The organism is Methylorubrum zatmanii (assembly GCF_014845115.1).
Classification (GTDB): Bacteria; Pseudomonadota; Alphaproteobacteria; order Rhizobiales; family Beijerinckiaceae; genus Methylobacterium; species Methylobacterium zatmanii.
Genome location: NZ_NKUI01000002.1, coordinates 1 through 84,669 on the forward strand (window position 1 = coordinate 1; position 84,669 = coordinate 84,669).

At 69.0% G+C, this 84,669-nt stretch carries 71 protein-coding genes and 1 pseudogene; 29 read left to right on the forward strand and 43 right to left on the reverse strand.

From position 1 onward, the window contains the following. Window positions 1-2 precede the first annotated feature (2 nt). Entirely contained in the window at window positions 3-680 is a 678-nt protein-coding gene (locus MZTS_RS00075; RefSeq protein WP_192280283.1) for a TPM domain-containing protein, read from the reverse strand. 30 nt (window positions 681-710) lie between these two features. Beyond that, entirely contained in the window at window positions 711-1,346 is a 636-nt protein-coding gene (locus MZTS_RS00080) for a LemA family protein (RefSeq protein ID WP_192280133.1), read from the reverse strand. Window positions 1,347-1,669: 323 nt separating this feature from the next. Between MZTS_RS00080 and MZTS_RS00085 the strand changes: the two genes are divergently transcribed. Together MZTS_RS00085 and MZTS_RS00090 are read left to right on the forward strand one after the other, a co-directional pair. Continuing rightward, on the forward strand, window positions 1,670-2,005 hold the full coding sequence (locus MZTS_RS00085) for an Rdx family protein (RefSeq protein ID WP_192280136.1): 336 nt from the start codon (window positions 1,670-1,672) through the stop codon (window positions 2,003-2,005). Between the two features lie 121 nt (window positions 2,006-2,126). Next, complete coding sequence (locus MZTS_RS00090) at window positions 2,127-4,268, forward strand: sensor histidine kinase (RefSeq protein ID WP_192280139.1); 2,142 nt, start codon at window positions 2,127-2,129, stop codon at window positions 4,266-4,268. A 117-nt stretch (window positions 4,269-4,385) separates the two neighbouring features. Here the strand turns inward: MZTS_RS00090 and MZTS_RS00095 are convergent, their stop codons facing one another. From MZTS_RS00095 to MZTS_RS00110, 4 genes are all read right to left on the reverse strand, one after another. Beyond that, on the reverse strand, window positions 4,386-5,222 hold the full coding sequence (locus MZTS_RS00095) for an aldo/keto reductase (protein WP_192280142.1): 837 nt from the start codon (window positions 5,220-5,222) through the stop codon (window positions 4,386-4,388). A 112-nt stretch (window positions 5,223-5,334) separates the two neighbouring features. After that, window positions 5,335-6,117: a Crp/Fnr family transcriptional regulator gene (locus tag MZTS_RS00100; protein ID WP_192280145.1), complete on the reverse strand. Its 783-nt coding sequence runs from the start codon at window positions 6,115-6,117 to the stop codon at window positions 5,335-5,337. 107 nt (window positions 6,118-6,224) lie between these two features. Next, complete coding sequence (gene glgA, locus MZTS_RS00105; protein ID WP_192280286.1) at window positions 6,225-7,757, reverse strand: glycogen synthase GlgA; 1,533 nt, start codon at window positions 7,755-7,757, stop codon at window positions 6,225-6,227. Window positions 7,758-7,945: 188 nt separating this feature from the next. Beyond that, the gene (locus MZTS_RS00110; RefSeq protein ID WP_192280148.1) at window positions 7,946-9,562 is read right to left on the reverse strand and encodes an alpha-amylase family glycosyl hydrolase; all 1,617 of its coding nucleotides are present in this window, start codon (window positions 9,560-9,562) and stop codon (window positions 7,946-7,948) included. 331 nt (window positions 9,563-9,893) lie between these two features. Between MZTS_RS00110 and MZTS_RS00115 the strand changes: the two genes are divergently transcribed. Next, a complete protein-coding gene (locus MZTS_RS00115) occupies window positions 9,894-12,428 on the forward strand; it encodes a glycogen/starch/alpha-glucan family phosphorylase (protein WP_192280151.1) in 2,535 nt (844 codons plus the stop codon). Between the two features lie 288 nt (window positions 12,429-12,716). Here the strand turns inward: MZTS_RS00115 and MZTS_RS00120 are convergent, their stop codons facing one another. The 14 genes from MZTS_RS00120 to MZTS_RS00185 all read right to left on the reverse strand — a co-directional run bounded on the left by MZTS_RS00120 (window position 12,717) and on the right by MZTS_RS00185 (window position 28,054). Continuing rightward, entirely contained in the window at window positions 12,717-13,658 is a 942-nt protein-coding gene (locus MZTS_RS00120; protein WP_192280154.1) for a ferredoxin reductase domain-containing protein, read from the reverse strand. 112 nt (window positions 13,659-13,770) lie between these two features. Further along, a complete protein-coding gene (locus tag MZTS_RS00125; RefSeq protein WP_009866319.1) occupies window positions 13,771-14,124 on the reverse strand; it encodes a hypothetical protein in 354 nt (117 codons plus the stop codon). Window positions 14,125-14,244: 120 nt separating this feature from the next. Next, window positions 14,245-17,151, reverse strand: a complete 2,907-nt coding sequence (locus MZTS_RS00130) for an EAL domain-containing protein (RefSeq protein ID WP_378742275.1) — start codon at window positions 17,149-17,151, stop codon at window positions 14,245-14,247. Window positions 17,152-17,354: 203 nt separating this feature from the next. Next, a complete protein-coding gene (locus MZTS_RS00135; protein WP_192280159.1) occupies window positions 17,355-18,926 on the reverse strand; it encodes a SpoVR family protein in 1,572 nt (523 codons plus the stop codon). Between the two features lie 55 nt (window positions 18,927-18,981). Then, window positions 18,982-20,280 (reverse strand): YeaH/YhbH family protein, encoded by a 1,299-nt coding sequence (locus MZTS_RS00140; RefSeq protein ID WP_192280161.1) that lies wholly within the window; start codon window positions 20,278-20,280, stop codon window positions 18,982-18,984. Window positions 20,281-20,364: 84 nt separating this feature from the next. Then, window positions 20,365-22,317: a PrkA family serine protein kinase gene (locus MZTS_RS00145; RefSeq protein ID WP_192280163.1), complete on the reverse strand. Its 1,953-nt coding sequence runs from the start codon at window positions 22,315-22,317 to the stop codon at window positions 20,365-20,367. Between the two features lie 251 nt (window positions 22,318-22,568). After that, window positions 22,569-23,027, reverse strand: a complete 459-nt coding sequence (locus MZTS_RS00150; protein ID WP_009863793.1) for a hypothetical protein — start codon at window positions 23,025-23,027, stop codon at window positions 22,569-22,571. 166 nt (window positions 23,028-23,193) lie between these two features. After that, entirely contained in the window at window positions 23,194-23,613 is a 420-nt protein-coding gene (locus MZTS_RS00155; protein ID WP_192280165.1) for a hypothetical protein, read from the reverse strand. Window positions 23,614-23,743: 130 nt separating this feature from the next. Further along, the gene (locus MZTS_RS00160; protein WP_192280167.1) at window positions 23,744-24,235 is read right to left on the reverse strand and encodes a MerR family transcriptional regulator; all 492 of its coding nucleotides are present in this window, start codon (window positions 24,233-24,235) and stop codon (window positions 23,744-23,746) included. Between the two features lie 62 nt (window positions 24,236-24,297). Further along, window positions 24,298-24,624, reverse strand: a complete 327-nt coding sequence (locus MZTS_RS00165) for an integration host factor subunit alpha (protein ID WP_192280169.1) — start codon at window positions 24,622-24,624, stop codon at window positions 24,298-24,300. A 123-nt stretch (window positions 24,625-24,747) separates the two neighbouring features. Next, a complete protein-coding gene (locus MZTS_RS00170; RefSeq protein WP_192280171.1) occupies window positions 24,748-25,728 on the reverse strand; it encodes a beta-ketoacyl-ACP synthase III in 981 nt (326 codons plus the stop codon). 50 nt (window positions 25,729-25,778) lie between these two features. Continuing rightward, complete coding sequence (gene plsX, locus MZTS_RS00175; protein ID WP_192280174.1) at window positions 25,779-26,813, reverse strand: phosphate acyltransferase PlsX; 1,035 nt, start codon at window positions 26,811-26,813, stop codon at window positions 25,779-25,781. Between the two features lie 159 nt (window positions 26,814-26,972). Beyond that, window positions 26,973-27,491, reverse strand: a complete 519-nt coding sequence (locus MZTS_RS00180; protein WP_192280177.1) for a YceD family protein — start codon at window positions 27,489-27,491, stop codon at window positions 26,973-26,975. Next, a complete protein-coding gene (locus MZTS_RS00185; protein WP_192280289.1) occupies window positions 27,488-28,054 on the reverse strand; it encodes a ubiquinol-cytochrome C chaperone family protein in 567 nt (188 codons plus the stop codon). Before MZTS_RS00185 ends, MZTS_RS00180 begins: the two co-directional genes overlap by 4 nt. Before the next feature lie 157 nt (window positions 28,055-28,211). On the opposite strand from MZTS_RS00185, the gene MZTS_RS00190 reads away from it, so the two are divergent. Next, window positions 28,212-28,709 (forward strand): outer membrane protein assembly factor BamE, encoded by a 498-nt coding sequence (locus MZTS_RS00190; protein ID WP_009864563.1) that lies wholly within the window; start codon window positions 28,212-28,214, stop codon window positions 28,707-28,709. Here MZTS_RS00190 and MZTS_RS00195 read toward each other — a convergent pair. From MZTS_RS00195 to MZTS_RS00210, 4 genes are all read right to left on the reverse strand, one after another. Next, a complete protein-coding gene (locus tag MZTS_RS00195) occupies window positions 28,646-29,368 on the reverse strand; it encodes an HAD hydrolase-like protein (protein ID WP_192280181.1) in 723 nt (240 codons plus the stop codon). The two genes, MZTS_RS00190 and MZTS_RS00195, sit on opposite strands and share 64 nt — an antisense overlap. A gap of 89 nt (window positions 29,369-29,457) precedes the next feature. Further along, window positions 29,458-30,543: an alkene reductase gene (locus MZTS_RS00200; protein WP_192280183.1), complete on the reverse strand. Its 1,086-nt coding sequence runs from the start codon at window positions 30,541-30,543 to the stop codon at window positions 29,458-29,460. A 166-nt stretch (window positions 30,544-30,709) separates the two neighbouring features. After that, window positions 30,710-31,261, reverse strand: coding sequence for a GNAT family N-acetyltransferase (locus MZTS_RS00205; protein ID WP_009865944.1), 552 nt, complete (start codon window positions 31,259-31,261; stop codon window positions 30,710-30,712). Continuing rightward, the gene (locus MZTS_RS00210; protein WP_192280186.1) at window positions 31,234-32,883 is read right to left on the reverse strand and encodes a glucan biosynthesis protein G; all 1,650 of its coding nucleotides are present in this window, start codon (window positions 32,881-32,883) and stop codon (window positions 31,234-31,236) included. Before MZTS_RS00210 ends, MZTS_RS00205 begins: the two co-directional genes overlap by 28 nt. Window positions 32,884-33,541: 658 nt before the next feature. Here MZTS_RS00210 and MZTS_RS00215 point away from each other — a divergent pair. Then, window positions 33,542-34,708: a type III PLP-dependent enzyme gene (locus MZTS_RS00215; RefSeq protein WP_192280190.1), complete on the forward strand. Its 1,167-nt coding sequence runs from the start codon at window positions 33,542-33,544 to the stop codon at window positions 34,706-34,708. Between the two features lie 196 nt (window positions 34,709-34,904). Further along, window positions 34,905-35,456 carry a GNAT family N-acetyltransferase gene (locus tag MZTS_RS00220; protein ID WP_009866975.1) on the forward strand — a complete coding sequence of 184 codons (552 nt, stop codon included), beginning with the start codon at window positions 34,905-34,907 and terminating at the stop codon, window positions 35,454-35,456. Between the two features lie 135 nt (window positions 35,457-35,591). Here MZTS_RS00220 and MZTS_RS00225 read toward each other — a convergent pair whose 3' ends face one another. Then, on the reverse strand, window positions 35,592-35,792 hold the full coding sequence (locus tag MZTS_RS00225) for a hypothetical protein (protein WP_009866976.1): 201 nt from the start codon (window positions 35,790-35,792) through the stop codon (window positions 35,592-35,594). Between the two features lie 275 nt (window positions 35,793-36,067). Here MZTS_RS00225 and MZTS_RS00230 point away from each other — a divergent pair, with 275 nt between their 5' ends. The 6 genes and pseudogenes from MZTS_RS00230 (at window position 36,068) to MZTS_RS00255 (ending at window position 42,073) form a co-directional block, all read left to right on the forward strand. Next, on the forward strand, window positions 36,068-37,516 hold the full coding sequence (locus MZTS_RS00230; protein ID WP_192280193.1) for a homospermidine synthase: 1,449 nt from the start codon (window positions 36,068-36,070) through the stop codon (window positions 37,514-37,516). A 105-nt stretch (window positions 37,517-37,621) separates the two neighbouring features. Then, window positions 37,622-38,151 (forward strand): annotated as a pseudogene (locus MZTS_RS00235) (Uma2 family endonuclease). 72 nt (window positions 38,152-38,223) lie between these two features. Then, window positions 38,224-38,787: a Uma2 family endonuclease gene (locus tag MZTS_RS00240; protein WP_009866605.1), complete on the forward strand. Its 564-nt coding sequence runs from the start codon at window positions 38,224-38,226 to the stop codon at window positions 38,785-38,787. Window positions 38,788-38,812: 25 nt separating this feature from the next. Beyond that, window positions 38,813-39,154, forward strand: a complete 342-nt coding sequence (locus tag MZTS_RS00245; protein ID WP_009866606.1) for a hypothetical protein — start codon at window positions 38,813-38,815, stop codon at window positions 39,152-39,154. A 5-nt stretch (window positions 39,155-39,159) separates the two neighbouring features. Next, entirely contained in the window at window positions 39,160-40,011 is an 852-nt protein-coding gene (locus MZTS_RS00250) for a DUF1206 domain-containing protein (RefSeq protein WP_192280196.1), read from the forward strand. Between the two features lie 100 nt (window positions 40,012-40,111). Beyond that, complete coding sequence (locus MZTS_RS00255; protein ID WP_192280198.1) at window positions 40,112-42,073, forward strand: SDR family NAD(P)-dependent oxidoreductase; 1,962 nt, start codon at window positions 40,112-40,114, stop codon at window positions 42,071-42,073. 71 nt (window positions 42,074-42,144) lie between these two features. Here MZTS_RS00255 and MZTS_RS00260 read toward each other — a convergent pair whose 3' ends face one another. The 5 genes from MZTS_RS00260 to purM all read right to left on the reverse strand — a co-directional run bounded on the left by MZTS_RS00260 (window position 42,145) and on the right by purM (window position 46,696). Next, the gene (locus MZTS_RS00260; protein ID WP_192280201.1) at window positions 42,145-42,702 is read right to left on the reverse strand and encodes a hypothetical protein; all 558 of its coding nucleotides are present in this window, start codon (window positions 42,700-42,702) and stop codon (window positions 42,145-42,147) included. 131 nt (window positions 42,703-42,833) lie between these two features. Beyond that, window positions 42,834-43,760: an NAD-dependent epimerase/dehydratase family protein gene (locus tag MZTS_RS00265; protein WP_009863743.1), complete on the reverse strand. Its 927-nt coding sequence runs from the start codon at window positions 43,758-43,760 to the stop codon at window positions 42,834-42,836. Beyond that, window positions 43,761-44,768 carry an MraY family glycosyltransferase gene (locus MZTS_RS00270; RefSeq protein WP_192280204.1) on the reverse strand — a complete coding sequence of 336 codons (1,008 nt, stop codon included), beginning with the start codon at window positions 44,766-44,768 and terminating at the stop codon, window positions 43,761-43,763. A gap of 204 nt (window positions 44,769-44,972) precedes the next feature. Further along, window positions 44,973-45,632: a phosphoribosylglycinamide formyltransferase gene (gene purN, locus MZTS_RS00275; protein WP_192280207.1), complete on the reverse strand. Its 660-nt coding sequence runs from the start codon at window positions 45,630-45,632 to the stop codon at window positions 44,973-44,975. Then, window positions 45,629-46,696, reverse strand: coding sequence for a phosphoribosylformylglycinamidine cyclo-ligase (purM, locus tag MZTS_RS00280; protein ID WP_192280210.1), 1,068 nt, complete (start codon window positions 46,694-46,696; stop codon window positions 45,629-45,631). Before purM ends, purN begins: the two co-directional genes overlap by 4 nt. Window positions 46,697-46,900: 204 nt before the next feature. Between purM and MZTS_RS00285 the strand changes: the two genes are divergently transcribed. The 4 genes from MZTS_RS00285 to ppx all read left to right on the forward strand — a co-directional run bounded on the left by MZTS_RS00285 (window position 46,901) and on the right by ppx (window position 53,104). After that, the gene (locus MZTS_RS00285) at window positions 46,901-47,995 is read left to right on the forward strand and encodes an AI-2E family transporter (RefSeq protein WP_192280290.1); all 1,095 of its coding nucleotides are present in this window, start codon (window positions 46,901-46,903) and stop codon (window positions 47,993-47,995) included. Window positions 47,996-48,124: 129 nt separating this feature from the next. Further along, window positions 48,125-48,853 (forward strand): P-loop NTPase family protein, encoded by a 729-nt coding sequence (locus MZTS_RS00290; RefSeq protein WP_192280213.1) that lies wholly within the window; start codon window positions 48,125-48,127, stop codon window positions 48,851-48,853. Window positions 48,854-48,998: 145 nt separating this feature from the next. Continuing rightward, entirely contained in the window at window positions 48,999-51,365 is a 2,367-nt protein-coding gene (locus tag MZTS_RS00295) for an RNA degradosome polyphosphate kinase (protein ID WP_192280216.1), read from the forward strand. A gap of 242 nt (window positions 51,366-51,607) precedes the next feature. Continuing rightward, window positions 51,608-53,104 (forward strand): exopolyphosphatase, encoded by a 1,497-nt coding sequence (gene ppx / locus MZTS_RS00300; protein WP_192280219.1) that lies wholly within the window; start codon window positions 51,608-51,610, stop codon window positions 53,102-53,104. A 52-nt stretch (window positions 53,105-53,156) separates the two neighbouring features. On the opposite strand, the gene MZTS_RS00305 is transcribed toward ppx, so the two are convergent. Together MZTS_RS00305 and MZTS_RS00310 are read right to left on the reverse strand one after the other, a co-directional pair. Then, entirely contained in the window at window positions 53,157-53,456 is a 300-nt protein-coding gene (locus MZTS_RS00305; RefSeq protein WP_192280222.1) for a hypothetical protein, read from the reverse strand. Between the two features lie 370 nt (window positions 53,457-53,826). Next, window positions 53,827-55,029, reverse strand: coding sequence for a pyridoxal phosphate-dependent aminotransferase (locus MZTS_RS00310; protein ID WP_009865073.1), 1,203 nt, complete (start codon window positions 55,027-55,029; stop codon window positions 53,827-53,829). 450 nt (window positions 55,030-55,479) lie between these two features. Between MZTS_RS00310 and MZTS_RS00315 the strand changes: the two genes are divergently transcribed. The 6 genes from MZTS_RS00315 to MZTS_RS00340 all read left to right on the forward strand — a co-directional run bounded on the left by MZTS_RS00315 (window position 55,480) and on the right by MZTS_RS00340 (window position 63,646). Continuing rightward, a complete protein-coding gene (locus tag MZTS_RS00315; protein ID WP_192280225.1) occupies window positions 55,480-57,462 on the forward strand; it encodes an acyl CoA:acetate/3-ketoacid CoA transferase in 1,983 nt (660 codons plus the stop codon). Window positions 57,463-57,955: 493 nt separating this feature from the next. Further along, window positions 57,956-59,632, forward strand: a complete 1,677-nt coding sequence (locus MZTS_RS00320) for a methyl-accepting chemotaxis protein (protein ID WP_192280227.1) — start codon at window positions 57,956-57,958, stop codon at window positions 59,630-59,632. 273 nt (window positions 59,633-59,905) lie between these two features. Continuing rightward, window positions 59,906-60,970, forward strand: coding sequence for a 30S ribosomal protein S2 (locus tag MZTS_RS00325; RefSeq protein ID WP_192280230.1), 1,065 nt, complete (start codon window positions 59,906-59,908; stop codon window positions 60,968-60,970). A 132-nt stretch (window positions 60,971-61,102) separates the two neighbouring features. Next, window positions 61,103-62,023: a translation elongation factor Ts gene (gene tsf, locus MZTS_RS00330; RefSeq protein ID WP_192280233.1), complete on the forward strand. Its 921-nt coding sequence runs from the start codon at window positions 61,103-61,105 to the stop codon at window positions 62,021-62,023. A gap of 190 nt (window positions 62,024-62,213) precedes the next feature. Further along, the gene (gene pyrH, locus MZTS_RS00335) at window positions 62,214-62,936 is read left to right on the forward strand and encodes a UMP kinase (RefSeq protein WP_192280235.1); all 723 of its coding nucleotides are present in this window, start codon (window positions 62,214-62,216) and stop codon (window positions 62,934-62,936) included. Between the two features lie 71 nt (window positions 62,937-63,007). Beyond that, window positions 63,008-63,646, forward strand: a complete 639-nt coding sequence (locus MZTS_RS00340) for an alpha/beta fold hydrolase (RefSeq protein ID WP_192280238.1) — start codon at window positions 63,008-63,010, stop codon at window positions 63,644-63,646. 65 nt (window positions 63,647-63,711) lie between these two features. On the opposite strand, the gene ppa is transcribed toward MZTS_RS00340, so the two are convergent. Both ppa and MZTS_RS00350 read right to left on the reverse strand, forming a co-directional pair. Next, complete coding sequence (ppa, locus tag MZTS_RS00345) at window positions 63,712-64,248, reverse strand: inorganic diphosphatase (protein ID WP_192280241.1); 537 nt, start codon at window positions 64,246-64,248, stop codon at window positions 63,712-63,714. Between the two features lie 182 nt (window positions 64,249-64,430). Beyond that, the gene (locus MZTS_RS00350) at window positions 64,431-64,937 is read right to left on the reverse strand and encodes a GNAT family N-acetyltransferase (RefSeq protein ID WP_192280245.1); all 507 of its coding nucleotides are present in this window, start codon (window positions 64,935-64,937) and stop codon (window positions 64,431-64,433) included. Window positions 64,938-65,075: 138 nt separating this feature from the next. On the opposite strand from MZTS_RS00350, the gene MZTS_RS00355 reads away from it, so the two are divergent. Continuing rightward, entirely contained in the window at window positions 65,076-65,801 is a 726-nt protein-coding gene (locus MZTS_RS00355) for a fused DSP-PTPase phosphatase/NAD kinase-like protein (RefSeq protein ID WP_192280248.1), read from the forward strand. A gap of 42 nt (window positions 65,802-65,843) precedes the next feature. Continuing rightward, window positions 65,844-66,800 (forward strand): WcbI family polysaccharide biosynthesis putative acetyltransferase, encoded by a 957-nt coding sequence (locus MZTS_RS00360; protein WP_246481921.1) that lies wholly within the window; start codon window positions 65,844-65,846, stop codon window positions 66,798-66,800. A 67-nt stretch (window positions 66,801-66,867) separates the two neighbouring features. Here MZTS_RS00360 and lpxD read toward each other — a convergent pair whose 3' ends face one another. From lpxD to MZTS_RS00405, 9 genes are all read right to left on the reverse strand, one after another. Next, complete coding sequence (lpxD, locus tag MZTS_RS00365; RefSeq protein ID WP_192280253.1) at window positions 66,868-67,932, reverse strand: UDP-3-O-(3-hydroxymyristoyl)glucosamine N-acyltransferase; 1,065 nt, start codon at window positions 67,930-67,932, stop codon at window positions 66,868-66,870. Window positions 67,933-68,117: 185 nt separating this feature from the next. Beyond that, window positions 68,118-70,670 carry an outer membrane protein assembly factor BamA gene (gene bamA / locus MZTS_RS00370; RefSeq protein ID WP_192280256.1) on the reverse strand — a complete coding sequence of 851 codons (2,553 nt, stop codon included), beginning with the start codon at window positions 70,668-70,670 and terminating at the stop codon, window positions 68,118-68,120. 347 nt (window positions 70,671-71,017) lie between these two features. Beyond that, window positions 71,018-72,178, reverse strand: a complete 1,161-nt coding sequence (gene rseP, locus MZTS_RS00375) for an RIP metalloprotease RseP (protein WP_192280259.1) — start codon at window positions 72,176-72,178, stop codon at window positions 71,018-71,020. A gap of 208 nt (window positions 72,179-72,386) precedes the next feature. Beyond that, window positions 72,387-73,565 (reverse strand): 1-deoxy-D-xylulose-5-phosphate reductoisomerase, encoded by a 1,179-nt coding sequence (dxr, locus tag MZTS_RS00380; protein ID WP_009865519.1) that lies wholly within the window; start codon window positions 73,563-73,565, stop codon window positions 72,387-72,389. A 15-nt stretch (window positions 73,566-73,580) separates the two neighbouring features. Beyond that, window positions 73,581-74,441 (reverse strand): phosphatidate cytidylyltransferase, encoded by an 861-nt coding sequence (locus MZTS_RS00385; RefSeq protein WP_192280292.1) that lies wholly within the window; start codon window positions 74,439-74,441, stop codon window positions 73,581-73,583. Then, on the reverse strand, window positions 74,441-75,220 hold the full coding sequence (locus MZTS_RS00390; RefSeq protein WP_192280262.1) for an isoprenyl transferase: 780 nt from the start codon (window positions 75,218-75,220) through the stop codon (window positions 74,441-74,443). Before MZTS_RS00390 ends, MZTS_RS00385 begins: the two co-directional genes overlap by 1 nt. Before the next feature lie 147 nt (window positions 75,221-75,367). Beyond that, complete coding sequence (gene frr, locus MZTS_RS00395; RefSeq protein ID WP_009865489.1) at window positions 75,368-75,931, reverse strand: ribosome recycling factor; 564 nt, start codon at window positions 75,929-75,931, stop codon at window positions 75,368-75,370. Between the two features lie 299 nt (window positions 75,932-76,230). Beyond that, window positions 76,231-76,512, reverse strand: coding sequence for a hypothetical protein (locus MZTS_RS00400; RefSeq protein WP_192280264.1), 282 nt, complete (start codon window positions 76,510-76,512; stop codon window positions 76,231-76,233). Window positions 76,513-76,567: 55 nt separating this feature from the next. After that, window positions 76,568-77,848 carry an FAD-dependent monooxygenase gene (locus tag MZTS_RS00405; RefSeq protein WP_192280266.1) on the reverse strand — a complete coding sequence of 427 codons (1,281 nt, stop codon included), beginning with the start codon at window positions 77,846-77,848 and terminating at the stop codon, window positions 76,568-76,570. Window positions 77,849-78,057: 209 nt separating this feature from the next. Here MZTS_RS00405 and tesB point away from each other — a divergent pair, with 209 nt between their 5' ends. The 5 genes from tesB to MZTS_RS00430 form a co-directional block, all read left to right on the forward strand. Next, a complete protein-coding gene (tesB, locus tag MZTS_RS00410) occupies window positions 78,058-78,921 on the forward strand; it encodes an acyl-CoA thioesterase II (protein WP_192280268.1) in 864 nt (287 codons plus the stop codon). Window positions 78,922-79,207: 286 nt separating this feature from the next. Further along, the gene (locus tag MZTS_RS00415; RefSeq protein ID WP_192280270.1) at window positions 79,208-79,546 is read left to right on the forward strand and encodes a P-II family nitrogen regulator; all 339 of its coding nucleotides are present in this window, start codon (window positions 79,208-79,210) and stop codon (window positions 79,544-79,546) included. 132 nt (window positions 79,547-79,678) lie between these two features. Continuing rightward, the gene (locus tag MZTS_RS00420; RefSeq protein ID WP_192280271.1) at window positions 79,679-81,181 is read left to right on the forward strand and encodes an ammonium transporter; all 1,503 of its coding nucleotides are present in this window, start codon (window positions 79,679-79,681) and stop codon (window positions 81,179-81,181) included. A 348-nt stretch (window positions 81,182-81,529) separates the two neighbouring features. After that, complete coding sequence (locus tag MZTS_RS00425) at window positions 81,530-82,780, forward strand: outer membrane beta-barrel protein (RefSeq protein WP_009865061.1); 1,251 nt, start codon at window positions 81,530-81,532, stop codon at window positions 82,778-82,780. Window positions 82,781-82,973: 193 nt separating this feature from the next. Next, a partial coding sequence (locus tag MZTS_RS00430) for a DNA translocase FtsK (RefSeq protein WP_192280280.1) occupies window positions 82,974-84,669 on the forward strand: 1,696 nt, incomplete at its 3' end.

Sequence of the window (84,669 nt, forward strand, 5' to 3'; positions counted from 1 at the left end):
CATCATCGTCCTGACGCGGATGAGCGGCCGCGTCGTCCCCCGCCACCGCCGCTCATCCGCGTCAGGACGATGATGAGCACGACGATGACGACGAGCCAGAAGATGACGGTCGCCGGATCGACCGTGTCCTCGCGCACCGGCGCGCGGCGCTGCCACTCGTCGGCATCGCTAGCGAGGATGGGCAGGATCGCGTCGACGCCCGCCTCCACCCCGCCGGAAAAGTCGCCCTGACGGAAACGCGGCGTGATCGCGGTGGTGACGATGGTCTTGGACAGGGCGTCGGTCAGAGCGCCTTCGAGGCCGTAGCCGACCTCGATGCGGACCTTGCGCTCCTTGGGCGCAACCAGCAGCAGGACGCCGTTATTGGTCTTCTTCTGGCCGATGCCCCAGTTCCGGGCGAGACGGTTGGCGTAATCCTCCACCGTGAGGTCATGAAGGCTCGGCACGGTGGCGACCACGAGCTGGTCCCCGGTCTTCTCCTCGTGCGCCTTGATCTTGCCGTCGATCCGCGCCCGCGCCTCCGGTGAGAGCAGGCCGGCCGCATCCACGACCCGCCCCGTGAGCTTCGGGAAGTCGGGTTCCGCAGCGCGGGCGAGTCCGGTCAGGGCCGCGAGGATCAGCAGCGCGGCCGTGAGTGGCCCAAGGGCGCGGAGGAAACGGTTCTTCTGAAGAGGCGCGATCACCGGGGCGGTGCTTCGGCTCGGGTCACCCTAAAACTTCACGTTCGGTGCGCGCTCGGAGCCTGCCGTCGCGGTGAAGGTCTCCATCGGCTTGGCCTCCGGGTAGAACCAACCGGCGATCCAGCGGCCGGGGATGGTGCGGATCTCGGTGTTATAGGCCTGAACCGCCTGGATGTAGTCGCGCCGCGCCACGGCGATGCGGTTCTCGGTGCCTTCCAGCTGCGATTGCAGCGCCAGGAAGTTCTGGTTGGACTTCAGGTCCGGATAGGCCTCGACGGAGGCGAGCAGCCGCCCGAGCGCCCCCGAGAGCTGGTTCTGGGCCTCTTGGAACTGCTTGAATTTCTCGGGATCGTTCACCGTTCCGGCATCGACCTGGATGCTGGTGGCCTTGGCCCGGGCCTCCGTCACCCGGGTCAGGGTGTCCTGCTCCTGCTTGGCATAGCCCTTCACGGTCTCGACGAGGTTGGGGATCAGGTCCGCGCGGCGCTGATACTGGTTCTGCACTTCGCTCCAGGCGGATTTGGCCTGCTCCTCCAGGCTCGGCACCCGGTTGAGCGCTCCGCAACCCGAGAGGCAGGTCGCCAGCCATAGGGCGGCCAGGGCCGAGACGAGCCGCCCGAGCACTGAGGTCCGGGCCGGCACCGCGGGGCTGAAGGAGAGGGACATGGGGCGCGATCTCCGAGGCGAGCTTGGCGGTGGAGGATTTGTCGCAGGAGATAGGGAGCCTGCCCACGGGTGGGAAGGGCGGCTCCGACAAACTGTCTGACCGGAGTGCGTCGGCCCGAGCGTAGCGGGGCCCGGACTGAAGCAAGCGTCGTGTCCCCTCAGATAACGGTGCAGCAATTCCTTCGCGGCACCAAGTCAGCCATGGCTATTCCTGCTGGTGCATTGAATTTATCGAGGTGCGGCTCGAAAAGGTTGTCGAAGACCTTGCCCGGAGGCATTGCCTGCATCGTTGGTTGTCGGTAGCGCAGGCGGAGAGACACAGCATGTCCACCCTGAACGACATCTCCCCGGAAGACCCTGCCTGCTCCACGGCACGACCCCGCATCGCGATCACCTACTGCACGCAATGCCAGTGGCTGCTGCGGTCAGCCTGGATGGCGCAGGAGCTGCTGTCCACCTTCCGCGAGGATCTGGGCGAAGTCGCCCTGCGACCCGGCAGCGGCGGTGTGTTCGAGATCGCGTTCGAGGGCGAGACGATCTGGGAGCGCGTGCGGGATGGCGGCTTTCCCGATGTGAAGACGCTGAAGCAGCGCGTCCGCGACCGGCTCGATCCGGGGCGGGATCTCGGGCATGTCGACCGGGCGGCGCGCGAACCATGAGCCGCCTCACGGGCCCGTGGCGCCGTCATGGCTGGCACCGATGCATCGGCTGGGGCATGATGGCACCGGGCCACGCCCCGATCCTCCAGTGCACGAGCCGCGGGACGCCTTGATCCGACGCATGCTCTCCCGCCTCGGCCAGCGTGGCTTCTCCACGCAATTCTACCTCATCATGCTCGTGATCGCGCTGATCGGGCCCGGCCTGATCTTCACCGCGATCCTGCTGACCCGCTATGCCGCGACCGAACGCGCCCGCTTCGAGCAGGATGCGCGGGAGAACGTGCGCGGCATCGCCCTGTCGATCGACCGCGACACCGCCGGGCTCGTCTCGGTGCTGCAGACGCTGGCGACCTCGCCACGGCTCAAGGACGGCGAATTCGCCAATTTCGAGAATCAGGCGCGTCTGGTGCGCGAGGCTGTCGGCCTCGACCTCGTGCTGCGCCGTCTCGACGGGCAGGAAATCGTCAACACCGCCCTGAAGCCGGGCGCTCCCCTGCCGGTGAGTGCCCTGCCGATCGACCGCGAGCTCGTATCCGGTGGCCAGCGGTCCATGGTCACCGGCTACCTCGCGGGCGCGACGCCGGATCAGGCGCATTACGCCGTGGCGGTACCGGTGCGGATCGACGACGGGGTGACCTACATCCTCAGCTTTTCGGTGCCCCTGAGTCGCATCGCGGGCATCCTCGCCCGCGAACACGTCAAGGGCTGGGTCTCCGGCGTGTCCGACCGGGACGGCGTGGTGCTCGCGCGCATGCCCGATCTGGCGGCGGTGGTCGGCCAGCCCCGCCTCGCGACCCTGCGCCAGAAGGCGACCGGAACCCCCGGCGTCTGGGAAGGCCGCGACCGCGACTTCAAGCCCGTCACCCTGGTCGAGGCGCGCTCGCGGCTCAATGGCTGGACCGCAGCGGCGAGCATCCCGCGCGAGCTGGTCGAGGCGCGGCTCCGGCGCTGGATCTGGGCCTTCGGCGGCTTCGGGCTGCTCGTGCTCGCGACCTCCTCTGTGCTCGCCGTGCATCTGTGGTCGCGGGTCTCGAAACCCTTGCGCCAGCTCGCGGCCTCGGGGCCGGCCTTGGCGCGGGGGCAGGCGATTCCGCGGGTCGCCTCGCCGATCCATGAGATCCGCCGCCTCGCCGACGTACTGTCCGAGGCCTCCCTCCGGCTGCGGACCCGCAGCGGCGAGCGCGACCGAGCGCTCGCCGAGACGCAGCGTGGCCTTGCCGCCCTGCGCGAGAGCGAGGCGCGCTTCCGCCACATGGCGGACTCGGCGCCGGCCCTGATCTGGATGACCGACGAGACCGCGCAGGTGGTCTTCGCCAACATGCATTTCGACCATCTGTTCGGGCGCCCCGCTGCGGAGATGGCCGGCGGCGGCTGGGAATCCATCGTGCATCCGCCCGACCTGCCGGCCTTCCAGGAGGTGTTTCAGGAGGCGTTCCGGAGCCGGCGCCCGTTCCGCGCGGAGATGCGGGTGGTCGACCGCAACGGGGAGATCCGCTGGCTGCGCTGCGAGGGGGTGCCGCGGCTCGACGACCACGCCACCTTTCTCGGCTTCACCGGCTGCAGCGTCGACGTGACCGATGCCAAGCGCGCCGAGGAGCATCTCCATCTCCTCATCAACGAGTTGAACCACCGGGTGAAGAACACGCTGGCCACGGTTCAGTCGATCGCCATGCAATCCCTGCGCGGGCTCGACGGGGAGGAGGCCCGGATCGCCAAGAGCGCCTTCGAGGCGCGGCTCCTGGCGCTCGCCCGCGCCCACGACGTGCTCACCCGCGAGAGTTGGGAGGGGGCGGAGCTGAAGACGGTGGTGGCGGACGCGATCCGTCCGCTGGAGGCGGGGGAGGGGCAGGAATCGCGCTTCTCGGTCTCGGGCCCACGCCTGCGGCTCGCCCCGCGGCTCGCCCTCTCCATCGCCATGGCGCTGCACGAACTCGGCACCAACGCCGTCAAATACGGCGCGCTCTCGAAGGAGGGCGGTCGGGTCACCATCTCCTGGACCGTGCAGCGCCGGCCGGAGCTGCACCTCTCCCTGCGCTGGAGCGAGAGCGGCGGCCCGCCGGTCACGCCGCCGACCCGCCGCGGCTTCGGCTCGCGCCTGATCGAGCGCAGCCTCGCCCGCGAACTCGCGGGCCAAGTCGAGCTGCTCTACGAGCCGGACGGGGTGGTCTGCACCATCGAGGCCCCGGTGCCGCCGCCGGGCTTGCTGGAGCGCAAGGGCGGCACTCAACTCGCCGCGACGAAGCCGCTGCCGCTGGCGGGCTGAGACGGGATCCGCTTGATCGGAGCGGCTCCGTATCGGCAAGCCCGCGCGGCGTTTGAGCGAAGCCCCGATCCGCCATCCCGGAACCATCAACCGGATGCCGTATGAGACGCCTTCGTCCTACTGGAACGTTTCCGGGTCGGGGCCGATCCGCCCATCGGCCCGGTCGAGATTGGCGATGGCGGCATGATCCTCCGCCGTCAGGCTGAAACCGAACACGTCGATATTCTCGTGGATCCGGGCGGGCGTGGCGGATTTCGGAATCGCGACGAAGCCGTTCTCGATATGCCAGCGCAACACGACCTGGGCCGCCGTGCGCCCGAGACGGTCGGCGATACGGGCGATGGCCGGCGCTCCCAGGGAATGGGATTGGCCCAGCGGGCTCCAGGCCTCGGTGACGATGCCGAGCCGCTCATGGGCGGCTCTCAGGCGCCGCTGCTGGAAATGGGGATGCAGCTCGATCTGATTGAGAGCGGGGGTGACGCCCGTCTCCGCCACCAGCCGGTCGAGTTGTCCTTCGGTGAAGTTCGAGACGCCGATCGAGGCCGCGCGGCCCTCCTCCCGCAGGCGGATCAGCGCGCGCCAGGATTCGAGGTAAAGGTTCCGGTCGGGGCAGGGCCAGTGGATCAGGTAGAGATCGATCGCATCCAGGCCGAGCCGCTTCAGGCTCGCGTCGAAGGCCCGCAGCGTCGCGTCGTAGCCCTGGCTGTCGTTCCAGAGCTTGGTGGTCACAAACACGTCGCTCCGGGGCACCACCGTCTCGCGCAGGCCGCGTCCGACACCGGCCTCATTGTCGTAGGCCGCGGCGGTGTCGATCGAGCGGTAGCCGCTGCCGAGAGCCGTGCCAACGATGGAAGGGGTCTCGCCCTCCGGCAGCCGCCAGACACCGAAGCCGAGCTGAGGGATGGATCGCCCGTCATTGAGGGCAATCTGCGGAACCGGATCGGGGGAGGTCATGGCTACCGAGCGTCATGGGCGGCCCGGGCGAAGGCCGGGGCACGGCCCATAGAATCGGCAGGATCTTGCCTGTCGTACAGGCACCCTGCCGAGGGGCAGTCCTGCATGTCCGTCAGGGCCGGGCGCGGATGGGGGGCGAAGCGGCGTCCTGATCGTCCGGTTCGCGGACGAGGTGCAGATAGCTCGTGTCGAAGTCGCAGAAGTTCCTGAGGCGTCGGACATCCGGCACGTGCAGGCGGCGATCCTTCAACTGGATCAATCCCGCCATGCGCAGGTCGCGCAGCACGCGGCTGACATGGATCGTCGTGATGCCGAGGATGTCGGCCAGCATCGGCTGGGTCAGCGGCAACGGGCAATCCCGTTTGCCCGCCGCCCCGACGAGTTGCTGGCGCAGCAGCAGCTCGCAGAAGAGATGGGCGATCCGCTTGTCGGCGGAGCGTTGGCCCATGCTGGCGAGCCATTCCCGCAGGATGCTCTCATCCACGAGGGTCGCCCACCACAGGGCCCGGGCGAGACGCGAATCCCGGAACACCAGGGCATCGATCCGATCCTGGGCGACATCGGCGACGGTGCAGGCGGTGAGGGCGGCGATGTAATGGTCGGACGGGCCGAGCACGACCGATTGCAGGTCGCAGAAATCACCCGGCAGGAGCAGGCCCAGGATCTGGCGCTGGCCGTCTCCGACGATCTTGTAGCGGAAGGCGAAGCCTTCGATGACGAGGTGGACGCCGGTCGCCCGGTCGCCGGCCCGGACGATGTCCTGCTGCGGCTCCAGCACCCGGTCGGCCCGGAACAGGTCGGCGAGCAGAGCCCGGTCTCCGGCGTCGAGGTCCGCGCCGTAGCGAAGCTTGAGGATCAAGGGATTGGCGCGGTGATGCGCCACGGTCGCGTCCATGGACGCACAACGCGGAAAGGCCGTTTCCGTGCCGGCCTCTCGGCAGAAAAGTCGCTGAAGGCCAACCGCCCGGAAGAAGTGTCTGTTCCCGCCGGGCGATGATCGCGTCAGGCCGCCTTCCAGCGCCGGGCGGTGTGGTTGCCGAAGGCGCGGGCGTAGAGGTTGCAGTAGTTCAGAGCCGCGCCGTCCCAGCCGAAGGAGCGGGACATGGCGGTGCGCCGCATGGTGTTGAGGCGCTTCTTCTGGCCGAAGGTCTCGAAGGCGCGCCGGATCGCGGAGGCGAGGCCGCGGGGCGACGCGTCGCTGAAGGTGAAGCCGGTGATTCCGTCCTCCACCGTGTCGTTGAGGCCGCCGGTGCGGCGCACGATCGGCAGCGAGCCGAAGCGCTGCGCATACATCTGTGCCAGGCCGCAGGGCTCGAAGCGGGAGGGCATGAGCAGGAAGTCGCTGCCGGCGAAGATGCGGCGCGCCTCCGTCTCGCGGAAGCCGACATGGACGCCGACATGGTCGGGATGGCGGCCGGCGAGGTCCCGCAGCGCCTCCTCGAAACGGCCCTCGCCCTGGCCGATCACCACGAGCTGGCCGCCCTCGGCGACGATCGCCTCGGCGGCGCCGATGCTGAGGTCGATCCCCTTCTGGTGGACGAGGCGCGAGACGATGGCGAAGAGCGGGCCGCGGGAGACCGCCATGCCGAACTGCTTGCGCACCTCGTCGGCATTGGCCTTCTTGCCCTTCCAGTCGTCGGGCTCGAAGCGCGTGGCGAGGTGCGGGTCGGTACGCGGATCCCAGCTCTCGTCGATGCCGTTGAGGATGCCGGTGAGCCGTCCCTGCGCGGCACGGGTGCGCAGAAGGCCGTCGAGGCCGCAGCCGCCCTCCGGCGTGGTAATCTCGCGGGCGTAGGTCTCGCTGACCGTGGTGACGTGGGAGGCGTGATAGATCCCGGCCTTCAGGAAGGAGAGCTGGCCGTAGAACTCCACGCCGTCCATCTGGAAGGCGTAGTCCGGCACGCCGATGCGGCCGAGATTGTCCCGGTGGAACAGCCCCTGATAGGCGAGGTTGTGGATGGTCAGCACGCTCGGGCGGCGGATGCCGAGCCAGGACATGTAGGCCGGGGCCAGCGCGGTCTGCCAATCGTTGAGGTGCAGGAGGTCGGCCGACCAGCATGGATCGAGGCCTGCGGCGAGCTCGGCGGCCGCCCGGCTGAGGCGGGCGAAGCGGATGTCGTTGTCGCCGAAATCACCCCGCGCGTCGCCGTAGGGCGTGCCGTCGCGCTCGTAGAGGTCGGGGGCGACCAGCACATAGACGCCGAGCCCGTCCGGTGTGGTGCCGTATCCGAGCTCGCAGGCCGGGACGCCGGCGAAGGCGCCGAGCCGGGACAGGATCGTCAGGTTTTCGAGGCCGGCCAGGACCCGCGCATAGCCGGGGATCAGCACGCGCACGTCGTAATGGCGGCGCAGGGCCCGGGGCAGGGCGCCCGCGACCTCGCCGAGGCCGCCGGTCTTCACGAAATCCGCCATTTCCGGTGTGGCGTAGAGGATGCGGGGGAGAAGCGCGTTGCCGAGCTTCGAATCGGCTTCGGCATAGGACGGAGGCGGCGGCACCTCGGCGACTGCACGCGCACCGAGATCCACGTAAGCCATGTACTCGCCCTCTTCCCGCTCATGCCGCTTCGAAAAAGCGGGAACCGTCGCTGTTGCGGCCAGCATGCCAATGCTCCGGAAGGCAATCCGTTCCGTTGCATCGCACAATTCAGGCCACGTTCAGACGACATTCTTGTCGTCGCGCCAGGCGTTGGCGGTATAGCGTGTATGCGTCTGGAGAATGCGCTCTATCGTAGTGCTGGAGCCAGAATCGTGCCCTCGTCGGGGGCGAGGATGATTTCGCCCTGCACAGGCTCGCCCGAGCGTCCGGGGCGGGTCGACAGCAGGACCGTCCAGGTTTCCTGACCGTCCAACGGCACCCGACAGTCGGTGTTCCCGAAATTGAGCAGGATACGCAGGGTTTCGCCGTCGCTGAACCGTTCATAGGCGAAGACCGCCTCGGCAAGGGAGGGCGGCAGCGGGAGGCCGCGATAGCCGCCAACCGACAGGGCTCGCCAGTCCCGGCGCAGGGACAGCAGGCGACGGTAGAGCGTCAGGATCGAACGCGAATCATCGCGCATCTCATCGACGTTGCGCCGGTCGGCATCCGCGCTCTGCGGCAGCCAGGGCGTGCCGACGGTGAAACCCGCATGCGGGCCGGCATCCCACTGCATCGGCGTACGGGCCGGATCCCGGCCGTGGCCGGGCTCGTTGCGTTCCCACGGATCCTGCGCGCGTTCCGGCGGAACCGGGACGTGGCCGAGGCCGATCTCGTCGCCGTAATACAGGGTCGGTGTGCCCCGCAGCGTCAGCAGCAGCATCGCGGCGACGCGCGCCTGCGCCTCGCCGACGCGGGCGGCGATGCGGGGCTGGTCGTGGTTGCCGAGCACCCAGTTCGGCCAGCCGCCCTCGGGCAGGGCCGCCTCGTATTCCTCGACCAGGGCCGCCACCGCATCGGCGCGCCACGGCGTCTGGATCAGCTGGAAGTTGAAGGGCAGGTCGGCCCCCGTCAGATCGGGGCCGTAATAGGTCACCAGCCGCTCGATCGGCAGATAGATCTCGCCGATCAGGACGCGCTCGCCATAGGCGCGCAGCACCGCGCGCATCCCGGCGATGACGTCGAGCACCTCGGGCCGGTCGCAGGAATAGATCTGCTGGAAGCGGTTGATCCCCGGCTGATGCGGCAGGAAGTCCGGGTTCTCAGGGTTGTCCCGCAGGGCCTCGTCCTTGACGAGGTGCCAGATCACGTCGACGCGAAAGCCGTCCACGCCGCGTTCGAGCCAGAAGCGCAGGGCGTCGTGCATCGCCGCCCGCACCTCCGGATTGCGCCAGTTGAGGTCCGGCTGCTCGGGCAGGAAGGCATGGTAATAATATTGCCCGGTGGCCGGATCCTGCGTCCAGGCGGGGCCGCCGAAATTCGAGAGCCAGTTGTTGGGCGGGCCGCCATCGGGAGCGGGATCGCGCCAGAGGTACCAGTCGCGCTTCGGATTCGCGCGGCTCGCCCGGCTTTCGGCGAACCACGGATGCGCAATCGAGCTGTGGTTCGGTACGAAATCGAGGATCACCCGGAGCTTGCGCCGATGCGCCTCGGCGATCAGCGTGTCAAAATCCTCCAGGGTGCCGAACAGCGGGTCGACGGCGCAGTAATCGGCCACGTCGTAGCCGAAATCGGCCATCGGCGAGCGATAGAAGGGTGAGATCCACACCGCGTCGACCCCGAGCCACGCGAGGTAATCCAGCCGCTCCGTGATTCCCCGAAGATCGCCAACGCCGTCGCCATCCGTGTCCTGGAACGAGCGCGGGTAGACTTGGTAAACTGTTCCGCTCTGCCACCAGAGTGTTTCGGAGCCGCTTGTCCCGGACATCGAACCTCCCGCGCGGTTGCCGCGGCATCCTGCGCGCCGCTGCAGGGGTGGCGTAGGGCCGTTCAGCAAGCCTTCAAGCGGGGCGCCTCAAATACCGACTCCGCTGTCGGCGGATGCGCAAGCCTTGTGTCGATGGGGACACAGGGCTGCAGGCACATGACTTGCGAACCAAACGATTGCGGGCATGTGTCTCGACAAGATCAGCGGGCGGCAACACCATGCCGGTCGCAGAACTACGGATTCCGTTGCGGATCATCGTACCGCCGCAAGAAGCGGTTAGGCACCGTAGTGAACCGACAACGCATCGGCTGCAACGAAGGGGGACCCTCAGGTGCTGAACGCAGCTCTGTCCGTTCTGAGCAGGAACGGGGAAGCGGAGACCACCGCTTCATCGACCAAGACGGCGCGATCCGCCGCCACTTTTGTTAAGCCGCGTCAGCGGCCGGACGGCGATGCGGTCGCGCAGCTGCGCGAGGACATCCGCACCAAGCTCGTCTACGTGCTGGGCAAGACCGCCGCGACCGCCCGCGACCGCGACTGGTTCGCCGCGACCGCTCTGGCCCTGCGCGACCGGATCGTCGATGCCTGCGAGCAGCAGCAGACCGGATCCGTGCCCGACAAGCGGGTCTATTACCTCTCGCTCGAATTCCTGATCGGCCGGCTCTTGTCGGACGCGATGAACAATCTCGGCCTCGTCGAGACCACCAGGGCGGCCCTGCGCGAACTCGGCGTCGATCTGGCCGAGGTCGAGGGGGCCGAGCCCGACGCCGCCCTGGGCAATGGCGGTCTCGGGCGGCTTGCCGCCTGCTTCATGGAGAGCATGGCGAGCCTGTCGATCCCGGCGGTCGGCTACGGCATCCGCTACGACCACGGCATCTTCCGGCAATTCCTGGAAGACGGCTGGCAGCGCGAGGCTCCGGAAACCTGGCTGGCGGAAGGCAATCCCTGGGAGTTTCCGCGGCCCGAAACCACCTACAAGATCGGCTTCGGCGGCCACGTCACCATGACGAGCCAGGGCGACCATCAGATCCGCCGCCACTGGCACCCGGCCGAGACGGTCAATGCGGTCGCCTACGACATCCCGGTCGTCGGCTGGCGGGGGAAGCACGTCAACGTCCTGCGCCTGTGGAAGGCGGAGTCGGATGCGCCGGTCGAACTCGCCCGCTTCAATGCCGGCGACCATGTCGGCGCCGTGGCCGGCCGGGCCCGGGCGGAGGCGATCTCGCGGGTGCTCTACCCGAGCGATTCGTCGGCCGAGGGCCAGGAGCTGCGCCTGCGCCAGGAATTCTTCTTCACCTCCGCCTCGCTCCAGGACCTCGTGCGCCGGCACGTGGCCGAGCGCGGCAGCCTGCGCAGCCTGCCGGACCACGCCGCGATCCAGCTCAACGACACGCATCCCGCCATCGCCGTGCCGGAGCTGATGCGCATCCTGATGGAGGACCACGAATTCTCCTGGGAGGATGCGTGGCAGATCACCTCCAACACCCTGCACTACACCAACCACACCCTGCTGCCCGAGGCGCTGGAAACCTGGCCGGTGGAGCTGATGGAGCGGCTGCTGCCGCGCCACATGCAGATCATCTACCTGATCAACTGGCTGCACCTCGAGGAGCAGAGCAAGAACACGAAGGGCGGGACGTTCGACGTCTCCGCCGTCTCGCTCATCGATGAGGCGCATGGGCGCCGCGTCCGCATGGGACCGCTCGCCTTCCACGGCTCGCGCCGGGTCAACGGCGTCTCGGCGCTCCACAGCGAGCTTCTGAAATCGACCGTGTTCAAGGATCTGCACGCGATCGAGCCCGAGAAGATCGTCAACAAGACCAACGGCATCACCTTCCGCCGCTGGCTCCACAACGCCAACCCCGAACTGACGGCGCTCGCCGTCGAGGTCGCGGGCGAGGGCGTGCTCGACGATCCGGAGGGTCTGCGGAAGCTGGAGCCGTTCGCCGACGATGCGGAGTTCCGCACCCGCTACGCGGCCATGCGCAAGACCCGCAAGAAGCGGCTTGCCCAGGTCATCGCCGAGCGGACCGGCATCGTGGTCGATCCGGCGGCGCTGTTCGACGTGCAGATCAAGCGCATCCACGAGTACAAGCGCCAGCTCCTCAACCTCGTGGAGACGGTGGCGCTCTACCAAGCGATCAAGCAGGCGCCGAACAAGGATTGGACGCCGCGGGTGAAGATCTTCGCCGGCAAGGCGGCGCCGAGCTACGTCCAGGCCAAGCTCATCATCAAGCTCGCGGGCGACATCGCCCGTGTCGTCAACGAGGATCCTGAGATCGGCGGCAAGCTGAAGGTGGTGTTCCTGCCGAACTACTCGGTGAGCCTCGCCGAGGTGATCATCCCGGCCGCCGACCTGTCCGAGCAGATCTCCACCGCCGGCATGGAGGCCTCGGGCACCGGCAACATGAAGCTCGCCCTCAACGGCGCGCTCACCGTCGGCACGCTCGATGGCGCCAACATCGAGATCAAGGACCATGTCGGCGCGGACAACATCTTCATCTTCGGCCTCGACGCCGAGGAGGTGCTGGCCCGCTCCCGCGAGCCGGATTACGCGGGCAAGGCCATCGCCGCCTCACCGCGGCTGGCGGCGGCTCTGGACGCCATCGGCAACGGCACCTTCTCGCCGGAGGAGCCGGGCCGCTTCTCCTCGCTCGTCGACGAGCTGCGCCACGGCGACCGCTACCTGACCACCGTCGATTTCGACGATTACTGGCGGGTCCAGCGCGAGATCGACGCCGCCTGGAAGCGGCCGGCGCAATGGTGGCGCTCGGCGATCCTCAACACCGCCCGGATGGCGTGGTTCTCCTCCGATCGCTCCATGCGCGAATATGCCGAGGAGATCTGGCGGGTCAGGCTGGGCTGAGCGCCGGGCCGGCTGGACACGAAGCAGGGCAGGAAGGGGGCTCCTTCCTGCCCTTTTTCATGCCGATTCGAAGAAAGCCGCCGCGAGAGATCTCGTCCCCGCCCGACGGTTGATGGCTTCGGCCCTCCTCGCGCGATTGCGAGGCTCCTGCCGACGCCATTCAGGGATCGCCACTGGATCGCTTCGCTTTCTTGCGAAGACGGAATGCGGTGAGATCCGGGGCGATCAACCGGAAGCGGTGTCAGGCGGACGGATTGAGCCGCGCGCGATGTGAGGACCGAGGGGGGCTCACGCCCCCGGCGCGAGCGGGATCGGGTAGAAGCGCGCGCCCGCCGCTGCCGCCAGCACCTCCACGGCGCCGAGGGTCGAGGGGCAGCCGGAGGCATGCACCACGTCGGTGGTCCTCAGGCTCGGGATATGCGCGGTGAGCGGGCCGGGGCGCACGTCGGGCCCCCGCTGGCGATGCCGGTCGGCGGCCAGGGTGATGCGGGTGACGCCGGTGGCGCGCAGCCATTCCAGAGCCGGGCGCATGTAGAGGTCGAGGGGATCGCGGGCGCCGACGATGAGGCAGATCTCGCGGGCCGGCTCGATGTAGCGCGCCGCCCGGGCGATGGCCCAGATCCCGGCGAATCCCGTCTCCGCCGCCACCAGCACCAGGCGGCCGCCGCCGGGTCGATAGGTGCCGTTCCCGACGGGACCCTTCACCTTCACGGCCCGGCCGGGCTCGACCGGGCAGCCGAACAGGGCGGTGAGATCCTCGGCGCATTCTCCGCGCAGGTGGAAGACGAGTTCGTTCAATTCCGCCCCGCCCTCGACGCCGAGGGTGGGAGCGAGGGTGACCGGCTGGCCGCCCTCCAGGGTGACGATGACCTGATCGCCCGGCTCGAAGGGGAGCCGGCGCTCCAGGGTGGCGACCATCTGCACGACCCGCGGCGCCAGGGCCGTGATCGCATCGATGCTGCCCGTGCGGCGCGTCACCGTGCGGGCCGCAGCCTTGGCCGGCCGGATCGTTGCCGCAGGATCGGGGGCGGAGAGTGTCACCGCCTCCGCCCGCCGGGCGCGGGCCGGCAGGCGGCGCGAGGCGGGTCCGGCGCCCTGCCCGAGCAGGCCGCCGGGCGGGGCGATCACCCCATCCGCCAGGGCGGTTTCCAGGGAGGTGTCGCCGGGGGAAACCCGCAGGGGCTGGCCGTTCACGACAAGCGAGCAGCGGGCGCTCGAGGGAGCACGCATGGCGGCGACCCACTCCGATCGGATGAGAAGGTTTCGGGACGGGGGAGAGGGTTTGGCTCGGAGGCGGCAGGGGCTCGCCGAGGAGGCCTGTTCGCGTCGAGCGGGGCCGGTCTCAGGGCGAAGCGTGGATCAGGCGTTCGACCAGGATCGCCCAACGCTCGCGCACGGCGCGCGCCTCTTCGCCCAGGGCGGCAGGCTCGGCGAGGCCGAGGCTGGCCCTCAAGGCCTCGCTCTCCCGGCGCTCGGCGGCGAGGGCGGCCTTCATCATCGCCACTTCGAGGCGCAGCCGCGCGAGGTCGGATGCGGCGTTGTCGTCCTCGGGCTCAGGAGCGGAGGCGGGGAGCGGCGCCACGACGGAGCCCGGCTGCGCGGTGCCGGCGAGATGGGCCTGGATCGGCCGTGTCATCAGGCGCCGCATCGCGCTGCCGGTGGGCGCCGGGCTCCTGCGTCTGCTCGCCTCGATCATCGTCCATCCTCGAACCGGCGGGAATGCCGAGCAGGCATTCCGGATACTTGGATGAAGCTTCCCGCAACATGGTTAAGGGACGTTTAAACCCATGTGCGACTCCGGCCGTCCCGGGGCCGATCAGGCCGCTTCCGGAGCGGCACCGACGAGCTGGCGGGCCTGGAGCATGGTCATCGGCTCGCCGAAGGCGGCGCCTTGCGCGTAGTCGCAGCCGAATTCCTGCAGACCCTGCGCGTCCTCCTCCGATTCGGCGCCCTCGGCGATGGTGGCGAGGCCGAGTTCCTGTCCCATCCGCAGCACCGAGCGCAGCATGGTGCTGCGTCCCTGGCCCATCTGGCGCACGAAGGTCTGGTCGATCTTGATCGTGTCGAAGGGGAAGCGCTGAAGGTAGGAAAGCGCCGAATAACCGGTACCGAAATCGTCGAGGATCAGGCCGGCGCCGAGATCGTGGATCCGTGCCAGCATCTGGGCGGCATATTCCGGGTTCTCCATCACCAGCCCCTCGGCCATCTCCAGCTTGAGCGAGCCGGGCAGGACGCCGGTACGGGCGATGACGGTCTTCACATCGTGCAAGAGGTCATGGCGCAGGAGCTGGCGTGAGGAGACGTTGACCGAGGCGAAGATCGGCGGCTCGACATCGAGGGAGCGCTGCCAGGCCGCGAGTTCCAGCGCCGTCCGCTCGATGGCGAAGTTGCCGAGCTGGACGATCACGCCGGTTTCCTCCGCCACCGGCATGAAGGTCGAGGGCGGAATGCGCCCGAGCTTCGGATGGTCCCAGCGCAGCAGCGTCTCGAAGCCCGCCACCGTGCGATCCTCCAGGCGCACGATCGGCTGGAACAGCACCTTGATCTCGTTGCGCTCCAGCGCCTTGCGCAGGTCGGCCTCCAGCATCAGCCGGTCGGAGCGTTCCAGGCGCATGTTGGCGCGGAACACCTCGATGCGGTCACCGCCGCCGCGCTTGGCCTGGATCATCGCCATCTCGGCGTTCTTGAACACCTCGTCCCGCCGCGGCTGCTGACCGGCGCCCTGGCCGCCCGCATTCGCCTCGTGCAGCGCGATGCCGATGGAGACGGTGAGGAACACCTCGCGGTCGGCATAGGTGACCGGGGTGGCGATGGCCCGCCGGATCATCTCGGCGAAGGCGAGGATGCGGTCGGGCTCGCGCTCGGAGAGCAGGATCACCGCGAAGGCGTCGCCCGCAACCCGCGCCAGGGTGTCCTGCGGACGCAGCAGCCGCCCGAGCCGGCGCGAGAGCGTGAGCAGGATGGAATCGCCGGCGGAGAGGCCGATGGCGTCGTTGATGGTCTTGAAGCGGTCGATGTCGAGGGCGATCACCGCCGGCTTGAGGCGCGGATCCTGGCTGGCGAGGGCCAGGGCCGCCTCCAGCCGGTCGTGGAACAGCTCGCGGTTGGGCAGGCCGGTGAGGCTGTCATGGACCGCGTCGTGCAGCAGACGCTCCTCGGCGGTCTTCGCCTCGGTCACGTCGCTGATGGTGCCGACGATGCGGATCACCTCACCGTCGCTGCCGATCACCGGCCGCGCCTTCAGCCGGTACCAGGCATAGGGTCCGTCCGCCGAGCGCAGCCGGAAATCGTGGACGATGCGCCCGCGCCGCTCCTCGATCACGGTATCGAGGGCCGCCGAGTAGCGCTCCACGTCGAAGGGATGGAGCAGGCCGAGCCAGTTGGCCGCCGGGCCTTCGAGGGTGCCGCGCTTGAGCCCGAGCTGCGCCTCGATCTCGGGGCCGGCGAAGACCCGGTCCCCCGGCACGTCCCAGTCGAACACGATGTCGCCCGCCCCCGTCAGCGCCAGTGCCCGGCGCTCGGTGTCGGAGACGAGGCTGTGGCTCAGTCCGCCGCCGGCAAAGGCGTGCTGCATCACCGTGAAGCCGATCAGCATGACGATGAGCACGAGCCCGCCGATCAGGGCCGGCTGCACGAGGTCGGAGCCGATCTGGCCGGTGATGGCGAAGCCCGCCGCCACCACCCAGACCAGCAGCAGCAGCCAAGTCGGCACCAGCAGGATCGCCCGGTCGTAGCTGTTATGGACCGCGAGGTAGAGGATCAGCAGCAGCCCGACCCCGGCCACCGCCGCGATGGAGATGCGCGCCACGCCCGCCGCCACCGGCGGATCGAACACGGCCAAAGCCACGAGACCGGCGAGGAAGGTGAGCCAGAAGAAGGCGACGTGGCTGTAGCGCACGTGCCAGCGCGACAGGTTCAGATAGGCGAACAGGAAGACCAGAAGCGTCGCGCCGAGCACGGCCTCGGCCGAGGCGCGGTAGATCCGCTCGGCCAGTTCGGTGACGGGAAAGACCCGCTGCAGGAAGCCGAAATCGATGCAGGCATAGGCGAGCACCGCCCAGGAGAGCGCGGCCGCCGCCGGGAAGATGATGGCGCCCTTCACCACGAAGATGATGGTGAGGAACAGGGCCAGCAGGCCGGCGATGCCGATGATGATGCCCTTGTAGAGCGTCAGCCCCGAGGTCTTCTTCCGGTAGGCGTCCTGATCCCAGAGATAGACCTGCGGGATGTTGGGGCCTTTGAGCTCGGCGACGTAGGTCACCGTGGTGCCGGGATCGATGGTGATCAGGAACTGGTCGGCGTCGAGGCTCTCGTCGCGCTCGGGCCGGATGCCCTCGCTCGCGGTGATCGCGGCGATGCGCGAGCCGCCGAGATCGGGCCAGATCACGCCGGAGCCGACGAGGCGGAAATGCGGGGCGACCAGGAGCCGGTCGATCTGCTCGTCGGTGTCGTTGGTGAGGGCGAACACCATCCAGTCCGGCCGGGCACCGGCCTCGCGGGCCTTGACCGCGATGCGCCGCACGATGCCGTCCTTGCCCGGAGCGGTGGAGATCTGGATCAGGTCGCCGTCGGAGCGGTAGCGCTCGATCGTCGGCGTGAGATCGATGGCCGGTGCGTCGAGGGTGACGCGCACGGCTTCGACCGCGTGGGCGGGGGCGATGGTCCCGAGGAGAGCGGCCAGGGAGCCAGCCACGGCCGTCAGGATCGCGAGGACCAGAGAAATCGTGCGCAACGGGCGTTTCTTGGCAACCGGCTTGAGCGGTGGGGCGTGCGGCCAAGTCGTATCGGCGGCGCTCCGGCCCGGCAAGGCGAGCCGGCCGGGACATGCGGCGCACCCACCGCTCTTTCGGCACGCCACGGCAAGCGGATCGCGTGGCTTTGCGGCTAAAACAAGTTGGGCCGGCCGGCGCCGGCCCGTGCGGTGCCTTAGAAAAAGATCGGCCGGGCGCTGGCGGAGTGCTCGACCAGCACGGCGCCGGTGGCCGGATCGACCTCCTTGAGGACCGCATCGTAGCCCCAGAGATCGGCGAGGTGCTGGAGCACCCGCCGCGCATCCTCCTTCTGCAGGGTGATGCGGTTGAGCGCCTTGTGGTGGAGGATGAGCCGGCGGTCGCCCTCCAGATCGACATCCACCACCTCGATATCCGGATCGAGCCAGGCCACGTCGTATTGCCGGGCGAAGCTGCGGCGCATCTTGCGATAGCCGCGCTCGTCGTGGATCGCCTCGACCCGCATCTCCGGCTCGTCGGGGTCGTCGACGATGTGGAACAGGCGCATGTCGCGCATGAGCTTCGGGCTCAGGAATTGCGCGATGAAACTCTCGTCGCGGTAGTTTTCCCAGCAATCGCGCAGCACCGCCATGGCATCGCCGGTGCCGGCGATGTCGGGGAACCACTCCCGGTCCTCCTGCGTCGGCTGCTCCACGATGCGGGCGATGTCCTGCATCATGGCAAATCCCAGGGCGTAGGGATTGTGCCCGCCGAAGGAGCGGTCGTCGAAATTCGGCTGGCGGATGACGTTGGTGTGCGAGGTCAGGAATTCGAGATAGGCCGCCTCGCTGAGCTGCCCTTTCTGCGACAGGGCGTTCATGATCCGGTAGTGGCAATAGGTGGCGCAGCCTTCGTTCATCACCTTGGTCTGGCGCTGCGGGTAGAAATACTGCGCCACGAGGCGGACGATCCGCAGGATCTCGCGCTGCCAGGGCCGCAGGCGGGGCGCCACCTTCTCCAGGAAGTAGAGAATATTTTCCTGGGGCAGCTCCAGAAGGGCCCGCCGTCGCTCCAGGGCCGGGTCGCCCTTCTGGCCGCCGGTCTTGGTCGGCAGGGTGCGCCAGAGGTCGTTGTAGATCTGCTCGCCGTGCTCCTCGCGCTCGCGCTCCCGGCGCTGCTCGCTGGCCAGATCCGGCCGCTTCTTGCGGGGATAGCGGTGAACCCCCTGGCTCATCAGGGCATGGGCCGCATCGAGCACGTGCTCGACCGCCTGATGCCCGTAGCGCTCCTCGCAGCGGGCGATGTAGCTCTTGGCGAAGTCGAGATAATCGAGAATCCCCTCCGCATCCGTCCACTGGCGGAACAGATAGTTGTTCTTGAAGAAGTGGTTATGGCCGAAGGCGGCGTGGGCGATCACCAGCGTCTGCATCGTCGCCGTGTTCTCCTCCATGACGTAGGAGATGCACGGATCGGAATTGATGACGATCTCGTAGGCCAGCCCCATCAGGCCGCGGCGATAGCTCGCCTCCTGCTGGGCGAAATGCTTGCCGAAGGACCAGTGCTTGTAGAACAGCGGCATGCCGATCGAGGCATAGGCGTCGAGCATCTGCTCGGCGGTGATGATCTCGATCTGGTTCGGGTACCAGGACAGGCCGAGTTCCGGCCCCGCCACCGCCTCGCAGGCATCGTGGATGCGCCGGATCGTCTCGAAATCCCAGTCGTTGCCGGAGAACAGCAATTCTCCGGGCTTCGGCGCCGTGGATTTCGTGCGGCTCAGGCTCGCGACCATCTCGGCCCTCTCTCGACGCTCGTCTCCGTCCCCGCGAGGGGGCGGGACATTCTCCTCAAACCTCCGCCTTCGCGTCCTTGCGGCCGAACAGCTCGCGGAACACGGGGTAGATGTCGCGGCGGTGGTTGACCTTGCGCATCGCCAGCGGCTCGCCGGCCCTGGCCAGGGCCTCGTAGGTCCGCCACAGGGTGGTGCGGTGCTCGACGAAGCCGGCGCGCGGACCGTTCTCGTCGCCGACCTCGAGATAGGCGAAGTGCTGGCAGGCGGGCAGGATGTGCGCGCGCAGCAGTTCCGTCGAGGTCGGCCCGTCCGAGGAGACGTTGTCGCCGTCCGAGGCCTGGGCCGCGTAGATGTTCCAATCGTCCGGCGAGTAGCGCTCGGTGACGATGCGCTTCATCTCGACCAGCGCCGAGGAGACCAGCGTGCCGCCGGTCTCGCGGGAGCCGAAGAACGTCTCCTCGTCCACCTCCGTCGCCTTGTCGGTGTGGCGGATGAAGACGATCTCGACATGCTTGTAGCGGCGCGTCAGGAAGATGTGCAGCAGGATGTAGAACCTCTTCGCGAGGTCCTTCATGTGCTCGGTCATCGAGCCCGAGACGTCCATCAGGCAGAACATCACCGCCTGGGCGATCGGCTTCGGATACGGCTCGAAGCGGCGGAAGCGCAGGTCGATCGGATCGACATAGGGGATGCGCTTCGAGCGCTCGCGCAACTCCAGCAGCTTGAGCTGAAGGTCGGGCAGGCGCGGATCGTTCGCCGCCTCGGCCTGCGCGATCTCCGCTTCGAGGGCCGCCAGCTCTTCCAGCTTCGGCCGCTTGAGGGCGATGCGGCGGGACATCGAGTTCCGCAGCGTCCGCGACAGCGCGAGATTGGCCGGTGAGCCGGAGACGGTGTAGCCGGCCCGCCGCAGGCCCTCCGTCTCCACCACCGCGAGGCGGCGCTTGGCGAGATCGGGCAGTTCGAGGTCTTCGAGGAAGAGGTCGAGGAATTCTTCGCGGGTCAGGACGAAGTGGAAGGCGTCCTCGCTGTTCTCGCCGCCGTCACCGCCTTCGCCGGATCCGCCGCCGCCCCCGCCGCCCGGCGGCCGCTCGATCCGGTCACCCTCCACGTAGGTCTTGTTGCCCGGCAGGATGTAATCCTGATGGCCCGTGCCCGGCTGGCGGGCGAAGCGCGGCTCGCGCACGCCGTCCCCCGGCACGGAGATGCGTCCGTCCTTGCCGAGGTCCTTGATGTCCTTCTCACGGGCGGATTCCCGAACCGCCCGCTGGGCGACGTCCTTGACCCGGCGCAGGAAGCGCTGGCGGTTCGGGAGGCTCTTCCCACCTGGATTGAGCCGACGGTCGACGATGTGCATCCGGGATCGCTCAGCGCCTAAGACTCACGTCCCTGTTCGAGGGACAAAGGTGCGAAAGTGCGGCGGATGCCTGGGGATCTCCCCTCAACCCGCCTGCTTTACGCGCATGTACCATTCCACCAGCCGCCGGACCTGCCGCTCGGTGTACCCACGGTCGGTCATCCGGTCGACGAACTCGCCGTGCTTCTTCTCGGTCTCGCTGTCCTTCTTGGACCCAAACGAGATCACGGGCAGCAGTTCCTCGACTTGGCTGAACATGCGCCGCTCGATCACCTCGCGCAGCTTCTCGTAGGAGGTCCAGGACGGGTTGCGCCCGCCGTGCTGCGCCCGCGAGCGCAGCGCGAATTTCACCACCTCGTTGCGGAAATCCTTCGGATTGGCGATGCCGGCGGGCTTCTCGATCTTGGTCAGCTCCTGGTTCAGAAGCTCCCGGTTGAGAAGCTGGCCGGTCTCGGCGTCCTTGAAGTCCTGATCCTCGATCCAGGCATCGGCGTAGTCGATGTAGCGATCGAACAGGTTCTGGCCGTAATCGTGGTAGGATTCGAGATAGGCCTTCTGGATCTCGTGGCCGATGAACTCGGCGTAGCGCGGCGCGAGCTCGGTCTTGATGAACTCCATGTACCGCTTCTCGGTTTCCGGCGGCAGCTGCTCGCGCCGGATCGCCTGTTCCAGCACGTACATCAGATGCACCGGATCGGCCGAGACCTCGGTGGTGTCGTGGTTGAAGGTCGCGGCCAGCACCTTGAAGGCGAAGCGGGTCGAGATCCCGTCCATGCCCTCGTCGACGCCGGCGGTGTCCTTGTATTCCTGCATCGAGCGGGCGCGCGGATCGACCTCGCGAAGGCTCTCGCCGTCATAGACCCGCATCTTCGAGAACAGGTTCGAGTTGGCGTGCTCGCGCAAGCGCGAGAGCACCGAGAAGCGGGCCAGCATCTCCAGCGTGCCGGGGGCGCAGGCGGCCTGCGACAGCTCGGAGCCCGAGATCAGCTTCTCGTAGATGCGCTGCTCCTCCGTGACCCGGAGGCAGTAGGGCACCTTGATCACGTAGATCCGGTCGATGAAGGCTTCGTTGTTCTTGTTGGTCTTGAACGACTGCCATTCGGCCTCGTTCGAGTGCGCCAGGATCACCCCGGTGAAGGGGATCGCGCCGATATTCTCGGTGCCGACATAGTTGCCCTCCTGCGTCGCCGTGAGCAGGGGGTGCAGCATCTTGATCGGCGCCTTGAACATCTCGACGAATTCGAGAACGCCCTGGTTCGCCCGGTTGAGGCCGCCGGAATAGGAATAGGCGTCCGGATCGGCCTGGGAGAGGGTTTCGAGCCGGCGGATATCGACCTTGCCGACGAGGGAGGAGATGTCCTGGTTGTTCTCGTCCCCCGGCTCGGTCTTGGCGATGGCGATCTGGCGCAGGCGCGACGGCCGCACCTTGATCACCTTGAAGCGGGAGATGTCGCCGTCGAACTCGTCGAGGCGCTTCAGGGCCCAGGGGCTCATCAGGCCGGTGAGGCGGCGGCGGGGAATGCCGAAGCGCTCCTCGATCTCCCGGCCCATCGTTTCGGGATCGAACAGCCCGAGCGGGCTCTCGAAGACCGGCGAGATCTCGTCGCCCGCCTTCAGCACGTAGATCGGATGAACTTCCATCAGCGCCTTGAGGCGCTCGGCGAGGGACGATTTGCCACCGCCGACCGGGCCGAGGAGGTAGAGGATCTGCTTGCGCTCCTCCAACCCCTGCGCGGCGTGGCGGAAGAACGAGACGATCCGCTCGATCGTCTCCTCCATGCCGTAGAACTCGGCGAAGGCCGGATAGACCCGGATCGTGCGGTTCATGAACACGCGGCCGAGGCGGGAATCCTTGGCGGTATCCACCATCTCCGGCTGGCCGATCGCGTCGAGGATGCGCTCGGCGGCGCTCGCATACATCAGCGGATTGTCGCGGCAGGCTTCGAGGTATTCGGAGAGCGTCATCTCCGTGTCGCGGCGCGCTTCGTAACCGCGAGCGAAGCTCTGGAACAGGTCGTTCGTCGAGTGCAGCGGCATTCGAACACCCCCTTCAGGCTGATGACAGCTTCATCCTGTCTCGGGTTGGATGCAACCGACATTGCGGGTTTTGTCGCACCGCCCACAGCAGGGCGGATCGGCGTGTGAAACGGGTCACACTCCAAGCATCGCCTGGATTTAGGGCGACCTTAACCCACCCCGTGGCAGAGGACCGCTGGCGGTCTCGACGCTGGTTCGGGCGGCTCTGCTCGCTGCAATGCAGCATCGCGAGGCCGCCCTTCGTGGGACGATCAGAGATCGGTCGTGCTCTTCTTCTCGTCCTTCGGCTTGTCGTCCTTGCCGACGGTGATGCGGATATCGCGTTTCTCGACCTCGCCGTCGGAATTCTTGATCTCGACCACGACACCGTCCGGGCCGGTATAGCCGCTATTGGGCTGGTAGAAGATCGCCTGGACCTCGGCATCCTTGTTGGGGCAGCGATATTTGGCCGGGGTCTTGAGCTTTCCGGCCTTGGTGATGAGCGAGCCGGATTTCGGCGGCGTCGTCACCTTGATCTCGGGCATCGGCCCGGTCGAGCAATCCTTCTTCAGGTTCGGCACGATGACGAGGCGGGCCTGTTTGCCGGCGGGCACGGTCTCGCTGCGGGTGACGGTGGTCTGCGCGAGCGCCGGACCGGCGCAGCAGAGCCAGACAGCCGCGAGGGCGGCGGGGGCCGCGATCGGTCTCGAAACGAGGGTCAGCGCATCCATCGGCGTTTCCTTGAGCGTCGTCTCACGCCCCGCAGGCTGAGGGCCGGTCGGTCCGGCCTCGGGGGAGCGTGCAGCCGGGCATGTGGGGTCGGAACGTCTCCGCGTCGAGGATCGATCCCGATTCCGATGCTGCGCCGCCCCGGAACGCGACGGGGTGAGGCGCGGCTCAGTGCTGGAGCGCGGCGGCGACAGCCCCGGTCACGCGGGCGATCTGTGCCGCGTCGAGTTGTCCGGCCAGGGCTTTCGCCAGGGCCTGCTCGACCCGCTCGCGCTCGCCGAGATCGGCGAAGGGCGTTGAGGGGATGTCGGTGTCGGCGAGGTCGCAGGCCCGGCGGATGGTCTCGGCGGCCTTGAGCAGGGTTCCACGATCGCTCGGGCCCATATCCCAGAGGGGGGCCCGGAGGCGGCTGATGACCCGCCGGGCGTCGCGGTAATCCCGATCGATGGTGGTCGAGGCCTCGATCTGGCTGACGAGGAACATCAGCTCGAGCACCTCGTTGGCGGCCTCCGGGCAAACGCGCACGATCCGCATCAGGCGGGCGATGAGCTCCTGGGTTGGAGACATCCTGGGGGGAGGGGAGGCCATGGCGCCTCAACGCGGGGGCGCCGGTAAAGTTCAGGTTGGCCGGCCTATGGCAGGAAGCAAAAATCCGCGAGGCCAGCCAATGCCTTGCGCGCAAGCAAGTTACAGTATCCGCATCTGAGGTCGCCGGCCCTCAGGCCGCGCTTGCCGCCTCGGGATCGGCCGCATCGAGGCCCGCGAGCAGAGCCCGGCAGGCGCGCAGGTCGGCAAGCGCCTCCTCCAGGGCGCGGCGATCCGAGGCCGCCGCCTCAAGGGTGTCGAGATCGCGTTCCGCGCCGGTCGGCGCGCCGGCCTCCTCCTCGCCTCGGCCCACGGCCTGGACGAAGCGGACGCCGTTCTCCTTGAGGATGCGCTGGGCGCCACGAATGGTGTAGCCCTGCCCGTGCAGCAGCCGCCGCACGCCTCTGAGCAGATCGACATCGTCGGGGCGGTAATAGCGCCGGCCGCCGGCCCGCTTCAGCGGCTTGATCTGGCTGAAGCGACTCTCCCAGAAGCGCAGGACGTGCTGCGGCACGCCGAGATCCTCGGAGACCTCGGTGATGGTGCGGAAGGCCCCGGGATGCTTCTCGCCGCGCTCCTCATCGGCAGCCGCTTCGAGGGCGGGGGATTCGAGCGGCAGTCCCATGGCAGCGCCTCAATCCATTGTCCGGCGGACACGCGGCACGCGGCCGAGAAAACCCGCCCGGATCATTCGTCCTCGTCGGTGTCGTGCCCGTTGACATGGCCGCCGTTGATGCGGGCCTTGAGCACGTTTGAGGGTTTGAACACCATCACCTGGCGCGGCTCGATCTCGACCTCGACGCCGGTCTTCGGGTTGCGGCCGATCCGCTTGCCCTTGGAGCGCACGACGAAGGAGCCGAACGAGGACAGCTTCACCGTCTCGCCCGACGACAGGCAGTTGCAGATCTCGGCGAGCACCGTCTCGACCAGGGCCGCCGATTCGGCCCGCGAGAGGCCGACCTGCTGGTAGACGGCCTCGCTCAAATCTGCGCGTGTGACCGTCTTGCCTGCCATGCGCTCCCCCTTGCAGCCGAGTCGGGCCCCGCCGCGTATCTCTATGATCGGACACGCTAATCGGCAGACGGGCGATGGTCAACCGAACCTTGCGGTTGACAGGAAATGGGTGTGTTGCGCGCCTCACCAGCGGATGAGCGCGGCCCCCCAGGTGAAGCCGCCACCGATCGCCTCGATCATCACGAGGTCGCCCTCGCGGATGCGCCCGTCCTTGCGCGCCGCGTCGAGCGCCAGGGGAATCGAGGCGGCCGATGTGTTGCCGTGCCGGTCGACGGTGAGCACCACCTTCTCACGGGCGATGCCGAGCTTGTCGGCCGAGGCCTCGATGATCCGGCGGTTGGCTTGGTGCGGCACGAACCACGACAGGTCGTCCGCTGTCATGCCCGAGGCGCGAAAAGCTTCCTCGATCACATCGGTGACCGAGCCGACCGCGAATCGGAACACCTCCCGGCCCTCCATCCGCAGCTTGCCGGTGGTGCCGGTCGAGCCGGGGCCGCCATCGACGTAGAGTTTGCTGCGGTGGCGCCCGTCCGAGCGCAGGCAGCTCGCGAGCACGCCGCGGTCGTCCTTGGTGCCCGCGCCCTCGCGCGCTTCCAGCACGATGGCGCCCGCGCCGTCGCCGAACAGCACGCAGGTGGTGCGGTCCTCCCAGTCGAGCAGCCGGGAGAAGGTCTCGGCCCCGATGACGAGGGCGCGCTTGGCGCCGCCGGTCGAGAGGAAGCGGTCGGCGGTGGCGACGGCGTAGACGAAGCCGGCGCAGACCGCCTGAAGGTCGAAAGCGAAGCCGCCCTCGATCCCGAGCGCCGCCTGGATCTGGGTGGCGGTGGAGGGGAAGGTGTGGTCCGGTGTCGAGGTCGCGCAGATCACGAGGTCGATGTCGGCGGGCGAGAGCCCCGCATCGTCCAGGGCCGCCAGGGCGGCGCGGGTGCCGAGCACCGAGGTGGTCTCATCCGCCCGCGCGATGTGGCGCTGGCGGATGCCGGTGCGCTGCACGATCCACTCGTCGGAGGTCTCGATTCCCCGCTCGGCCAGCTCGGTATTGGTGACGATAGTGTCCGGCAGGTACGCCCCGCATCCGGCCACGACGGAGCGCCATTGCGCCATCAGATCCGTCCCTTTCTCACTTCGTGTCGCGCCGGTCTCGCGTCCGGCGGTCAGGCCGGCGCGACCGCCGGCGTCTGCTCCAGCATGTCCCGGATCGTGCGCATCAGGTCGTGACGGGCCATGTCGTGGGCAAGATCGACCGCGGCGGCGAATCCTTGTGCGTTCTCCGAGCCGTGGCTCTTGATGACGATGCCTTCCAGCCCGAGGAACACGCCGCCATTGGCGCGGCTCGGGTTCATCTTCTCCCGCAGGGCCGCGAAGGCCTGCCGGGCGAACAGGTAGCCGATCTTCGCCGACAGGGTACGCCCCATCGCGGCCTTGAGATAGGCGCCGATCTGCTTGGCGGTGCCTTCCGCGGTCTTGAGGGCGATGTTGCCGGTGAAGCCCTCGGTCACCACCACGTCGGTGGTGCCGCGGCCGAGATCGGTGCCCTCGACGAAGCCGTGATAGGTGAAATGCGCCGGCTCGCTCTCGCGCAGGAGGCGGGCGGCCTCCTTCACGGCCTCGTTGCCCTTCATCTCCTCGGTGCCGACATTGAGCAGGCCCACCGTCGGCCGGTCGAGGTCGAGCACGATGCGGGCCATGGCCGCGCCCATCACCGCCATCTCGACGAGATGCTCGGCATCGGTGCCGATGGTGGCGCCGACATCGAGCACCACGCTCTCGCCGCGCACCGTCGGCCACAGGCAGGCGATGGCCGGGCGCTCGATCCCGGCCATGGTCTTCAGGCAGATCTTCGACATCGCCATCAGCGCGCCGGTATTGCCGGCGGAGACGGCGGCCTGGGCCTCGCCGTCGCGCACCGCCTGGATCGCCCGCCACATCGAGGACTTGCCCCGGCCCTGGCGCACCGCCTGGCTCGGCTTGTCGTCCATGGCGACGGAGACGGTGGTGTGCCGGATCTCGACCGCATCCTTCAGGCGCGGCTCGGCCTCGACCAGGGGGCGCAGAACCGCCTCGTCGCCGAACATGATGAAGCGGGTTTCGGGGTGCCGTTCACGGGCGATGGCCGCGCCGGGCACGACGGTCGCGGGGCCGTGATCGCCGCCCATGGCGTCGAGCGAGATGCAAACGCGGTTCGACATGATTCCTTCGGGACGCCGCGAGGAGGGCCTGGGGAGAAGCGGGCGGGAGGGGCATCGCCGGCCCCGGACTCGGCGGCGCGCAAAATAGCGGCAGCGCCCGGCCGGGCAAACAAAAACTGAGACTTTCTTTCGCGGCGCGGATTCCGGGCGAAGCGGCGATCAGCCCGGGTCGGATCCGAGCTTGCCGCGCAGGGCGGCGAGATCGGCGAAGGGCAGGGGCTCCTCGCCGACCGTCACCGTCTCGAAGGCGACGCCGGGCTTGCGCGGATAGGGATCGAGCCCCAGCGCCAGGAACTCCGCGGTCAGCACCCCGAAATCGATGCGCCCGTTCACGATCGGGTCGGGCAACTCGACATCCTCGGCCTCGGTGCCTTCCAGGATGTCGGCATTGGTGAACTCGACCTCGACGGGCTCGGAGACCGTCGCCTCGAAGGGCTCCAGCGTCACGGTGCAGACCTGCGTCACCACGGCCTCGACCCGGCCCTCGGCCCGCAGCCGGGTCAGGGACCCGCTCAAGGAGAAGCGGCCGGTGAGGTCGCGGAGGGCGGGGATCTTGAAGTCGCGGGCCAGCGCCTCGCATTCCGCCGGGCTCGCCTCGACGACGATCTCGGCGCGATCCTTCGGCAGGCGCTCGACATTGATGGAGCGGGAGAGCGGACCCTCGGTTCTGGACGTCATCGAATGTCTCCTGCGCCGGCTCGGGCGCCGTCCTCGGCCGGCTCGGGGAAGCGGGGGCCCTGCTCCAGCAGCCCGTCGAGATCCTGGGCCGAGAGGGCGGCGGCGGCCGCTTCGGCATAGGCGGCGAGCGGGCCGGCGGCGTCCGGATCGTCGCAGTCGAGCAGGTTGCGGGCGAGGGCGGCGGTGAGGGCGGCCCGGTCGCCGGCATCGAGCGCCGCGCCGTAGGCGCCGGCCCGGGCATAGAACGAGGCGCCGAGCTTCTTGATCCGCTTCGGCACCCCCATGTCGCCGATGCCGGTCTCGCGCAAAGCGGCGTCGAGCTGCAGGAAGACCGAATCGACCAGATCCTGCGCCACGTCCGCCGCCGGGGCCGGCAGCTGGCCGAGGCGGCGCAACACCAGGATCACGTGCAGGCTCAGGGCCTCGAACCGGCCCTCCACGGTGTCGGGCACCCCGAGGAGGGTGTAGAGGCCGGGCCGGCGCGCGGCCTCGCCGATCCGCCGGTGCAAGGCCTGGATCGTCTGGCGCCGCTGGCCGGCGCGGCGGAACAGCCCCGTGATCATGCGGTCCACCGGATGGGCCGGCTCTGTGGCCGAGCTTGCCTTGTCAAAGCCATAACCCCGCGGTACGGCAACCGTGGACCAGGGTGCAAGTCCGAAGACGCGCGAGGCCAATCGCGCCGCGGATGTCGGCCCGCTTTGCAGGAAATCAGGGGGGCCGATGTCGCGCCGTCTCGTCTCGTCGCTTGCTCGCGTCGCCGTCCTCGGCTCCGTCGCGATCGGCGTCTCAGGCTGCATCGGCGAGGAGATCCGCCACGGCTATCAGATCGATCAGGCGGCTCTGGCCACGGTCAAGCCGGGCATGAGCGCCGAGCAGGTGCTGCAGATCCTCGGCACCCCGTCCACCGTCTCCACGGTCGGCAACAAATCCTGGTACTACATCAGCCAGAACACCCGCCGCACGGTGATGTTCCTCGGCGAGCAGGTCGAGGACCAGAAGGTCACGGCGGTGTATTTCAACCAGGGCATGAGGGTCGAGCGCATCGCCCTGTACGGCCTGCAGGACGGCCGCGTGTTCGACTTCATCGAGCGCAAGACCCCGGCGAGCGGCGCCGACCGCGCCTTCCTCAGCCAGCTCTTCCGCGGCCTCACCCGCTACGAGCCGTTTGGCAGCGGCGCCGGCTCCTCGATCGTCCCCGGCGCCCGCGCGGGGCAGTGAGCGCGGCCCGTCAGGGCCGTTGCGACCTCCTCCACCCCGTCGAACAGAAAGGCCGGCTTCAGGCCGGCCAGGGCCTGCGGGCTGTTATAGCCCCAGGCCACCGCCGCGAAGGCGCATCCGGCCCGGGCCGCGGCCTCGCCGTCACGAATCTCGTCCCCCACCGCGAGCGTCGCGGCCGGCGGCACGCCCGCCTTGCGCGCGACGGATCGCAGGTGGCGCGCCTTGCCGAACAGCGAGGCGCCGCAGGCATAGTGCCGGATCAGGTCCGCCGAGGGCCCGAGCGCCCGCCGGACATTCGCTTCGCTGTTGGAACTGACCACGGCCAGCCCGAGTCCGGCGGCATGGAGCCGGGCGAGCATCTCCGGCACGCCGGGGAACAGGCGCGTCGCGGCGGCGTCGCGGGTCGCCAGCGCCCGCATGTGGCGGGCGATCAGCGGCACCTTCCATCCCGGAATGCCGAGATCCCCCAGGATCGCCCGGGCGCCCAGGCTGCGCAGCCGCTCCGTCTCCCCCGCCTCGACCCTGCGGAAACGGTAGCGCTCGGCCACGGCGTTGAGGTTCGCGCAGAACCAGGGGAAGGTGTCGGCCAGCGTCCCGTCGAAATCGAAGGCCACGAGGCGGTAGGGGGAGGGGCCCGGCGAAGCGGCGACCTTCGGCATCGTGGCGTCTCTCCATGACGAGGGCGGCCCCACCGTCGCGGGGCCGCCCTCGTTCGGCGCGGATGTGAGGGGTGATCCTGCGGGCGGCGTCAGGCCGCCTGCGACAGGGCCGGATAGTCGATGTAGCCTTCGGGGCCCTGGCTGTACCAGGTCTTGATGTCGTCCTTGTTGAACGGCACGCCCTCGGCGATGCGCTCCGGCAGATCCGGGTTGGCGATGTAGGGGCGGCCGAAGGCGATGGCGTCGGCCTCGCCCGAGGCCACGGCGGCCTTCGCGCGTTCCCCGTCATAGTCGCAGTTCAGGATGACGGGGCCGCCGAAGCGCTCCTTGATGACTGGGGCGACCGGGGCCACCGTGGCCTTGCCGAAGGTGCCGTTCGGGCCCGGCTCGCGCAGCTCGATGAAGGCGAGGCCGACCCGCTCCATCATCTCGGCGGCGAGGCCGAAGGTCTCGTGCGGGTTGGAATCGTCCACGCCCTGGATCGGGCCGTTGGGCGAGAAGCGGATCCCGGTGCGCTCGGGGCCGACCACGCCGGCCACCGCCTGCGCCACCTTGGTCACCAGCCGCACCCGGTTCTCGACCGAGCCGCCGTAGCGGTCGCTGCGCTTGTTGCTGCCGTCGCGGATAAATTCGTCGAGCAGGTAGCCGTTGGCCGCATGGATCTGCACGCCGTCGAAGCCCGCCGCGAGGGCGTTGCGCGCGGCCCGCTCGTAATCGGCGATGAGGCGCGGAATCTCGTCCTCCCGCAGGGCGCGGGCCTGGCTGTAGGGCTTCTTGCCCTCGTAGGTATGGGCTTGGTCGGGGGCGGTGGCGACGGAGGGGGCGACCGGCGGCTCGCCGCCGAGGAAATCGGAATGGACGAGGTAGCCCATGTGCCAGAGCTGGGAGACGATGCGCCCGCCCGCGTCGTGGACGGCCTTCACCACCGGCTTCCAGGCCTCGACCTGCTCATCGGACCAGATGCCGGGGGCGTAGGGCCAGCCGAGGCCTTCCTGGCTGATGCCGGTGGCCTCGGAGATGATCAGGCCGGCGCTCGCCCGCTGGGCGTAATACTCGGCCATCATCGGCGTCGGCACGTGGGTTCGGGTCGCGCGGCCACGGGTGAGCGGGGCCATGAGGATACGGTTCGGCAGCGTCAGCGCGCCGAGCGTGATGGGATCGAACAGGGATGGCATTCGGGTCTCTTCATTATGGGGCGGCGCTCTGGAGCGGCCGATCGGAACGGCGTCCCGCGGATGCCCGCCCAACCCCCTCGGTAGGGCTGAACTTGTGCCGCCATGGAGGTTTCGCCAGTGCGCTGGCGCACCTGCGCCGCGGCGCACAACGCTGGCCCTCATCCCCTCACTCGGACGCGTTCAGCGCCTTCTCGTAGCACCACGCCTCCATGCCATCCTCGTAATAGTCCGTTTTAATCCCGTACCGCGCATAGCCGCCCCGCTCGTAGAGCCGGATGCCGCCGCCATTGTCGGCCCGTACCTCCAGGCGGAGCCGCTCGCAGCCATGGGCGCGGGCATCGGCCTCGGCGGCCAGCAGAAGACGGCGGCCGAGGCCGGCGCCGGCGCGGGCCGGCGCGACGGCGAGGGAGGACAGCCGTGCGACGCGGCTGGTGCGCCGCCGCTCGATGGTCGCGGCGCCGACGAGGATCTCGGGCTCGTCCTGCCCGGCCGTCTCCTCCGCCTCGTCCCGCGCGACCGCGACGAGCAGGGTCATGCTGGGGGAGCGGATCGCGTGGCGGATCGCCCGCCGCTCGGCCCGATCCATGGTGAAGGCGGCCTGCTCCAGGGCCACCAGGGCTTCGAGATCCGCCAGCTGCGCCAGTCGGATCTCGACCTGCAATCGGGCGGCGCTGCGCTCGTCGGGAGTGCTCACGCCACACTCCAGGGATAGGACCATGTTTCGGTCAAGGCCTGCTCGCCCTTGCGCAGATAGGCCCGCAACTCGGTCGTGCCCGGCCCGTCGACCCGCACGTCCAGGGCCACCCGGAAGCCGCCGATATGGGGATTGGGCACGATGGATGTGGCCGTGATCCGGCCGATGCTGGCGGTCGCGACGATCTCGGGCGGGGATGAATCCGCGATGAGCGTCTCCAGCGTTCCGCCGCCGAAATCGATCAGGAAGCGCCGGCTGCGCAGGGAGGCCTGATCCGGCGCCCGACGGGCGGCACCGCTCGCGGCGGCCTCGGCGGTGAAGGTGTTCACCACCTGCCCGTTGGGGTGCAGGGCCTCGGCGGCGAGTGCCCGCAGGCGATAGCCAAGCCGGACCGGCTCGCCGGCCGGATAGGGGGCTTTCGGGCGCCAGAAGGCGACGATGTTGTCGGCGGTCTCGTTATCGGTCGGCAGTTCGACCAGGACGACGCGGCCCTCGCCCCAGGCCCCCTCCGGCTCCACGAAATAGCCGGGCCGGCGCTCGTAGCCGGCCTCGAGATCCTGGTAGCTGGCAAAGCTGCGGTCGCGCTGCAACAGGCCGAAGCCTTTCGGATCCCGGTCGAGGAAGGTCGAGATGCGTCGCTCGCGCGGATTGTCGAGGGGCCGCCACAGCCACTCGCCGGAGCCGGTGGCGAGTTGAAGCCCGTCCGAATCGTGCAGTTCCGGGCGGTAATCGTCGCTATGGCCGCGATCGGTCTCGTTGATGAAGAACATCGAGGTCAGCGGCGCGATGCCGACGGCCGACAGGGTCTGGCGGGGATAGAGGGTCGCGCTCACCCGCAGAACGGTCTCGCGCCCCGGCTCCACCACGAAGCGGTAGGCCCCGACCGTGGACGGGCCATCGAGCAGGGCGTGGATCGTCAGCGTCGTCGCCCCCGCGGGCGGCACCTCGATGAAGAAGGCGCGAAACAGGGGGAATTCCTCCTGGGCGCCGTCCGTCCCGATGGCGAGGCCCCGCGCCGAGAGGCCATAGAGCTGGTCCTGGCCGAGGAAGCGGAAATAGCTGGCGCCGACGAAGACGATCAGTTCGTCGAGCCGGTCGGGCCGGTTGAGCGGCGCGTGGATGCGGATTCCCGCAAAGCCGAGATCCGCCGGCAGAGGACCGTCGATCCGGGTCCGCCCGAAATTGAACAGGGCCGGATCGTAGCGGACCGGCGTTGCCACGCCGTCGCGCACGAGGCTGACATCGACGGGGCGGGGATAGAGAAAGCCGCGATGGAAGAGCTGGAGCCGGAACGGTCCGCCGGCTTCCCCGAGGAGCGCGCGGTCGGGCCGGAAGCGGATATCGCGCCACCCGTCGTAATCGAGCTGCGCCAGCGCCGCCGGCAGAGGGGGGAAGGCGCCGTCGAAGGGGCGGCTCACCAGCGCCCGCGCCATCGCCTCGACGGTCTCCGGGCCGAAGGGGCGGGGGCTCGCGCCGTCATCCGCCGCGGCCCCGACGGGCAGGGCGGCGGCGAAGCCGGCGGCGGCGAGCCCTGCCACCACGCCCCGGCGTGAGGGGGCGCCGACCGGCGTCTTCTCTTGAGTCGCCTCTCGCGCCGAACAGGGGCCGGGTTCAGCGGAGAGTGTCCCGACATTGGCGTGGATCATGGTTCCGTCCCCGATGTCCCGGTTCAATGGCCGCTTCGGTCAGGCTTGGGAAGGGTGGAAACGACCGGCGTCGCGGGGGAGTGCGACCTATCCGCAACAATCCCGATCCGCTTCGGATTCGGGTGCAGGGCGCGGCTTTTTCCCTTGTGATCGAGGGCACTCGACCGTATATGGCGCCTGCCCAATTTCGCACGTGCCTGTGGCCGCGTGTCGGTTGGTGGGCATCCGGTCAACTGCCGGACAGCCGCCAGGGGTCTTAAAGGATCGATGGTCGCAAGGGTGGATCCCTACGGCCGGCATCCGGGTGGCAACACCAGACCCCGACAACAACCGACAGCCGGAGGCGAAACCGGCGAACCCCGCTCTCCACGGGGGACGCAGCTTAAAGCAACGACGAACGGGCTTTTTTGGTCTCGTCGGCCCTCCAAAGGCCGACACCGAAGAGGCTTGTTTCTCCTTGCCCGGCGTGCGGTTGGGGATTCCCCATCCAATCCACGGCAGCTTCCGGGTGCTCTGCGCCCGCGCCCGTCACCGCGTCTCCAAAGCGCGTGGACGGTCGCGTCGCACCGCCCCCTGACGCCGACGGCTCGTTCGCGAGTCGTCTCGATTCGATCTCGCGCCCGAAGATGGCGCCTCGAACCTGTGGTGGGGACGACCAATGACCGATCGCATCCGCGATTACCTGCGCGCGCGCCGTGACCTCGGCCGGGACGAAGGTCCGGTGATGGTTCTCGACCTCGATGTCGTGCGCGAGAACTACACCGCCTTTGCCCGCGCGCTCCCGGATACCCGCGTCTTCTACGCCGTGAAGGCCAACCCGGCGGCGGAAGTGCTGCGCCTGCTCGCCGAGATGGGCTCGTGCTTCGATACCGCCTCCGTCGCCGAGATCGAGATGGCGCTTTCGGCCGGCGCCACCGCCGACCGCGTCTCCTTCGGCAACACCATCAAGAAGGAGCGCGACATCGTCCGCGCGCTCAAGCTCGGCATCCGCCTCTTCGCCGTCGATTGCCAGGCCGAGGTCGAGAAGATTTCTCGGGCCAGCGAGGCGGCCGGCATCGAGGCCGGTGACGTGCAGGTCTTCTGCCGCATCCTCTGCGACGGCGCCGGTGCCGATTGGCCGCTGTCGCGCAAGTTCGGTTGCGAGCCGGAGATGGCGGTGAACGTGCTGGAGCACGCCCACCGGCACGGCCTTCACGCCTATGGCGTCTCCTTCCATGTCGGCTCGCAGCAGGCCAACACGGAGGCCTGGGACGGGGCGCTCGCCTCCGCCGCGGCGATCTTCCAGGATTGCGCGCTGCGCGGCATCGGCCTGTCGATGGTCAATCTCGGCGGCGGCTTCCCGACCAAGTACCTCAAGCAGGTGCCGGGCGTGGAAACCTACGGCGACGCGATCTTCCGGGCGCTCACCAAGCATTTCGGCAACCGGATCCCGGAGACCATCATCGAGCCGGGCCGCGGCATGGTCGGCAATGCGGGCATGATCGAGGCCGAGGTCGTCCTGGTCTCCAAGAAGTCGGAGTCCGAGGACGAGGTGCGCTGGGTCTATCTCGACATCGGCAAGTTCGGCGGTCTGGCCGAGACCATGGACGAGTCGATCCGCTACGCGATCCGGACCCCCCGCGACGAGGACCGCACCGCCCCCTGCGTGGTCGCCGGCCCGACCTGCGACTCGGTCGACGTGCTCTACGAGAAGAACCATTACCCGCTGCCGGTCTCCCTCTCGATAGGCGACAAGGTCTGGATCGAGGGCACCGGCGCCTACACCACGACCTACGCGGCGGTCGCCTTCAACGGCTTTCCGCCCCTCGAGCAGATCGTGATCTGAGCGGCGGAAAAGCCTCGGGCGATGTGCGGTGCCGCGCACCGGCGCCGCCCACGCTCAGGCTTCGTTCACGCCTCTTCCTTCAGAAGTGCCGCGCGCCTCACGAGACGCGCCGTTGCTGTGTCCCGGACGGCCTGCCGCTGGCAGGTGCGAGGGCTGTTTTCTCCCACCGATTCGGTGACCTTGGGAGGGTACGGCCATGGTTCAGATCCGCGATGAGATCGCCTCGGATGGCGCGGCCCGCGAGCGCCTGCTCGACACGTGCTTCGGCCCGGGTCGCTTCCTGAAGACCTCGCAGCGCCTGCGCGAGGGTCGCCTTCCCGCCCTCGCCCTGAGCGCGGAGCAGGACGGCACCCTCGTCGGCACCGTGCGCCTGTGGGATGTGGAGACGGCCTGCGGCCGGCCGGCCCTGCTGCTCGGCCCGCTCGCGGTCGATCCGGCGCTCCAGGGGCAGGGCCTCGGCGCGGCGCTGATGCGTGCGGCCATCGCCCGTGCGGCGGAGCTCGGTCACGGCGCGGTGCTGCTGGTGGGGGATGCGCCCTATTATGCCCGCTTCGGCTTCGCGCCGGAGAAGGCCGCCGGCCTCTACATGCCCGGCCCGTTCGAGCGGGAGCGCTTCCTCGGCCTGGAACTCAAGGCCGACGCGCTGGCGGGCGCCGAAGGTGTCCTGCACGCGACCGGGGCGTTCGAAGCGGTTCCGGAGTTCGCGGCCGAAGCCGCTGCCCAGGCCGCACGACGACAGGCCGCCTGAACCGGGACCGGGCTCCCGTCTGGGATTGTTCTCCGCCGAAGCCGGAGCCGGTTCGGCGGAGGGGGGGTGAGCCCGGCCTCGCTCAGTCGTTCCGGTTCGATCGGAACGGCGGCCGGAGGGGCCAGCACGGCCGTTTCAGCGATGATAGGGCCAGGCCGTCGCGGAGAAGGACAACCGGCTCGCGCTCTCGTGGTAGGCGCGGGCCTGACTGGCTGCTGCCCGCAGGGTCCGTCCGCCGCCACGCACCAAGGTGCTGAGAAGCGTAATGATTCCTGGGTCGCGGTCGATGGACTCGACTTCCGGGTGAATGGATGGGGCGGTGAGGACGGTCAGCATGGCTCGATTCCCTTGTGCGTGCTGTCTGCCCTTGGGCGTCACTCCCTTGTTGCGCTGCAATATAGGCCGTTTTGATCCGGTCGCCTCCACGGCGGTTTGATCTCAGCCTTGCACGAAACTCATAGCCCGTCGCCCGACCCTTCACCCTCCTGCAAGATTCCGGTGAAGGGACCGGTTGACCGGAGGACGTCGAACCGTCATCCGCTCGTCATTTCCAAGCATCAAAGCACGCCGCTCTCATCTGGAGAGCAGCCCTGACTAAGGAGTTCCGCGCCATGTCCGACCATTCGAACAAGGATTGGCCTGTCCATGGCCGTATCACCGGCCCGATCGTCATGATCGGTTTCGGTTCGATCGGTCGCGGGACTCTTCCCCTCATCGAGCGGCATTTCGAGTACGACAAGAACCGCTTCACGGTCATCGATCCGGTCGCCACCCATAAGGACCTGGCCGACAAGCACGGCCTGCGTTTCGAGCAGGTGGCGCTGACCAAGGAGAACTACCGCGACGTTCTCACGCCCCTGCTGACCGAGGGCGGCGGCCAGGGCTTCTGCGTGAACCTCTCGGTCGACACCTCCTCGCGCGACATCCTCGAACTCTGCCGCGAACTCGGCGCGCTCTACATCGACACGGTCGCCGAGCCCTGGACCGGCTTCTACTTCGACAAGGAGCTGAGCCAGGCCGACCGCACCAACTATGCGCTGCGCGAGAACATCCTCGCTGCCCGCCGCGCCGCCCCCGGCGGCCCGACCGCCGTCTCGTGCTGCGGCGCCAATCCGGGCATGGTCTCCTGGTTCGTCAAGCAGGCGCTGCTCAACATCGCCAAGGATACCGGCTCGACCACCCCGGAGCCGAAGACCCGCGAGGAATGGGCCGCGCTGATGCGTGAGCTCGGGGTCAAGGGCGTCCACATCGCCGAGCGCGACACCCAGCGCGCCAAGCATCCGAAGCCGATGGGCGTGTTCGTCAACACCTGGTCGGTCGAGGGCTTCGTCTCCGAGGGCAACCAGCCGGCCGAGCTCGGCTGGGGCACGCACGAGACCTGGAAGCCCGAGAATGCCCGCGGCCAGGAGAAGGGCTCGCGCTGCGCGATCTTCCTGCTCCAGCCCGGCGCCGACACCCGCGTCCGCACCTGGGTGCCGACCGCCGGCGCGCAGTTCGGCTTCCTCGTGACCCATAACGAGGCGATCTCGATCTCGGATTACTACACGGTCCGCGAGAACGGCGAGGCGGTCTACCGCCCGACCTGCCACTACGCCTATCACCCGGCCAACGACGCCGTGCTCTCGCTGCACGAGATGTGGGGCAATGCCGGCAAGGTGCAGGAGAAGCAGCACATCCTCGACGAGAACGAGATCGTCGACGGGATCGATGAACTCGGCGTGCTCCTCTACGGCCACAAGAAGAACGCCTACTGGTACGGCTCGCAGCTCTCCATCGAGGAGACCCGCCGCGTCGCCCCCTACCAGAACGCGACGGGCCTGCAGGTGACCTCCGCCGTGCTCGCCGGCATGGTCTGGGCCCTGGAGAACCCGGAGGCCGGCATCGTCGAGGCCGACGAGATTGATTTCCGCCGCTGCCTGGAAGTCCAGACCCCGTATCTCGGCCCGGTCGTGGGCGTCTACACCGACTGGACCCCGCTCACCGACCGTCCGGGCCTGTTCCCGGAGGACATCGACACGAGCGATCCCTGGCAGTTCCGCAACGTGCTCGTGCACGGCTGATGCGATGAGCGGGTCGCCCTGTCCGGGGCGGCCCGTTTTCGTTATGCTGACGGCGTTCGGATCGGAGGCTGATCGAGGGCTGTGCCGGCGCGCCGCGACACCCGCATGCGGGTCGCCGAGTATCGGGATTGGGCCGCCACCCGCCCGGACCATGAGCGCTGGGAATTGATCGACGGCGTGCCGGTGATGATGTCGCCCGCAAAGGGCCGGCATCAGCGCATCGTCACCAATCTCATCAAAAAGCTCGATGACCTCGCCGAGGGCCGGGGTTGCGGCGCCTATCCCGGCCTCGCGATCCTGAGCGAGGCCATGGACGATTACGCGCCCATTCCTGACGTGGTGGTGCAATGCGGTGAACCGCCGGAAGACGGTTATACCAGTGATCCCCTGCTCGTCGTGGAAGTCCTGTCCCCCTCGACCCTGATCTGGACCGTGGGCGCAAGACCGAGTTCTATCAAACGATTCCGTCGCTGGCCGTGCTGCTGCTCGTGCATCAGAACGAATCGCGGGTGGAGGTCTGGCGCCGCGCGCCGGACTGGACGGTTCAGGTCGCCGGCCCGGGCGATGTCATCGACCTGCCCGAACTCGCCGGCGCCCTGTCCCTCTCAGAGATCTACGCGCGGATCGCACTCTGATCTCAACCTCCCGGCCGGCTTGCCTGCCGTGAGGGCAATGCTAGCATCGGGGCTGTTTTCGGAGGCCCCTCGATGGCGCTCGCCCTTCGGCGCGACCCCGGCATGCGGGTGGCGGAGTATCAGGCCTGGGTCGCTGACCGGCCCGATGAGGAACGCTGGGAGCTGATCGACGGCGAGCCGCTCCTGATGGCGCCGCAGAGCGAGCGGCATCAGCTGATCGTGCTGAATTTGACCCGCAGGCTCTCCGATATGGTTCGGGGCCGTGGCTGCCGTGCCATTCCCGGCATCGCCGTGCCGAGCGACACCATGGACACCTTCGCGCCGATCCCGGATGTGGTGGTGCGCTGCGGCCCGCCGCTGAAGGACGGCTATGCCCGCGATCCCATTCTGGTGGCGGAAGTGCTCTCGCCCTCGACCATGAGCCGGGATCGCGGCCTCAAGACCGATTTCTATCTCGGCATCGCCTCGCTCCGCGTCTTCCTGATCGTCTATCAGGACGAGCCGCGCGTCGAGGTCTGGCGGCGCGGTTCCGAGGGCTGGAGCTTCGGCGCCCATACGGTCGGCGACGTGGTCGAGCTGCCTGAACCCGGCGGCCGCTTGGCCGTTGCCGACATCTATGACGATATCGCCTTCTGACGACGAACCCGCGCGGGACCCCGCCTTGCCCCATTTCGAAGACTACTATGCCAACAAGCTGCGCGGCACGCTCGGGGTGACCGACGCCGAATCCGTGCTCGATCTGCGCGGGACCAACCGCCCGACCGCGGAAGCGTCGCTCACCGACATGCTGGAGCGCAGCCGCTTCGCCAAGGGCAAGACCGTGGCGATCCGCCTCGATCCGCCGCCGGAGGGCGGGGGCGAGACCCTGTTCCAGCCGGTCGGGCGCCAATTGCTCGATGCCAAGCGCCGGGGCTGGATCGAGCGGCTGCAGACGCTTCCGGCCCAGGATGGGCTCGGTTTCTACGTCTCTTTGGCCGGCAAGCCTGATCGCGAGCGCGACTGACCGGCATGGCCTGGAGCCGGAACGACAACGCGTTGGAGCATCTCGCCCGCCTCGGTTACGGGGCGCGCGGCTTCGTCTACTGCGTCGTGGGCGCGCTCGCCCTGCTCGCCGCCCTCGGCCAGGGCGGTTCGGCGGGGGACAGCAAGAGCGCCCTGCGCGCGGTGCTCGGCGGCCCGTTCGGGGTCGTGATCGTCGGGCTGATCGCCCTCGGTCTGGCGGGCTTCGCCCTGTGGCGCCTCGTGGAGGGCGTGACCGATGCGGACCGTCGCGGGCGCTCGCCCAAGGCGCTCGCCGTACGGGGCGCCCACCTGATCAGCGCCGTGATCTATGCCGGCCTCAGCCTCACTGCGGCCCGGCTCGCCTTCGGCATCGGCCGCGCCTCCGCCGGTGGCGACGGGGTGCGCGATTGGACCGCGTGGCTGCTCGATCAGCCCCTCGGCCCTTGGCTGGTCGGGATCGTCGGTCTGGGGATCGGCGGCGCCGGTTTCGGCTACGCCGCCAAGGCCTGGAAGGGCCATGTCACGGAGCGCCTGTCCCTTCCGGCGGGCTCCGAGCGCTGGACCTGCCATCTCGGCCGCTTCGGCTACGCAGCGCGGGGGCTGGTGTTCCTGATGATCGGCGGCTTCGTGCTCGCCGCCGCCTGGACCCAAGCCTCCTCGGAGGCGACCGGCCTGTCGGGGGCCTTCGCCGCCCTGCGGGCGCAGCCCTATGGCTGGGTGCTGCTCGCCATCGTCGCCGCCGGCCATTTCGCCTTCGGCGCCTTCGGCCTGATCCAGGCCCGCTACCGCCACATCGATGCCCCGGATCTCGGCGATGCCGATGAAGCCGTCGCGAAGGCGATGCACCCGTCGCGTTGACATCGTTCCGGGCGGCGCCGATACCGCCCCCGCCTGGAGCGTCGGCCTTCCGCCGAAAAGCGGTCTCCCTCGTTCGGCCGATGCTCTGACACAAAGCACCATGCAGAAGCGCACCCTCAAGACGGCGGTGATGGTCGTCCACGATCTCGCCGCCACCGCGGCGGCCGTGGTGCTGACCTTCGTCTTCCGCTTTCAGGACGAGGCCCTGGCCGAGCGTCTGCACGCCCTGCCGCTGCTCCTGCCGCCCTTCCTGGCCTATGCCGGGCTGATCTACGCGTGGTTCCGGCTCTACCGCACCAAGTGGCGCTTCGCCTCTCTGCCGGATCTCGCCGGCATCGTGCGGGCCGCCAGCGTGACGGCGCTGACGCTGCTCGTGCTCGATTACGTGCTGGTCTCCTCGAACCTCTACGGGTTCTACTTCTTCGGCAAGGTCGCCATCGCCCTGTACTGGGTGCTGCAGATTTTCCTGCTCGGCGGGCCGCGCCTCGCCTTCCGCTACCTGAAATATGCCCGCTCCCGGCAGAGCCAGGCCCGCGCCGCCACCACGCCGACCCTGCTGCTCGGCCGCGGCGCCGATATCGAGGTCGTGCTGCGGGCGATCGAAGCCGGCTCGGTCAAGCGGCTGTCGCCCAAGGGCATTCTCTCGCCGCGGGCGGACGAGGCCGGCCAGATGATGCGTGGCGTGCCGGTGCTCGGCGGTTTCCGCGATCTGGAGCGGGTGGTGGCGGATCTGGCCGGGCGCGGCCTGCCTGTGCGCCGGCTGGTGGCGACACCGAGCGCGCTCGCGCCCGAATCCGAGCCCGACGACCTGATCGCCCGCGCCCGCCGCCTCGGCCTGCCGCTCGCCCGGGTCACCAGCCTCGGTGAGGGGATGCGCGACGCGGAGCTGGCGCCGCTGGAGATCGAGGATCTGCTGCTGCGTCCCACCGTCGCCATCGACCGGCCGCGCCTCGAACATTTCCTGGCCGGCGCCCGGGTGGTCGTGACCGGCGGCGGCGGCTCGATCGGCTCCGAGATCTGCGCCCGGGCGATCGCCTTCGGCGCCGCGGCGCTCCTCGTGATCGAGAATTCCGAGCCGGCCCTCCACGCCGTGCTCAACGGACCGGCCCTGCTCCATGCGGAAGCCGAGGTCGCGGGTGCGCTCGCCGACATCCGCGACCGCGAGCGCCTGCACGCGATCATCCGCGACTTCCGCCCGACCTACGTCTTCCATGCCGCCGCGCTGAAGCAGGTGCCCTATCTCGAACGCGACTGGGCCGAGGGCATCAAGACCAACGTGTTCGGCTCGATCAACGTCGCCGAGGCCACGGTGGCGGCGGGGGCCCGGGCCCTGGTGATGATCTCGACCGACAAGGCGATCGAGCCGGTGTCGCAGCTTGGCGTCACCAAGCGTTTCGCGGAGATGGTGGCCCAATCCCTCGATGCGGAGCGGAGCGGGCCGGAGGCGACCCGGCTCATCGCCGTGCGCTTCGGCAACGTGCTGGGCTCGGCCGGCTCGGTGGTGCCGGTGTTCAAGGCGCAGATCGCCCGAGGCGGCCCGGTCACGGTCACCCATGCCGAGATGGTGCGCTACTTCATGACCGTGCGCGAGGCCTCCGACCTCGTGCTCACCGCCGCCTCCCACGCCGATGCCGAGGGCCGGAGCGAGACGGGGGACCAGCGCGCGGCGGTCTACGTGCTCAAGATGGGCCAGCCGGTGCGGATCCACGATCTCGCCGAGCGGATGATCCGGCTCGCGGGCTTCGAGCCGGGCGAGGAGATCGAGATTCAGGTCACCGGCGCGCGGCCGGGCGAGCGGCTCAACGAGATCCTGTTCGCGAAGGAGGAGCCGCGCGTGACGCTGGACGGCATCGACGGGGTGATGGCGGCCAAGCCGGTCTTCGCCGACCGCGCCGTGCTGGACGGCTGGATCGCCCGCCTGCACGCGGCGGTGGCGGCCGGTGACCGCGCGGCGGCGGACGCCGTGTTCGAAGAGGCGATTCCCGGGTTCCGCGAGCGGGCGCGCAGCGTGCCGAAGACCGACCTTTCCACATCGCCAGAGGTGGTCATCCCGGCTGCTTAGTAGACGCTCGTTCGGAAGCCGGACCGAAGGGTTGCCCCGAAAGGTGAACTTCCGGCTTTCGCAACGCTGCTTCAGCCGACCGTTTTGCGCTTCAAGAACCCGATTGCTGAAGACATGACGGCTCCTGTGGTGCCGGCAACCTCGGAAACCGTGTTCAGCGCCGTCGTCCCAAACCCCGCTTCGGGAGGGGTCTGGGCTAATTCTTGTACGACTACTTCGGCTCTGACGCGATGGGCCGCGAGTTGAATCACCCGTCGATCATTTTCCATCAGGGCCGCGATGCCGATATCGGTCATCGCGACGAGAGACGCTCCATCGCAAAAGCGAACCTCGATCAGCGCCTTCTGCTTGGGTCCGCTGTCGAGTGCATCGAGACCAGCCCCAAGTGCCGAGGCGGCCACATTGACGGGCGTCGACAAATCGAGCTGCTGTGCAAGGGCCAAACCTCCACGCAAGCCGCCCAGCATCTGACCGATTGTCGATTGTTTCTCGCCGACGCCGCCGTGCACGACGATCTCCGCGATCGTTTCAGCACCACGATCCGGCATCCCGGGCAGCTTGAAGAGCCCCGTATCATACTCGCCGCTGCCCCGACCGCATTCGCCGGCTACGATCGTCAGGTCCGCCATGTCAGGACTTCTCGTGGTTCGAGCTAGGGTTGTATAATCCTCTTTGCGTTGAAGCCACGAAGCACGGAATGGACGTGGTTTCACAGCAACCGCTTTGGCAGGACGCGTGACAGGTCTGCAACAGGAGGGCTTCAGCCGTTCTCTCCCCGCGCCAGCGCCGCCAGTCCCTCCCGCGTCTCCTGTGCCGGGCGCCAACCCAGGGCCGTCAGCCCCTCGGCGCGGGCGATGAGCGAACCGGCAAGGCGGTCGAAGCTGGCCTCTCGGCCGGTGGCGCGGCAAGCGAGCCCGATCAGCGGGACCGGGCAGGGCAGCAGGCCGGGATTCCGGCCGAGACCGGTGCGCAAGGCAGACATCATCTCGGGCAGGGTCAGCGGGTCGGGATCGGCCACGATCAGCGGCCGCTTCAGGGGGCTTGGCGACTCCAGGACCGTGACCACCGCCTCCGTCAGGCTCTCGAGCGAGACCAGCGAGCGGCGTCCCGTCAGGCTCGCGAGCGGCAGAGGGTAGGGCGAGCGGGCGAGGCGGAGCAGCGCCGCCATGTTGCCCTTCACCCCCGCGCCGTAGACGAGCACCGGGCGGAGCGCCACCCAGTCGAGGCCGATCTCGGCCAGCGCCTGCTCCGCCGCGAGCTTGGAGCGGCCATAGGCGTCGGTCGGGGCCGGCGCGTCCGTCTCCGACAAGGGGGAAGAGGCGCTCGGGCCCGATTGCGCGCGGATCGAGGACAGGAAGACGAAGCGTCCCACCTTCGCCCGCTGCGCCGCCTCGGCGAGATGCCGGGTGGCCTCGGTGTTGGAGCTGCGGAAATCGTCCTCCGGCGCGCCGGACATGGCGTGGGCGAGGCCGGCGGAATGGACCACGGCATCGGCCCCGGTCAGAGCCGCCGCCATGTTCATCGGCCGGGCGAGGTCGCCCACCACCGCGCCGCTGGCCCCTTCCGGCACCTCCACCGGCCGGCGCAGCAGCACCCGCACCCGGTAGCCTCGGGCCGAGAGCGCCCGCAGCAGGTGGCGCCCGATGAAGCCCGTCGCCCCCGTCAGCGCGATCAGCTTTCCGCTCACTCACAGCCCCTTCACGCGCGGCCGCGCGAAGCGGCGCAGCAGCCAGCCGACCAGCCCCGCCGCGAGGGCGAGGCAGGCCAGCGTGACCGCCGGGCGCGGCCAAAGCAAGGTGGCACCGGCCAGCCCGGCCAGCCCGACCTGTACGGCGAAGACGGAGCCGACCACCTCGGAGACCGGGAAGCCGTTGACGGTGGCCACTTGGTAGAAGTGGCTGCGATGGGCCTGCCACACCTTCTCGCCGCGCCGCAGGCGCCACAGCAGCGTCAGCGTCGCGTCGGCGAGGGGATAGAGGGGCAGGATCACGGCGGCGGCCAAGCCGCCCTCGGTGGCGAGGCGGAACAGCAGCCACGCCACGATCAGGCCGAGGGGCAGCGAGCCGACATCCCCCATGAACAGGCGCGCCACCGGACGGTTGAACGGGGCGAAGCCGAGGAGGCCGCCGAGCAGGGCGCCCGCGACGAGGGCCGGGGCCGGGGCAAAGGCGCCGACGAGGCCGAGGAGGGTGAGAAAGGCGGTCACCGGCACGAACTCGGCCAGCGTCATCCAATCGAGCCCGTCCATGAAGTTGACGAGGTTGACGAACCACAGGCCGGCGAGGACCGCGACACCCCGTTCCAGCCAGAGCGGCATCTCGGGCAGAAGCCGGCCCTCTGTCGCGATCACCAAGGCGGCGACGGCCCCCGCCTGGATCACGAGCCGGAGGGAGGCCGGCAGGGGGCGGATGTCGTCGACGGTGCCGACACCGGCGAGCACGAGGGTGGCGAGCATGAGCGCCGGCCATTCGGCGCCGCCGGGCGCCACGCCGCCCGGCAGGGCCAGGAGCCCCGCGACGGCGAGGGTGGCGGCGATGATGGCGATGCCCCCGCCCTGGGGCGTCGGCACCCTGTGGCTGGATCGGGCGTTCGGCCGCGCCAGGGCATAACGCTGGAGCAGGGGCTTCAGCGCCACGATCAGCCCGGCGGATAGGAGCCCTGCCAGGGGCACGGCGAGGAGGGGGGCGAGGCTCATCGGGGCGCCGGAAGGGCAGGGGAGACGAAGGATGGCGTGCGGATCGGCGGATCGGACCATCCCATCCATGCCCTCATCCTGAGGTGCCGCGAAGCGGCCTCGAAGGATGGTCCAGGATTCGCGCGGGGTCTGGATGATCCTTCGAGGCCCGCTGGCGCGGGCACCTCAGGATGAGGGGGGATGGACGACTCGTCGAACGATATCTCAGAGCGAGAGCAACGCATCTTCCGCCGCGCGGGCGCGCTCGGCGAAGCGCACGCGCCCGCCGTCCAGCACCGCGCCGCCCGAAGCGATCAGCGCCACGGCCTGGGGGTAGAGCCGATGCTCCTGCACGATCACCCGGGCGGCGAGGCTGTCGGCATCGTCTCCGGGCAGAACCGGCACCGCCGCCTGGGCGACGATGGGCCCGGCATCGAGTTCGGGGACGACGTAATGGACGGTGCAGCCGTGCAGGCGCATGCCCGCTTCCAGCGCCCGCTCATGGGTGTGCGTGCCCTTGAACAGCGGCAGCAGGGAGGGATGGATGTTGATCATCCGCCCGCTCCAGGCCTCGACGAAGGCATCGGTGAGGATGCGCATGAAGCCGGCGAGCACGATCAGCTCGATGCCGGCGGCGTCGAGTTCCGCCTGGAGCGCCGCGTCGAAGCGCGCCCGGTCGGGGAAGGCCTTGTGATCGACGGCCCGCGCCGGGATCCCCGCGGCCTGCGCCCGTGCGAGACCGGCGGCGTCGGGGCGGTTCGAGAGCACGAGCACGATCTCGGCCGGGTAATCGGGGGCGCGGGCCGCCTCGATCAGCGAGACCATGTTCGAGCCGCGTCCCGAGATCAGGATCGCGACCCGCTTCTTCGCAACCGGAACGGTCACAGCGCCAGATGCCCCGTGAAGGTCACCGGCTCCGCGCCCCGCTCGGTGATCTGCCCGAGCCGGACCGGCGCCTCGCCCGCCTCGGTGAGCGCGTCCGCCACGGCTTCCGCCGCGTCGGAGGCGACCACCACCACCATGCCGATGCCGCAGTTGAAGGTGCGCAGCATCTCCGCCTCGGCCACGCCGCCCTCGCGCGCCAGCCAGCCGAAGACCGGCGGCACGGCGAAGGCCGCGAGGTCGATGTCGATGCCGACGCCCTCGGGCAGGACGCGGGGGAGGTTGTCGGGGAAGCCGCCGCCGGTGATGTGGGCGAGCGCCTTGATGCCGCCGGCCCGCTTCAGGGCGGCCAGCAGCGGCTTCACGTAGATCCGGGTCGGCTCCAGCAAAGCCTCGCCGAGGCTGCGGCCCGGCGCGAACGGCGCTGCGGCGTCCCAGGACAGGCCGGTCTTGGCCACGATCCGCCGGACCAGCGAGAAGCCGTTCGAGTGGACGCCGGAGGAGGGCAGGCCGAGCACGACGTCGCCGGGCAGGATGCCGGGGCGGGGCAGCAGGGTGCCGCGCTCGGCCGCGCCCACCGAGAAGCCGGCGAGATCGTAATCGGCGCCGTCATAGAGGCCCGGCATCTCGGCGGTCTCGCCGCCGATCAGGGCGCAGCCTGCCTGCCGGCAGCCCTCGGCGATGCCGCACACGATCTCCGCGCCCACCCCCGGCACCAGCTTGGCCGTCGCGTAATAGTCGAGGAAGAACAGCGGCTCGGCGCCCTGCACGACGATGTCGTTGACGCACATCGCCACGAGGTCGATGCCGATCGTGTCGTGGCGCCCGGTCTCGATGGCGATCTTCACCTTGGTGCCGACGCCGTCATTGGCGGCCACCAGGATCGGATCCTTGAAGCCGGCCGCCTTGAGGTCGAACAGGCCGCCGAAGCCGCCGATCTCCGCATCCGCTCCCGGCCGGCGCGTGGAGCGCACCAGCGGCTTGATGGTCTCGACGAGCGCGTTGCCCGCATCGATGTCGACGCCCGCCTGCGCGTAGGTGAGCCCGTTCCCGTCCTGCGCCGTCATCGCCGCCCCGTCGTCCGGTTCTGTCTGGTCATGGAGAAATCCGCTGCCACATCGCGCCGCGAATGGCCACTGTCCCGTGCGCAGGCGGCCCGCTCTAGCACAGCATCATGGGCCGCCGCCCGCCGCAAGATCGCTTCGCCTTGACCCGGAAGGCCGCGCTTCCCAATGTCCCGGCCGGACGAACTGGGTAAGGACGAGACCTCGATGCGCGGCCGGGCAATCATCGGGCTCTCCATTCTCGCGGTCCTGATCTTCCTGCTCTACGAACTGCGGGAGGTGATGCTGCCCTTCGTGGCGGGGCTGGCGCTCGCTTATCTGCTCGATCCGCTGGCCGACCGGCTGGAGCGGCTCGGCCTCGGGCGGCTCGCCGCGACCCTGCTGATCCTGGCGGGCTTCGTGGTCGGCTTCGTGGTGCTGCTCATCATCGTGGTGCCGCTCGCCGCCAGCCAGATCGCCTCCCTCGTGAACGCCCTGCCGGCCATGGTCGCCCGGCTGCAGAGCATCCTCGTGGAGCGCGCCGGGCCGCTGCTGCAGCGGGTGGGCGGCGCCGAGGTCGTCAACGAGCTGCAATCCTCGGTCGGCACCCTGGTCGGCCAGGGCGGCACGTGGTTCCTGGCCTTCCTCAAGTCGCTCTGGACGGGGAGCCAGGCGCTCGTCTCCATCGCCTCGCTGCTCGTGGTCACCCCGGTCGTCGCCTTCTACGTGCTGCACGATTGGGACCGGATGATCGCCACCCTCGACGGTTGGGTGCCGCCGCGCCACCGCCCGACGGTGCGGCGGCTGGCCGGGGAGATCGACGGGGCCGTCACCGGCTTCGTGCGCGGGCAGAGCTTGGTCTGCCTGATCCTCGGCAGCTTCTACGCGGTCGGCCTGTTCCTGGTCGGGCTGAATTTCGGCGTGCTGATCGGGCTGATCTCGGGCTTTCTCACCTTCATCCCCTATGTCGGCACGCTCACCGGCTTCATGCTCTCCATCGGCGTCGCCCTGGTGCAATGGTGGCCGAGCGGCGACTGGCTGCATATCGGCCTCACCCTCGGCGTGTTTCTGGTCGGGCAGTTCCTGGAAGGGAACGTCGTCTCGCCCAAGCTGGTGGGCGATTCGGTCGGCCTTCATCCGGTCTGGCTGATGTTCGCGCTGCTCGCCTTCGGCTCGCTGTTCGGTTTCCTCGGCCTCCTGCTCGCCGTGCCGGTCGCCGCCTCCATCGGCGTCGTGGTGCGCTTCGGCATCGAGCGCTACCTGGAAAGCCGGCTCTACCGCTCCGACGGGCCGGTGCTCATCACCGATGGAGAAGAGGTTTGACGTCGGCCGTTAGGAGAATCGCCGTCCGTCCGGTCTAAATGTCTCTCACGAAACTCCCGCTGCGCTGTCGTGGCCAGAGGGGAAACGGTGCGTCCTCGGGAGTTTTGCGAGGCACTCTAAGAGGCCACCATGCGCGATACCGCTCCCCCGAAGCAGCTCGCCTTCGACCTGCCCCTGGACCCGCGCTACGGCGCCGAGGATTTCCTGGTGAGTCCGTCGAACGAGGAGGCCTATGCCCTGATCGAGGCATGGCCGGACTGGCCGGACACCGTATTCCTGCTGCGCGGCCCCGCCGGCAGCGGCAAGAGCCATCTCGCCTCGATCTGGGCGACGCGGGCCCAGGCCTGGACGGTCTCGGCGTCCGAGGTGAACGACACCAACGTCGCGCATCTGATCTCCAACGGCGCCCTCGTCGTCGAGGATGTCGACCGCGAGGCCGGCCGTGACGAGGCGGCTCTGTTCCACCTGCTCAACCTCGCCCGCGAGCGGCGCTTCCCCGTGCTGCTCACGGCCTCGGCGCCGGTCGATGCCTTCGGGCTGCGGGTGGCGGATCTGCGCTCGCGCCTGCGGCTGGCGCCGGGGGCGGAGATCGGTCCGCCGGACGACGCGCTGATGAAGGCGGTGATCGTCAAGCTGTTCGCCGACCGTCAGCTCGGGATCGATACCTCGGTGGTCGATGCCCTGGCGCTGCGCATCGACCGCTCGCTCGCCCGGGCCCGCGAGGTCGTGGCAGAGCTCGACCGCGACGCCCTCGGGCGCCGCCGCCGCATCACCCGGCCGCTCGCCCTCGCCGTGCTCGACCGCCTGGGAGAGGCCGGCGCGCCGGAGGAGGACACCGAGGACGACGCCGAGGCGTGAGGACGGGAGGGCCGGCCCCGGTGGTTGAGACGCGGGCGAACGGCGTCACAGCCCTCGACCCATTGTCACGAAACCGTCAAACAAGGGCGGCCGGCTCATGATAGGGAGCCCGCCTGTCCGGAGAGAGTGGAAGGGAGCCCGCGCGTTGTCGGAAGTGGAATCGGATATCGTCGCCCCGAACGCGGAGGTGGCCGAGGCCGAAGAAACCAGCCTTGCGACCGAGCGCGGCGTGCGCAGCGCCACCGCCCGCGCCCGCACGGCCCGCGCCGCCCGCATCCTCGCCGCCGAGAAGGCCGGCGAGAAGCCGGCCGAGCCCGACAATACGGGGGAGAGCGATGCGGCGGAGGCTGCCCGCGAGCCCGTGCTGGAAGCCGGCCGCTCCCTGCGGCACTCGCCCGAGCGTTTCGTGAACCGTGAGCTGTCCTGGCTCCAGTTCAACCGCCGGGTGCTGGAGGAATCCGCCAATCCCAACCATCCGCTGCTGGAGCAGCTCCGCTTCCTCTCGATCTCGGCCAACAATCTGGACGAGTTCTTCATGGTGCGCGTCGCCGGCCTGCACGATCAGGTCCGCGCCGGCATCGTGGTGCCGTCGCAGGACGGGCTGACGCCCTCCGAGCAGCTGGCGCGGGTCGGCAACGAGGTCTCGCGCCTCGCCCTCGACCAGCAGGAGCGCTGGCGCGCCCTGCGGGAGGAGCTGAACGCGAACGGCATCCATCTCGCCGATCCGGCCGAGCTGTCGTCGGAGCATCTCGCTTGGCTCGACGACTATTTCCTCACCTACGTCTTCCCGGTGCTGACGCCGCTCGCCATCGATCCGGCCCATCCCTTTCCGTTCATCCCGAATCTCGGCTTCACCGTCGCGCTGATGATGGTGCGGCCTCGGGACGGGCGCACCCTGCGGGCCTTGATCCGCCTGCCCTCCCTGCTCGACCGCTTCGTGCGCCTGCCGGACGTGGAGGGCGACGGCACCGCCCGCTTCATCGCCATCGAGCAGGTGATCGCCAAATATGCGAGCCGGCTCTTTCCCGGCTACACGCTCAAAGGCCAAGGCGCCTTCCGCGTGGTGCGCGACTCCGACCTCGAAATCGAGGAGGAGGCGGAGGATCTCGTCCTGCACTTCGAATCCGCGATCAAGCGCCGCCGCCGCGGCGTGGTGATCCGGCTGGAGATCGAGGCGGGCATGACGGAGGAGCTGCGCGCCTTCGTCGCCGACGAACTGGAGATCGCCCCCGATTCCGTCTTCGTGGTCGAGGGGATGCTGGCGCTCAACGAGTTGTCGCAGATCGTCGGGATCGACCGGGCGGACCTGAAGTTCAAGCCCTACAATCCGCGCTTCCCCGAGCGGATCCGGGAATCCGGCGGCGACGTCTTCGCCGCGATCCGGCAGAAGGACTTCATCGTCCACCACCCCTACGAGTCGTTCGACTCGGTGGTGCAGTTCCTGTCCCAGGCCGCCCGCGACCCGAACGTGGTGGCGATCAAGCAGACGCTCTACAGGACCTCCTCGAACTCGCCGATCGTCGCGGCTTTGGCCGAGGCGGCGGAGGCCGGCAAGTCGGTGACCGCGCTCGTCGAGCTGAAGGCCCGCTTCGACGAGGAGGCCAATATCCGCTGGGCGCGCAACCTGGAGAAGGCCGGCGCTCAGGTGGTGTTCGGCTTCGTCGAGCTGAAGACCCACGCCAAGCTGTCGATGGTGGTGCGCCGCGAGGGCGACCGCCTCGTCACCTACTGCCATGTCGGCACCGGCAACTACCACCCGATCACCGCGAAGATCTACACCGACCTGTCCTTCTTCACCGCCGACCCGGCCATCGCCCGGGACGTGTCGCGCATCTTCAACTTCATCACCGGCTATGCCGAGCCGGCGGAGCTGGAGCGCATGGCGGTCTCGCCGCTCACCCTCAAGCCGCGCCTGTTGCAGCATATCGAGGAGGAGATCGCTCACGCCAAGGCGGGGCGCCCGGCGGCGATCTGGATCAAATGCAACTCCCTGGTCGACGGCCAGATCATCGATGCGCTCTACGATGCCAGCCAGGAGGGGGTGCAGATCGATTGCATCGTCCGCGGCATCTGCTGCCTGCGGCCCGGGATCCCGGGCCTGTCCGACACGATCCGGGTCAAGTCCATCGTCGGGCGCTTCCTCGAGCACGAGCGCGTCTACGCCTTCGGCAACGGCGCCGGGCTGCCTCACCCGAAGGCCACGGTCTATATCTCCTCGGCCGATCTGATGCAGCGCAACCTCGACCGCCGGGTCGAAGCCCTGCTGCCGATCACCAACCCGACGGTGCATCAGCAGGTGCTCGACCAGATCATGCTGGCCAACCTGCTCGACAACCGGCAGAGCTGGCGTGTACTGGCATCGGGTGCGAGCGAGCGGATCAGCCCCGCCGACGGTGAGGAGCCGTTCAACGCGCACAAGTACTTCATGACGAATCCGAGCCTGTCCGGGCGCGGGAAGTCGTCGAAGAAGTCGAGCCCGCGGGCCTTGAGCCGCCGGGCGCACCGGTCCTGACGGCGCCCCGGCCCGTCACCATCGCGGGTGCTCCGTTCGCGGGGGCACCCCTGTCTCGATCGGCGGCCCCCGCGCGTCGCCGATCGCATCGCTCGACGGGAGACGAGACGGGGCCGGCAGGCGTCCTCCGGGCGTTCCGGGCCCGGCTTCGGTCGGGATCCATGCCGCTTGGTACGAGGGACATGCATGGGCCCGACACGTTCCCACCTGATGCTTGCCCTTAAGCCGAACGGCCGGCCCTGATGACGACCGCACCCACGCTCGCCCCCATCGCGATCATCGATATCGGCTCGAACTCCGTGCGGCTCGTCGCCTATGACGGGCTCCGGCGCGGGCCGACGCCGCTCTACAACGAGAAGGTCCTGTGCGGCCTCGGCCGCAGCGTCTTCTCCACGGGCCGCCTCAACGAGGATTCGGTGCAGCGGGCGCTCGCGGCCCTGCGCCGTTTCCGCGTCCTGTGCGACACGATGCGGATCGACCGCATCGTCGTGCTGGCGACCGCCGCCGCCCGGGACGCCGCCAACGGCCCGGCCTTTCTCGAGGCGGCGCGCGAGGCGCTCGGCCAGGAGATCCAGCTTCTCTCCGGGCGACGCGAGGCGGAACTGTCGGCGCTGGGCGTCGTCTCCGGTTTCTACTCGCCCGACGGCGTGGTCGGCGATCTCGGCGGCGGCTCGCTGGAACTCGTCGATGTCCACGGTACGACGGTGGGCCAGGGCGTGACCATGCCGCTCGGCGGGCTGGCGCTCCAGGATCTCTCCGAGAATTCGCCGAAGAAGGCGCGCAAGATCGCGCGGGAGCATCTGAAGAAGGCCGAGCCGCAGCTCGATACCCTGCGCGGGCGCACCTTCTACGCCGTGGGCGGCACGTGGCGGGCCCTGGCGCGGCTGCATCAGGCCGCCCGCGGCTACCCGCTCCACGTCATGCACGGCTACGCCGTGGAGCCGTCCGACGAGTTGAGCTTCCTCGAAATGGTCGAGGCGAGCGACGCCGCGACCCTGCAGGAGGTCGAGACCATCTCCGAGGCCCGCCGTCCGCTCCTCGCCTTCGGAGCCGTCGTCCTGGAAGAGATCATCCGCCTGGGCCGCCCCCGCGAGATCGCGATCTCCGCCTTCGGCGTGCGGGAGGGCTTGCTGTTCGAGCAGCTCGACCGCGACACCCGCGCCCTCGATCCGCTGATCGTCTCGGCGCAGGACCTGAACCTGCAGCGCGCCCGCTCCCCCGGCCATGGCGAGGAGCTGCGCGACTGGACCGACCACTTCATCGCGACCCTCGACGGCCCGGAGACCGCGGGCGAGCGCCGCCTGCGCCACGCCGCCTGCCTGCTCTCGGATATCGGCTGGCGGGCCCATCCCGATTACCGGGGCGAGCAGAGCCTCAACGTGATCGCCAACGCCGCCTTCGCCGGGATCGACCATCCCGGCCGCGCCTATCTCGCCCTGTCCGGCTTCTTCCGCCACGAGGGCGTGGCGCCGGAGCGGGCGAGCTCGACGCTGCGCAATCTGGCCGGGCCCCGCCTGTTCGACCGGGCCCGCCTCGTCGGCGCCCTGATGCGCGTCGCCTTCCCGGTTTCCGCCGGGATGGAGGGGCCGCTGAAGCGGATCCCGATCGCGGTGGAGGACGGCAAGGTTGTGCTGCGCCTGCCCGCCGAACGGGCGGCGCTGAACGGCGAGCGCCTGCTGAACCGCGTCCGTGGCCTGGGGCGCGTGATCGGCCTCGACGGGCGGATCGAGATCGTCTGATCGCGTATCCTCCCCGGCCGCGACGGTGCAGCGGGAGTTTCGTGAGAGTCGCTCAGCCCGACAGGCGCGAATGGGCGATGGCGATCTCCTGCTCGGCATTGGCCATCAGATAGGAGATCCGGGCGGCGTCGAGATTGGCGTCGAGGAGGCGCTGGAGCAGGGCGGCTTCGGAGCCCGGTTTCTCGCTGTCGCTCGGCCTCGGCAGCAGGCGCAGAAGCAGTGGGCTGGAGATCTGCTCGCGCACCAGGCCCTTATGGCTGGCGAGGCGCCGCAAACGGCCGGCGAGGTCGCCCAGCTTCGCTTCCGGCAGATACTGGCGGGCGGAGGCGCGATTTCTGTCGGACAGGGGCAAGGTTGCAACCTTCGAGCGGTCAGGCTCGACGGCTACCCTCTGCTCCGTTCGTTTTTGTTTGAGAAAGACCGTTAACGATCTCTGGATCGCGAAAACGTGGTGGGCCTTGCGCCGGGATCGCGGTTCCTGTTCCCCGCGCTCCCGACGCGCCTGCAGCCGCTCGGCCCACTGAGCGTCACAGGATCGGCGCAGAGAACTGGTCCGCACCGCCCCGTCACTGCAGGCCCCGCCGCCACGCAGGCCCGAGAGGGCTCGCGAAACCATCGGGCGCATCGGCCGCGGGGAGGGGCCGATGTAGAGGTCCGGGCTGCCCTGGGCAACCGCGCAGCGGCTCTGCTTCGCGGTTGCGACGCTTGGTCCCGCGTTGTCTTCAGCGCAGCGAGCCGCAGAAGCGCTGGATGCGCCGGCAGGCCTCCTCCAGGGTCTTGTTGGAGGTGGCGTAGGAGATCCGCAGGTTCGGGCCGAGGCCGAAGGCCGAGCCGTGGACGGCGGCGACGCCCTCCGCCTGCAGCAGCTCCGTGACGAAATCCTCGTCCGACGCGAGGGTCTTGCCGGATTCGGTCGTCTTGCCGATCAGCTCGGCACAGGACGGGTAGACGTAGAACGCGCCTTCCGGCACCGGGCATTTCAGGCCGTTCGACTGGTTGAGCATCGAGACGACGAGGTCGCGCCGCTCCTGGAACGCCGCCTTGAAGCGGGCGAGGTGCTCCTGCGTGCCGTCGAGGGCGGCCACCGCCGCCCATTGCGAGATCGAGGAGGCGCCCGAGGTCTGCTGGCCCTGGACGAAGTCCATCGCCTTGATCAGCTGCTCGGGGCCGGCGGCGTAGCCGATGCGCCAGCCGGTCATGGCATAGGCCTTCGAGACGCCGTTCATGGTGAGCGTGCGGTCGTAGAGGCCGGGCTCGACCTGGGCCGGGGTCACGAACTCGAAATCGCCGTAGGTCAGGTGCTCGTACATGTCGTCGGTGAGCACCCAGACATGCGGATGGCGCATCAGCACGTCGGTGATCTTCTTCATCTCGTCGCGGGTATAGGCCGCGCCGGACGGGTTCGACGGCGAGTTGAGGATGATCCACTTCGTCTTCGGCGTGATCGCCCGCTCCAGCTCCTCGGGCTGGAGCTTGAAGTCGTGCGCCATGTCGGTCTCGGCGAAGACCGGGGTGCCGCCGCACAGGATCACCATCTCCGGATAGGAGACCCAGTAGGGGCGCGGGATCACCACCTCGTCGCCGGGGTTCAGGGTGGCGAGCAGGGCGTTGTAGATGACGTGCTTGCCGCCGGTCCCGACGATGGTCTGCGAGACCTTGTAGTCCAGGCCGTTCTCGCGCTTGAACTTCTTTACGATCGCCTCGCGCAGCGGCACGATGCCGGAGACGGGCGGGTACTTGGTCTCGCCGCGGCGGATCGCGTCGATCGCCGCCTCCTTGATGTGATCGGGCGTGTCGAAGTCCGGCTCGCCGACCGAGAGGCTGATGACATCCATGCCCGAGGCCTTCAGCTCGCGCGCCTTCTGGGTCATCGCGATGGTCGCGGACGGCTTCACCCGTGAGAGGGCGTCGGCGAGAAAGCCCATGGGATATCTCCGAGAGGGTCTTCGAGGGGTTGACGGCCCGGACGGCGTTCCAGGCTTTCCGGCCCTCCTAATCATGCACCGCGGCACGGGCAAGCGCGGCCGATCCGAGAGGGCTTGTCGCGTCGAGCCCCCGGGAAGCCCGGCTGCGATGTCGCTGCGGGCCGGTTCGTCCGATCAAAAGATCTGCAATTTTTCTCAAGCGGGAAGGAAGAGTTTTTCAGGCGTGCGCGGGAAAGGTTTTCGGGTATTGTCGCAAGCAAGAGGTGCAGTTTCTTGCAGTGCATCGGCGTATCGATGCACTGCAATGACGATTGCATGCAGAATTCAGCCGGCCAAGCGAGGCGGAGATCTTTCCGGCTTCGCGTGGGCGGCCGGCGGTATGTTCGATCACAGACGGCGAGAGGCGGACGACACCGCCCGGACCGGAGGAAGCGGAGGACGGCGGGCCCCATGAAGAAGAACAAGGTGATCACGGCCGACGAGGCGATCGCTCTGATCCGCGAGAACGATGTCCTGACCACCACCGGCTTCGTCCAGAGCTGCATCCCGGAGGCGCTGCACGCGGCCCTCGAGAAGCGCTTCGTCGAGACCGGCTCGCCCCGGGGCCTGACCCTGATCATGACCGCGGGCGCGGGCGACTCGAAAGGGCTCGGTACCGGCCGCCTGCACCATGACGGCCTGCTCTCGCGGGTCATCGCCGCCAATTTCGGGCGCATGCCCAAGGTCGCACAGGCCGCGCAGAACAACCTGATCCGCGGCTACAACCTGCCCCAGGGCGTAATCTCCCAGCTCTACCGGGCCTGCGCAGCGGGCCAGCCGGGCCTGTTCTCGAAGGTCGGCCTCAAGACCTATGTCGATCCGCGCCATGGCGGAGCCAAGGTCAACGAGGTGACGACGGAGGACATCGTCAAGCTCGTCGAGGTCGATGGCGAGGAATGGCTGTTCTACACCGCCACCAAGATCGACGTGGCCTTCATCCGCGCCACCTCTGCCGACCCGTCGGGCAACCTTTCCTTCGAGAAGGAGGCGCTTACCCTCGATTGCCTCGCCCAGGCCATGGCCGCCCGCAACAATGGCGGCATCGTCATCGCCCAGGTCGAGCGCATCGTCGATGACGGCTATCTCCTGCCCAAGGACGTGCGCGTCCCCGGCATCCTCGTCGATTGCGTCGTCGTCGCCGAACCCGAGATGCACCGGATGAATTACGGCGTGATGTACGACGCCGCCCTCGCCGGCGAGATCCGGGTGCCGGTCACCGGCATCAAGCGGATGGCGCTCAACGAGCGTAAGATCATCGCCCGCCGCGCCGCCTTCGAGCTGCCGCCGAACGGCGTGGTCAATCTCGGCGTCGGCGCTCCCGAGGGCATCTCCTCCGTCGCCAACGAGGAGAAGATCACCCCCTACATCACCCTGACCACGGAGGCCGGGGCGGTCGGCGGCGTTCTGGCCTCCGGGTCGAGCTTCGGCGCGGCGACGAATGCCGACTGCATCATCGACCAGAACCAGATGTTCGACTTCTACGATGGCGGCGGCCTCGACATGACCTGCCTCGGCATGGCCGAGTGCGATCGGGCCGGCAACGTCAACACCTCGAAATTCGGCGGCAAGCTCAACGGCTGCGGCGGCTTCATCAACATCTCGCAGAATGCCCGCTCGGTCGTCTTCGCCGGCACCTTCACCGCCGGCGGCCTGGAGATCGCGGTGCAGGACGGGCAGGTGAAGATCGTCACGGAGGGCCGGGCCCGGAAATTCGTCACCGAGGTTCAGCAGAACACCTTCTCGGGGCCCTACGCCGTCGAGCGCTCGCAGCCGGTGATCTACGTCACCGAACGCTGCGTCTTCCAGCTCACCAAGGAGGGGCTGGAACTGATCGAGGTGGCGCCGGGCATCGATATCGAGCGCGATATCCTGGCCCACATGGATTTCGCCCCGATCGTGCGCAATCCGGTGCCGATGGACCCGCGCATCTTCCGCGACGAGCCGATGGAGCTGCTCTCCGACCTGCTCAACCTCGATCTGAAGTCGCGCGTCAGCTACGATGGCGAGCGCAACATCCTCTTCATCAACCTGGAAGGCTGGTACTGCCGGGTGAAGAGCGACATGGACGATCTGCGCATGACCATCGTCGAGGCCTGCCGCAAGGCCGGTCAGCGGGTCAACGCCGTGATCAACCACGACGGCTTCCGGCTCAACGAGAACCTCTACGACGACTATGCCGGGATGATTCAGTATCTCCAGGCGAACTACTACGCGACGACGACCCGCTACGCGACCAGCGCCTTCCTGCGCCTGAAGATGGAGGAGGCCCTGACCAAGCGCGGCGTGGCCCCCCACGTCTTCGAGCGCAAGGAGGAGGCCCAGGCCTTCCTCGGCACCACCGAGGACAAGAAGGCGCGCAAGATGATCTCGCCGGCGGTCGCCTCGGCGGCGTGATCCCCGCCTGCCGCGCGAGTCCGGCCATGCTTCCGACCGTGCCGGACCCGCGCGGCGCCCGGTCCGGGCGTGGATCGACCGGACCGTGATCCGATTTTCGGCTCGTCCCACCCACCTGGGTGCGGTGATCCGGGGACCGGCCGGCGCGGAGGCGTCGGGCGTCTTGGGTCCGTCATCCCAAATCCGGTTGCTCCCTTCGGGATGGCGGATTCGGGCTTCGCTCGAACGCTGCGCGGGCTTGCCGAGACGCAACCCGCCCCGATCAAGCGGATCCCGTATCAGGATGTTTTTTCCGCGGGGAATGACATGGCTCGGCCGGCTGAATGGATGTGGCGGGCCAAGACCCTTTCCGATCTCCTCCAGTTCGGTTCGAACGGGTGCCCTGGTGACAAGTGACTGCGGGAGAAACCGTCTTCGGTACGGATGAATATCGATTTCGCCGTTTGTTAACGCGGGGGCGGCACTGAGGCGTACCTGCCGCGGGGCGCCTCCGATGAAGATCACCCTCAAAAACAGCCTCATGGGGCTGTTCGCTCTGATGCTCACCTTGTCCCTCGCCCAGGGCATCCTGAGCATGAGCAAGCTCGACGCCATCGACACGAAGACGGGCGCCTTGCTCGACAACACCATTCCGTCGATGAACGAGGCGAATGCCATCAACGCCCTCATCATCCGGGCGCGGCTCTGGCAGTTCCGCTACATGACGGCGGAGAGCGAGGCCGCCAGGACCGAGAGCGTCGGCAAGGTCGCTGAACTCACGCGGGAACGGGACGTCAAGGTCGAGGCCTACCGGGCCCTGGTCGCCTCGCCCGAGGAGCAGACGGCCTACGACGCCCTGCGCAACAAGCTCGGCTCCTTGCAGGCCGATTGGGAGCGCCTGCGCGCCTTCCCGGCCGAGCGCTACGAGGAGGCGATGGCCGCCTTCCGTGGGCCGATGCAGGCGAACTATCTGTCCGCCTCGACCGCCGCGCGGGGGCTGATCGACATCAATCTCGCCGCCAGCCGAACCGCCGATTCCGAGATCCGTCGGGCGCAGACGGATGCGCGGCGCCTGACGCTGATCATGCTCGGGATCAGCCTGCTGACGGCCCTGGGGGCGACGATCTATTCCTTCCTCGGCGTTTCGCGGCCGATCGGCCGGATGAGCGCGGCCATGCGCCGCCTCGCAGAGGGCGATACCGCCGCGCCGGTTCCCTATGGCCGACGCGGCGACGAGATCGGCGAGATGTCCGCCGCCGTCGGCGTCTTCCGCGACAACATCCTCCGCACCCGCGCCCTGGAACAGGAGACCGCGCTCGCCCGCGCCTCCGCCGAGGAACAGCGCAAGGCCGGCATGCGCGCGATGGCCGACGGGTTCGAGCGGGCCGTCGGCGGCATTCTCGGCACGGTCACCGCTGCGGCGACCGAGCTGCAGGCGACCGCCCAGGGCATGACCGCCATCGCCACGCAGACGGCGGGGCAATCCACCGCCGTGGCGGCGGCGGCGGAGCAGGCGGCGGGCAATGTCGGCATGGTCGCCGCCGCCGCCGAGGAACTCGGTTCCTCGGTGCAGGAGATCGGGCGTCAGGTGGCCGGTTCGGCCGAACTCGCCGGGATCGCGGCCGGCGAAGCGGGGCAGACCGTGGTCCTGGTGCGGGATCTCTCGGAGGCGGCCACCCGGATCGGCGACGTGGTCGCGCTGATCTCGACCATCGCCGGCCAGACCAACCTGCTCGCCCTCAATGCCACCATCGAGGCCGCTCGGGCCGGTGACGCGGGACGCGGCTTCGCCGTGGTGGCCGCCGAGGTCAAGGAACTCGCCAACCAGACGGCGCGGGCAACCGAGGAGATCTCGGCCCAGATCGCGCGCATCCAGGGGGCGACCGACGAGACCGTCTCGGCCATCGACGGCATCAGCACCCGCATCCGCGAGATCAGCGGCGTCGCGACCGGCATCGCCGCGGCGGTGGAGGAGCAGGGGGCGGCCACCCAGGAGATCGTGCGCAATGTCAGCCATGCGGCGACGGGCACCGGCGAGGTGACGAACAACATCGCCGGTGTCGCCTCGGCGGCGGAGGAAACGGGCTTGGCCGCGTCCCAGGTGCTCTCGTCGGCCTCCGAACTGTCCCGTCAGGCCGAGCATCTCAGCACAGAGATGTCCCGCTTCCTCGCCACGGTGAGAGCCGCCTGACATGCGGCCGGCCGAACCGGATTCCGATTCGGCCTGCTGAGCCCGGAACAGGATCGGGCCTTGCGTTCCGCGCGGGCCTGGCATCGAGAACGGGGGCCGCCTCACCCGCTGGCGGAGGGGAAGCCGGCTTGCCAATCGCGGCTTTCCCTGCTAACGCCCCGCCCATTCCACACGCGGAGCCGGCCCCATGCCTGAATGGGGCGTTTCCGGTGGTCGGCATCTCAGCCGGCTACGATCCTCCGCGGCGGTATCAACCGGAGAAACAGAAGAATCATGGCCGTCGATTTCTCTATGCGCCAGCTCCTCGAGGCCGGCGCCCATTTCGGGCACCAGTCGCACCGCTGGAACCCGAAGATGCAGCCCTACATCTTCGGCACCCGTAACAACATCCACATCATCGACCTCGCCCAGACGGTGCCGGCGCTCCACGCCGCCCTCCAGGCGGTGAGCGACACCGTCGCCCGCGGCGGCCGCGTGCTGTTCGTCGGCACCAAGCGCCAGGCGGCGGACGCCATCGCCGAGGCAGCCAAGCGCTCGGCCCAGTACTACGTCAACTCCCGTTGGCTCGGCGGCATGCTGACCAACTGGAAGACCATCTCCGGCTCGATCCAGCGCCTGCGCAAGGTCGACGAGACGCTCGAGGGCGGGGCCGTCGGCCTCACCAAGAAGGAGCGCCTCATGCTGACCCGCGAGAAGGAGAAGCTGGAGAAGGCCCTCGGCGGCATCAAGGATATGGGCGGCGTGCCCGACCTCCTGTTCGTGATCGACACCAACAAGGAGCAGCTGGCGATCAAGGAGGCCCAGCGCCTCGGCATCCCGGTCGCCGCCATCGTCGACACGAACTGCAACCCGGACGGCATCTCCTACATCGTCCCGGCCAATGACGATGCCGGCCGCGCCATCGCGCTCTACTGCGACCTGATCGCCCGCGCGGCGATCGAGGGCATCGGCCGTGGCCAGGGTGCGCTCGGCATCGATGTCGGCGCCTCCGAGGAGCCGACCGCCGAGGAACTGCCGGCCAACGACGACATCGTGGCCTCCGTGGCCTCCGATGCTATCGCCCCGGCCGACGTCGCGGCGCTCGCCGAATCGACCGGTCACTTCGAGCAGCTCGCCGCCCCGCGCGGCGCGCCCGACGACCTGACCAAGCTCACGGGCGTCGGCCCGCAGCTGGTTCAGAAGCTCAACGACGCCGGCGTGTGGCATTACTGGCAGATCGCCGCCATGCAGCCCGACGACGTGGCCAAGCTCGATGCCGACCTGAAGCTCAACGGCCGCATCGCCCGCGACGGCTGGGTCGAGCAGTCCCGCGCCTTCGTCGAAGCCGCCGCTGCCTGATCCGTTCCCGATGCGTCGCCGGGCCGAGGCCCGGCGGCCGGAACGTCATAGAGCTTACACAGCCCGGTGCTTTCAGCGAGCGCCGGGCTCATTCACTTCCAGACCTGCATTCCAGACCGCAAGAGGATCGCCATGGCCAACATCACCGCCGCTCTCGTGAAGGAGCTTCGCGAAAAGACCGGCGCCGGCATGATGGATTGCAAGGGCGCGCTCAACGAGACCAACGGCGACCTCGAGGCGGCGGTCGATTGGCTGCGCAAGAAGGGTCTCGCCAAGGCTGCCAAGAAGGCCGGCCGTGTCGCCGCCGAGGGCCTGGTCGCCGTCGAGTCCGCCGGCCGTCACGCCGCCATCGTCGAGGTGAATTCCGAGACGGACTTCGTTGCCCGCAACGACGGCTTCCAGGCCTTCGCCCGCGAGGCCGCCAAGCTGGCGCTCAACACCGACGGCAGCCTGGAGGGCTTGGAGGCCGCGACCTTCCCCGGCTCGTCCGACACGGTGAAGGACACGCTGTCGAACCTCATCGCCACCATCGGCGAGAACATGACCCTGCGCCGCGTCGCCAAGCTCGAAGTGGCCAAGGGCGTGATCGCCTCCTACGTCCACGGCCAGATCAACGAAGGCCTCGGCAAGATCGGCGTGCTCGTCGCGCTCGAATCCGAGGGCGATGTCGAGTTCCTCTCGACGCTCGGCCGTCAGATCGCCATGCACGTCGCCGCCACTAACCCGACCGCGCTGGACGCCTCCGGCGTCGATGCGGCCGTGGTCGAGCGCGAGAGCAACATCCTGCGCGAGAAGAACGCCGGCAAGCCGGACCACGTGCTGGCCAAGATCGTCGAGAGCGGCCTGAAGAGCTACTACAAGGAGGTCACCCTCTTGGAGCAGCCCTTCGTCCATGACGGCTCGAAGACCGTCACGCAGATCCTCAAGGAAGCTGCGGGCAAGGCCGGCGCCGAGGTCACGATCAAGGGCTTCGTCCGCTACGCCCTCGGCGAGGGCATCGAGAAGGAAGAGGCGCCCGACTTCGCCGCCGAAGTGGCGAGCATGTCCCGCTAAATCGATCGCTCCGACGCGCTCCCTTTCGCCGGACCGGTGTCCATTCCGGCGGAGGGCGCTGCGATCATTCCCGATCCTCACAGGTCGTCTCGTCAGGGGCGGCGGCAGCGATGCCGCCGCCCCTCGACGTTCGGGTCCCCGTGTTGGTAGAAGCCGCCACGCGAACCGCCCGAGACGACGAGGATCTTCGATGTCGGAAACGACACCCTACCGCCGAGTCCTCATCAAGCTCTCCGGGGAGGCGCTCGCGGCTCCGGACGGGTACTGGCTCCATCCCCCGACCCTCGCCGCCCTGGCCGAGGACATCGCCGGCACCATCGCCCGCGGGATCCAAGTCGCGGTGGTGGTGGGCGGCGGCAACATGATCCGGGGCGCCCGCATCTCCCAGGCCGGCTGGATCGACCGGGCGACGGGAGATTCCCTCGGGATGATGGCCACGGTGATGAACTCGCTCGCCATCGAGACGGCGCTGAACGCCGCGGGCGTGCAGGCCCGCACCATGTCGGCGGTCTCCATGCCGACGATCTGCGAGACCTATGCCCGCCAGCCGGCCCTCCATCATCTCGACAAGGGCCAGGTCGTGGTGCTCGCGGGCGGCACCGGCAATCCGTACTTCACCACCGATACGGCCGCAGTGCTGCGGGCGGCCGAACTGCGCTGCGACGCCGTGCTGAAGGCGACCCAGGTGGACGGAGTCTATTCGGCCGATCCGAAGAGCGATCCGCACGCGATCCGCTACGACCGCATCACCCATGACGAGGCCATCGCCCGCGATCTCAAGGTGATGGATACCGCCGCCTTCGCCCTGGCGCGGGAGAGCCGGCTCACCATCGTGGTCGGCTCCGTGCACGCCCCGAGCTCGATCACCGCGATCCTGACGGGTGCCTCGGTCTCGACCCATGTGGTGCCGTAAGGGCCGCTGACGGCGGCCAGGGGAACTTCGCGGCGACGGGAGCGGACCCTTTCGGGCTCCTCGGATGCATCATGCCCAAGTCACCCTCCAAGCCGTCCTCCAAGACGCTCTTCCTGCCCGGGGCCTCGGGGCATGCGTCCTTCTGGAAGCCGGTCGCCGACAGGGCGCGGTTAGACGGTGTGTTCTTCTCGTGGCCGGGACTGGGTGCCGAGCCGTCGCGGCCGGGAATCGCCGGGATCGACGATCTCGTCGCCTTGGTGGCGCGTGACATTACGGAGCCGGTCAATATCGTCGCGCAATCGATGGGCGGCTTGATCGCGCTCAAGCTGGCCCTGACGCGGCCCGGCTCGGTGGAGCGGCTCGTCCTCGCGGTGACCTCGGGCGGCGTACCCGTCGCCGATCTGGGTGGGGCGGATTGGCAGCCCGATTACTTCACTGCTTTCCCGAACGCGGCGCGGTGGATCGCCGGCCCTGTCTGCGATCTCTCAAGCCGGATTCCGACGGTGAAGGCGCGGACCTTGCTCCTGTGGGGCGGCGCCGACCCTATCAGCCCGGTCGCCGTCGGGGAGCGCCTGCTGACTCTCTTACCGAATGCGCGTCTTCGCGTTTTTCCGGATGCGGGTCACGATCTCGCGCAGACGCATGGGGATGCGGTCGCGGCCGAGATCGGCCAGCATCTGATCGACGACGCGTCGGCTTCGCCCCGATAGGGCGGGCGAGGAATCATCCGGGCCGTGGCGGGAAACCGCCGCGGCCCGGAGAGTCAATCGGCTGCTCAGGCCTTCTGGGCCTTGGCCCGCTCGATGCCTTCCAGGATCAGCCGCTGGGCCTCCTCCTTGTCGCCCCAGCGCACGACCTTCACCCACTTGCCGGGCTCGAGGTCCTTGTAGTGCTCGAAGAAGTGCTGGATCTGGCTGATCGTGATCTCCGGCAGATCGGTGTAGTTCTCGACCCGGTTGTAGCGCTGCGTCAGCTTGCGCGAGGGCACGGCGATGATCTTCTCGTCCTCGCCGCCATCGTCCTCCATCACCAGCACGCCGACCGGTCGGACGCTGATGATCGCGCCGGGAATGATGGCGCGGGTATTGGCCACCAGCACGTCGCACGGGTCGCCGTCGCCCGAGAGGGTGTGCGGGATGAAGCCGTAATTCCCCGGATAGAACATCGGCGTGTAGAGGAACCGGTCGACGACCAGCGTGCCGGCGTCCTTGTCCATCTCGTACTTGATCGGCTCACCCCCGAGGGGAACCTCGACGATGACGTTGACGTCGTGGGGCGGGTTCTTGCCGATCGAGATGGCGTTGATGTCCATTGCCCAGTGCTCTCTTTGATCCGGCCGCCGGACGCGTCGCGTCGTCCCGCGGGTGTCTCGTGCGGGCCGGCTCATCACGCCGCACCCATCGCCGGCTGTCTTAGAATGCGCGGGCCGGAATTGAAATCGCCCCTTCGGCCAAGTGGTTTCACGGGCTGCCGTTCTGCCTTGGAAAACCCTGTTCAGAAGAACAGGTAGGCGACCTTGGGCAGGCAGATGCCGGAAAGGCGCTCGACCGAAATCGGCCCCGTCACGCCGCCCAGCCTCTCGTAGAAGGCGCAGGCGCGGGTGTTGTCGGCGAGCGCCCAGACGCCGATGCGGGTGAGCCCGCGATCGATCAGGTCGTTGCGCACGGCCCGGAACAGGCGGCTGCCGAGGCCGAGCCCCTGGAATTCGGGCGCAATGTAGAGTTCGTCGATCTCGCCATCCGTCGCCAGGGCCCGGTCCCGCGTCCGGCCGTAGGTGGCGTAGCCCGCGACCTGCTCGTCGAAGGCGACGACGGCGAGCCCCCGCCCGCTGCCGATCATGGCACGCCACGTCGCCGGTCCGCGCCGGACCAGGAAACGCTCCAGGGCGACGCCGGGGATCACGCCCTGATAGGCTTCGCGCCACGCGGCATCGAACACCGCCGACAGGCCGGCGGCGTCCGCGACCCGGGCGCGGCGGATGCTCACCGTGTTCGTCGTCATCGCGGGGCTCCGGTTGCGGGCGGGCACGGACATGATGCTGGCAAAGCGACCGGTTCGGCAATGCCGCGAGCGGAGCCGCGTTGTCGCTCGCAGGGCGGGCTGATAGACGGACGCTCCGCAGGCATTCCCACGCGCTCCGTGTTCAATCGATTCCTTCCCCCCGAAACGCGCTACGCGCGGCGCATGGCGCGCATCGCGAAGTTCGAGCGGCCCATCGACGGATCCCTCTCCCGGGCCAAGGCCTGGGCGAACATGCTGCTCGTCGATCACGGGATTTTCCGCGTCGCCTATCTCAACCGGCACCGGATCGGCACCGGCCTCGTCTGGCGCTCGGCCCAGCCGACACCGCACCAGCTCGCGTGGTTCAAGCGCCAGGGCGTGCGCACGGTGGTGTCCCTGCGCGGAGGGCGCGAGCACGGCTCCTGGCCGTTGCAGCGGGAGGCCTGCGAGCGGCAGGGGCTCACGCTGGTCGAATTCGTGCTGCGCTCCCGCGAGGCGCCCTCCCGCGAGACCCTGCTCGCGGCCAAGGACTTCTTCGCCGGCCTCGACTATCCGGCCGTGATGCATTGCAAGTCGGGGGCGGACCGGGCGGGGCTCGCCGCGGCCTTGTTCCTGATCCTGCACGAGGGGCGGCCGGTGCGAGAGGCCCTGCGCCAGCTCTCGCCGCGCTACGGCCATTTCCGCTTCGCCAAGACCGGGATTCTCGACGCCTTCTTCGCCACCTATCTGCGCGAGGGCGAAGCGCGGGGCCTCGGCTTCCTCGACTGGGTCGAGCACCATTACGATCCGGCCGCGCTCACGCAGAGATTCCGCGCCGGCTTCTGGTCCGACCTCATGGTCGACCGCCTGTTGCGGCGCGAATAGGCGGCCACCTTGGCTGCGAGGCTGTCCCGGCTGCTGAGGCCCTTGAACCTGCCATGGGCGGCGCGGCGCGAGCCGGAAGCCGGTGGCCCCCGGATCGCGGTCATCGGCAATTGCCAGGCCAGGGGGCTGGCCGAGGCCGTGCGCATCCTCGTGCCCGACGCGCGGGTGCGCCTGATCCCGATGGGCACGCTCGGCAAGAAGGAACGCAGCCTCGATGCCTTCGCGCGGGGGCTCGGCGATTGCGACCACGTTTTCTCGCAACCCTTCCCGGCGGGTTTCTTCCCGGAGGGAGATTCCGACGCGTTGCGGGAGAAGCTGCCGCGGATGCGGCTGTTCCCCGCGCTCGTCTTCACCGCCTTCCATCCGGACGCGGTCTATGTCGGCGATCTCTCTTCCGTGGCGCGGGCGAAGCTGGCGCCGTCGCCGCTCGGCACCTACCATTCGGCCATCGCCCTGTTCGGCTTCCTCCAGGGGCTCCCGCTTGAGCGGATCGTCGGGCTGTTCCGCGAGGAGGTGTTCGCGCGGCTCGGCTATCTCGATGCCTGGGACGGGGCCGCCGCCGACCTGATCGCATCGAGCCGCGCCATCGGCTTCGACCTTTCGACGGAGCTGCTGCGCTGGTCGCGGGGCGGCCTGTTCATGCACAACATCAACCATCCGCGCCTCGCCGTGCTCGGCGACATCGCCGCGCGGCTGCTGCGCGAGGCCGGGCTGACGCCCCGGACGGTCCCAGTCGAGGCCTATGCGCCGGACGTGCTGCTGGACGATGCGATCTGGCCGGTCTACCCGCCGCTGGCGACGCTCTACGGGGTATCCGGTTCCACGGTGTTCAAGCGGCGCCAGCGCCGGGGGGCGCCGCCCGAAACCCTCGGGCTCGAAGCCTTCGTCGCGGAGAGCCTCGCGATCTACCGCACCCTGGAGCGGGACCGGTTGACCTGCCACCGGGTCGAGCATTGGAGCGGCTCCCCGGAAATCCGCGCCCTGTTCAGCCGGCTCTGACGGCAGGGTCGGGGATTCCCAAGGGGGCTTCGGCCCTTTGGCGGAGCGCTGGGCGGAGCCCCGACGATCAGGTGTTCTCCGGCTCGTCCTTGCTCGATCCCGAGCGTTCGGCGAGGCGGGCCAGCGTCGTCATCTCGCGGAACCACGTCCGCACCGGCTTGGCCGGCGTGCCGCCCCAGCGCGAGCCCGGCGGCACGTCGCGGTTGACGTTGGACGAGCCGGCGATCTGCGCGCCCATGCCGATGCGCAGGTGGCCGACCACGCCGACCTGACCGCCGAGCACGACGTAGTCCTCCAAGGTGGTCGAGCCGGAGATGCCGACGCCGGAGACGATCACGCAATGCCGGCCGATCACCACGTTGTGGGCGATCTGCACCAGGTTATCGATCTTGGTGCCCTCGCCGATGACCGTGTCACGGGAGGCGCCCCGGTCGATCGTGGTGTTGGCGCCGATCTCGACATCGTCCTGAACGATGACGCGGCCGATCTGCGGCACCTTGAGATGACCGCCGGCACCCATGGCGAAGCCGAACCCGTCCTGGCCGATCCGGGCGCCGGGATGGACGATCACGCGGTTGCCGACCAGGGCATGGGTGAGGGTCGCGCCGGCGCCGATGGAGCAGTCGCGCCCGATCCGCACATTCGGCCCGATCACCGCGTTGGGGCCGAGCACCGTGCCGGACCCGATCTCGGCGCCGGGGCCGACCACTGCGCCGGGATCGATCCGGACCCCGTCCTCCAGCCGCGCCTGCGGATGGACATGGGCGCCGGGCGCGATCCCGTTGGCGGCAAACAGCGAGCCGGGCCGCATCGCCTCCTCGTAGAGCCGGGCCAGCAACCCGGCATAGGCACGGTAGGGGTCGCGGGTGACGAGGGCGATGGTGCCGGCGGGAACGCGGGCGGCGAAGCGCGGCGAGACGAGGCAGGCCAGGGCCCGCGTCGCGGCGAGCGCCTCGCCGTAGCGGGCATTGTCCATATAGGCGAGTTCGCTCGGCCCCGCGGTTTCGAGGGGGGCCGCCCCGGTCACCGCCTGGGCGGGGTCGGCGCCCTCCGGCAGGGGGACGCCGCAGGCCTCCGCGACGGAGCCCAGGGTCAGGCCGCCTTTCGGCGCGATGAAGATGGGATCTGACATGAGGCTCGCAAGGCGCCGGCAGGGGGATCGGAGCGCCGCTATAGCGCCCTTCGCGCCACGGGGCACCGGGGCCGGGACAAAGGAACCGTTCCGGAGAAAAGAGCCGGCTCCGACCATAGGACGGTCGAAGCCGGCTCTCGAAGGATCGCTGTGAAGCCCAGTCGATCGAGACCGGGCTCTCGGGATCAGAAGCGCGAGCCGCCGGAGAAGCGGAAGGCCTGGATCTGATCCTTGCCGACGCGGCCGAAGGCGGTCACGACACCTTCATCCTTGGACAGGGCGTAGGCGTAGTCGAAGCGGATCGGGCCGAGCGGCGAGTTCCACAGGATCGAGGCACCGACCGAGGAGCGGATCGTCGCCTTGTCGCGGACGTTCACGCATTCGGGCTCCACCTTGATCGCGTTGGCGCCGAAGTTCGTGTAGTTGCAGCCCGATCCCGGCGCGAAGCCGTTGATGATGTTGTCGCGGTTCACGTCGAAGGTGCGCTGGCCGTCATAGCCGAACAGCGTACCGGCATCGGCGAACAGGGCGCCCTTCAGGCCGAGATCCCGCGGCAGACCCCAGATCGGGAACTGAACTTCGACGGTCGCGCCGAAATAGGTGGTGCCGCCGATGGCGTTGGAGCGGGCATCGGCGATACCGATATCGCGCGGGCCGAGGCCGTTCGGTGCGAAGCCGCGCACCAGCGACGGGCCGAGGAAGAACTGATCGGTGATCCGCAGCGGGTTGTTGTCCAGCGCCGAGATGTGACCGCCCTGGACGCGCACGAAGCCGACCACGTCTTCCCACAGCTCCTTGTAGTAGCGGGCATCGCCCGTCACGCGGAAGAACTTGGAGTCGCCGCCGAGGCCGGCGATGTCCGGCTTCACTTCGGCGTAGAAGCCGTTCGACGGCCGCTGCAGGTTGTCGAGGGTCGAGTAGGCCAGGGTGACGCCCGCGAGCGAGGTCAGGGTCGAGCCCTGTGATCCCTTGAGCGCGATCGGGGCCTCGCCGTCGAAGGCGCAGTTCGGATAGAGCGCCTGCTCACCCGCCGCACCGGTGGCGGGCAGCCCGTTCTGCACCACGGTATAACCCGGGATCGGAACCGAGCAGTCGTTATAAGGCCGCTTGAGGGTGTTCGGGACCCGCAGCTCGGTGTTGTAGAGCGAGTAGCGGAAGGTGACGCCGAATTCCTCGGTGATCGGCAGACCGACGCGGATCTGGCCACCATAGACCGTGGTCTCGTAGCGCGAGTACCGGGTCAGGTCGGAATATTTGTAGAAGGCGTCGAAGCCGGCCGCGAGGCGATAGCCGAGGAAGTACGGCTCGGTGAACGAGAAGTCGAAGCCCTTGGCGTACTGGCCGCCCTGGGCGGCGACGCGGACATACTGGCCGCGTCCGAGGAAGTTGGACTCGGAGACCGAGACCTCGCCGATGATGCCGTCCTGGGTGGAGTAGCCGCCCGCCACCGAGAACGAACCCGTGGGTTGATCCTCGACATCGATGTTGACGATCACCCGGTCCGGGGCGGAACCCGGCTCGTTGGAGAAGCGCACCTTCTTGAAGAAGCCGAGGCCGTTCAGCCGGCGCTCGGCCCGGTCGACCAGCACCCGGTTATAGGCGTCGCCCTCGGCCAGATCGAGCTCGCGGCGGATGACGTAGTCGCGGGTACGGGTGTTGCCGCGGACGTTGATGCGCTCGACATAGACGCGCGGGCCGTCCTCGACCACGAAGCCGAGGGAGACCTGATGGGTGGCGCGGTCGCGCTGGCCGGTGGGGCGGACCTGGGCGAAGGGATGGCCCTGGCGGTTGACCTCGTTGGTGACGCCGACCAGCGTCTTCTCGACATCCTCGGCGTTGTAGACGTCGCCGACCTGGGCGCGGATCTGTCCGTCGAGGGCCTCGCGGTCGACGCCGGGGATGCGCGGATCCACGGCCACGGCGCCGACTGTGTACTGCTCGCCCTCGTCGACGGTGACGGTGATGACCCAGCCGGTCTGCTCGCCGGCCTCGACGTAGCGGGCATCGGCGTTGACGATGCGGAAGTCGGCGTAGCCGTTCTTGAGGTAGTAGCGGCGCACGAGGTCGAGGTCGGCGCTGATGCGGTCGGGATCGTAGACGTCGGAGGTCTTGATGAACGAGAGGAAGTTCATCTCGGAGGAGGACATCAGACCCTTGAGGGTCGATTCCGAGTAGGCGCTGTTGCCGACGAAATGGATCTCGCGGATGCCGGTCTTGTCGCCTTCGTCGATGGTGAAGACGACGTCGGAGCGGCCGCTGGGCAGGTCGACGAGGCGGTAGCTGACCTTGGCGGTGCCCCGGCCCGAACGTTTGTACACGTCCCGGATCCGCTCCACGTCCGCGGCGATCACGGCCTGGCTGAGGGCGCCGCGCTCCTTGCTCTCGACGACGCTCTCGAGCGTGGCCTTCTCGACCTTCTTGTTGCCCTCGAAGAAGACGCGGCCGATCACGCTGTTCTCCCGCACGCGCACCACGGTGGTGCCGCCGCGGGCCGAGACCTGCACGTCGGAGAAGAGGCCGGTGGAGAGGAGGTTACGGCGCGCCTCTTCGGGCGAGCCGGAGGCGGTACCGGTGACGTAGGAGCGGATCGTGTCGGAATCGACCCGGCGGTTGCCTTCGACGACGATCTGCTGGGCCTGCGCCGCGGCGCCGCCGAGGATCACGCCGGCGGCGGTCGCGACCAGGACGATGGCCCGCTCCGCCGACTTTCGCCGGCGCTTTCCCGTCATCGACATCATGTAATCGCCCGTCTCTTTTTATCTCAGCACGGGTTCGCACCCGCAGGCAGCCGCCCTCAGGACGGGCCGCCCTCTGGTCCCAGCCACGCTTGTATCGGGATTCCCCTACGAAGCAAACGAGGGGGAAGTCCGGCACCCAGGGATTTTGGGGGGTCGTGGCCTTCGCGCCACTTAACGGCGAAGGACCGGCGCGAAGGATTTCAGATTAGAGTGAATAGGGCGTAAATATGATGCCTATCACGTCTTTCCGATCCATGGGCGGATCGGTGCAAGCTCTTGTTAACCCTAAGACAAACGGCCCGGCGCTGCCGCCGGGCCGTCGAATCGAGGGGAATGGGCGGGGTCGATCAGGTGCCGCGCTGGCTCAGGGAGGCGCCCAGGTTGAGGATGTCGTTCCAGGCGGCGAACAGCATCAGCATCAGCACGAAGGCGAGCCCGATGCGGAAGCCGATCTCCTGCGCCCGCTCGCTCAAGGGGCGTCCGCGCACCGCCTCGAAGGCGTAGAACAGCAGGTGGCCGCCGTCCAGGAGCGGGATCGGGAACAGGTTGAGGAGCCCGATCGACACCGAGAGCAGGGCGATCAGGCCGATCAGTCCGCCGACGCCGCCGACCCGAGCGACCTCGCCCGAGACCCGGGCGATGCCGATGGGCCCCGAGAGCTGGTCTGCGGATTCGCGGCCGGTGACGAGCTTGCCGATATAGTCGAAGGTGCGCTCCACCACGAAAGCGGTCTCGTGGACGCCCAGCCGCAGGGAATCGAAGGCGCCGTAATGCACCAGCTTGGCGGCGCCGGCATTCGGCCCGTTGATGCCGAGCCGGCCGAAGCGGTGCCGGCCGAAGGAGGTGCGCTCCTCGATCATGTCGGGCACGGCGGTCAGGGTCTGAGCCTGGCCGGCGCGGTCCACCGTGATCGTCAGGGAGGAGCCGGCGGCGCCGGAGACAACGCGCTGCATGTCAGCGAAGGTGTCGACCGGGGTGCCGTCGATGCTGCGGATCACATCGCCGGGCTGGAAGCCCGCCCGCTCGGCGGCGCTGCCCGCCTGAACCGCCTCGACCCGGGCCGGGGTCTCGTAACGGCCGTTGAGGTAGATCGCCCCGGCGAAGACGGCGATGGCCAGGATGAAGTTGGCGATCGGGCCCGCCGCGACGATGGCCGCGCGCTTGGCCACCGGCTGGGTCGGAAAGCTGACCGCCCGCTCGTGCGGGCTCATGCGGGCGACCGCCTCGGGGTCCGGCACGCTGGCGCCGTTGGCGTCGCCTACGAACTTGACGTAGCCGCCGAGCGGGATCGCCGAGAGCTTCCAGCGGGTGCCGCGCCGGTCGTTGAAGCCGACGATCTCCGGGCCGAAGCCGATGGAGAAGGCGGTGACGCCGACGCCGCACCAGCGGCCGACGAGGAAGTGGCCCATCTCGTGCACGAACACGACGATGGTCAGCACGAACAGGAACGGGATCACCGCGCCGAAGAAGCCGGCCGCGTTGCCGCCCATGCCGCTCAAGAATTCCATGGCCGCCATTCCTTCAGGCCGCGACTGTCATACGAGATCCGGCAGGCCGCGCCGCGTTCGGACCCCCATGTCGGCCGTTCCGCCCTGGCAGGGAGGCCGCACGGTCCGCAAGCTGCGGATCGTCGCACGCCTCACGTTCGAGCGCGAGATCTAATCGCGCGCGTCCGCAGCATCCTGCCCGGCCGTCCCGGCGAGACTGCGTTGCAGGTTAACCCGCTGCGCGGGCGGAAGGTACCGCCTCTAGGCTCCAGGCCCGCACCTGCGCGTCGATGGCCAGTGCCGTGTCGACATCCTCGGGGGCGCGGCGGTGCTCGGCGGCGAAATGTTCGACCGCGCGCTCCACCAGTTCGGCGATGCCGTAGAACGGGATCGCGCCCCGGATGAAGGCGGCGACCGCGATCTCGTTGGCGGCGTTCATCACGGTCGGGGCGGCGCCCCCCTCGGCCAGGGCGGCGCGGGCGACGCGCAGGCAGGGGAAGCGCGCTTCGTCCGCCGGCTCGAAGGTGAGGCTGCCGGTGGCGGCGAGGTCGAGGGGCCGGCCGCGGGCGATCTCCAGGCGGTCGCCGAGACCGAGGCAATGGGCGATCGGCACCCGCATGTCGGGCATGGCGAGGCCCGCCGTCACCGCCCCGTCGCGCCACGCGATCAGTCCGTGGACGATCGATTGCGGGTGGACGATCACGTCGAGCCGCTCCGCCTCGATGGCGAAGAGGTGATGCGCCTCGATCAGTTCCAGCCCCTTGTTCATCAGCGAGGCGGAATCGATGTTGATCTTCATGCCCATCGACCAGGTCGGGTGGGCGGCGGCCTCGCTCGGGCTGGCGGCGGCGATGCGCGCCCTGTCCCAGGTCCGGAACGGCCCGCCCGAGGCGGTGAGGGTCATCTTGGCGATGTCGGAGACGCGGCCGTCGCCCATCGCCTGAGCCAGGGCGTTGTGCTCGGAATCCACCGGCAGGATGCGGGCGCCGTAGCGCTTGGCGTCGCGCATGAAGGCGTCGCCGGCGCAGACGAGGCTCTCCTTGTTGGCCAGCGCGATGGTGCGGCCGAGGCGTAGGGCGGCGTGGGTGGGCTTGAGGCCGGCCGCCCCGCTCACCGCCGCGACCACGATGTCGGCGTCCCGGGCGACCGCTTCCAGCACGGCGCTCTCGCCCGCGCCGTTCGGAATCCCCGAACCCGCCAGAGCCTCGGCGAGGGCGGGACCGGCGGCCTCGTCGGCCAAAGCGGCGAAATCCGGCTTCAGCTCCAGGGCGAGCTTGGCGAGCGCGGCGGCGTCCTTGCCGCCCACCAGGGCGCCGATGCGGAAGCGGCCCGCGTGCTGGGCGAGGAGATCGGTGGTCGAGCGGCCGATCGAGCCGGTGGCGCCGAGGACGGTGACGGTCAGGCTCACGAGGATGACTTCCGTTCAGGCATTCAGGAGCCGCAGGGCGGCGAGGCAGAGGCCGGCGAGCAGGGCGACGGCGAAGAAGCCGTCGAGCCGGTCCATGACGCCGCCATGGCCGGGAATCGAGCGGCCGGAATCCTTCACGCCGTAGCGGCGCTTGAGGGCGGATTCAACGAGATCACCCCCCTGCGACAGAATCGAGGCCAGTCCGCTGAGCGCGGCGACGGCGGCGGTGGTGAGGCCGGGCAGCGCGTCCCAGCCCTGCGATCGGGCGATGAGCAGGGTCGCGGTTCCGCCGATCATCCCGGCGGCGAGGCCGCCGAGCGCCCCCGACCATGTCTTCTTCGGGCTCACCCGCGGCATCAGCTTCGGCCCGCCGACGAGGCGGCCGGTGAAGTAGGCGACGCTGTCGGTCGACCACACCACCGCGAACATCCAGGCGGGGCCGACGAGGCCGATCTGCGGGTCGATCCGCAGCAGGGTCGGCACCAGGGCGACGACGGCCGCCCCGAGCAGGCCCCAGACCGCCTTGCGCCGGGCGGGCGGGCGCCCCGTGGCGACGAGGGCGACGAGGCCGGCGAGCAGAGCGAGGGCCGGAACCCAGGCGGGCGCGCCGAGCAGCAAGGCGACGAGGGCGGCGAGAAGCGTCGTGCCGGTCAGCCCGAGCAGCGGGGCGAGCGGCTCGGAGCGGGTCATGGCGAGCCACTCGGCCGCGCCGACGGTGCCGGCGATCAGCCAGACCAGGGCGAAGGCCCAGCCGCCGGCCACGAGCGTGCCGAGCACAGCCGCACCGAGCACCAGCGCCGAGGCCACGCGCAGGCCGAACTCGCGGGACGCGAAGGGCGCGCGCCGCGCCGGGGGAGCCACGTCGTCCCGCGCCATCATCCGGCCCCGGCGCTCAGGCCGCCGAAGCGGCGGTCCCGGCGATGATACTCGTCGACGGCGGCGAGGAAGGCCGCGTGGTCGAAGTCCGGCCAGAAGCCCGGCTCGATCACGTATTCGGCATAGGCCGTCTGCCACGTCAGGAAATTCGAGAGACGCTGCTCGCCGGAGGTGCGGATCACCAGATCCGGATCGGGGATGCCGGCGGTGTCGAGCGCGTCCGCAATGGTCGGCAGCCCGATCTCCTCGGGACGCAGGCGGCCCTCCGCGACGGCCTGAGCGATGCGCCGCACCGCCCGCAGGATCTCCTGGCGCCCGCCGTAATTGAAGGCGACCACCAGGGTCAGGCCGGTATTGGCGCGGGTGCGCGTCTCCGCCTCCTCCAGCAGGCCGGCGATGTCGGCCGACAAGGTGGCCCGGTCGCCGATCACCCGGACGCGGACGTTGCTGGCATGCAGGTCGGCGAGGTCGCCGCGCACGAACAGCTTCAGCAGGCCCATGAGGTCGGACACCTCGGAGGCCGGGCGGCTCCAGTTCTCGGAGGAGAAGCTGTAGACGGTAAGATAGCCGATGCCGAGGCTGATGGCGGAGCGCACCGCCCGGCGCACGGCCTCGACGCCGCGGCGATGTCCCTCGAAGCGGGGCAGGCCCAGGCTCGCGGCCCAGCGGCCGTTGCCGTCCATGATGATGGCGACGTGCCGGGGCGCCGGCCGCGCCGGACCCTCGGGAGCGGGCTGGCCCGCGTCCCCGATCTGCCGCGCGCCTTCCGAGCGAACCAACGCGCCTCTCCCATCTTCGGAATGTCCCACGCCGCCGGCCGCCGAAGACGTGCCTGGCGGCGACCGTGCAGCATCACTCTCGGCGGGACGCGCTCGGCCGCTGCCCGGCGCGGCTCCGCTCGTCCCGTTCCATGCAGGCCGGGGATCTCAGACCTGCATGATCTCCTTTTCCTTGCTGGCCAGCACGCCGTCGATCTCGGCGATGGCGTCGTCGGTGGCCTTCTGCACGTCGCCGGCCTGACGCTTCTCGTCGTCCTCGCTGATGGCGCCGTCCTTCTCGAGCTTCTTGAGGATGTCGAGACCGTCGCGGCGGACATGGCGCACGGCGACGCGGGCTTCCTCCGCGTATTTATGGGCGACCTTGACCATTTCCTTGCGGCGCTGCTCGTTCATCTCGGGGATGCGCAGGCGGATGGTCTGGCCTTCCGTCATCGGGTTGAGGCCGAGATCGGATTCGCGGATCGCCTTCTCGACATTGGTGACCATCGAGCGGTCCCAGACGGAGATCGAGAGCAGGCGCGGTTCGGGCACGCTCACCGTGGCGACCTGGGCCATGGGCATGGAGGCGCCGTAGGCCTCGACCTGGATCGGGTCGAGCAGGCTCGGCGTCGCGCGGCCCGTGCGCAGCGATCCCAGATCCTTGCTCAGGGAGCTGACGGCGCCCTGCATGCGGCGCTTGATGTCGCCGAGGTCGAAATCCGGTGTAGCCATGGGTTCGCAAATCCCGGGGTTCAAAAATCCCGATGCATTCGGGTGGCAGATCGGCGCGTGCGGACCCGCCCGGCACGCGGTGCCGCTACATGAACGAAAAAGCGGATGGCCGCAAATGGTGGTTGACGCGCGGGGACGTCACGGCTCCACGGTCAATTTCCTGGGAAGCGGAGCCGCTTGGAGGCTCTTCCTTGCGCCTGCGCCGGCACGTTTGCGCGACACGTTTGGCCTGAACGCCGCGGTCCGCCCGCGCCGTCCCAGGGCCGATGGGGCGCCGGGACGGCACCCCCGGTCCGCTCTCAGTAGCCGTAATCGCGGCGCGGATAGGCCCGCCGGTCGCCGTAGCCGAGGGGTTGCGTGCGGGCGCCGTACTCGATCTCCCGGTCCCGCCGCGCGCGCCGGTTCGCCAGGGCGCGCCCGGTCAGACAGCCGGCCACGGCGCCGACGACCCCGCGCTCGGCCAGATAATGGCCGGCGATGCCGCCGATGATCGCTCCCTTGATGCAGCCCTTCGCCTCTGCCGTTCCGGCACTCGCCAGTGTCATGACCGTCAGGGCCGTTGCCGTCGCGATGATCCGCATGCTGCTCTCCATGGTGGCGGCGGTATCAACGGCGGCGGCGGCGCCGCGTTCCGACTCAGAGGGCTTCACCCCGCAGCAGGCGCGGACCCCGGCCCGCCAGGGCGGAGGCCTGCCCGATGAAGAACCGCTTCAGCCCCGGCATCCGGTCGACGAGTCCAAGGCCGAGATCGCGGGTGAGGCGAAGCGGCAGGCTGTCGTTGGAGAACAGCCGGTTGAGCCCGTCCGTCGCCGCCGCCATCGCCACCGTGTCGAAGCGGCGCGCCTGCTCGTAATCGCGCAGCACCGCATCCGTGCCGGGATCGAGCCCGAGCCGCAGGGCGCCGGTCACCGCCTCCGCCAGGGCCGCCGCCCCGGCGAGGCCGAGATTGAGGCCTTGGCCCGCCAGGGGGTGGATGACGTGGGCGGCATCTCCCAGCAGGGCGAGGCGGGGGGCCCGGAAGCTGCGGGCGATGCCGAGATTCAGCGGATGGGCGCTCGGGCCGTGCTCCAGGGCGATCCGGCCGAGTTCGTGGCCGAACCGGCGCTCGATCTCGGCGAGCGTCTCGGCCGCATCCCCGCCGAGCAGGGCCGGCACGTCGGCGCTGCGCTCGGTCCAGACGATGGAGGAACGGTGGCCGAGGGCGCCTCCCGCCGTCAGCGGCAGGATCGCGAAGGGGCCGCTCGGCAGGAAATGCTCGAAGGCCCGGCCCGCGTGGTCACGCTCATGCTGGATCGTGGCGACGATGCCGGATTGCGGATAGGACCAGCCGACCCAGCCGATCCCGGCGGCCTCGCGGAGCGCCGAGCGCGCGCCATCGGCGGCGACCACCAGGGCGACGTTCTCCTCGCTGTCGTCGCGCAGCCGGACCCGGATGGCGCTCGGGCCCGGCACGGCGGCCCTGACGCCCGTCGCCAGCAGCCGCACGCCCCCCTCCCGCGCCGCATCGAGCAGCACGGCGACCAGCGGCTCCGCCTCGACCATGTGGGCGAAGGGTTCGCCCTCGCTCCGCTCTTCCGTGCCGTCGCCGAAGGTGAGGAAGACGGGGCGCACGGGATCGCCGACCCGGCTGTCGCTGATCACCAGCCGGCGCATCGCCTCCGCCGCCGGTGCGATCCGGGGCCAGAGGCCGAGGCGCTCGAACATCCGCCGGGGCCCGGCCGCGACGGCGTAGGCGCGCCCGCGATGGCGCGCGGCGCCGGCCTCCAGGCCGGGATCGCAGACCAATACGTCGAGGGCGGGGCCATGCGCCTGTTTCAGGGCGACCGCCAGGGTGAGGCCGGCGATGCCCGCCCCTGCGATCAGCAGGCTGCGATGCCCGGTGCGGCGATGGCGAGGGGAACGATCCATAACGCTCATGACGCGTCCTCTTCCCTCCGGTTCCCTCTCGGTGCCGTCCCGGCGCGGGGCGGCGGCATCGGGTGGTGATAGCCCGCCCCGGAATGGTTCGCACCCCGTCGCGGCCGAACCGGGCGGCGGTATAAGCATGGCGTGGCCCGGCCGCGCCGCTATTGGCCGCGTCCGGTCCGCACGCCGATCCCTTCCGCCCTCACTACAGCGAAGCCGCCATGTCCGATCCCGTCGATGCGCTCCTCGCGATCCTCGATCTGGAGCGTCTGGAGACAGACCTGTTCCGCGGAGTCAGCCCGCGCATCGGCTGGCCGCGGGTGTTCGGCGGCCAGGTCGTGGCGCAGGCCCTGGTCGCGGCCTCGCGCACGGTGGAGGCCGCCCGTCCCCCGCACTCGCTGCACGCCTATTTCCTCCTCGGCGGCGATCCGGCCGTGCCGATCGTCTACGAGGTCGAGCGCATCCGCGACGGGGGCAGCTTCACCACCCGCCGGGTCAAGGCGATCCAGAAGGGGCGGGCGATCTTCGCCATGTCGGTGTCGTTCCACGCGCCGGAAGACGGCCTCGACCACGCGGCAGGCCTGCCCGATCTGCCGGGCCCGGACGCCCTCGCGGATGCCCGGACCCTGGCCCGTGCGGAGGGGACGATCGTGCCCGAGCCGATGCTCGCCTATTTCACGACCGCTTGGCCGATCGAGCTGCGGCCGGTGGAGGCGGACCGCTACCGGGACCGCAGGCCGAAGCCCGCCCGCTACCATGTCTGGATGCGCGCGACGAAGCCGCTGCCGGAGGATCCGGCGATCCACCGCGCGGTGCTGGCCTATGCCTCGGACATGACGCTCCTCGACGCGACGCTGATCCCGCACGGCCGGACGGTGTTCGATCCCGAGATCCAATCCGCCAGCCTCGACCATGCCCTGTGGTTCCACCGCCCGTTCCGGGCCGATTCCTGGCTGCTCTACTCGCAGGATAGCCCGACCGCCTCGGGCGCCCTGGGCTTCGCCCGCGGCACCTTCCATGACGAGGAGGGCCGGCTCGTCGCCTCGGTGGCGCAGGAGGGGCTGATCCGTCTGCGTCGTTCCTGAGCGAAAACCCCATCGAACACTCTTTTGACAGTCGTCTCGCCGAATTCTGGCGTCCCACTGAGCTGAATGCCCTTTTCTTGGGCGGTTTTTCCGGCAACGCTGCTCGCATTGCGACCAGACGGCGCTCACGTTCTGGGCAGGGCAGCAAAATCGAAAATGGTTCCGCTTGGCACGGTCCTTGAATGATGGCGCGCAGTCGCAGGGTCATTCCGACCTTCGCGGAACCGCTGGGTCTCGGCCGGTGCGCGGCCGGCGGTGGGAAGGCAGAACAAAGGGGGCGCCGCCCATGAAAATCGTGATGGCGATCATCAAGCCGTTCAAATTGGAGGAGGTTCGCGACGCCCTGACCGGCATCGGCGTGCACGGTCTGACCGTGACCGAGGTCAAGGGCTACGGCCGGCAGAAGGGGCACACCGAGATCTATCGCGGTGCCGAATATGCCGTGAGCTTCCTGCCCAAGCTCAAGATCGAGGTGGCGGTGGCCTCCGACCTCGTGACGAGCGTGATCGACACCATCGCGGGCGCCGCCCGCACCGGTCAGATCGGCGACGGCAAGATCTTCGTGATGCCGCTGGAGAAGGCGGTCCGTATCCGCACCGGCGAGACCGACGCCGACGCTCTCTGAGGCATCCTTCTTCCGCATCGGCTCTCCAGCCGGTCGTCCGGGAACGCTCACCCCTTTCCGGCGAGGCGCTCGGCCGCGTCGCCCCGACCTCTTCAACTTGCTCGACGCACTGCGATCAGGAGCTTCCTGTCCATGAAACTTCGCCATCTTCTCGCGCTCGGACTGGGAGGGGCCGCACTCGGCCTCCTTCTCGTCGAGCCGTCCCTCGCGCAGTCGCCCGTCCCCGAAGCCGCCGCCGCTCCGGCGCCGTCCGCCCCGTTGCCCAACAAGGGTGATACGGCCTGGATGCTGCTGTCCTCGGTCCTGGTCCTCCTGATGACCGTGCCGGGCCTCGCGCTGTTCTACGGCGGCCTCGTGCGCACCAAGAACATGCTCTCGGTGCTGACCCAGGTCTTCGCCATCGCCTCGATCGTCTGCCTGCTGTGGGTCGCCTACGGTTACAGCCTCGCCTTCACCAATGGCGGCGGCCTCAACGACTTCGTCGGCGGCTTCTCCAAGGCCTTCCTCAAGGGCGTCGACGCCAACTCGGTGGCGGCCACCTTCTCCAACGGCGTCGTGATCCCCGAATACGTCTATATCTGCTTCCAGATGACGTTCGCGATGATCACCCCCGGCCTCATCGTCGGCGCCTTCGCCGAGCGCATGAAGTTCTCGGCGCTGATCGTGTTCTCGATCCTCTGGGTCACGCTGATCTACTTCCCGATGGCTCACATGGTCTGGTACTGGGGCGGTCCCGATGTCTTCGCCGACGCCGCGCGCAAGCTGGCCGCCGCCGGTGGCGAGGCCAATGCCGCGGCAAAGGCCGAGTACGACGCCGTGCTGGGTGATGCCGGCCTGCTGTTCAAATGGGGCGCCCTCGACTTCGCCGGCGGCACCGTCGTGCACATCAACGCGGGCATCGCCGGCCTCGTCGGCTGCCTGATGCTCGGCAAGCGCATCGGCTACGGCCGCGATCTGCTCGCCCCGCACTCGCTGACCATGACCACGATCGGCGCCTCGCTGCTCTGGGTCGGCTGGTTCGGCTTCAACGCCGGCTCCAACCTCGAAGCCAACGGCACCACCTGTGTCGCCATGATCAACACCTTCGTCGCCACCGCTGCCGCCGCCGTGTCCTGGCTGTTCGTGGAATGGGCCGCCAAGGGCAAGCCGTCCCTGCTCGGCATGCTCTCGGGCGCCATCGCCGGCCTCGTCGCCGTCACCCCGGCCGCAGGCTTTGCCGGCCCGATGGGCTCGATCCTCCTGGGTCTCGTCGCGGGCGCGGTCTGCTTCGTGATGTGCTCCACCGTGAAGAACGCCCTGGGCTACGACGACTCCCTCGACGTGTTCGGTGTGCACTGCGTCGGCGGCATCCTCGGCGCGCTGGCCACCGGTATCCTGGTATCGCCGGCCCTCGGCGGCGCCGGCATTCCCGACTACACCACCAAGCCCGGTGAACTCGTGCTCGGCTCCTACGACATGGTGGCCCAGCTCATCACCCAGGCGAAGGCGGTCGGCTTCACCGTCCTGTGGTCGGGCATCGGCTCGGCGATCCTCTACAAGCTCGTCGACCTGACCATCGGCCTGCGGGTGACGCAGGAGGAGGAGCGCGAAGGTCTCGACATCGCCGATCACGGCGAGCGCGCCTACAACTACTGAGCCTTCGCCCGCCTTCTCGGGGCGGGCGATGTGAAGTCCGGGCCTCGGCGCATCGCGCCGGGGCCTTTTTCTGTTCTGGCCGTGACCTCTTCGGGAGGGAAACTGCGTCCGCGGGTGGGCGGTATGGAGAGACGATCCGGTTGCCGCTTTTTCAGTCGTCTCGAAGAGAAAAATTTTTGCCCAGGGAGAAGTATGAGCAAAAATAGTGATCTTCCTACAACACTTCCAGGGTCAAGGCCGTGGATGCTGAAAATTGCCTAAGAAATAGGCAAATGCGCAAAACTTGATTTTGCGGTGAACCGCGCAGTTCGGCACCTTGGCAATATCAAATTGTGGGGCTCACCTAAGATGACGATCAAGACAAGGATCCTGGCCGCGGGCGCGGCGCTCACCACCGTGACCGCGCTGCCGGTCCTGGCCGCGGACATGCCGGCGAAGAACACGGCCCCGGTGATCGTCGAGGAGCATTGCAAGGCCGCGATCTCGACGCCGACTTTCGGCGGTTTCATCAAGGCGAACCCCAACCCGGCCTGCTTCACCACCGGCCTCGGCGACATCTATGTCGGCGGCGCCGTCACCGGCTTCGCCTATAGCCAGACCAATGCCTTCGGCATCCTCTCCCCCGGAGCCGAGCAGGACCGCTTCGGCCGGGTCGACTTCACCAACCTCCAGGGCTGGATCCAGAAGGCGGACGGCCCGCTGCAATTCTACGTGCATGCCGGCCTCTACTCGATTCCGGCGCTCGGCCTGCCGCTCTATTCCTCGTTCGAGCAGACCGATTCGCTGTTCGGACCGGTGCCGGTGGCCTTCGGCAAGTGGCAGATCAACGATGAGTGGTCGATCCAGGCCGGCCGGATGTTCACCAATATCGGCTCCGAGCTGCTGTTCTCCTATCAGAACCTGAACATCTCCCGCGGTCTGGTGTTCAACCAGGAGAACTTCATCAACCAGGGCGTCCAGGTGAACTATGCCAGCGGCCCGTTCGCGGCCGCCGTCTCGGTGAACGACGGCTTCTATTCCGGTGAACTGAACTGGGTCACGGGCTTCGCCACCTACAAGCTCGACGATTCCAACACGATCGGCATCAACGGCGGCACGCATTTCAGCGACTTCGATTCGTCGACCCGCAGCCCGCGCTTCCAGTTCGCGACGATCAACTCGCTGCAGAACAGCAGCATCATCAGCGTCAACTACACCTACGCCAACGGCCCGTGGATCATCGCGCCGTACTTCCAGTACACCACCGTCGATCGCAAGAATAACTACTTCAGCCCGATCATCGGCGGTGAGACCTATGGCGGCGCGCTGCTCGCCGGTTACAGCTTCACCGACAACTTCGCCCTGGCCGGCCGTGTCGAGTACATCGCCCAGTCGGGCACCCGGGGCGACGTCCTGAGCGCGACCAGCCTCCTGTACGGCCCGGGCAGCTCGGCCCTCTCCTTCACGATCACGCCGACCTTCACCTGGGACCGCTACTTCGTCCGCGGCGAGTTCGCGACGGTGCAGGCCTACGACGTGACCCCCGGCTTCGGCTTCGGCCGCGACGGCACCAAGCGTTCGCAGGAGCGCTACCTGGTCGAGACCGGCTTCACCTTCTGAAGACAACTCCGCCGGTTCTCCGGCGACGACGGAACGCCTCGGCGGGGAAGCCTCGGAGAAATCCGGGGCTTCTTGTCGTTCGGGCGGGGTGAGGAGCGACGGGGAGAAGAATCGTCCGTCCCTGATCGCTTAGCCCCCCGTTAACCGCGCCGCATTAGCCTTACCGGATCGTTGACACCGGACCGGTTTGCGCATGCGTTCCCTCCGCCGTTCCGCGTCGCCCTACGACACCTTCGTCGACAGCCTGCGGCCGTTCCTGGCCAAGCGGCTGACGGAGTGCGGCGGCCTGATCCTGTTCACCGGCGCCGTCGCCCTGACGGTGGCCCTGGCGACGTGGTCGATCGACGACCCGAGCCTCAACCATGCCACCGACCAGCGGGCGCACAACGTGCTCGGCCGCCCCGGCGCCGTGGTGGCCGATCTCGCCATGCAGTTGCTCGGGCTCGGCGCGATCGCCTTCGCGCTGCCCCCCGCTTTGTGGGGCATGCGGCTGATGCGTGAGCGCGATCTGCCGCATGGCGGCGTGCGCATCGCCCTGTGGTGCGTCGGCGTGCTCTGCGTGAGCGCGGTGGCGAGCGCCCTGCCGCCGACCGCCCGCTGGCCGCTGCCCACCGGCCTCGGCGGCGTGGCCGGCGATGCCCTGCTCGCGGGCACGCGGATGCTGGTCGGGCCGCTCGCGGCCTTCGCCGGCTTCGTCTTCGCCGGCATCGCCATCCTCAGCCTCACCGCCGCCTGCCGGGTGACCAAGCCCGAGTTTGAGGAGGAGGACGAGGCGCCCTACGGCACGCAGCGTCCCGCGCCCCGCGCCGGCCGCGGCTCTCCCTACGAGGAGCGCCACGATGCCGACGAGCCGAGCCTCGGGATCCTCTCCCTCGGCGCCCTGGCTCAGGCGGTCATGCGCGGCCGCGCCTCGCTGCGCACCAAGCTCGAATCCTGGCAGGCCCCGGCCGAGCACGGCGAGGGGCTGGCCTATGCCGGCGCTTCTCCCGCTCTCGCGGCCCGCCGCGCCTTCGCCGAGGCGGAGGAGGCGCCCTGGGCGCCGCAGGCCCGTGAGCGGACCGGTGCCTCCGATCGCCGCGAGCCCTCCTTCGCCCCGGAGGAGGATGAGGAGCACGCGCCCCCTCGCGCCGCCCCGTCGCGCCCGGCACCGGCTCTCGACGCCGAGGAGGCGATGGCCGCCGAGCCGCCTTCCCGCGTGTCGCGCCCGCTGCCGCAAGCCCAGGCGGCGCGCGCGCGTCCGGCCGAACCCCGGTTCGAGCCCGGCGAGTACCGGCTTCCCGCCCTGGAGCTGCTGGCGCGCCCGCGCGAGGCGGCCCCGGGCTCGGAGGTCTCGGCCGAGGCCTTGGAGCAGAACGCCACCATGCTGGAGGCGACGCTGCAGGATTTCGGCGTGCGCGGCGACATCCTGGCTGTCCGTCCGGGGCCAGTGGTGACCCTCTACGAACTGGAGCCCGCCCCCGGCACCAAGTCCTCCCGCGTCATCGCGCTCGCCGACGACATCGCCCGCTCGATGTCCGCCGTCTCCGCCCGCGTCGCCGTGGTCCCCGGCCGCAACGCCATCGGCATCGAATTGCCGAATGCCAAGCGCGAGACGGTGTTCCTGCGCGAACTTCTCGCCTCGGTCGATTTCGTCGAGACCAAGCACAAGCTCGCCCTGTGCCTCGGCAAGAACATCGGCGGCGAGCCGATCATCGCCGATCTCGCCCGCATGCCGCACCTGCTGGTGGCCGGCACCACCGGCTCGGGCAAGTCGGTGGCGATCAACACCATGATCCTGAGCCTGCTCTACCGGTTGAAGCCGGAGGAGTGCCGCCTGATCATGGTCGATCCCAAGATGCTGGAGCTGTCGGTCTATGACGGCATCCCGCACCTGCTCTCCCCCGTCGTCA

What these genes read in the sequence shown, in the direction of transcription:
- MZTS_RS00315 (WP_192280225.1), top strand. Translation starts at nt 55,480, where the DNA reads ATGAAGAAGAACAAGGTGATCACGGCCGACGAGGCGATCGCTCTGATC.
- purM (WP_192280210.1), bottom strand. Translation starts at nt 46,696, where the DNA reads ATGACGGCGCAGGACGGGAACGGGCTCACCTACGCGCAGGCGGGCGTC.
- pyrH (WP_192280235.1), top strand. Translation starts at nt 62,214, where the DNA reads ATGTCGGAAACGACACCCTACCGCCGAGTCCTCATCAAGCTCTCCGGG.
- MZTS_RS00090 (WP_192280139.1), top strand. Translation starts at nt 2,127, where the DNA reads ATGCTCTCCCGCCTCGGCCAGCGTGGCTTCTCCACGCAATTCTACCTC.
- MZTS_RS00260 (WP_192280201.1), bottom strand. Translation starts at nt 42,702, where the DNA reads ATGGCGGACCTGACGATCGTAGCCGGCGAATGCGGTCGGGGCAGCGGC.
- MZTS_RS00085 (WP_192280136.1), top strand. Translation starts at nt 1,670, where the DNA reads ATGTCCACCCTGAACGACATCTCCCCGGAAGACCCTGCCTGCTCCACG.
- MZTS_RS00145 (WP_192280163.1), bottom strand. Translation starts at nt 22,317, where the DNA reads ATGCCGCTGCACTCGACGAACGACCTGTTCCAGAGCTTCGCTCGCGGT.
- MZTS_RS00350 (WP_192280245.1), bottom strand. Translation starts at nt 64,937, where the DNA reads ATGACGACGAACACGGTGAGCATCCGCCGCGCCCGGGTCGCGGACGCC.
- MZTS_RS00250 (WP_192280196.1), top strand. Translation starts at nt 39,160, where the DNA reads ATGGCCTGGAGCCGGAACGACAACGCGTTGGAGCATCTCGCCCGCCTC.
- MZTS_RS00220 (WP_009866975.1), top strand. Translation starts at nt 34,905, where the DNA reads ATGGTTCAGATCCGCGATGAGATCGCCTCGGATGGCGCGGCCCGCGAG.
- MZTS_RS00420 (WP_192280271.1), top strand. Translation starts at nt 79,679, where the DNA reads ATGAAACTTCGCCATCTTCTCGCGCTCGGACTGGGAGGGGCCGCACTC.
- ppx (WP_192280219.1), top strand. Translation starts at nt 51,608, where the DNA reads ATGACGACCGCACCCACGCTCGCCCCCATCGCGATCATCGATATCGGC.
- MZTS_RS00285 (WP_192280290.1), top strand. Translation starts at nt 46,901, where the DNA reads ATGCGCGGCCGGGCAATCATCGGGCTCTCCATTCTCGCGGTCCTGATC.
- MZTS_RS00135 (WP_192280159.1), bottom strand. Translation starts at nt 18,926, where the DNA reads ATGGTCGCGAGCCTGAGCCGCACGAAATCCACGGCGCCGAAGCCCGGA.
- MZTS_RS00120 (WP_192280154.1), bottom strand. Translation starts at nt 13,658, where the DNA reads ATGCGTGCTCCCTCGAGCGCCCGCTGCTCGCTTGTCGTGAACGGCCAG.
- MZTS_RS00170 (WP_192280171.1), bottom strand. Translation starts at nt 25,728, where the DNA reads ATGGCGCAATGGCGCTCCGTCGTGGCCGGATGCGGGGCGTACCTGCCG.
- MZTS_RS00225 (WP_009866976.1), bottom strand. Translation starts at nt 35,792, where the DNA reads ATGCTGACCGTCCTCACCGCCCCATCCATTCACCCGGAAGTCGAGTCC.
- MZTS_RS00320 (WP_192280227.1), top strand. Translation starts at nt 57,956, where the DNA reads ATGAAGATCACCCTCAAAAACAGCCTCATGGGGCTGTTCGCTCTGATG.
- MZTS_RS00215 (WP_192280190.1), top strand. Translation starts at nt 33,542, where the DNA reads ATGACCGATCGCATCCGCGATTACCTGCGCGCGCGCCGTGACCTCGGC.
- MZTS_RS00190 (WP_009864563.1), top strand. Translation starts at nt 28,212, where the DNA reads ATGTCGCGCCGTCTCGTCTCGTCGCTTGCTCGCGTCGCCGTCCTCGGC.
- MZTS_RS00405 (WP_192280266.1), bottom strand. Translation starts at nt 77,848, where the DNA reads ATGAGCGTTATGGATCGTTCCCCTCGCCATCGCCGCACCGGGCATCGC.
- MZTS_RS00080 (WP_192280133.1), bottom strand. Translation starts at nt 1,346, where the DNA reads ATGTCCCTCTCCTTCAGCCCCGCGGTGCCGGCCCGGACCTCAGTGCTC.
- rseP (WP_192280259.1), bottom strand. Translation starts at nt 72,178, where the DNA reads ATGGAATTCTTGAGCGGCATGGGCGGCAACGCGGCCGGCTTCTTCGGC.
- MZTS_RS00255 (WP_192280198.1), top strand. Translation starts at nt 40,112, where the DNA reads ATGCAGAAGCGCACCCTCAAGACGGCGGTGATGGTCGTCCACGATCTC.
- MZTS_RS00205 (WP_009865944.1), bottom strand. Translation starts at nt 31,261, where the DNA reads ATGGTCCTATCCCTGGAGTGTGGCGTGAGCACTCCCGACGAGCGCAGC.
- MZTS_RS00125 (WP_009866319.1), bottom strand. Translation starts at nt 14,124, where the DNA reads ATGATCGAGGCGAGCAGACGCAGGAGCCCGGCGCCCACCGGCAGCGCG.
- MZTS_RS00155 (WP_192280165.1), bottom strand. Translation starts at nt 23,613, where the DNA reads ATGGCCTCCCCTCCCCCCAGGATGTCTCCAACCCAGGAGCTCATCGCC.
- MZTS_RS00180 (WP_192280177.1), bottom strand. Translation starts at nt 27,491, where the DNA reads ATGACGTCCAGAACCGAGGGTCCGCTCTCCCGCTCCATCAATGTCGAG.
- MZTS_RS00385 (WP_192280292.1), bottom strand. Translation starts at nt 74,441, where the DNA reads ATGGCGCGGGACGACGTGGCTCCCCCGGCGCGGCGCGCGCCCTTCGCG.
- MZTS_RS00310 (WP_009865073.1), bottom strand. Translation starts at nt 55,029, where the DNA reads ATGGGCTTTCTCGCCGACGCCCTCTCACGGGTGAAGCCGTCCGCGACC.
- ppa (WP_192280241.1), bottom strand. Translation starts at nt 64,248, where the DNA reads ATGGACATCAACGCCATCTCGATCGGCAAGAACCCGCCCCACGACGTC.
- MZTS_RS00425 (WP_009865061.1), top strand. Translation starts at nt 81,530, where the DNA reads ATGACGATCAAGACAAGGATCCTGGCCGCGGGCGCGGCGCTCACCACC.
- MZTS_RS00340 (WP_192280238.1), top strand. Translation starts at nt 63,008, where the DNA reads ATGCCCAAGTCACCCTCCAAGCCGTCCTCCAAGACGCTCTTCCTGCCC.
- MZTS_RS00200 (WP_192280183.1), bottom strand. Translation starts at nt 30,543, where the DNA reads ATGCCATCCCTGTTCGATCCCATCACGCTCGGCGCGCTGACGCTGCCG.
- MZTS_RS00230 (WP_192280193.1), top strand. Translation starts at nt 36,068, where the DNA reads ATGTCCGACCATTCGAACAAGGATTGGCCTGTCCATGGCCGTATCACC.
- MZTS_RS00140 (WP_192280161.1), bottom strand. Translation starts at nt 20,280, where the DNA reads ATGCACATCGTCGACCGTCGGCTCAATCCAGGTGGGAAGAGCCTCCCG.
- MZTS_RS00195 (WP_192280181.1), bottom strand. Translation starts at nt 29,368, where the DNA reads ATGCCGAAGGTCGCCGCTTCGCCGGGCCCCTCCCCCTACCGCCTCGTG.
- bamA (WP_192280256.1), bottom strand. Translation starts at nt 70,670, where the DNA reads ATGATGTCGATGACGGGAAAGCGCCGGCGAAAGTCGGCGGAGCGGGCC.
- frr (WP_009865489.1), bottom strand. Translation starts at nt 75,931, where the DNA reads ATGGCTACACCGGATTTCGACCTCGGCGACATCAAGCGCCGCATGCAG.
- MZTS_RS00210 (WP_192280186.1), bottom strand. Translation starts at nt 32,883, where the DNA reads ATGATCCACGCCAATGTCGGGACACTCTCCGCTGAACCCGGCCCCTGT.
- MZTS_RS00095 (WP_192280142.1), bottom strand. Translation starts at nt 5,222, where the DNA reads ATGACCTCCCCCGATCCGGTTCCGCAGATTGCCCTCAATGACGGGCGA.
- plsX (WP_192280174.1), bottom strand. Translation starts at nt 26,813, where the DNA reads ATGTCGAACCGCGTTTGCATCTCGCTCGACGCCATGGGCGGCGATCAC.
- tesB (WP_192280268.1), top strand. Translation starts at nt 78,058, where the DNA reads ATGTCCGATCCCGTCGATGCGCTCCTCGCGATCCTCGATCTGGAGCGT.
- MZTS_RS00110 (WP_192280148.1), bottom strand. Translation starts at nt 9,562, where the DNA reads ATGTCCGGGACAAGCGGCTCCGAAACACTCTGGTGGCAGAGCGGAACA.
- MZTS_RS00185 (WP_192280289.1), bottom strand. Translation starts at nt 28,054, where the DNA reads ATGATCACGGGGCTGTTCCGCCGCGCCGGCCAGCGGCGCCAGACGATC.
- MZTS_RS00150 (WP_009863793.1), bottom strand. Translation starts at nt 23,027, where the DNA reads ATGGATGCGCTGACCCTCGTTTCGAGACCGATCGCGGCCCCCGCCGCC.
- glgA (WP_192280286.1), bottom strand. Translation starts at nt 7,757, where the DNA reads ATGGCTTACGTGGATCTCGGTGCGCGTGCAGTCGCCGAGGTGCCGCCG.
- MZTS_RS00290 (WP_192280213.1), top strand. Translation starts at nt 48,125, where the DNA reads ATGCGCGATACCGCTCCCCCGAAGCAGCTCGCCTTCGACCTGCCCCTG.
- MZTS_RS00325 (WP_192280230.1), top strand. Translation starts at nt 59,906, where the DNA reads ATGGCCGTCGATTTCTCTATGCGCCAGCTCCTCGAGGCCGGCGCCCAT.
- MZTS_RS00160 (WP_192280167.1), bottom strand. Translation starts at nt 24,235, where the DNA reads ATGGGACTGCCGCTCGAATCCCCCGCCCTCGAAGCGGCTGCCGATGAG.
- tsf (WP_192280233.1), top strand. Translation starts at nt 61,103, where the DNA reads ATGGCCAACATCACCGCCGCTCTCGTGAAGGAGCTTCGCGAAAAGACC.
- MZTS_RS00415 (WP_192280270.1), top strand. Translation starts at nt 79,208, where the DNA reads ATGAAAATCGTGATGGCGATCATCAAGCCGTTCAAATTGGAGGAGGTT.
- MZTS_RS00165 (WP_192280169.1), bottom strand. Translation starts at nt 24,624, where the DNA reads ATGGCAGGCAAGACGGTCACACGCGCAGATTTGAGCGAGGCCGTCTAC.
- lpxD (WP_192280253.1), bottom strand. Translation starts at nt 67,932, where the DNA reads ATGTCAGATCCCATCTTCATCGCGCCGAAAGGCGGCCTGACCCTGGGC.
- MZTS_RS00100 (WP_192280145.1), bottom strand. Translation starts at nt 6,117, where the DNA reads ATGGACGCGACCGTGGCGCATCACCGCGCCAATCCCTTGATCCTCAAG.
- MZTS_RS00240 (WP_009866605.1), top strand. Translation starts at nt 38,224, where the DNA reads ATGGCGCTCGCCCTTCGGCGCGACCCCGGCATGCGGGTGGCGGAGTAT.
- MZTS_RS00400 (WP_192280264.1), bottom strand. Translation starts at nt 76,512, where the DNA reads ATGCGGATCATCGCGACGGCAACGGCCCTGACGGTCATGACACTGGCG.
- MZTS_RS00270 (WP_192280204.1), bottom strand. Translation starts at nt 44,768, where the DNA reads ATGAGCCTCGCCCCCCTCCTCGCCGTGCCCCTGGCAGGGCTCCTATCC.